The following is a 103396-nucleotide window of genomic DNA, read 5'->3' on the forward strand; positions in this document are numbered from 1 at the left end:
CACGCTTCCCCTGAAATGACACGCTCCTACCAACGCCGTCGGGATCGGTTCCGGGTGAATTTGACTAAAGCGGCTGGGCCTGTAAGTCCGGTATGCGGACTTTGCGGACCTTCGACGAACGTCCGCAAAGGAATTCAGCTTGGTGCTATGCCGCCGCCTCTATCTGGATTTGGCCGTCATGTAGAAAACACTTTTTGTCGAAAAGCGATAGATCGACAGGGTTTGGCAAACGGATGTCGGCTAGGGTTGGCATGTTGCTCGACGATAGCTCAAAAGCGCGGTCGATCTGGGAGATTAGAACCACAACCGCTCCGCATTCGATGGCAAATTTCTTCAGCGCCCGGACTTGTTCTTCGAGCGGAGGGTTGCTGCGCTTCTGATCCAATAGCTGCAGGTAGTCGACAACGACAAGTGCGTGACCCGGCGAATTGCTGAGGCGTTCAACGATATGCGCTGCGCAGATATCGTCCGAAGTATCAACGACGACTGATCGGTCATGTTCGTTTGGATCGAAACCAAGTTTCGCGAACCGTATCCAAACATCCGCTTCATTGTAGTCCAATGAAAACACATAGCCTGTGCAATTATTCCTCTCTGCCAATGCAGCCAGTTCCAATCCAAGAAGGGTTTTCCCATGACCAGGGCGCGCACCGATCAGCACCATATCGCCTGAATTGAGTCGGCTCATGATTTCAGTGGCTGGTGTAGTTGAAGAGTAGCTGGACGCCAAATGGCTCCAGTCCTTGAAACCCTCATTGGTGGCAATACGGTTGAGTGCCTCGTGGAGCTTTATGCCATTTTCGCGTACGAGTCGCTTGGCTTGGCACTTAAGGGTGTAGATTGGCGAGGATAGTCTCATCGTGAACCTCCTTTTGCGAGCGGTCTCCGCAATCCCTCCTTATGCGCGTGCTCGAACAGGATAGGTCCGAAATCGTGTCGCTCCGCATGTCAAATGCTGCCCCAGCGGAGGGGGGAGGCCCGAGCGAGGCCATACTTGAACGCTACCCAAATCGCTGGAGAAACTCAATTCGATTTCGGTCATTCGCTGCATACTGACGAATGAGACGGTTGGGCTCGGAGCGGGCATCTGCTGCTGACGGTTCAAAGTCCGATTGATGTCAGAATTGCGTGACGCGGCTCCCTGTTTTGGCTCAGATCTTTGGACGGATTGAGGCAATAGTCTTTGACGTTCTACAGATCATAGGTATCACCAGTCCGGATGTGAGTTACATCCCGTGCGATGCCCCCTCCCCTTCTCTGCTCTGGAGCTTCGGGAAACCGATACTTGGCAGGATCCTTGTTATGGCTTTCACAACAGATCACGGAGTCGTCCCGAAACTACTCATCGCTTACCGGAAAACCGTACCTTCCGACAAAACCCCCAACCGCCCAGTCTCCTTATGTCCGATAAAGCAAACGTCTACGACATCCAGCCCGACGGCACGCTTGTCGTCGATGTGCGATCTGACCTTCTCGACCCGCTGAACACCCGCGAGGTGATCCCGCTCGTGCCGCTCGGCACCACGCTCCAACCTTCAAAGCACCTGAACCCGGTCATCCACATCGCGGAACAGGACCTTATCCTAGCCACCCAATTCGTGGCCGCCGTGCCGTTGTCCGAACTCAAAACATCGGTCGCCAGCCTGGCCGAGCACAACATTGACGTCATAGCAGCCCTCGACATGCTGTACCAGAGGCTCTAGGTCAGCACACCCGACGTATAGGACTTAGTATGTAAAAATCTACCGCTTCGAAAACGCGGTCCGACGGCGAAGTCCCTGTGTCACACCCCGGTAATCCTGTCCTCGATCTGTCTCAGCAGCGCCTTCAACTCCGGCGTGCCATCCGCCGCATAGTGAAAATTCTTGAACAGCCCCGTCACCTCAGTGAACCACGCCCGGATCGCGCCCTTGTCCTCCAGCGCCATCGGCGCATCGACGACCCGCTGCATCAGCCCGAACACGCGCTGCTGACGCTCCAGCGGCGCGCAACTGTCCACATCGTCAAACGCATCCTGCTGCAGATAGATCATGTCGACAAACAGCGCCTTCTGGAAGGTCACGTAATCCTCAAGCGTCACGCCTTCCTCGCCCGTGACCTTCATCATCTGGCTGATCTGCTCACCCCGCTCCAACAGGTCCTGCATCGCCTTCACCTTGCCGGTCCAACCGGGCTCGATATGCAGGTCGTACCACTCCGACATCTGCTCCAGATACCGCGACCACGACAAAAGCGGGTCCACCGCCGGATAGAACCGCTTGTACGCCCGCTCTGACGACAGCCCCAGAAAGCACTTCACCGTGGACAAGGTCGCCTGCGTCACCGGCTCGTCAAAATTCCCGCCCGCGGGCGACACCGTGCCAATCATGGTCAGGCTGCCCGTGGCCCCATCGACGGCAGTCATGACCCCGGCCCGCTCATACAGCCCCTTGATCGAACTTTCGAGGTACGCGGGATAGCCTTCTTCCCCCGGAATCTCCTCCAACCGTCCGCTCGTCTCGCGCATCGCCTGCGCCCAGCGGGACGTACTGTCGGCAATCAACAGCACATCAAGGCCCATCTGGCGGTAATACTCACCCAAGGTGATCCCGGTAAAAATCGACGCCTCCCGCGCCGCCACTGGCATGGAGGACGTGTTGCAGATGATAATCGTCCGATCCATCAGGCTCCCGCCCGAGGTCGGGTCGGTCATCTCGGGATACTCGGTAATGGTCTCCACCACTTCCCCCGCCCGCTCACCGCAAGCGACGACGATCACCACATCCACCTGCGCATTGCGCGCAATCAGGTTCTGAAGCACGGTCTTGCCCGCGCCAAAGGGGCCAGGAATACACGCCGTCCCGCCCCGCCCGATGGGAAAGAACGTGTCGATCAAGCGCTGCGAAGTCAGCACCGGCGTGTCGGGATATTTCCGCTGCACAGCCCCGGATTTCAGCAAATCCCCCGCCATCGGCCGCCGCACCGGCCAGCGCTGCGACAGGGGGATCACATGCTCCTCTCCCCCGTCCGAGGTCAGGCGCGCCACAGGATCATTGACGGTCACCGCCCCCTTCTGCACCCAGTTCACGGTATAGCTGCCCGTCCAGTTGAAGGGCAGCATGATCTTGTGGGTAAAGCGGCCCTCGGGCACCGTGCCAATGGTCTGCCCGGCGGTCACGGTGTCACCCAGCTTCACTGACGGGGTAAAGGACCACTTCGCCGCTCGGTCCAACGGGTCCACATCGGCCCCACGGGGGAGGAAAATGCCATAGGCGTTGGCCACCTGCTTCAGCGGCGCTTGCAACCCGTCATAGACCTGGCCCAACAATCCTGGCCCAAGCGCCACAGACAAAAGCTGCCCGCTTTGAACCACCGGATCACCCGCTGCAACGCCTTGAGTGCTTTCATACACCTGCGCATCGGCGGTATTGCCCCGGACCCGCAGAATCTCAGCCTTCAGCCGTTCTTGCCGTCCTCCCGCAGCCAGACGACTGGGCAGAATGAACACCATCTCGTTCTTGACCAACGCCCCCGGCGACCGATCGGGCTGGTCCAGGGCTTCGATCTGCACCAACCCTTCCTGCACAGCGACAATGCGGGCGGTTGCGACCTCTGCCTCAGCGGCAGGCGTCCTTTCAGCGACGGCACTCATGCGCTGACTCCTTCCGCTTGCAGATGCGGGAAATGCCGCAAGGCGTCCTCGGACAACTCGGTAAAGCGCTGTGCTGCGGCCACGCTGTCGGCCTTGGCCCAGCGGTCAAAGATGTTCCACTTCAGCACGTAAATCACCACCGCCTCGAAATCGAAGTGGTGACGCCCGGCATGACGCTGCAACTGACGAAAAGTGACATCCAGCAGATGGCGTTGCAGCGCCAGCGGATCACCCTTCTCCAAAAGCTGCCATGCCTGCCGCAACCACGGCATGGACCGATCAAGGCCAAAGGTCGTATCCCCCCAATTGGCCGCAATATGCGAGGTCCAGACGCCATAACCCCAGTCTCCTTGCGGGGCCCCTGCCCCACTGTGCCGCATCCGCAAGGCAGCGACAGCAGTCCGCAACTCCATCCGCTCGTTCACAATCCGGCGCAAGGTGCGTTGGGGCAGATCAGTCATCACCGCCTTGGCCCGGCCCACAAGGGTGCGCAGGTCCGAGCCGCGATCATAAGCGGACCAGCTCAGCAATCCCTCGATCCGCGCAAGCGTCCGGGCATCGCCCTCGCTCAGCGCCGACAAGCGCCGCTCAAGCCGCAGGCGCGACAACGGCGGGCGCTTGGCTACGAACAACCGCTCGGAACTGGGCAGGCTCGCCACCAGCGAGACATAGGCATCAGGATCAGACATGGCTATTTGATCACCCCCTCAAGCACGGCGCGAAAGCGCGGTTGCAAATGCTGCATGAGCAGCGCGGCAATGGCCTGGTCCGACAGATCCAGCGCCACACCATCCTCACCCGCCTGTGCGCGGATACCGGCGTGCAGATCGCTCGCGGCGAACAGCGTCACACCCTCTTTCAACTGATCCTGCGCAAGCCCCAGAACATACTTTGTCAGCGCGCCCGACTGGATGTCATCGGCATTGGCGGTGATCGCCTCAGGGCCAACCACCTCGGCGGGCAGGATCACACTGGCCCCCTGCCCCACCGACGCCGCCTGCCCGGCCCGGCCGACCAGCTCCAGCACCATCTGGCGCAGCATCTCGAGGTCGGACATCTGCGCACTCACCATGCGCTGCACATCCTGCTCGAACTGGGCCATGAGCGTCGATTTCATGGTCAGCACGGCGTCCCGCATGGCCGTGTTCAGCGCTTCCTCGCCCGCGCGCGCATAACGATCCGCCGCGCGCTTGGCCTCGATCCGGGTCTTCTCGGCAGCATCCTCAGCCTCGGCCACGATCCGCGCGGCCTCCGCCTGCGCATCGGTCACCAAACGCTCCGCCTCCGCGGTCCCGGCAGCCACACCGTCATGGCGCAACCGTGCAATCAGTGCATCGACCCCTTTGGCCGTCTCCTGCTCCGTCGCCATCACGCAATCCCCGCGCTGATGACCAGGGCAAAGACAAAGGCAAAGACGCCAAACCCCTCAATGATCGCCGCAGGCGCCAGGGCCAGACCAAAGATCTGAGGCTTCTCCTTTGACGCATTGATCGCCGCGGCACAGGCCCGCCCCTGCCAGATCCCGCAATAAAGCAGCGCAACACCCGCCAGCAGCCCCACACCAAAGAGGCCCCCGGCATTCTCCAGCGTCACCTCACGGTTCAGCGTGAACATGATCACGATGCCATAGATCACAAAAGTCGACGGAAAGGCCGAGATACCGACAAACCGGCCATAGCCGCCCTCGGTCTCCAGCATCGCGCCAATGCTCGCCTGCCCGGCAATCGAACAGCCGATGGAACTGGCCACAGCCCCCAAGGCCATAGGGGCAAAAATACCCAGCCAGCCCAATGCAATCACCAATTCCGTCATTCCTGAACCTCCTTGCGGGCAAAAGCCCGGAAGGGGACGCCTTCCTCGGGCAGCCCCCATTTGTAAAACTCGATGAAATTAAGGCGCAGGCCGTGAACCACCCCGCTCATCATCGCCAGCGCAAAGTTCAGCACATGGCCGATGATGAAAATCAGCAGCCCGCCCAGCAGGCCCAGACCTGACCCCGACGCCATCACATCCACCGCCAGCCCGTTGAACGTGATGGCAAGTGACGCAGACGCCAGCCCAAGCGCAAACAGGCGCATATAGGAAAGCACATCGCCAAACAGGCCCATGGCCCCCGCGACCCCCTTCAGCCCGTCAAACCCGCGCCACAACCAATCGCTGGGCTTGGTCACGGGCCGGTCACTGGCAAACCACATGACCAGAACCAGCCCCAGAACCATCAACGCCCCGCCCACGTTGAGCGGCCTCCCCTCCAGCCCACCAATCCAAAGCGTCACGCCGCCTAAAAGCAACGCAATCCACCCCAGATTGCCAAACCGGCTGCGCGTCGATTTCGCGGCAAAGGCCATCACATTGGCAAAACAGATGTGCAGAACCCCGATCAGGATCGACAGCGTCATCATCGTGTCAAAGTCATTGAGATCGAGGAACGCAAAGCCCGCCAGCACCCCACGCTCCGGTGGGCCAAACCCGAAATAGCTGCCCACGATCACGCCAAAGGCTACTGTGGCCCCCGCCAGATACAGCCCCATCCGCCCCCACCCCCGCAGCGCCGCCGTGGCCCCCAGCCGCTGCCAGAACAACAGCACACCAACGGCCACCATCGCGCCGTACGCCGCATCCGCCACAATCATGGCAAAGAACAGGGCAAAGGACAGCATCAGCATCCGCGTCGGATCCCAAGCGCGGTAGTTTGGCACCTGATAGAAATTCGCCAGATCCACGCCCGCCCCCGCCTCATCCGGTTGCTCAAGCAACGTCGGCGGAACCTCATCCCACGCAGGCGCCTCGATCAACACGGCCAGCCCCAGATCGGCACAGGTCCGCTCCACCTCCGGCACCCGGGCCTCCGGCACCCAGCCCTGCACGGCAAAGAGATCCGGATCGCGCAGGGTCTGACTGTCAGCAAAGGCACGCTCGGCCAGCGTCTCCGCCTCCGACAGATTGGCCCGCAGCAACGTCAGAAATCGCGTCATCGCCATCCGCTCGCCCTGCAGCGTCTCAATCTCGATCTCGGCGGTCTCCAGATCGGCCTCAAGCACCCGCCCCGGCTTCGACCCCAGATGCACACGCGGCACGGGAAGCAGATCAACGGGCGGCTCCTCCGGGCTCAGAACCACCACAAACAGATGCCGCGTGTCCTGCCCGACAATCTGCCAGGGCAATTCCACCGATTGCAGTGCGGCGCGATGCTTCACCGGCAATTGCCAGAACCACAGCCGCTGCCCGGCCAGGCTCTCCAGCGGCGGAAACTCGAAATCCCCCCAGGGCTGCATATGCGCCAACCGATTGGCCAACGCATCCCGCCGGTCACGCGCCGCGCGCAGCCGATCCTTCAACGCCAGCGCATCAGCGACAAAGGCCTGAACATCGAACTCCGGATCACTGCGCACCTGCCGCCGCGGTCCCGGCACCACGGCCAGAAAGCGCAACGCCTTATAGGCATCCTCCGCCTCCCGGCTCACCCGCTTCTCCACGCGGCTCTCAACCGGGCACATCGGCAGCAAGTGCATCGCGCCCAACTCCTGCAACCGCGTCAGCGCCACATCCTGCGCCTCAACCGGCCCCACAAGGCTCAGCTTCTTCAGGGGCGCAATGCTCATGCCGCCCCCCGCTTGCGCTTGGCCAGCTTCGACCGCGTCACTGCACTGGTCTGCTGATCGCCCAGATAAATCCGGATCTTCTTGATGTTGGCCCGCGCGTTGGGGATCAGCACCTTGTCAAACAGGTTCAGCCGCTGGGTCACGGTCTGCACCGCCTTATCCAGCACCTCCACCCGCTGCCGGGCCACCTGCACCCGTAGCCGCGCCGTCAGCATGTCGTGCAGCAGGTGCGTCACGTGATCGACCCAATGGGGCAGCACCATCTTGGAATAGGGCCGCACCGTCACCTCGATCCGGTCGAGCACGGGCAGGCGTGTGCCCACGACATTCTCTTCGGCCAGATGATAGTCGGTCAGCTCCACCAACCCGCCCAAATCAATGTCGCGATTGCTCAGCATCGGCACATCGCGACCCACCTGCGCGGCCAGCCGGTCCACTTCCTCCTGCAAAGCCGCAACTTCGGTCACAGCCTTTGCCCGCTCCGCCATCAACTGCTGGCGCTTCAGGTCGAGCGACGGCAAAAACCGCTCGAACGACCGCAGCTGCGCCGCCTCGCGGGCGAGCGAGGATTTATTGAGCTGCAACCGCGCCATGCGACCCCTTGGGGAAATACTTGTCGATCAACGGCTGCTTCATCAGCAACTGCGCAGGCTCAAAGCACTCGGCCAGCGTCTGCCAGCACAGATCCAGCGCCTCCTCCAGCGGGATCGACACGTTGATGTCCATGAACCGCGCCCGGAACAGATCACCAAATTTCAGCACCTGCCGGTCATAGTCCGACAGCTCAAACGCCATCGCCTGCTTCTGCGCCGCGTCGCGCGCCTCGGAGTAAAACCGGATCATCGTGTTCATGATCTGGCCGTGATCCTCGCGCGTGGTCTTGCCCACCACGTTCTGCTTCAGCCGCGACAGGCTGCCGAACGGATCAATCACACCCGAATGCAGGTAAAACTGCCCCTCGGTGATATAGCCGGTGTTGTCCGGCACAGGGTGCGTGACGTCATTGCCCGGCATGGTGGTCACCGCCAGAATGGTGACCGACCCGCCCTTCGCGTAGTCACACGCCTTCTCATACCGCCGCGCCAACTCGCTATAGAGATCGCCCATATAGCCGCGCTGCGATGGCACCCGCTCCTGGCTGATGCCCACCTCCTTCATCGCATCGGCATAGGCGGTCATGTCGGTCAGCAGGACCAGCACACGCTTGCCTTCTTCGACCGCGAACTTCTCCGCCACGGCCAGCGCCAGATCCGGCACCAGCAACCGCTCCACCAGCGGGTCAGACGCCTGATTGACGAACATGACGGTCCGCGAAAACACCCCAGCATCCTCGAAGGACTGCCGGAACGTGTGAAAGTCGTCAAAGATCAGGCCCATGCCGCCAAACACGACCACATCCGCATCCGCCTGAATGCCAATGCGCGCCAGAAACGGGTTGTAGGGCTCGCCCGACACCGAAAAGATCGGGATCTTCTGGCTCTCGACCAGAGAATTGAACACATCAATCATCGGCACATCGGTGCGGATCATCCGCTTTGGCACCACCCGCTCCGCCGGGTTCACCGATGGCCCGCCAATGTCATAGCGCGGCTCACCGCCCAGATCGGGCCCGCCATCCACGGGCGCCCCTGCCCCGTCAAACACCCGACCCAGAATGTTCCCAGAATACGGCACCTGCATCGGATGCCCCAGAAAGGTCGCCGTCGCCCCCGTCGAAATCCCCTTGGTCCCCGAAAACACCTGCAAGCTCACGACATCGCGCTCAATCCGAATGACCTGCGCGAGCGAAGATGCCCCATCGACGCTCTTGACCACAGCCAGATCGCCATAGCGCACCACACTGTCAGCGCCCGCCTGCTCCGGCACATGGACCTTCAGCGTGTCGCCCACAATCTCCAGCACCTGCGAGTAGCGGATCAGCTCACGTACCATGGCGCATCTCCGGGGCCAGCGCCGCACCCGGCTCGGACGCAGGCTCATGAAAGGTGATGCCGGTGACGTCCGGGGAAATTACCGTGCCGCGCGCGCCGGCGACCATGGCACTCAGATCACACAAGGCCCCAATGGCAGCAGGCTTGCCCGTGGCGCGCACGAACTGACAGGCCGCCGCCACCTTCGGCCCAATGGACCCGGCGGCAAAGGCATGGCGCTCCAGCGCATCGGGTGCCGCCGTCTTGACCGCACGCTGATCGGCCGTGCCCCAGTCCAGACAGACGGCATCGGCACCGGTCGCGGCCAGAAACAGGTCCGCCCCAACCTCCCGCGCGATCAGGGCGGCTGCGAAATCCTTGTCGATCAACGCATCGACACAGACCAGATCGCCCGCATCGTTATAAGCAGTCGGCACCCCGCCCCCGCCCGCGCACAGAACGATCGTTCCCTGCTCGACCAGCCACTCCAGCGGGCGCTTCTGGAAAATCCGGCGCGGCACCGGCGTTGCCACCACACGCCGCCAGCCACCGCCATCGGCACGCATCTGCCAGCCCGTGCGCACCGCGATCCGCTCCGCCTCCGCCCTGTCATAGACGGGGCCGACACAGTGCATCGGGGTGTCAAAGGCCGGGTCATCCGGATCAACCTCGATCATGGGCACAAGGGTCGCAATCGGCGTGTCAAAGGGCAGCCAATTGCCCAGCTCCTGCTCCAACATGTAGCCGATGAGGCTATCGGTCTGCGTGCCCATCACCTCTGCCGATGGCCCGGCCTGCCCCTGCAACGCCAGAACGCCGGGCTGCGGCCCATCGCCATGGGTGACAACCACCTGATGCTCGAGCGCAAGCTTGGCCAGGGCCTTGGCCGCACTCACCAAATTGGCCCTGTGGGCGTCGCGGGACACATCCGGCCCCTGCGGCAACAGGGCCGCAGACCCCAAGGCCGTCACAATCCGCATCAGAAAACCCCCCCTGCCCTGCCCGCACCAGGCAGGCTGCAGGCGCACGCACCCAGCGGCACAGTCAGGACAAACAGCATGGTATGATCACCACTCGGAAGCTTCATATTCACCCGGTCAACGGCCTGGCAGGAGCGCTTGGCACGGCAGATCCTGACGCGCACTCTAGGCATGGCGCGCAAGGGCGGCTTGACCTGCATCAACTCGGTGCGCGTTCTCTGAGAAGTTGCCGCTGCGTCACCTATCGGCGCACACCGCCACAACCCCGCGCCATGACAGATGCCCGACCACCCCACACCTGCATCGGCGGAAATTTTCCGGCGCTCAGTCCCCAACTTGCTGGGATGCAGGTACCCGCTATAGTTGAACCAGAAAACATGCTTAAGCCATTGCTGGGGGGCAGAATTTGGTCATGCACAAGGTCCGCGCGGCAGAACGACGCCGCAAATCGAAACGTTCTGAAACATCTGCAAGAACGGACATTCTGCGCATGGGCGGACTGCAATGACCACGGCACAGCACAGCGCGTATATGCGCACCGCCCAAACACATAACCGCACCATATCACGGGTCGCACGGCTGGCTTTGGTCGGCCTCTGCGCCCTTGCCCTGTCGGCATGCGAACGGAAATGGGAAACAAGCTACAATCAAAACCCCACGCCCGAACAATCGGCGGCCTGGCGGTTGAATGCAGTGTCGGTCGATGTGCCGCGAACACTGACCGTATCCGAGGCTGACAACTTCTCCGCCGCCGATGGGGACATCGTCTGGCGGGGCGAGCCGCCCGGTGACCGCTACATTCAGGTGCAACGCATCATGCAGGAAGCGGTCGAAACCGGTGCAGCCACGCTGTCCAGCCACGGGCGGCCCGTCAATGTGAACGTGACGGTGAACCAGTTTCACGCGCTCACGGAAATGGCACGCGCGCGGCTGACCGTATCCGGCGTGCACAATATCAATTTCGATATTGCGGTCGTCGATGCGCGCACAGGTGCCGTGCTGGCGTCAGAGGCGGGGGTCTCTGCCGACCTCGTCGCCTTCAGCGGACAGGACGCGGTACGCGCCGAAGCCGCCGGGCAAAGCCAGCGCGTCCGCATCGTCTCGCATGTGTCCAACGTGGTTGCAGGTTGGCTTGGGACGGGACCGGATGTGCGCCAGACCTTTTCGCGGATCGGCACCTAAAGCAGCGCAGCGGGCCCGTCATCAGCACGCCCGCCCGCAAGAACGAAAAGACATTGGGGGAACCGCCGGCACTTTCTTCGGCGCAGTATGAATAGAACAACGATGATCAAAAAGACGCTTATTTTCATAATGCTATTCAGCATCCTCGCCTCATGCGGCCTGCCGCGGCCCGGACCCAACGCGCGTGAAATCCTCGCCTCTGCCCAGGTATTGAACGCCGAAGTTCTCGCCGTTCCCGTCAATGCCGACGTCGCACGTTTTGCGGGCCCCGAGGATCTCAGCGCGCGCACCGGCTTTCCAAACAGCTTTCTAGCCCGCGACCGCATCGATGCCGAACTGATCTATTCCGGTGATCTGCTGAACGTCACGATCTGGGAAAACATCGATGACGGCCTCTTTGGCGCGATCGAGGGGCCGTCGGTCCTGACCGAAGTGCCGGTCGACGACCAGGGGGCCGTGTTCATCCCCTATGCCGGTCGGGTACAGGCTGCGGGACGCACGATAGAACAATTGCGGCTTGATCTGGTCGAAGAAATATCGGCCCAGACCGTGGACCCACAGATCATGGTGGCCAGAATACCCGGCAATGGCGCCACCGTCACCGTACTGGGCAGCATTGCCGCCCAGGGTGTCTATCCCATTGATCGTTCTGCCCGCACGCTGCGGGCGATGCTGGCCAAGGCGGGTGGGTTCACAGACGAATCCGAATTGACCGAAGTGCTGGTGCAGCGCGGCCATGTCTCCGGCAGCATCTGGCTGGACGATCTGCTGGCGCAACCACAGTTTGACATCGCACTGATGCCCGGTGATCAGATCACCGTCCGGCAGGACCGCCGCGCCTTTACCGCCATTGGCGCGGTGTCGGGTCAGTCGCTGGTCGAATTCCCCAAGCCGACCATCAACCTGATAGAAGCGCTTGGCCTGGTCGGCGGGCTGGACCCAAGGTCGGGCTACCCCGACAGCGTGTTCATCCTGCGGGCAGAAACACCCACACGGTTGCAACAATTGGGCGGGGCCGCCTATTCCGGTCAACGCCAGGCCATCTATGCCTTTGATCTCACAGAACCTTCCGGTCTGTTTTTCGGCGAACAGTTCAATATCCGGGACGGCGATATCCTCTACGCCGCCGAGGCACCCTATACACAGTTCCAGAAAGCCCTATCCGCCATCACCGGTGTCGCAAGCCCGGTTTCCGGGTTGAACGATACGTTTTCAAACTAAGCGATCGTCGCAGGTTTACAGGGTGCGGTTACTCCAAGTGACCGCGCCCCTCACGCTTGGCTTGTGCCAAAAAACACCGACACAACAACATCTTGAAAATATCGGTACATCGGGAACACAAAACTCGGTATAACGGGAACACGTTAGATTCGGTACATCGGGAACGGACGTGTCAGACAAACAAGTGGACCTCTTCCTCGACCAACTCGCCGACGCGCCCGTTAAGGACGAGCGTGCGCTGATGGAGTTTCCGTTTTTCTCCCTGCAAAAACGCCCCCGTATGACGCCCTTCATCTTCGATGATGGCGTGGTGAAGATCGAGATCCAGCCGGGTCACAAGGGCATCGCCACCATCTGGGACAAGGACATCCTAATCTACCTAACCTCGCTCGTGAACGAACGCATCGAAAACGGCCGCTTCGACGCGGATGCGACCAGTTCCGTTCAGGATCGCACGATCACCTTCTCCGCCTATGATTTCCTAAAGGTCACGGGCCGCAGTTCCGGCAAACGCGCCTACGAGCTGTTCCTCGACGCCCTCGACCGCCTCCGCTCCACCAACATCCTCACAAACATCACCGCAGGCGACGAACGCGAACGCCGCGGCTTCGGCTGGATCGAGGATTGGCGCGTCATCGAACGCACCAACCGCCGCGGGCAAAAGGTTATGGGCGCCGTCGAAGTCACCATGAACCGCTGGATGTTCAACGCCATCGTCAAGGACCGGCGCGTCCTGACCATCAACCGCGATTACTTCCGTCTGTCCAAGGGGTTAGAGCGCCGCCTCTACGAGCTTGCCCGCAAACATGTAGGCCGCCAGCCCGAATGGTACATCGGCATCAAGCGGCTCGCCGAGAAATGCGGCTCCATCGACACTGAACGCAAATTCAAATTCCGCATCAACGAGATTTGCGAGGCAGGCACGATCCCCGACTACCACGTCCAGATCGTCGATCCCGCCTCCGTCTCCACCCCGTTCAAGCCCAAGGGAAAACAAGCCCTCGTCCGCTTCCAGCCGAAATTCGAGGACCAAAGCGTTCCCGATGTACCGAACGCCGCGGCGCTGGACGTCGCCCACTCGGTGCTCACAGACATCAAGCACGCAAACCCCGAATACGACATCCAGTACATCCTGAATGCGTGGCAAGAATGGGCCGCGAAAAAGGACGAACCGGTCAAAAACCCCAACGCCGCCTTCCGCGCCTTCGCCAAAAAGTACATCGAAGCCAACCCAATCTGGTGACTCGGTACTTCGGGAACACTCTATCGGTACATCAGGAACAGGCGCTTCGGTACATCAAGAACACAAGTTCGGTACAACGGGAACGCATCCTCGGTACATCAGGAACGGCGACAAAACCCAACACCCTGATATCCCAACATCTTTCCCCTGCCCTAACGCAATAACAAACCTAACCATATTTCTAACAGAAATAACTAGAAACCAAGCAATACCGCCTCTCCCCAACCCTATTTTCCTTAGAAAACAGCACCTCTTTGCCACCAAAAGCGTTCCCGAAGTACCGATAACGCCTCCAAACCCCATCCTCACAACAACATGGCAAATATCCGCCGATCCCGTCGGCTGTCTCACGCTTGTGATGCTGCACCCGCATTCATACCTGCGACGAGGATAAGCAGCCGGAGGGGCGCAGATGAAGGACTTCGAAACCAAAGAAACCGCACCGCCCGAACATCACCCTCTGCGCAAAACCCTCTCGACCCTCACAGGCGGCGTTTCTCCCATGGCGGCCACCAACATGTGGACCGATTGGGCCCTCCACCTCGCCACCGCCCCCAACAAGCAGCTCGACCTCGCCCGCCAGGCCCAGCAGAACTGGACCAACTGGCTCGCCTTCCTGGCCAAGGGCTGCCCCTCAGACCCCGACGAGCAACCCGCACAGCCCAAACCCACCGACCGCCGCTTTAAAAACCCAGCCTGGAACACACCGCCCTACTCCGCCTGGGCCCAAGCCTTCCTGCTCACCGAACAATGGGTCGACAACGCCACCTCCAACATCCCCGGCCTCACCCGCGAACACGACGCGGCCATGACCTTTCTCGCCCGCCAGATGCTCGACGCAGCCGCCCCGGGCAACTTTCTCGCAACCAACCCCGAAGCGCTCAAACGCACCGCCGAAACCGGCGGCCAGAACCTGATCGAAGGGGCGTTTCACGCCTTCGCAGATACACAAACCGCCCTCAAACGCACCCGGACCAAGCCCACCAAGCTGGTTGGCCAGGATGTGGCCGTCACCCCGGGCAAGGTCGTCTTCCGCAACCACCTGATGGAACTGATCCAGTACGCGCCGGCGACAGACACGGTACATCGGGAACCGATCCTGATCGTGCCCGCGTGGATCATGAAATACTACATCCTTGACCTCAGCCCCGACAATTCGATGATCCGTTACCTGACCGAACAGGGCTTCACCGTCTTCGCAATCTCTTGGCGCAACCCCGGCCCCGAGGACGCGGACGTAGGGATGCGCGACTACCTGCAACAAGGCCCGATGACGGCCCTCGACCACATCTGCGCGACCACCGGCACGGACAAGGTCCACGCCACCGGCTACTGCCTCGGCGGCACGCTCCTGTCGATCGCCGCCGCCCAGATGGCCCGCGATGGGGACAAACGGCTCGCCAGCCTCACCCTCCTCGCGGCGCAAACCGATTTTACGGAAGCCGGCGAACTGATGCTTTTCATCAATGAAAGCCAGATTTCCGTGCTCGAAGACGTGATGGCCGAACAAGGCTGCCTTGAGGCCGGCCAGATGATGAGCGCCTTCCAGATGCTGCGTTCAAACGACCTGATCTGGTCGCGGATGATCCGCCGCTACCTCATGGGCCAGCCAGATGCCGAAATGAACGACCTCATGTCGTGGAACGCCGACAGCACCCGCATGCCCGCGCGGATGCACTCCGAATACCTGCGCCAGATGTTCCTGAACAACGATCTCGCCACCGGGCGCTACCACGTGGGTGGGCGCGCCGTGTCCCTGCGCGACATCCGCGCGCCGATCTTTGCCGTGGGCACCGAAACCGACCACATTGCGCCTTGGAAATCCGTGTTCAAGATCCACGATCTGGCCCGCTCGGATGTCACCTTCACCCTTACCAATGGTGGCCACAACGCCGGTGTCGTCTCCAAACCCGGCCACAACCGGCGACACCATCGCATCCACACCATCCGCAACGATGAAAACACGCTCACGCCCGAAGATTGGTTCGACACGGCCCCGCTGTACCAAGGCAGCTGGTGGCCCGCATGGTCCGCATGGCTCGCCGACCGCGCAGGCGACAAAACCACACCCCCCAAAATGCCCGGCGCGCTGGAGGACGCACCGGGCACCTATGTCAAAATGGAGTAGGCCATGTTGCCAAAATCCCGGCTTCTCGCCGGTAAAAAGGGGCTCGTCGTCGGCGTCGCCAACGACCAGTCCATCGCCGCAGGCTGTGCGCGTGCGTTTCAACTCTCCGGCGCCGATCTGGCCCTGACCTACCAGACTGAAAAATCGCGTAAATTCGTGGAACCGGTGGCGCAGGCCGTGGGGGCAGACATCTTCCTGCCCCTCGACGTCACCGACGACGCGCAGACAGACGCGATCTTCGAGGAAATCCAAGCGCGCTGGGGACGGCTCGACTTCCTGCTGCACTCCATCGCCTTTTGTCCGCGCGAAGACTTGCATGGCCGCGTCGTGGACTGCTCCAAGGACGGCTTCGGCATTGCGATGGACATTTCCGTCCACTCGCTGATCCGTCTCGCAAAACGCGCCGAACCTCTGATGGCGGATGGCGGCACCATCCTCACCGTGTCCTATCACGGCGCGGAAAAGGTCGTGGACAATTACAACATCATGGGCCCAGTCAAGGCAGCACTTGAGGCGACAACACGCTATCTCGCTGTAGAGTTAGGGTCGAAAAACATCCGCGTGAACGCTATGTCGCCCGGCCCGCTGCAAACCCGCGCAGCCTCCGGCATTGACCATTTCGACGCCCTGATCGACGACGCCCGCACACGCGCCCCACTCAGCCAGCTGACAACGATAGACGAGGTTGGCGCCATGGCTGCCTGCCTGGTCTCCGACCTCGCCCGCTCCGTCACCGGAAACACTGCTTACATCGACGGAGGACACCATGTCGTCTGACCTCAACCCCAGCATGGGTTTTATCGAAAATCGCCCCTTTGACGACATCGCAGTCGGTGACAGCGCCGAACTGGTCCGCACCCTCACCGCACAGGATATCGACGCCTTCGCCGTGGTGTCAGGCGACGTGAACCCGGCCCACGTGGATGCGGAATTCGCGCAGGAGGATGTCTTTCACAAGGTCATCGCCCACGGCATGTGGGGCGGCGCCCTGATCTCAACCGTGCTGGGCACACAACTGCCCGGGCCGGGCACGATTTACCTGGATCAGAGCCTGAAATTTTTAAAGCCCGTGGGCATTGGTGACACCGTTACGGTGCGCGTAACGGTCACGGAAAAGCACACCGAGAAAAAGCGGCTCACCCTCGATTGCATCTGCACCAATGGCGACGGAAAACCGGTGATCACAGGGCAGGCGACCGTCATGGCCCCCACTCAGAAGATCCGCCGCCCCCGCGTGGTGATGCCCGACCTCGTCATGCACCGCCGCGGTGCTGCGCATGACAGGTTGTTGGAGGCCGCAACCAAGCACCCTGCCCTGCCCACAGCCGTTGTGCATCCTTGCGATACTGCGTCTCTAACAAGCGCTTTAGACACCTACGATCGGGGTTTGCTCCACCCAATCCTCGTCGGCCCCGCCCACCGTATCCACGACGTGGCCAAGGCTGAAAATCTCGATATCAGCGGCCTCGACATCATCGATACCCGACACAGCCACGCCTCCGCCGAACAGGCCGTGAAACTCGTCCGCGAGGGCCGCGCAAAGGCGCTGATGAAAGGTGCCCTACACACCGACGAAATCATGTCTGCCGTGGTCTCGAAATCCAACGGTCTGCGCAGCGAACGGCGGATGAGCCACGTCTACGTCATGGACGTGCCCACCTACCCCAAACCGCTCCTGATCACCGACGCCGCGATCAACATCGCGCCCGATCTGCAGACCAAGGCCGACATCGTCCAAAACGCCATCGACCTCGCCCACGCGCTCGGCATCGACACCCCCAAGGTCGCCCTCCTCTCCGCGGTCGAAACCATCACCCCCCGCATGCAGTCCACGGTCGAGGCGGGCGCCCCCTGCAAGATGGCTGACCGGGGCCAAATCACCGGCGGCGTGCTCGACGGTCCCCTCGCCTTCGACAACGCCATTTCCATGCGCGCCGTGGCAAGCAAGGGCATCACCTCACCCGTCGCGGGTCAGGCCGATATCCTCGTCGCTCCCGACCTCGAAGCCGGCAACATGATCGCCAAGCAACTCATGTATCTCGCAGGCGCCGAAGGCGCCGGGATCGTACTGGGCGCACAGGTCCCCATCATCCTCACCAGCCGCGCCGACGACCGCCGCACGCGCGTCGCCTCCGCCGCGATCGCCGCGCTCTTCAGCGGAGCCTTGGCCCGATGAGCCGCGCAATCCTGACGCTGAACACCGGCTCGTCGTCGCTGAAATTCGGCCTTTATCGCAACGGCCCGGAACCCGAGATGCTGCTCACCGGCCAGGTCGATGGGCTGGGCCCAGAGGCCCGTCTGCTGATCGAGAAAACCACCGAAACCATCAACGCCCCGACCCATACAGCCGCGCTGGCACAGGTCATCCACGCCCTTCGCCCACACATGTCAGGCCTGACCATCTCCGGGGTCGGCCACCGCATCGTCCACGGCGGGCCAAAGTTCGCGGAGCCCATGGTCTTGACCTCCGACATGCTCACTGCCCTCGCGGAGTTCTCACCCCTCGCACCGCTGCACCAGCCTCACAACTTGGCGGGGGTCGAGGCGGCGCGGGCGGCCTTTCCTGACGCGGTGCAGGTGGGGTGCTTTGATACGGCGTTTCACCGGGGGCATCCGTGGGTCAACGACACCTTCGCGCTGCCGCGGAATTTCTATGACGAGGGCGTGCGGCGGTATGGGTTTCATGGGCTGAGTTACGACTACATCACCGGCGTGATCGCGGTTGAAGATCCTGAGCTGCACAAGAAGAAAATGATCATTGCGCACCTCGGAAACGGGGCATCGATGTGTGCTGTCAGAGCTGGGAAAAGCGTGGGTTCCAGCATGGGGTTCTCGGCGCTGGACGGGCTGCCTATGGGCACACGCTGCGGGCAGATTGATCCCGGGGCCGTGCTGTATCTGATTGAGCAGCGGGGGATGGAACCGGGGGATGTTTTGGCGATGCTTTACAAGGAGAGCGGGCTTTTGGGGCTGTCCGGGCTGACCAGTGACATGCGGACTTTGCTGGGGTCGGACGCGCCCGGGGCGGGGGAGGCGATTGATTATTACGTGTTCCGCGCGAGGCGGGAGATTGGGGCTTTGACCGCCGTGCTGGGCGGGATTGATGCGCTCGTTTTTTGTGGGGGGATCGGGGAGAATGCCGCTGTTATCCGGGCGCGGATTTCGGAAGGGCTGGAGTATCTGGGGATTTCGGTTGATGCGGAGGCGAACCTTCGGAATGATCGGGAGATCGGCGCGGGGCCGACGCGCGTGATGGTTATTCCGACGGATGAGGAGCGGATCATTGCGCGGGCGGTGAATGTGGCGCTGTCGGAGCGGGTTGTGCGGGCCGGTTGAGGCTTTTGACAGCCGTGCAAATCGGATTACGCTTTTATAAACAGTAAGTTACGCTGTATTCACTGTTTCTTTACGCTCTCGCAAGGCGGCGCTCGACCGCTTATGTGCCACAGAAAACTGTTGTGGATAAGTACACGCTGCGGTAATCACAGTTCAAGAGCACAAATCGCGCAAAAAGCGGTATTACATGAGGCGGCAGCATGGGAAACCCCCTGTTAGAGACTGATATGGCCCCTTTGCCTTTCGATGAGATCATCCTGCGGCAAGGGGAATTGATCTCGGACAGGCTGAACATTCTGCGGCAGGAACAGTACCCGCCGAATGCGGAGAAGGGGCTGCGGTCGTTCTCTCTGGCGGAGGTGGCGTATTTCCTCGGCGTCACGCAATCCACGATCAAGAAGCTGCATCTGGAGGGGAAGGGGCCGGAGCCTGAAACCTCGCCCTCTGGTCGCCGGTCCTACACCGCCGAGCAAATGCTGGAGCTGCGCAGATACCTTGATGCGCATGGGCGACCCGGCAAGCGGCGGTATGTGCCGCATCGGAGCGCGGGCGAAGAGCTGCATGTCATCTCGGTCGTGAACTTCAAGGGCGGCAGCGGCAAGACGACGACGGCGGCGCATCTGGCGCAGCACCTGGCGCTCAAGGGACATCGGGTGCTGGCGGTGGACCTGGACCCGCAGGCGTCGCTGACGGCGTTGCATGGGATTCAGCCTGAGTTAGACTCTGTTTCATCGCTCTATGAGACGCTGCGCTATGACGACGAACGCCAGCCGATCAGTGCGGTGATCCGGCCCACGAACTTTCCGAACCTCGATATTGTGCCTGCGAGCCTTGATTTGCAGGAATACGAGTATGACACGCCTGTGGCGCTGACCAGCAGCGACCCGACCGAGGGGCGGACGTTCTTCACCCGCATCTCGAAGGCGCTGGAGGAGGTGGAGGATCAGTATGACATCGTGGTCATCGATTGCCCGCCGCAGCTTGGTTATTTGACCCTAACGGCTCTTACAGCGTCGAGTTCGGTGCTGATCACGGTACATCCGCAGATGCTGGACGTGATGTCGATGAGCCAGTTTTTGTTGATGCTGGGCGGTATCCTGCAAACCATTCGTGAGGCGGGAGCCGAGATGCGGTTGCAGTGGTTCCGCTATCTGGTGACGCGGTTTGAACCGACGGACGGGCCGCAAAAGCAAATGGTCGGGTTCCTGCAGGCGATGTTCCCCGAGCAGATGCTGGAGGCGCAAATGGTGAAGTCCACGGCCATTTCCGATGCGGGGATCACGAAACAGACGCTGTACGAGGTTGAGCGGGGGCAGTTTGTGCGCGCGACCTATGACCGGGCGATGGGGTCGCTGAACGCGGTCAATGACGAGATTGCGGGGCTGGTGCATCAGGCCTGGGGCCGTGACCTGCCGTGAGACTAGGAGGATGACATGGCGCGAAAAGACCTGTTGAAATCCGTGATCGGGCAGCCGACCGACACGCCGAGCGGTGCAGGGCGGTCGAGCTACGCCATGCGCGGTGCGTCGAAGTCGATGAAGGTGTCGATTGACAGCCTTGCCGAGAATTCCAAGCGCCTGATGGAAGGCGAAACGATTGTCGAGATTGATCCCGATCTGGTCGATGTGTCCTTTGTCAGTGACAGGTTGAGCGGGGATGACGAGGCGTTTGACGATCTGAAGGCGTCGATCAAGGCGAGCGGGCAGGACACACCGGTGCTGTTGCGTCCGCACCCGGATGCGGCAGGGCGGTACATGGTGGTCTTTGGCCACCGCCGGGTGCGCGTGGCGCGCGATCTGGGCCGGTCTGTGCGCGCTGTCGTCAAGGATCTGGACGATGTGGGCCATGTGCTGGCGCAGGGGCAGGAGAACACGGCCCGCGCCGATCTGTCGTTTATCGAGAAGGCGCAGTTTGCCAAGAACCTTGCCGACCTGGGGCAGGAGCGGGAGGTGATCCAGCAGGCGTTGACTGTCGATGCGAGCCGGTTGTCGCGGATGCTTTCGGTGGCGCAGACCGTGCCCGACGTGATCGTGCGGGCCATTGGGCCGGCCAAGCAGATTGGCCGGGACCGGTGGGAAGAGTTCAAGAAGCTGATGGCGGATGACGCCAATCAGGGCATTGCGCTGCGTATTGCGCGCACCGATGGCTTTGACACGCTGGACAGCGACACGCGGTTCGAGTTGATGCAGACCAAGGTGGCCGAAGCCGGGACGCTGCCCAAGCGCAAGCGGGCGCGCACGGTGGCCCCGAAGCGCACCTGGACGGCTGGAGAGGGGCGTATCAAGGGCGTTGTGGGCCGCAGTGGCCGTGCCTACAGCATTTCGCTGACCTCGACCGATGGGGCGGCCTTTGGCGATTATCTGGCGGACAATCTGGACCGCTTGTATGCCGAGTTTCGGGGCCGGTCCGGGGAGGGGCACTGAGCCGCCCCCGGACCGGCTCTGAGCGTCAGAACTGGAACGAGGCCGAGAGTTTGATGGATCGGCCTGATTGCGGCAGTTCGTTGGGGAAGATCGTGTATTGTTCGTCAAACACGTTGTCGATGCCCGCGCGGAAGACCGCGTTTGAGAGTGGCCCCTGCTGCGGCGACCATGAGCCGAAGAGGTCCACGACTGTGTAGCTTTCGCCCGGGCGGGTGTTGCCGGATGCGTCAGCGGGCACGTCGTTCTGGTCCCCGGCGAAGGTGGCACGGGCACCCAGGGTCCATTCCGGGGCTGGGCGGAAGCCCACTGTTGCTGTCAGCCGGGGTTGTGGGATGGAGCCGAGTTCTTCGCCATTCTTGGCTTTTCCTTCGGGTAGGGTCAGGGCGAGGCCGCCGAACCAGTTGCCTGCGTCGTAGTCGAGTTCAGCTTCGAACCCGTAAAGCTCGGCGTCGATGTTGCGCTGGAATGACACGCCAACGATGGTGGGAGCGAGTGGAATTGACACTGCGTCTGCACCGACGACCTGCGAGTCAATGAAGTTCTTTACATCGGCATAGTAAGCGTTGGCCGAAAAGCGCAAGGCATCGCCGGGCCGGAACATATTTGCGCGCTCAAACCGGGCACCGAGTTCGATCTGGGTGGATTCTTCGGGTTCGAGATCGGGCGTTGGAATGAAGTTGTTGGTGAACTCGGTCGGAGGTGTGCCGGGTGGTCCAATCACGCGCTCGAACAGCGGGAAGTGCACCCCGTCATTGTAAAGCTCCGTCAGCGTGGGTGCGCGGAAGGCGCGGGCGACGTTGCCGAAGACTTGCCAGTCGTCATTGGGCCGGAAGCTGAACCCGATACGGGGGGAGAAGAAATCGTCGTCTACGTCGGCGAGGTTGGGGTCGTCCACGTCCCGGTCGTAGCTGTCGAACCGCAGGCCCGCGATCAGGTCCAGCCGGTCGGTGACGCCGAAGGTGGCCTCGGCAAAGGCGCCGATTGTGGTGGCGGTGGCGTCGGGGAATTGCGTGCGATCTGCGCCGCTGCGGGTGCCTGATTGTTCGTCGCGGAAGGCGTCGATCCCGTAGACCAGTTCGACGGGCACGCCGATGTCGAAGCGGGACCGGTTCGTGACCTCAAGCCCGATCGTGTCGTATTCGGTGAAGTCGGGGCGTCCGTCGCGCACGCGGTCGTCCTGGATGTCGAGTGTGTTGCCGTAGAGCAGGACTGACAGGTCGATCAGGTCGGAGTTTTCGGGGTTCCAGTCCCAGGACAGCCGGTAGGTGAAGATCTCGGCCGAGCGTTCGGAATCGTTGCCGGTGTTGGGGTCGAGATTGGCAGTGGTGTTGGCGTTGGGCGGGATCAGCCCTTCGTCCTCGTAGTAGGATAGGTTCAGCTCGAATCGCTGGTCGCTGGTGGGCTCGAACCCCAGTTTCAGGAGGCCGTTGACGATGTCCACCTCTGAGCGCAGGATGTCGTCCCCGTTGCCGTCCTGGAGCGATGTGCCGAAGTTCCGACCGCCGATGAAGGCGAGGGCGTCGATATTGCCGAAATCGCCGTAGAGCGTGGCGGAGGGGCTCCAGATCTGGCCATTGTCGGAGTAGCCGAGGCGGAGCCGGGCGCCGGTGGTTTGGCCGGGCAGGAGCAGGTCCTCGACATCCTTGGTCTCGACCGCGACGACGCCGCCGATGGCGCCGGAGCCGAAGAGTGTGGAGCCGCCGCCGCGCACCACTTCGACGCGCTGGACGATGTCGGGATCGAAGAAGAAGCGCCCGCTGTGTTCGCGGTTGAAGTTCAGCCGACCGCCATCAAAGCGCAGGACAACCTGTTCGTCCTGAAAGCCGCGGATGTTGATCTCTTGCGCGACGCCGCGCGGGCCGCCTTCGATCGATACGCCGGGGACGTCGCCGATCAGCTCTTCGACCGTGTCGGCCTGCCGTTTTTCCAGCTCTTCGCCCTCAACCACCGATGCGGCCACCGGCGTGTCCTGAATGTCCCGGTCGGCCCGCAATGCGGTGCCGAGCACGAGCGGCGGCAAGTCCACCGGAGCCTCCTGTGCGTGAACGGTTGTTGCGCCCGCGGCCAGCAAGGCCACGCCCCCCAGAATACATTTCTGCATGCGATCCCCATGATGTGTGCTGTTGGCAGCGCGGGGCCTGCCAAGTTGGGGGTGGGGCGCGCAATCGGGCTATTTGGTAGCTTTCCTGATAAAAGAAGTAAAGTATATTTGGCGTGATCTGCACCGCAAACATGCGGGTTGGCATGCTGAGATTTTGCGCTGTTTCGGTTGGCGTCAGCCATGCCATTGCAGCCGTAAACCGTCACAAATTTGCAGTTTAGGGACTGTTTTGGGACATTGTGAGCGGCGCTGTCACCGCTTGCCACTTCGGGACAGGGTGGCGAGGCCCTTCTCCTAGTCTTTCTATCAGGTATTGCGCTGGCGCCACAGACGTGGTTGTTAGGGCCCCAACGGGTTCCCAGCCGCATTGCCAGGTCATCCCACCCTTGAAGCAAGGAGAGTGGCATGGGGACGATGTGGGCCCGTCTTGCGGGTTTGGTCCTGATCGCATTGGGCGCATCTGGCGCGGCGGCGGAAGAGACCGACCTGACCGGCAAGATCGCGATTGAACTCAACACCGTATCGGAGACCGATGGCGCCTGCACGCTGACCTTTATGGTCACGAACGGGCATGAGATGGCGATTGATCAGCTTGTCTATGAAACCGTGCTGTTTGATGCAGCGGGGCAGGTGGACCGTCTGACCCTGTTCGATTTCGGAGCCTTGCCCGTGGGCCGCCCGCGCGTGCGCCAGTTCGCGGTGCCGAACGTGGCCTGTGACGGCCTGGGCCGGGTGCTGTTCAACGGATTGCACACCTGTGCTGCCGAGGGGCTGGACAAGGGCGCTTGTGCCGCCGGTCTGGTCCCGATGAGCCGGGTCGGTATCGAGGTGCTGGGCTGATGCTGGATGCGGTGATTGGACAATTGCAGGCGGTTCTGGATCTGGGCGGTCCGGTCGTTCTGGTGTTGATGGCGGTGTCGGTCGTGACGGTGGCGGTGATCCTGTACAAGCTGTGGCAGTTTTCAGTGGCCCACGTGGGGCGGCACGCGGCCGTGCGAGATGCTGTTGCTGCGTGGGACGCGGGCGACCGGAGTGGGGCGCGGGAGGCTTTGGCGCCGTCGCGGAGCTATCTGGCCGGTGTCGTTGAGGCCGGTTTTGACGGCTTGGGCCGGGACCGGTTGCAGGCCATGGCCGAGGCGCGGTTTTCGCGGTTGGAGCGCGGGTTCCGGTTTCTGGAGACGGTGGCGCAATTGGCCCCGTTGCTGGGTCTGTTTGGGACTGTGCTGGGTATGATCGAGGCGTTTCAGGCCTTGCAGGCGGCCGGGGCGCAGGTGGATCCGTCGATCCTGGCCGGTGGTATCTGGGTGGCCTTGCTGACCACTGCCGTGGGTCTGGCCGTGGCGATGCCGACCGCGCTGGTGTTGGCCTGGTTTGAAGGCCGGATGGAGGCCGAGCGGGTGGCGGCAGAGGGCTTTGTCCTGACCGCTGTTGCACCTGTGGGGCGAGGCGATGCGCCCGTATTAGACACTGATATGGTCCCTGCGCGTGGCTAGGGCGCGGGTCATACGACGGCGGGTGTCGATGACGTCGCTGATCGACGTGATCTTTCTGCTCTTGCTGTTTTTCATGCTGACCTCGACCTTTTCAACCTTTGCCGAGGTGGAGTTGACCGCCGGTGGGGCAGGGCAGGGGGCAGAGGCGGCTGCGGTGCCGCCGCTGTTTTTGCGCGTGGCCGAGGATGCCCTGGCGTTGAACGGGGCGCAGGTGCCGCTGGAGGCGCTGGCGGAGGCGATGAATGCGGAGGCCGAGCAGCCCGTGATCGTCAGCTTGCAGGACGGCGTGACTGCGCAGCGGTTGACTGATTTGCTGGTCGTGTTGCGGAATGTGCCCGGCTTGCAGATCACCGTGCTGGGGCAGGGCTGATGCGGGCGCGGCGTCAAACCAGAGAGCCGACGATTGCGCTGATCAACATCGTTTTTCTGATGCTGGTGTTTTTCATGGTCGCGGGCACGCTGGCGCCGCCGCTGGAGCGGGATTTGTCGCTTGTGCGCACCGATGATCTGGAGGGGCGTGCGCCGCCCGATGCCCTGGTGATCCGGGCTGATGGCGAGATGCTGTATCGAGGGACTGCGCAGGGGGATGTTGCCGCTTATGTGGCTGGGCTGGACCCGGAGGCGCGAGAAGAGGTGCGGATTGTGCCGGATCGCGATCTGCCTGCTGCCGATCTTGTGACCCTGGGCCGTGAGTTGCGCCGGGCGGGCGCGGGCCGTGTGATCATTGTGACCGAGAGGGCGCTGCAATGAGGCTGGGGTCGCGTCGGATCGCTGCTGTGGCGTTTCTATTGGCAGCAGGCCTGCATTTGGGCGGGGTGATGCGGTTGGATTTGACCGAAGACGTCATGATGGAAGGCGGGCAGGTGGGGGCGGCTGAGGCCTCCCTTGGCGACGGGTTCGCGGATCTGGCGCAAGGGACGCTGAGCGGGGTCGAGACGACCGAGGTGACTGAGCCTGTGCCCGTGGAGGATGTCGCGGAGCCGGTTGAGCAGCCTGAGCCGATGGAGCCTGCACCGGTGGAGGAGGTCACGGAGGTTGAGCCCCCGGAGGACGCGGTGCAGCCGACAGAGACCGTTGCGATGGTGGACACAGCCCCCGTGCCCGAGCCGACCCTGCGGGTGACGCCGACGGTGCCTGTTGCACAGGCCCCCGCGCCCGAGACACTGACCGCGGATGAGCCCGATCAGGTGGAGGCGACCCGGTCGTTGCGCCCGCAGGTGCGCAGTCGGGAGTTTGAGGAGCGCAATGCGCCGGATGAGCCGCCGCCGGAGACGACGCGGACGGCCACGCGAACACCGTCGCCACAGGGCAATCAGGCGCAGACCAATGCGCGGGCGGGCCAGGCGGATGGCAGCGCGTCAGCCGCCCCGGCCCAGCGTGCCAGCGGTCAAGGCGCTGCGCAGGCAGGCAATGCCGCCGCGTCGAATTATCCCGGGCAGGTGATGCGCCGTATCCAGCGCGTGCGCCGCCCGCGTGTGGGGGCGCAGGGGGCTGCGACCGTGTCGTTCCGCGTGGCGTCGAACGGGGCTTTGAGTGCCGTGTCGGTGGCGAGCAGTTCAGGGTCGAGTGATCTGGACCGGGCGGCCATGCAGGTGATCCAGCGCGCGGCACCCTTCCCCGTACCCCCACCGGGTGCGCAAAGGTCCTTCCGCATTCAGATTGAGGGGCGGTGAGCATGATGGCCCGGTCCAGCCCAGAGCAAGCGCGGCATATGGTGCAGTATCTGTGCGGTATGTTCGTGCTGTTGGCCTGTGCGGTGATGACCGCGCTGGTGCTGTCGCCGGAGGAGGAGGTGGCCGCACCACCGACAGCGTGTTCTGCGACGGCGCTTTATCCAGTGGAGCGGTTGGCCGTACGCGGGGATGTGGGCGCTATGGCCTATGTGGCCGCGCGTTTCGCGGAGGATGGGTGCGATGTGCAGGCGCGCGCCTATCTTGAGCTGGCGGCAGAGGCAGGCCATGCCGAGGCGCGGCAGGTTCTGGATGTGGCAGAGGCCGAGGAGCGGGCGGCGTCCGTGTCCTCTTGTGCCGCGCTGCTTGCGATGATGATGCCGGGCGTGGATGACGCGCATCTGGTGCCCGGCGCCTGTAGCAGACCCTAATCCGCGGCGATTTCCTGAATGACCGAGAACCCTTCGAAGGTCGGTGCGCCCTCGTGCAGCTTGGCGGTGCTGCCTGCGTCCTTGTGGGCGGCGCGGAAGGCGTCGGAGCGGGTCCATGCGCGGAAGGCGTCTTCGGACGCCCAGACGGTGTGGGAGGCGTAGAGCCGTTTGCCGCTGTCATCCTCTGGCCCTTTGAGCATCTGGAATTCGACGAAGCCGTCCATCGTCTTGAGGTGGCTGTCGCGGCCGAGCCAGAGCGCTTCGAACGCGTCGGCATTCTGGGCGGTCACGGTGAAGCGGTTCATGGCGATGTACATGGTGGTGTCCTTCTTGGTGCTTTCGTGTGTGAGATGGCGTTTGCGGGCACGGCTTTCCAGTGCGTCATTCTGCGGGGGCGGCGGCTGGTTGGGCCGCACGCTTGCGGCGCACGGCCAGCAGGCAGATGAGCCCCAGCGCGAGGCAGGTGACGTCGATCACCAGCACGCTGTCGCCGCGCCACATCAGCGCCTCACCCCAGGACAGGCCGCCGGTTTGCAGGCGGGTGACAGGCAGAAGCAGGAGGCCGATGCCCGTGGCCAGACCGAGCATGCGGTTGAGGCTGTCGAGCGGCTGTTTGAGGGTGAACGCACCGTAGGCCAGCACGGCAAGGCAACCCGCGATAAAGACGCGCGGGACCACGGCCTCTGGATCGCCGGTGAGCAGTGCCACGAGCGAGGCGTGTCCGGTGATCACGATGACCAGCGGCAGGCCCCAGGCGACCACGCTGAGCGCGCGGGCGCCGTGCTGCCAGGCGGGTTCATTTTCGCGCCGCCGGAGCCAGAGCTGCATGCCTGTGACGATGGTGTAGGTCATCGCGGCCCCGAGGCCGACCCAGATGATGCGGGACCACCAGCCGGCGAAATTGCCGAAATGCAGCGGTGCCATGAGCGATGCAAGGACGGAGCCTGCGGACGGCTCTGTTCCAACGATCTGGCGGCGGTCCAGGAATTCCCCGGTTGCGCCGTTGTAGTCGAGCGTTGTGGGGATCAGCGCCCCGTCTGCGATGCCGTGGAAGGTTGTGACCACAGCCCCGGCGGTGCCGTAATCGTGGATCTCTGTCGTGCCTATCGGGGCGCCTGCGCGCAGGGTGGCGTCGGCAAACAGTGTGGTGAGATCGGCCATGGCCGCGACGGTGGCGTTAGTGGTCGTGGGCTCCCCTAGCACGGTGGCAATCGCCAGATCCTGATCGCCGCCAAAGGCGACGAGCGCTACGACGGGCAGGCCGAGGGATATTGCGAAGCTGAGGAAGGCGCCGGTGAAGGACAAAAGCACCGCAAAGGGCAGCGACCAAACCCCTGCCAGCGTGTGCCGGTCGCGGAAGGACACGAGCCGCGCACCGGGTCGTTCGGTGGTAAAGAGGTCGCGGATGATATGCTTGTGGATCAGCACGCCGGTGATGGCGGCCACCAGCATCGTGACGCCCAAGATGCCCGTCATGTAGAGCCCCCAGCGACCCGGCACGTGCAGTTGCACATGCAGGTCCACGAGGAAGTGCGAGAAGGCGCGTTCGGGGCGGTGTGACACCACATCGCTGAAGAACCCGGCGCGGGCCGATTGCAGGACGCCCGTTTGCGGGTTCACGAGGAAGCCGCGCCCGAACTGTGCCGTCCCGCCGTCGGGATGGGGTTGGTCCGTCCCGAAGAACAGGCTGAGCGTGCCGTTGCTGCCCTGGGACAGGAAGACGTGGTCGTGCATCTCGGGCGGGACCTGGGCGGCGAAGCGGGTGACGATCTGGTCGGTGCGGGGGCCGAAAAGGGGCGCGCGGTCGGTGTGTCCGGCGCTCCAGTCCGTGAGTTCGTTGTCGAGGACGACAATCGTGCCGGTGAGCATCACCACGTAGAGCAGGATAGCGAGCAGGGTGGCAGACCAGCCATGCAGGGCGACGAGGCGCTTGGTGGCGTGGTTGGCGGCGCTCATGTGAGGAAGCTCAGCGTGATGAGGGTGAGCAGGAGCGCCCCCAGCCCGAGATAGGTGGTGGCGACGCGGGGCAGGGCGGTGCTGGCGACGGGCCAGACGATGAAGCTGGACCACAGGAGCGGGAAGAGCACGACCGGCAGCACGAGGTGGTTCACGCCGCCTGCACCTGCGGGCAGGACGGTCGGCAGGCCCGCCATGGCGAGGATCGACAGGATGAAGGCCACGGGGCCCGCAAGGATCCAGCGCCAGCGTGTCGGTTGCCGGTCGATCCGGGTGGTGATCCAGTGTTGTCCGCGACGGGGGAGGGTGCCCAATGCCTGCATGTCGTCTGCCCGAGTGCGAGGCTGGCGACGCGGGATGCGTGGCTGGCATTTCGACCCAAACATAGGGGATCGCCCCGGCAATGGCGAGATGTGCGGGGGCGGAAAACGGAGTACCTTGCAATTTTTGTCAGGAAATGGATGCTGTGTGCCAGCCATCCAGCGACGGGCCTTGACCCCCGCCAGACACCCCACTCGACAACACGTGTTTCCCGGAGCTGGATATGAGAGCCCTTTCCCCCCTTTTGGTGGGTGGCGTTTCGACGCTTTCCCTGAATGCTACCCTTGCTGCCGCACAGGAGGAGGGCGCGCCCGTTGATCTGGGCACCCTGATCCTGCGGGGCGAGTTGCAGGCGCGCACGGTGCAGGACAGCCCGACATCGGCCACGATCGAGACCGGCGAGGATCTGGAGCGGAAGGGCGATACGGATTTGCAGGACGTGATTGCGCGCACGCCGGGGGTGAGCACGAGCTTTGGCGAGCAGGGCTTTTCTATTCGGGGTATCGATCAGCGCGGTGCAGGCGGTGGCGGGGCCGGTCTGGTGGTATCGACGCAGATTGACGGGGTTGCCCTGCCCACCAATCAGGCGACGTTCTACGGGCCCTATTCGGCCTGGGACATCGAGCAGGTGGAGGTGCTGCGCGGGCCGCAATCGACCCAGCAGGGGCGCAATGCGCTGGCGGGGGCCATTGTGGTGCGGTCGAAAGACCCGACATTCGAGCGGGAGTTCAAGCTGCGCGGCGAGCTGGGGTCGCGTGGATACTACCGGGCTGCATTTGCGGCCAATACGCCGCTGTCGGACACCGTTGCCCTGCGCTTTTCGGCGGAGACGGTGAATGTCGATGGCACGATTTTCAATGCCACATTGGGTGAAAATGCGGATGCTCACAGGATCGACACCTATCGCCTGAAATTTCTGTGGGAGCCCACCGATACCTTCCGCGCCATCGCGTCCTTTAGCCGGACCGAGAACTTCGCGGGCGAGGATTCGATCAACCGGACCATTTCGCCAGAGGGTCGTGTCGTTCAGCTGGATATTCCGACGCGGGAAGGGTCGCGGCATGACATTTTTGGCCTGCGCACCGAATGGGACATCAATGCGGCGCTCACGCTGGAGACGGAAACCAGCTATTACACGCAGGACTATGTCCGCAGCGAGGATGGGGACGGGTTTCCGGTCTTCCTGAGCCGGTTTGACCGCGTGGGCGAGACGGAGGTGTTTGAGCAGGATGTGCGGCTGAGTTTTGACACCGGGGCCTATTCCGGCGTTGTGGGTCTGTTTTACACCAACATTCAGGATTCGATTCCGGCGGACCTGTTGATCGATACGGGCTTTGCTCTCACACAAAGGCCCGAGGGCGCCAACGGGATTTTCGCCAACCGCTTTAGCGATGTGGTCACGGACGTTGAGAACGCGGCCATCTTTGGCGAGGTGGATATTCGTGCGGATCGGTGGCTGGACGGTTTGTCGTTCACGGTCGGCGCGCGCTACGACTACGAGGAATTCGCGTTTGATGCGGACATCGTTTACGACGCGCCTGTACCTCTGCCCCCTCAGTTCCGGGATCAATCGGCAGAGAACAGCACCAGTTTCAATGCGTTTTTGCCGAAGTTCGGGATCAATTACGAATTCAGCGACACCCAGAGGGTGAGCTTTACCATACAGCGCGGTTATCGGTCGGGCGGCACCAGCATCAATGCCGCGAATAGCATTTCCAACTTTGATCCGGAGTTTACCACCAACTACGAACTGGCTTACCGGGGCAGTTTCAACGCCGACAGCGTGTTTGTGGCGGCCAATGTCTTCTTTACCGATTGGACGGACCAGCAGGTGAACCGGTTTGCTGGGACGCTGCCCACCGGGCAGACCGTCTTTGACGTCGTCAACGCGGGCAAGTCCGAGCTTCGGGGCGGGGAACTGTCGGTCGAGGCGGAGGTGACCGAGCGGTTTTCGGTCTTTGGGCAGGTGGCCTATTCCGACACGGAGTTTGTGGAGTTCGTGAATAACGGCGTCGATCTGGCGGGCAATGACTTTCCCGGTGCGGCGGAGCTGACTGCCGCCTTTGGGGCCCGCTATGACTGGGACAACGGGGTGTCTTGGGCTTTTGATGCGTCTTACACTCAGGGCAGCTTTTTGGACATTGAGAACACCCAGGCGCAGCGCAGTGATGATCGGTGGGTGGTCAATTCCTATCTGACCTACGAGATGGATGACCTGCAATTGGGGCTGTATGTGCGCAACCTGTTTGACGAGGAATATGCGACAAACAGGTCCGTGGACGAAACCGGCATCACGTTCGAGCGGCTGGGTGAGCCGCGGACGATTGGCGTTTACGTGCAGCGGAGTTTCTGAGCGGTGGTGGTCGTGACTCTTGCCATCAGCCTGGCGTGTGTGGCGTGGCTGGCGCGGTTTGATCCCAAGCGGCGGCGCAGCTTTGGCTTGCCGCCGCGCGCGGCTCCGGTGCCTGCGTGGGCGGTTTGGGTGTTGTTGATCTCTCCCGGCGTTGGTCTTGCCCTTGCGGGGGAGGCGGCGGGCTTTGTTCTGTGGCTGTCGGCGGTGTGCGTGTTCGGCTGGTGCGTGGTCTGGGTGCCGCCGCACACCTATCGCCGGGTGTTGGAGCGGGTCCGTGCGCGGTTGCCTTGTACCTAGGCCGTGAGGGCAACCAAGTGGTTGTCGAAAGCGAGCTTATGGGTTGTGCGGTTTTGGAGGGTGTCCCCGGTGAGCGTATGCACCCTGCCGAGTCCATCGGTGACAAGGCAGGTGCCGTCGGGGGCGGCGCAGAGGCCGCAGACGTCGGTTGCCTTGTGCGCGCCCGTTTGCTGGCCGGTCTGATCGAAGGAAAAGGCGATGTTGCCGCGTGGGGAGGAGGCTGCATAGTGGCCGTCGCCGAACGCGCTGACGCTGCCGATATAGCCGTCGAGGCCGAAGAGGGCGGTTTCGTCCATCTGCGCGGGCAGAAGCGTGCCATTTCCCTTGTATAGAGCCACAAGTGGGGGCGGATCGTAGGGATCGCCCTGCCATTGGAAGCCGCAGATCACGGTGCCGTCGGGAGCGGCTGCGATGTGGCGGAGGGAGTTTTGATGAATGTTCTCCGGCACGTGAGCCGTGTCGATATGTGTGCCGTCCGGGGCGAGGATCGTGAGGTTGGGTTGCATCGTGTCGAGGTTCAGCTTGTCGCGCCCGGTGTCGGGGTGCGTTCTGATCCCGCCGTTCGCGACTGCGAGCGTGCCGTTGGGCAGGCGGAGGATTTCGTGTGGGCCGATGCCGCCGGATGGGACGTCGCCTACGCGCGAGTAGCCTGCGCTGCGGTCCCACATGCCGATGCGGCCCGCGCCGGTGGCGATGTCGTTTTCCGGGGTGAAGAGCAGGATGCCATCGGAAGAAAAAGCGGCGTGGCCGTAGAAATGCCGCCCGTCTGGGCTGGTTAGGGTCTGTTTCACCTCGCCCGTGCCGCAGTCGATGACCTTGGCGAAGGTGCCGGGGCGGCGGGCGATGGCGACGGCTTCGGCCACATGTGGATGCGCCGCAGCGGCATGGCCACGGGCGGGCAGGGGGATTTGGAAGGTGATGTCGCCTCTCGCCGTGAGGCCGACGAGGACGTAGGCGCCGCTGGGGGTCATCGCGGCGCTGAGGGCGACGGGGCTGCCGACGTCGGCCCAGCTGAGTGTGGGCGTGAGCGAGGCGGAAGTGAGCCCGGCGAGGAAGGCGCGGCGGGAGGGCATCAGTCGCCGTCGAGCGCGTTGAACCCTGCGGGGATGCCGAGGGGCGTGCCGATTTCGTCGATGACGGCGACCTGAATGGCGCGGACGGATTGTTGCAGCACCTCGACCTTGAACCGTTCGGCGGGGTCGGCGACGCCCTGAAGGGCGGGGTCGTCCAGCGCGTCGGCGCGGGTGATGGCTTCTGCAAATGCGGCCTTGGTCGCTGTCAGGTCGGTGTCGGTCATGGTGGTGGCGAGCGCTTCGAGGGCCGCCAGTTGCAGTTGGATGTGTTGGAGGGAACGTTCGGAGCGTCGCGCTTCGGCCCGGCGGGGGCGGGGCCGGTCGAAGGTGCCCAAGGGGCGGCCAAGGCGCTGGTCGTGTAAGAATTCGAGGCCGGTGGATAGGGATGTGTAGAGGGCGCGCTTTGCTTCAATCGGGGTTTGGAAGCGGGTGTTTCCTTCTTCCCCGGCTGTCGTCATCAAGCTCGCGAAAGCGGGCCAATCGGCTTGGATAGAGCCTGATTTCTGCGCGAGGCCCGTGGCGATGGCTTGGGTCAGGCGGCAGGCGTAATCCGCGTCGGGCTGGTCGTCGTAGAGCATCCGTTCCAGCGCGGTGAAGCCCTGGGCTGCGGCGGAGACATCGGAGAATGCCTCTGCGTCGTCCACGATGGGGTCGGTGGCTGCGGTGAGCCTTGCCAGCGCTTTGCCGGTGCTGTCCTTGGGGTCGGGCCAGAAGGACATGGCGAGGGGGAGCGCTTGGTCCTCGATCGGGCCGAACTGGATGTGGCTGATGCTGATCCAGGCGTCGTAGGCGTCGTGGAAGGCGGGGCGGAGGGCGTCTGGCGTGCAGTCGGCTTGGGCTGCGGCGGCGAGTTTGGTGGTTTCTTCGACCAATGCTGCGTGACCCGGCAGGATGTGGGTGTCGAGTGTGCGCTGGACATCTGCGACGGCGGGCAGGGCGGAGAGGCAGAGGGCGGCGAGGGCGAGGCGCATAGTTACAGGCTTTCGAGGAAACGGATCAGGGCGGCGCGGTCGGCGGGAGGCATGTCGACGACCGCTTGCTTGTGCGGTTCGGCTTCGCCGCCGTGCCACAGCACCGCTTCGAGCAGGTTGCGGGCGCGGCCATCGTGGAGGAAGTAGGTATGGCCGGAAACCGTTTCCGTCAGCCCGATGCCCCAGAGGGGCGGGGTGCGCCACTCCTGACCGTTGGCGCGTCCCTCGGGCCGGTTGTCGGCGAGGCCGGGGCCCATGTCGTGCAGGAGGAGGTCGGTGTAGGGCCAGATGAGCTGGAAGCTTTGCTCGGGCTGGCCGTCGAGCCGGTGGGTGACGTGCTTGGGCGTGTGGCAGGCGATGCAGCCGGTGTTGTAGAACACCTGTTTGCCGCGCAGCACTTCCGGGTCGCCCGTGTCGCGGCGGGCCGGGACGGCGAGGTTGGCGGAGTAGAAGGTGACGAGCTCGAGGCCTGCGATGCCAATCTCGGCATTGTCATGGACGGCGGTGTTGCCGTTGGGCGCGGCCAGGCAGGCGGTTTGGGTGTCGGTGCAGTCGCCGTGGCCTGCGGGGTGCAGGGGGGTCGAGATGCCAATGTCACCCGCGAAGGCGGCGGCGGACTGTTCCCAGACGGAGGGCTTGCCTGCTTTGAGGCCGAAGCGGCCGAGCATGGGGACGCCGTATTGATCTGACATGACGATTTGGGCGCGGCCCGAGATGCCGTCGCCATCTGCGTCGTCGGGGTCGGCTTTAGCCAGAATGTCCGCCGCCGGGATCGCGTCGAGCAGGCCAAGGCCGATCATTTGCGGGGCGACGCGGGCGCTGATCATGGCGTTGTCGTGCAGGGCGCCGTAGCCGAGATTGGTGAGGGTGGTTGTCGGTTTGCGCAGGCTGGCGGTTTCGCCGCCGGAAAGCTCGATCACTTCTTCGGTGTAGGTGATTTTGATGTCGGCCTCGGCCTGGATGCCGGCGATGGAGAAATCCTGGATCTGTCCGCCGTAGTTCGGCTCGGGCTGGGTGGCGATAAAGTCCGCGATCTGTTCTGGGGCTGCGCCGCCGGGGATGGAGATGCGGACGAGCATGGACACGGCGCTGTCGTCTGGTCCCTCGGGCGGGTGGCCGCGCCCGTCTTTGAGGTGGCAGCGCTGGCAGGAGCGCGCGTTGAAGAGGGGGCCGAGGCCGTCGGAGGCAAGGGTGGAGGCGGGGGAGGATACCCACAGCTTTTTGAAGAGGCCGTTGCCGACTTTGAAATCCAGTTCCTTTTCGAAGCTGATATTGCCGGACGGTTGTGAGAAGGCGTCGCGCGTGGCGCGGGCGCGGACGGTGGCGGCACCGCCGGGATTGCCTTCGAATTGTTCGGGTTTGGTAAAATCGGTCGTGGGCGCGATCACACGCTGGATCCGCTCCGCCTCAGCCGCGGTGCGCGGGATCACGGACAGGTGCAGGTCCGTGAGTTCGACGTCCAGTGGTGCGGCAAATGCCAGCGTGGCGGGCAAGATAAGGGCGACGGAGGTTGTGATTTTCTTCATAGCTTATAAATATAGTCAGGAATACGCTTTGGCGAGATGATTCCCGCCATCGAAGGACTTGGAGACTGCGACATGGTGCCCTTGCGACTGGATCTGGCGACTGAGCCACACGGCGCCCCGCCTGTGCGGCCCGTGTCCGATGGCGCCTTTGCCTTTCTGAACCAGTTGCGTTTCATGTCGATGACCTGCCGGTCGAAGCGACGGGCGGATCTGTTCGAGGCCTGTGCGCTGTTGCATGTGACCCGGTCGGCCAGTCGGGAGGCGCATGCCGAGGCGTTGATGCGCTGTTTGGCGCAAGCGCTTGATAAACAGCCGCGTTTGCATGCGCCGGGTACGGTCGAGATGACCTTTGACGAGACCTGGTTGCTGCAACTGGGGCAGGCGATTGCGCGGGCGGATGAGGGCAGTGTTGCGTTTCTTTTGAAGTCGCGTGTGCTGCCGGAACACCGCCGTTTGATCCGCTATCTGGTGGGGCGGATTTCAGAGTATTTTTCTCTGATTTAGAATTATTCTAAAAACCTCTTGCTTCTTCCGTTTGGGTGCCTAACTACTGTTGGGCAAGCCAGCCAGTGATGTGCAAGCCAGCGTAAAATTTCGATGAGGGAGTTAGGAATGACCCAAACAGCTGTTGCGCTGTCCACCGACGCACGTGCCGCCATTGTTGAGGCGCTGAACCAGTCCGTTGCCGAGACTGCCGTCACGACCATGCTGGCGCAGAACTTCCACTGGAACGTCAAAGGTATGGCATTCGGCCCCCTGCACGATCTGTTCCAGAAGATTTACGAAGATCATTTCGCCGCGCAGGACGATCTGGCCGAGCGTATCCGTGCGCTTGACGCCCATGCCGAGGGCACACTGGCCGGGATGCTGGAGCGGTCCAAGATCAAAGAGCATGACGGGCATGCGACCGACAAAGAGATGATCAAGATGATGCAGGAGGCGCAGGAAACGCTTGCCGCCACTCTTGCAGGCTGTGGCGAGTTGGCCGCCGAGCATGGCGATACGCTGACCGAGGACCTGTGCATCGCGCGCGGTCAGGATCACGAAAAGTTCGCTTGGTTCCTGCGGGCGCATCTGGCGTAAGCCGGGTCCGCAGAGAGGCATAGGAAGCCACCCAGACACCCGAGCCACCGAAACGGCAGCCAGGTATCCAGGCAGCGACCCACGCAGAGGTCAAGCCACGTTGCGGACAGCGGCGGTTGGCTTGACCTTTTTTCTTTTTTGCCCGGTCAGTTCAGCGCGGTGGCCGATGAAAACGGGTCGGTGAGCGTCATGCGGTCCACGCAGACAGTCTTGTCTTCGAATGCGTTGTCGATGCGGCAGGCACCGATCACCATCTGGTAGCTTTCCACATCTGTATCGGTGGCCGAGCAGGGGGCGTTGGGTGTCTCGAACGTTGCGGACGCCGAGGCGCCGGGGGCGACGTTCATAAACGACGCGCCCTTGGATCGTCCCACCTGTTCTTCGCCGATGTGGTTGAGGAAGAAGGCGTTGATCTCTGTCAGGGTCGTGTCGCTGTTGTTCGTCAGTGCGACTGTGATCGTGCAATAGTAGTCCCGCTTGCCGATCTCGGTCAGTTCGAGGCTGTAGTCAGCGAATGCTGGCGCTGCGACTATGCTGCAGAGGGCGATGAGGGGGAGGCGCATGCGTGTCTCTCAGGCGACATCGCGGACTTCGGCGATGGGTTTCACTTTCTTCTTCAGGCATTTGCGCAGGTATTCCGGCGCCCAATGCCGGTATTTGCCAAGCCGTGACTGTTGGCCGATCAGCATCTGGACGAACCCTTCGCGGTGCTTGTCCTTTTTCAGCGCCTTGAACATCGACTTCTGCGCCTTGGTCATGGAGCAGCCGATACAGTGGCCTTCGCGCTTGAATTTGCAGACGTCGATACAGGGGCTTGGGGTCTTGGCCATGTGAAACCTCGCTGGTTTTGATATAGCTGGGTCTTTTGGTCAGGAATTACAATGCGCGCACCGGAAACGCGGACATCCGGTGCGCGCTGTGGCTGCCCCGAGGGGGGCAACATGTGCGCGGCACGTTTGCTTTGGGAACACGCCGCTGCCGCGCACGGGGAGCCATTATTGGAAAACGGCGTCAGGGTTGTCGAGGCTGTCGGAGCCTTCGATCTCGATCTCCCCGGTGCCCAAAGCGGCCACCGCCCGTTCGATGGAACGGGTTTGATCGACAAAGGCGTTTACGCCGCCCATAATCAGGGCTTCGCCAGCGTCATTGCCGCGCTCCAACATGGAATCGTAGGCAAATCCAGCCTCAGCCGCGATCTTCATTTCCAGCATTTCAAGCACGCTGTCAGCGAGTTTGCCCTGCAGTTCTGCATCCACACCTGCATCTGCTTCAGCCACCAGTCCGGCCAGTGACGCGCCCGACACGATGGACCCATCCACACGTGTGTAGCTGCCAAGATAGACGTTACGGATGCCGACCGCATTGTAGAAGTGGTCGTTATGGGTGTTGTCCGCGAAGCAGGAATGCTCTTCTTCGGGATCGTTCAGCATGACACCAAGGCGCATGCGCTCGCCCGCTGTCTCGCCATAGGACAGCGAACCCATGCCGGTGAGGATCGCGTTGATCCCTGCGTTTTCGTCTGCGGTAAGTTGGGCGCGGGCGTCCCCGCCGTCCTGCCATTGTGCCACCATCCATTCCAGATCGGACACCAGCAGCTCCGTTGCCGCTGTTAGATATTGGGCACGGCGGTCACAGTTCCCGCCGGTGCAGGCGTCATCCTGGGCGTAGTCCGTCCAGGGGCGTGCGCCTGCCCCCGCGCCGTGGCCGTTCAGATCCTGGCCCCAGAGCAGAAATTCGATGGCGTGATAGCCGGTTGCGACGTTCGATTCCACGCCGTCCGCCTCGTGCAGCGCCCCTTCGAGCAGGTCCGGGTTGATGGTGGAGGCGTCGATGGTTTCGCCGGACAGCGTGAAGGTGGGGTTCGCGATCACGTTCAGCACGGCGTATTCGTTTTCATCCGTGGCGCCGCCGTAGGAGGGGTCGACGTAGTCGATCAGACCCTCGTCCAGCGGCCAGGCGTTTACCTTGCCTTCCCAGTCATCGACGATGGCGTTGCCGAAGCGGTAGACCTCGGACTGCTGGTAGGGGACGCGGGAGATGATCCACGCGGCCTTGGCCGCTTCGAGCGCTTCGGCAGAGGGCGTTTCGGTCAGCGTGTTGACCGCATCGAGCAGCGCCTGCGCCGTGGTCAGGCTGTCGGTATATTTGGCCAGCGCGATATCCGCGTAATTGTCCAGAACGGCTGCCTTGTCCGCGAGCGCGGGGGTGGCTGCCAGTAGCACTGTCCCTAGTGCCGTTGTCAGTGTCAGTTTCATAGGTAACGTCCCCTTTGGATTTTTGTTCTGACTTTGGTTAGTGCAGACGCACCACGTTGGGCGCGGCTGCGGGTGAAATCGGATCGGACTTTTGGCCGTGGATGTGGCGCAGGGTGCTGCCAACCTCGCCCGCCATCAGGGCGATGTGTTCGGCATGGGCCGGGCCGGTGAGCAGCGTCGCAATGAGGGCCGCGTCGTTCAGGTGACCGTCGGATGCGGTGCGCACCAGGTGGACAAAGATACATTCGTCGGAGCCCACGCAATTGCATCCCACCGCGTGGCGGATGAGGGGACGGGGTGCTGTGCACAGGATCTTGCGCGTCATGCGCTGGAACGTGGCCCAGGCGCGCTCGGCTTCGGCGGCGGGCAGGGCGTTGAGGTAATCATCGCGTGCGTGGTGCTGGCCGTTCGGCCCCTCGCACCAGAGGCGGAGGTTGAGGACGAGGTTCGCCTCCCATGCCTCCATCCGGTTCAGCACGTTGACAGTGGCCCCGCCGCGGGCGTGGTTGGGCGCTGTCATTTCGTCAGGATCAGTTTGCCCGCGCGCGTGATGCGCAGGTAGTAAACTTGACCATCAAGGACAATTGAGGCTTGGACTCCGTCCTTGATTAGATCGCGTGCGTCATAGGTGTCCATGTGTTGCGCGTCCGGGGCTGCGGTTGTGTTCGGCACTTGTGTCATCGCGTTCATGCTGCACGCTCCAGATGGTCGAGCATACGTTCCAGGCAGTGGTCGTTTGAGTAGTGCCCGTCGAGTGCGCCTTGCAGCAGTTCTTGGCAGCAGGGTTTGTCACAGTACGTCCGGGCGCGCGGGCGTTGATCTTTGTTTTGTCTCACCATGTCTCACCTCCAGTTGGTGTCACCGGCGTCTGGGCTGCCCGTTCAGGGGTGGCTGAGACTCATCGCTGTTATGTTGATCGTTTTTGTCGGGATCGTCAATCCTGACTAATACAGTAAGAAAAGAAAAAGGCGCGGTATTTTCCGCGCCTTTCACATTTTGGGCAGAGGTCTGCTTATTCCCAGCCGACCTCGTTAAAGATCTTCTGCGCCGCAGGCACGTTCTTGGCCACTTTGGTCAGGTCCACGGCGTCCGGGCGGAAGAGACCCAGGGCTGCCACGGAGGGGCTGAGGCCCACGCCTGGCACAGCCGGGTATTCGTCGTTACCGGCCGAGAAGTATTCCTGCGCCTGATCGCTGGCCAGGTATTCCAGGAACAGGATCGCGTTGTCCTTGTTTGGTGCGTTGGCTGCAACGCCGCCGCCCGACAGGTTCATGTGCGCGCCTTCGGCGTTCTGGGCGGGGAAGATCCAGCCGATGTTCTCGCGTGCGTCTGCCGGCAGGCCGTCAACCTCTTTGCGGATGGCGCGGGCGAAGTAGTAGGTGTTCGAGATCGAGATGTCGCATTCACCTGACACGAGGCCGCGCAGCTGGTCGGTGTCGCCGCCCTGCGGGGCACGGGCGAAGTTGTTCACGATGCCCTGGGCCCATTCCTTGGCTGTGTCTTCGCCGTGGTTTTCGATGATCGCTGCCAGCAGTGTCTGGGAATAGACGTTGGAGGACGAGCGGTGGCACACCATGCCTTCAAAGGCGGGGTCCGCTAGCTCGACATAGCTGGTGGGCGGGTTTTCTACGTCGGTCTTGTCGTAGAAGATGATCCGGGCGCGTTGGCTGAAGCCGAACCATTGGTTGTCGCCGTCTTGCAGGGCGGCGGGAATGCGGGCTTCGAGCACGTCGCTTTCGATGGATTGCAGAACGCCTGCGTCCTTGGCACGCTCAAGGCGCGAGGTGTCGACTGTCAGCAGGATGTCTGCGGGGGAGTTTGCGCCCTCGGCCTTCATCCGTTCGATCAGCTCGTCGGCCTTGCCTTCGATCCGGTTGATGGTGATGCCGGTTGCTTCCGTGAAGTCGGAGTAGAGACGCTCGTCGGTGTCGTAGTGACGCGACGAGTAGAGGTTCAGTTCGCCCTCGGCCACGGCAGTGGTCGCTGTGATCGCTGCGACGGCGAGGGTGACAAAACACGTTCTGGTGGTCATGGAAAGGCTCCCTGTTTCCATTGATCTAAATCCTACAGAAATAGTCAATTACAGGCTTCTGCAGGTAAGGCAACCCTTTCTGAGCGAAATTGTCGGGAATCCCTTGTCGAATCCCGACTTTTTCTGTCATGTTTCTGCGACCAAGCCACAGCAGCCGCTGAACGCCCGGTAAAATGCCCTCGGTTGCATGCCCGTTTCAGGGAGTTTTGGTTTGTATCTTCACCCGGTGACGTACAGATGGTTTCGCATGTGTTTGCGTCGCATATGCGCGGGTGTCCGGCCCGAAGCGCTGCGCGTGATGACGCATCCGATGGACGCCTATGCCCATCGTCCGCCGCGACCGCCCGCGCATCGGCGCGACGCCTGATCAGGCGTCTTCGACTTCGAACAAGGCGGGGATCGCGGGGCAGGGGACAAGCGTGTTGCCGATCACATCCGCCAGCGTCGTCTTGTGCAGGAAGACATAGACATGCGCGCTGAGCCCCTCCCACAGACGGTTTGACAGCGATTGGGCTTGGGTGCCTGACGATCCGCCCTTGGCCCCTGCGCCAGTGCGCATGGCATCGACGGATTCGTCCACGGCGCTCAGCACCTCGTCAATGCGGATGTCTTGCGGGGCGCGCGCCAGTTTGTAGCCGCCGCTCGGTCCGCGGCTCGACATCACCAGCCCGTGCCGCCGCAGCTTGGCAAAGAGCTGTTCGAGATAGGGAAGCGAGATGCTTTGCCGCTGGCTGATCTCGGCCATCGAGACGGGGCGCGCATCCTGGTGAAAGGCGAGGTCCACTAGGGCGACCAGTGCGTAGCGTCCCTTGGTGCTGAGTTTCATGTTGCGTGTCCTGTGTTTCTGGCAGCCCTATTCGGCGGCATGCGGTGCCGCGCAATGGGGCAGGATGTATGGGATGGTGTCGGTTGGCGCGGTGTTGACCCGCAGCGTGCAGCCATAGGCCCGCGACAGCACATCGTCCGTCATCACGTCTGCGGGGTGTCCGGATGCCAATAGCTGACCCTCGGCCATCACCAGCACGTGGTCGGCGAAAAGGGCCGTGAGGTTGAGGTCGTGCATCACCGCGATGACCCCGCCACCTGCGCGGGCGAAGTTGCGCGCGATGGTCATCACCTGAAGCTGGTGCGCGATGTCGAGGCTGGACACCGGTTCGTCCAGCATCAGCCAGCGCGGGCCTTCTGCCGTGCCCGGTGACCAGACCTGTGCCAGCACACGGGCCAGTTGCACGCGTTGTTGTTCGCCGCCCGAAAGCTCCTGGTAGTAGCGGTTGGCGTAGCCTGCGAGGCCGACGCGGGCGAGGGCGGCTTCGGCGCGGTGGTGGTGTTCGGCGTCGGGGCCGGACGTCAGCCCGATACGTACGACTTCGATGGCGTGGAAGGGGAAGGCCAGGGTCGAAGCCTGGGGCAGCACACCGCGCAGGCCTGCCAGTTCCCATGGCTGCGCTGTGGCGACGTCGGTGCCGTTGAGGGTGATCTGGCCGGTGTAGGGCAGGTCGCCGCAGATCGCCTTGATCAGGGTCGATTTTCCGGAGCCGTTGGGGCCGACGATGGCCGTGACCGCGCCGGGCACGGCGTTTGCGGTGAGGCCTTCGATCACCGTTTTGGGCCCGTAACGGACCGTGATGTTGCGCACGGCGAGCGTCACAGGTCCACCATGCCGCGTTGCCGGAGCAGGATCCAGAGGAAGACCGGTGCCCCCAGCACTGCCGTGACGATGCCGATGGGCAGTTCGGCAGGGGCGATGATGACCCGTGCGATGACATCCGCCAGCACCAGCAGCAGCGCGCCGAGGAGGGCGGCGTTGATCAGGAGTGGGCGGTGGTCGGGGCCGGTGCCGAGCCGCAGGAGGTGGGGGACCACGATGCCGATGAAGCCGATGGCACCCGACACGGCAACCGCGGCGCCGGTGGCGGCGGCGACGGTGAGGATCGCCAGCCCTTTGACCCGTTGGACGTTGAGGCCGATATGGGCTGCTGTTGCTTCGCCGAGGGCTAGCCCGTTGAGGCCGCGCCCGAGGGTGCAGGCGGCGATGAGGGCGAGGGCGATGATGGGGCCTGCTGCGACCACCTTGGCCCAGCTTGCGCCGCCCAATGACCCGAGGCCCCAGAAGGTGAGGTCGCGCAGTTGGCGGTCGTCGGACATGTAAACGAGGATGCCTGACAGCGCGCCCGCGAGGGCGCCGAGGGCGATGCCCGCGAGCAACATGGTAGCAACGGAGGTGCGCCCACGGCGTGTGGACACGCGGTAGAGTAGGATAGTGCTGGCCCAGCCGCCGAAGAAGGCGGCGATGGGGACCAATTGGTCGCCTGCGATGCGCGACAGCCAGAGCGGGGCGAGGCCTGCGAGAACGATGGCGGTGATGGCACCGAGGCCTGCGCCCGCGCTGACGCCAACGAGGCCGGGGTCGGCCAGCGGGTTGCGGAAGAGGCCTTGCATGACGGCACCGCCGACCGCGAGGGCGCTGCCCACGAGCAGGCCGAGGATCAGGCGGGGCATGCGGATGTCCCAGAGAACGATGGCCTCCATCCGTGTGAGGGCTTCGCCGGTGGCGAGTTTCCAGAGCGCGGGGCCGAGGGAGACTTCGGTGGCGCCGACCGTGAGGCTGAAGAGGCTAACAAGGATGAGGGCGAGGGCAAGCCAGCCGTGCAGGATGCGCGCCCGTGCGACGCGGCTTTGCGGCAGGTGATCGGCCAGTGCCATGGGGTCAGACGGGGTAGAGCGCGCGGTTGAGGGCTGTAACCGCCCCCGCCGTGCGCGGGCCGAAGCCGAGAAGGAACAGGCCGTCCATTCGGACCACGGATCGGTTTTGTGCGGCTGGCGTGGCTTGTAGGGCGGGGAGGGCGAACAGTTCGTCGTCCGTCGATGCGTGGTCGCCGGTCTGGTCCATCATCAGGATGACGTCGGGGGCGGCGGCGCTGGCAGCCTCGTCGGACAGGGGCTTGTACCCTTCGAAGGCGGAGATGGCGTTGGTGCCGCCTGCCATGCCGATGATGCCGTCGGCCCCCGTGCCTGTTCCGGAGGCCATGATGCGGCCCCCTTGGGTCGACAGGATGAACATGACCCGTTTGGGCGTGCCGTTGGTTTCACTTGCCCGCGCGAGGGCGGTGTTTAGCGCGGTGGTTGTTTGGTCTGCCAGTGTTTGGGCCGCGTCGGGGACGTTGAGGGCCGCGCCGACAGCGGTGATCTTGGCGATGATGGCTTGGGCATCATAGCCCTCGGGCACCTCGACATAATCGATGGAGGCGGCGCGGAGGATGTCGATCACCTCGGGCGGGCCAGCGCCCTCGGCAGATATGATGAGGGAGGGGGCGAAGGACAACACGCCTTCGGCGGAGAGGCGGCGCATGTAGCCGACATCGGGCAGGGCCTGTGCCTCGGGCGGGTAGGTTGAGGTCGCGTCGCGGGCGAGCAGGCGGTGTTGTTGGTCGAGCGCATAGACGATCTCGGTCACGTCGCCGCCGATGGCGATGGTGTCTTGCGTTGCGGCCAGCGCGCGGGTGGGCTGCGTTGCGGCGAGGGCCAGCGACAGGGCGATGAAGTCGCGGCGGTCCATCACGCGGCGACCCCGTCAAGCTCTGCCACGATGGCGCGGAAGGCGGGGCGGCTGTCGCGCCCTTCCTTGGGCACGCCAAAGACCTGGAAGATGAGCGCGCCGTCTTTGTCGAACGCCTCGACCGACGTGGCGGTGCCGCGTTGGGTGGGCTTGTCGACGGCCCAGACCTCGGCCAGGTGATCGCGGCGCAGGTGGAGGTTGAAGCGGGGGTCCATGACGTTCTGCCATGGTCCCATGGGTTTGAGCGTGTGCAGCGCGCCGGTGTGGATCTGGATACAGCCGCGGTTGCCGACGAACAGCATCACCTCGGTTTCGGTGCGTTGCAGGTCGGTCAGCAGGGTGTCGATGGCGGAGGGGTCGAGCGAGCGGGCGAAGGGCGCACCGGCGGCGCGGTAGGCGCCGAGGCGGTTCATCTTGAGCTTGGACACCAGCCGCAGGAACTGGTGCGTGTCGGTCATGCGCTGCCATTCCTTGCGCAGGATGTCGATTTTGTCCTCGGCGATCTTGGGCGCTTCGGGGGGCTTGCGGTCTGCGAATGTGGCGTCTGGCGATTGGTCGTCGGTGGCCAGCTTCTTTGTCAGGTCGGTAAAGGCCGCGTGGTTTGAGCCATCGCGCAGGATGATCTTGTGGACGGCATCGCCTGCCGCATCGAAGACCTGAACGCTGCGGCGCGTGCCTGCGTCGCTTTCGCGTTCGACGAGGAAGGCGTGTTGCCAGTGGCTGGGGAAGATGCGCAGGTCGATGTCTTCGGTCAGGATCATCGCGGCGTGGTGGCCGGGGTGGTAGTTGTCGTAGATCCCGATCTTTTCGTGCACGCAGGAGGCGTTGCGAGTGAGCGCCATGACCTCGCCTAGCTGTTGGGCGGCGTCCATGACCACGTCGGGATGCGCGTCGATGCGGGTGACGCCGTGGCCGCAATAGGCGGCGACGAGTGCGCCCTCGCTGATGCCGTTTTGCTCGGCAAAGTCGCGGTCGCGGAGGTCGGGTTTGTCTGCGCGGCGGGCGCGGATGGTTTCGGCGGAAATATGAGGTGCAGACACGCGGCCAAATCCTGATGCTAAACAAGGGCAAGGGATGGCTGGGCCGGGTGGCTTGGCTATGTTCTGTGATTTCCGATAAAAATAGTAGACTTTATGGGCAAGGACAAGCGGCGATGCACGTGGCACCGCCGCAGGTCATCAGAACGTGATGTTGACCTTGACGGCCTGCGACCGGTCGCCTGCCAGTTCGAAGGCTTCGACCGCTGCATCGACGCCGATGGCGTGGGTGATGAGCGGGGTCACGTCGAGCCGACCTGTGCGCATCATTTCCACGGCAGTGAAGAACTCGGCGTGGAAGCGGAAAGAGCCCTTGAGTTGCAGTTCTTTGGCCGTCATCGCCTGCATAGGCAAGGTCATGTCGCCGCCCAAGCCCAATTGCATGATCGTAGCGCCGGGGCGCAGGGCAGGGACGGCGGAGGCGAGGGCGGAGGCGACGCCGGAGCATTCGAAGAGAACATCGAAGTGGCCCTTGTCTGCTTCGAATTGGCTGAGGCCGTCGGGGGTTTGTGCGACGTTGATCGTGTTATCGGCGCCCACGTCGCGCGCTTTGCCCAGCGTGAAGTCCGAGATGTCGGTGGCGGCGATGTCTACTGCGCCCGCAGCGCGGGCGACCAGGACAGCGAGCAGGCCGATAGGGCCGCAGCCGGTGACCAGCACGCGCTTGCCCATCAGGTCGCCCGCTTGCTTGGCGGCGTGCAGGACGACGGATAGGGGTTCGGCCATGGCGGCCTCGCCTGCGCTCAGATCACCTGCCGGGGCGCATTGGGCGGCGTCAGCGACGATGTATTCGCGGAAGGCCCCCTGGATGTGGGGGAAAGGCATGGCGGAGCCGTAGAACCGCATGTTGAGGCAGTGGTTCTGTTTGCCTTCGAGGCAGAATTTGCACTGACCGCAGGGGCGGGACGGCGACACGGCGACAAGCGCGCCGGTGTCGAGGCCCGTGACACCATCGCCCACGGCTTCGATATGACCCGCGACTTCGTGACCGAGGATCATGGGCTCCTTCAGTTGGATCGGGCCGAATCCGCCGTGGTTGTAGTAGTGCAGGTCCGAGCCGCATATGCCGCCCGCGGCCATCTTGACCAGCACCTGACCTGGGCCGGGCGTGGGCATGTCGCGGGTTTCGACCCTCAGGTCCTTGGCCGCGTGGGCAACGATGACTTTCATGGGGTGGCCTTTCACAGAACGGGGGTCAGCAGGGCATCACCTGCGAAATGGGCGGTCAGGTTGTCGCGCAGAAGCTGGCCCATGGCCTTGCGTGTTTCGATTGTACCCGAGGCGTGGTGCGGCTGCACCAGCACATTGTCGAGGTCGAGAAAGCGCGGGTCGAGCGCGGGTTCCTTTTCGAAGACGTCGAGGGCTGCCGATCCCAGGGCGCCGGATTGCAGGGCGTCGATCAGCGCGTCCTCATCGATGTTGGAGGCGCGGGAGATGTTGATGATCATGCCGTCGGGGCCGACCGCTTCGATGATGTCTTTGTTGACGATATGCCGTGTTTCTGCGGACGCCGCGAGAGTGACGAAGAGGAAGTCAGCGTGTTGTGCCAACGCGAGGGGGCTGTCGAGGAAAGTCCAGTCGGGGGCGTAATCCTTGGCCGCGATGTCGGAATAGGCGATGTCCATGCCGAAGCCTGCGAGCCGTTTGCCGACTTCGAAGCCGATGCGCCCGAGGCCGAGGATGCCGGCCTTGCGTCCAAAGACACGGCGCTTGAGCGGGTAGAGCCCCTTGGCCGCCCATGAGCCGTCGCGCACCCAGCTTTCCGCTCCGATCATGCCGCGGGACTGGCAGAGCATCATAGCGACGCCGAGGTCGGCCACGTCTTCGGTCAGCACGTCGGGCGTGTTTGTGACGCGGATGTTGCGGGGTTTGCAGGCGTTGAGATCTACGGCGTCGTAGCCCACGCCGTAGACCGAGATCAGTTCGAGCGATGGGCAGGCGGCGATCATGTCCGCGTCTGCGCCAAGTTCGCCGCGCGTGGCGATGGCGCGTACGTTGGGGCCGTGTTCGGCGAGGAAAGCGGGGGCGTCAGATGCTTCGAACAAGCGTTTGACGTCGAAGGCGGCATCAAGCGGATCCTGGTCCCATTCGGGGTAGGGGCCGACTTGGAGAACGATGGGTTTGGTCATTGCGATTCCTCGTTGACACGCGATGTTATCGGTATCATGTTATCGATAACAATTCGGCGGGCGTCAATCCCGTCCTCAAAATTCGGAGTGTCGCATGTCTGACCTTTTCTCGCTTTCGGGCCGCCGCGCCCTGATCACCGGATCGTCGCAAGGGATCGGCTTTGCGCTGGCCAAGGGGTTGGCGGAAGTAGGTGCGGAGATCGTTCTGAACGGGCGCGATGAGGGCAAGTTGGCGACGGCGGCAGAGGCGTTGGGTGGCAACGTGCACACGTTGGCCTTTGACGCAACGGACCATGATGCGGTGCGGGCTGCGGTGGATGGGTTCGAGGCCGACAAGGGTGCCATCGATATCCTGATCAACAATGCAGGTATGCAGCACCGGACGGAGTTGGAGAACTTCCCGGCTGATGCGTTCGAGCGGTTGTTGCAGACGAATATCGCGAGCGTGTTCCATGTGGGGCAGGCCGTGGCGCGGCATATGATCGGGCGCGGTGCGGGCAAGATCATCAATATCGCCTCGGTCCAGACAGCGCTGGCCCGTCCGGGGATTGCGCCCTACACGGCAACCAAGGGGGCGGTTGCCAACTTGACCAAAGGCATGGCGACGGACTGGGCGAAGCATGGCTTGCAGTGCAATGCGATTGCACCGGGCTACTTTGATACGCCGCTGAACGCGGCACTTGTGGCCGATTCTGAGTTTTCCGCTTGGCTGGAGAAACGCACCCCGGCGGGCCGCTGGGGCAAGGTCGAGGAGCTGGTGGGCGCTGCCGTCTTCCTTTCGTCGCCCGCGTCGAGCTTTGTCAACGGTCACACGCTGTTCGTGGACGGCGGCATCACGGCGTCGCTCTGATGCGGTGTTATGTGCTGATGGGCGTGTCGGGCTGCGGGAAGTCGTCCGTGGGGACGGCCTTGCAGGTGATGTGCGACATGGAGTTCGTGGATGGCGATGACCTGCATCCGCAGGAAAACATCGACAAGATGGCGCAGGGTGTGCCGCTGGATGATGAGGACCGCGCGCCGTGGTTGGCCGATGTGGGGCGGATGCTGGCGCGGCATGAGGGGGCCATCGCCATTGGCTGCTCGGCCCTGAAGAAGAAGTACCGCGACTGGATACGCGAGCATGTCGATGAGCCGGTGCATTTTATTCACCTGGACGCGCCGCGTGATGTGCTGGCGCAGCGGGTTGCGCACAGGCCTGGGCATTTCATGCCTGCGTCCCTGCTTGACAGCCAGTTCGAGACGCTGGAGCGGTTGGGCGATGACGAATGGGGTGGAGAGATCGACATTGCGCGTCCCTTTGAGCAGGTGATCGCGCAGTCGGAAGATTACGTACGGGGGACGATGATATGAGCGAGAAGATTGCCCTGATCGGGGCAGGGGCCATGGGGGGCGCCATTGGCGAGCGGCTGTTGGCGACCGGGAACTCTTTGAACGTCTTTGATCTGGACAAGGCGCGGGTGGACGCGCTGGTCGAGAAGGGGGCGGTTGCGGCGGCCTCGGCCGCCGAGGCATCGAAGGACGTGGATTTTGTGATCACCAGCCTGAACGCCTCGCGCATTGTGGGGTTGGCCGCCTTTGGCAAGGACGGGATTGTGGATGGGGCGAAGCCGGGCACGCTGATCATCGACATGTCGTCGATTGAGCCGGATGCCACGCGGAAGTTTGCGAAGATGGCCGCCGAGCGCGAGTTGGCCTGGGTCGACAGTCCGTTGTCCGGCGGGGCGCCCAAGGCGCTGATCGGGGAGCTGACCCTGATGGCGGGCGGGGAGGCCAAGGACGTGGAGCGCGCCCATGTCGCGCTGAAGCATGTGGCGTCGAACTACACGCATATGGGGCCGTCGGGGGCAGGGCAGACCACCAAGCTGATCAATCAGGTGCTGTGCGGTCTGGGCTTCATGGCTGTGGCAGAGGCAACCCAGCTTGCGCTCGATGCGGGCGTGGATGCGGAGAAAATCCCGTTGGCGCTGAAGGGGGGGCGTGCGGATTCGGCTCTGTTGCAGGAGTATCTGCCCCGTTTCGCGACCAAGGACTATCGCCGCACGGGCCGCATCGACAACATGGTCAAGGATTTGAACATGGTGAACGATCTGGCGCGGCAGACCGGTACGTCGATGCCCATGACCGCGCTGTGTGCCGAAATTCACCGGATGCTGACCGCCGCTGGACTGGGTGGGGAAGATCAAGCCGCCTTGATGGAGTTTTTCCAGGGCGCGAAAGAGGAGATAGAGACATGATCACACGCTTTGCCCTGTTCGAAGGGTCGGTGAAGCCGGGCCAGACGGACGCCTTTCGCGCTGCCGTGCTAGAACGGTTGGTGCCGTTGTGGAAGCAGTTTCCCGGCAATACCGACGTGCGCGTGATGTTTAGCGATGACCGGGACGAGGGCGCGCCGGAGTTTCCGTTGATCCTCGCCATCACATACCCGGATGCGGCGGCGATGGAGAGCGCGCTGGACAGCCCCTTCCGCGCGCAATCACGTGATGTGACAGGCGAGATCGTGGCCGAGCATTTTGACGGTCGCATTCATCACCACGTCACGCAGTTGAACGAGTTCAAGGCGTAAGCCATGGGCGCGCGTGTCACCATGCGGGACGTGGCGCAGGCGGTGGGCATGTCGCCCATGACCGTAAGCCGCGCCCTGCGGGATGACCGCACCGTCAACGACAAGACGCGCGCGCGGGTACGGCAGGTGGCGGATGATCTGGGCTATGTCTATGACAGCACGGCGCAGGCCTTTCGTACGCAAAAGAGCGGCTTTGTCGCCGTCACTCTTCCGTCGGTGAACAACGCGAACTTTGCCGAAACCTTTCGCGCTTTGACCAATGGGTTGGGCGAGGCGGGGCTGCAACTGCTCTTGGGCAGCACGAATTACCGGGTCGAGCGGGAAGAGGAGCTGGTGCGCCAGCTTTTGACCCGCAACCCCGAAGCGCTGGTCCTAACCGGTGGGCATCACACAGAAGAAACCCGCAAGCTGGTGCAGGCCCGTGATTTGCCAGTGATCGAGATGTGGGATCTGCCCGAGGACCCGCTTGGCCATGTAGTTGGCTTTTCCAACAGCGATGCGATGGCGCATATCGTTGAGCATCTGGTTGCGACCGGGCGGCGAAAGCTGGCCTTTGTTGGCGCGTCAGAAGGTGCCGACATGCGGGGCGCGGTGCGCCGGGCTGGCGTTGTTGCGGCCGCACAGGCACATGACTTGCCCGAGGTTGCGATGATTGATGCCGGACCTGCTCCGGTGTCCATGCGCCACGGCGCTGCGGTGATCGAGGCGATGGGGAAGGACATTGCGCAATATGATGCGCTGGTGTGTGTGTCAGACCCGGTGGCCTTTGGCTGTCTGAATTCTGTTCAGCGCATTGGTCTGCGCGTGCCTGAGGATCTGGCGATCACCGGCTTTGGTCACTTTGAGGTCGCCAAGGTGTCAAATCCGCGGATCACGACGGTGAATGTGCAGGCCGAGGACATCGGGCGACAGGTTGTTGAGTTGTTGCAGGGTATCTTTGACGACGAGATAGACACACCTGCGCGGATCGATGTGGGTTCGGCGCTGGTGGTGGGCGAGACGAGCTAGCTAGGCAGGTATCACTTCAAGCAGTTCGATCCGATTTCCAAACGGATCATCGACGTAGATACGTTTGATGTCTGGCAAGTCTATGTCCGTGCGATACGCGATACCGGCACCTGTGAGATGCCGGATTGTTTGATCCAATGAGTTCACTCTGAACCCCGGATGCGCCTTTTTTGCTGGTGAAAAAGGTTCTTCGACACCCAGATGCAGCCGAACGTTGTTGCTTTCGAACCAAATGCCGCCGCGATCGCGAAGGGCGTCGGGCTTGTCCACTTCTAAAAACGCCAAAGCATCGACATAGAAGGCGCGCGCGTCATTTTCCCGGCCTTTCGGCATGGCGAGTTGGATGTGATGCAGGTCTTCGATCACAAGAAGTCTCCAGGCGGCAGAAGCGTATACAATTGTATACATTCATTTGTATCGTAATGCCACCGCCTCCGACCTGCTGGCTAAGGAGCTTGGAATCCGGGTTATGGGCTGACGGGGATTGATCTGATGGCAGTGTTGGTGGTGGTCGAGCGGCATGGGCCCCGGTTGAACGACAGTGCGGCCAAAACCGAACTTGGTCTAAATCACGTACCGCAAAACAAGAAACACGACCAAAGCCAAGAGTGGCAAATATACGAAACGTGAGGGGCCGACTGTCCACCACGGACCACTTCGCCAACCTTCTCCGGATTTGGGCCACCACTGCATAAAACACTCCTATGTTCAGCACTGGCATTGCTTCCGACCGTGGGCGGTTCAACCTTTTTCTAGGGCTTTGTGCGAAGTGGCGGTGCGGCGCCTATTTCGGGGATTTTTATTCCGGAGAATTGGCCCTAATGCGCTTAGACCCCACTGTTCCGCACTGTAGACCCCGGGATCAATCGAAACCCGATGTCGGTGCAGGTCGGCACGGGCTCTTCCGTGAGCCGACCCATCATCATCTCGGCCGCCTTTTGACCCAGCTTGAGGTGGGACACGTGGCAAGAGGTCAGCCGCCGGTTCATGACGGATGCAATCGGTAGGTCGCCCCAACCCGCAATACCTATGTCGTCGGGCACTGTTAGCCCCTTGGAGGCGCAGTATTGCAGCCCGCCGAAGGCCATCGCGTCATTTTGGTAGAAGATGCACTCGACGTTCCGGGTTGCGGCCAGCAATTGCTCGGTCCCGTAAAAGCCTGGGTAGTAAGTTGCTGTGTCGTGCAGGCAGAGCTGTTTGACGACCGCGCCTCCGGCCCCTTCAACCGCCTTGCAAAAGCCATTCAGCCGCTCGGTCGCGGCGTTAGCCGTGTCGTGGGACGTGCCCACGTAACCGATCTTCTGATAGCCCAGAGACGACAGGTAACGGCCCATGTCAAAGCCGCTGTCGAAGTGGTTTATGCCCACGCTCATGTCGAGCGGGGCGGCGTTCAGATCCCAGATTTCAACCACCGGAATGCCTGCGTTTCGGAGCATGTCGGTGGCCCGGGGGGAGTGGTAGCGCCCGGTCAAAATCAGGCCCGCGGGTTGCCAGGACAGCACCGTCCTGATCCAGTTCTCTTCCTCTTGTTGGGTGTGCTGGGTGAGGCCCAGAACGGACTGGTATCCGAAGGTGCCGAGCTTCCGGTCGATGCCTTCCAGCACCTGCGCGAACACCTCGTTCCCGAGGTCCGGGATCGACACGCCGATGAAGGTCGAGGTCTGATCGCCCGCAAAAACTGTTGCCAAACGATTCGGGAGATAGCCGAGGGCATCGACTTGCTCCATCACCTTGACGCGCGTTTTTTCCGAATAGCCTCCTTCACCTCGTAACACACGGCTGGCAGTCATCTTTGATACACCCGCAGCGCGAGCGACTTCGGAGAGGCTTACCTTGTTGTTTTTATTTACTTTATCCATGTTCACAGCCATTTTACGTTACGGGTAACTTAAGCCTTGACAGGGCGCGTGCTATGACATGATGCTAGCGAAATGTTACGGGTAACTCAACGGGGAGGTTGGGGCCGCGTAATTTCGGAGGAGCGCCCATGCCAGACCTGCAGACAGGTTTGTTTTTCGACAGCATCGACAAGCATTTTGGCGGCACCTATGCGCTGAAGGATGTGTCGCTGAGCGTCGGCCGCGGCGAGATCGTGGCGCTGCTGGGTGAGAACGGCGCGGGCAAGTCGACCCTGATCAAAGTGCTGGGCGGTATCCATACAGCTGACGCCGGGCAGGTGCTGATTGATGGCGTGCCCTACCAGCACAAACCGGCCGGGTTTGGTGAGCGCCAGAAGGTGGCGTTCATTCACCAGGACCTTGGCCTGATCGAGTGGATGACGGTGGCTGAGAATATCGGCCTTGCCTTGGGCTTTTCCCGCAAGAACGGGATGATCCGTTGGAAGGATGTTGAGCATTTCGCCGTCGAGGCATTGCGCAAGGTTGATGCTGAATTTGATCCTACGACACGGGTCGAAGATCTGACCCGGACCGAGAAGTCACTGGTCGCCATTGCGCGCGCTTTGGCGGTGGATAGCGAATTTCTGGTGCTGGACGAACCCACGGCTTCTTTGCCTGCGGATGAGGTGGAGCGGCTGTTTGCCGCCATCCGGCCTTTGCGGGAAAAGGGGGTGGGGATGATCTATGTCTCGCATCGCCTAGACGAGATTTTCCAGATTGCCGACCGCGTGGCCGTGCTGCGCGACGGCGCGATGGTCGGTGTACGCAGCATTGATCATACGACGCCAGAAGAGCTAGTGCAGAAGATCGTCGGTCGCAAGACGCGCGAAACAGTCAAGGCGACAAGCGAGATTGGCGCACCGGTTCTGTCCCTGCGCAATTTCGAAGTGCCTGGCATGCAGAAGCTGGATTTCGATCTGCAGAAGAATGAAGTGCTGGGTCTGGTTGGTCTGCGCGGGGCAGGGCACGAGGCGATCTCGCGCGCGCTCTTTGGCTTGGTCCCCTTCGAAGGTCAGGTGACGCTGGACGGCGAGACGCCGGACCTCGCATCGCCGCAGAAGGCGCTGCATTCCGGAGTGGGCTTGGTTGCGAAGGATCGGACCGAAGAGTCCGTTGCCATGAGCCTGTCGATCCGGGAAAACACGTTTTTGAACCCAGATGGGATTGGTCGCACGCTGTTGAACATGCTCTCCCCACGGGTCGAAGCCGAACAGGCGCGCGAGATTGGGGCCGAGCTGGGCCTGTCGCCCAATGACCCGACCCTTGCCATCGAGGCGCTGTCGGGCGGCAACCAGCAGAAAGTTGTGATTGGCCGCTGGCTCGCCACCAAGCGCAAGCTGCTGATCTGCGAAGACCCGACCGCCGGTGTGGATGTGGGCGCGAAGTCCGAGATCTATGCCCTGCTGAACCGCGCCTTGGGCGAAGGTGTCGCGATCCTGATCATGTCCACGGATTTTGAAGAGATCGCCACGATCTGCCACCGCGCCATCGTCTTTAGCCAGGGTGCTATCGTTGACGAACTCAGCGGCACGCGGCTGACAACAGAAAACCTGATCCAGTCCGCGTCGGCTGGCAACATCAAGACAGAAGGGGGCGGTTCGCATGCAGTCGCTTGAATCCAGCGCACTCGAGCCAACCAAGGCGGAACTCAAAGGGCTGCCGATGGGCAAGCGGTTGATGCGGTTCCTGCCGGTCTATGGCCTCGTGATCCTGACCGTTTTCCTGATCGGGCTGTTTTCGGTCCTGTTGCCGAACACTTTCCCGACGATGCTGAACCTGCGGTCCATCATTTCGGACAAGGCGATCATTGCGCTTCTGTCGCTCGGAGCCATGATCCCGATGGCGGCGGGGCGGATCGACCTGACCGTCGGCTATGGTATCGTGCTGTGGCACATCCTTGCTATCAGCTTGCAGACCATGCTGGGCCTGCCGTGGCCGATGGCGGTCGCCATCGTTCTGCTGCTGGGTGCTTTGACCGGATTCCTGAATGGTCTGTTGGTTGAAGTGGCGAAGATCGACAGCTTTATTGCGACGCTGGGCACCGGGACTGTGCTCTATGCGCTTGCCCTGTGGCACACGGGCGGACGCCAGATGGTGGGGCTGTTGCCGGACGGGTTCTATGCGCTGAACACGACCTTTGTGTTCGGCCTGCCTATCACGGCTTACTACCTGATCGTCATCACGGTCGTGATGTGGATCCTGCTCGAATACACGCCTGTCGGACGATACCTCTATGCCATTGGTGCGAACCAGCGGGCCGCGCAACTTAACGGTATTCCAACGCGGAAATATGTCATCGGCGCCTTTGTTGCGTCTGGCGCTATGACGGCATTGGCCGGGGTACTGCTGGCTGCAAAGCTGCGGATCGGGCAGGCTTCGGTGGGCCTTGAATTCTTGCTGCCGGCGCTTGTGGGTGCGTTCCTTGGCTCCACGACGATCAAACCCGGTCGGGTGAATGTGTGGGGCACCGTGGTCGGTGTCGTCATCCTGGCCGTGGGCATTTCGGGCATTCAACAATTCGGCGGCTCCTTCTGGGTCGAGCCACTGTTCAACGGAGTAACCCTGCTGGTTGCCATCGGCATCGCAGGCTACGCGCAACGCAAAAAAGGTGCAGACAAGCGTTGACGCACAAAGTGCAGTCCAAAAAGCGGGAACCGGTTTTTGGATCAAACTGCGCGACATGATCGAATTGCAAAGGGAGGAAACTATGCAAAAACGTACATTCATCGCGGGGCTTCTGGCCACGACCATGATGACAGCCGTGCCCGCTCTGGCGGAGTGGGACGGGCCAACTACCGGACCGACTGCGGCTGATGGCAAATCAATCGTGGTGGTTGCTGGCGATCTGAAAAACGGTGGCATCCTTGGTGTTACCACGGGTGTCGAGGAAGCGGCGGCCAAGATTGGCTGGGACGTGCGGGTGCTTGACGGCGCAGGATCCATCCAGGGCCGTACGGCGGCGATTGGTCAGGCGCTTGCGCTGAAGGCCGACGGCATCATTATCAACGGCTTTGACGCCGTGGAGCAGCAAGCCGCACTTGAGGGTGTTGTGGATGCAGGTGTGCCCATGGTCGCCTGGCACTCTGGCCCCGTGATCGGATGTGATGCGCCTGGTGGCATCTTTGTAAACGTATCGACTGATGCGATGACCGTGTCCGAAGTGGCTGCGGAATGGGCTATCGATGATGCGAAGGCGGAGGGTGAAGAGATTGGTGTCGTGATCTTCACCGACAGCACCTATCAGATCGCCATCGACAAGGCCGACCGGTTGAAAGAGACGGTTGAGGCCGCAGGCGGCAAGGTGCTGGAATATGTGGATACGCCGATTGCAGACACATCCACCCGCATGGGGCCGCTGACAACGTCGCTGTTGCAGAAATATGGTGAAAGCTGGACGCACGCTTTGGCGATCAACGACCTGTACTTTGACTTCATGGGCCCATCGCTGGCCGCAGCCGGGTTGTCGCCTGATGCCGGTCCGTTGGCAGGCTCCGCCGGTGATGGGTCGGAGGCCGCGTTCCAGCGCATCCGCTCCAACGGCTATCAGGCGATCACCGTGGCTGAACCGCTGAACCTGCAGGGCTGGCAGCTCGTGGACGAGCTGAACCGCGCCATCCAGGGTGAGGCCTGCTCGGGCTACATCACGTCGCCCGCACTTGTCACACCCGAAGGGCTTGCCAAGCTGGGCGACAGCAACGCCTTTGACCCCGACATTCCCTATCGCGAGGCATATGCCGAGATCTGGGGAAAATAGAGGTCCCTCCCCGCAGGGTCCCGCAGTGAGTAACGGGACCCTGCACCCAAATTCCGAACCCCTCGGGCGCGTGCGCAGCCCGTGGCATCCGTGCAACCGGAGGAGAGAGATATGGCTGATGTGCCACTCGTGCAGATGCGCGGGATAACCAAACGTTTCGGCGGTGTGACCGCACTGCAAGACGTCAACCTAAGCGCCTATGCCGGAGAAGTTCTGGCCATCGTCGGAGACAACGGTGCGGGCAAGTCGACCCTGATCAAGGTGCTTACAGGCGTCTACCAACCGACTGAGGGCGAGATTTACATCGACGGCGAGAAGGTCGAGTTTTCCAACCACGCCGACGCGGCCAAGGCTGGGATCGACGCCGTTTATCAGACGCTGGCGCTGGCCGATCACCTTGATCCGGCGGCCAACATGTTTCTTGGCAACGAGCTGACCAAGAAAGTGTTTGGCATCACGGTTCTGGACAACAAGAAGATGCGCGAAGAGACCGAGCGCGTTTTGATGGAACGCCTGGGTGTTCGCTTGAAATCGCTGGATGCGCAGACTGACAGCCTGTCTGGTGGTCAGCGTCAGGCTGTGGCCATCGCGCGCGCGGTCTATCATGAAGGGCTGCGCGTGCTGGTCATGGACGAACCGACTGCAGCACTTGGCCCGCAAGAGACGGCACGCACCCTCAAACTGATCATGGCCCTGAAAAAGCAAGGGCTGGCCGTGATCCTGATCAGCCACTCACTGGATGACGTGTTTGAAGTTGCCGACCGTGTCCACGTGCAACGCCGTGGTCAATGTGTGGGCGTGGCCCTGACCGCTGAGAGCTCAACGCAAGAAGTGTTGGGCATGATCGTTGGTGCCAAGGAGGACGCCGCATGAACGCCGCAGTTGCGACAAGTGAAAAAGCACCGCTGACAGAACGGCTTGAGCCGTATATGGCGGTGATTGCGCCGATGGCGATGATCGTTGCCATCTTCCTGTTCATGGCCGTGGCCTCGCCCGACCGGTTCTATCGCATCAGCAACCTTGAGCTGATCCTGCAGGATGCGGCGCTGTATATGCCGATGGCGATGGCGATGACCTTTGTCATCACGCAGCGCGGTATCGACCTGTCGGTTGGGTCCGTTGCTGTGCTGTCGGCGATCATCATGGCGTTTCTGGTCAAGCAGTTCGGATTCTCGATCTATGTCGGCATCCCGATTGCTCTGACGATTGGTGCGCTTCTGGGCCTGATCAACGGTCTGGTGATCACACGCTTCAACGTGCCCGATCTGATCGGCACGCTGGCGATGGACCTTGTTTACAAGGGTCTGGCGCTGCTCTTGGCCAAGGGATTGGTGCTGGCGCGCTTCCCCGACGTCCTGACAGAAATGGGTCGTGGTCAGACGCCGTTTTTCATCCCAACACCTGCGGTGATCGGCATCCTGACCATGGTGGCAGGCTACTACATCCTGCAGCGGACCCACTTTGGTCGTTACACGGTCGCCATTGGTTCGAGCCCGGAATCGGCGGAACTGACCGGCATCGGTGTGAAACGGCACAAGGTCTATGCCTATGTGTTGTGTGGCGCTTGTGCGGCCCTTGCCGGCCTGATGCTGACCGGCAAACAGAACGCCATTCAGGCGACGATGGCGCCGTTCTTCAACCTGCACGTTATTGCTGCGGTGGTTGTGGGTGGCACGTCGCTCTTTGGCGGCCGTGCTTCGATCATCGGGTCATTCTCGGGCGTGTTGCTGCTGGCCATGATGCTGAATGCGCTTGTGACGCTGCGGATCGAATTCTTCTGGCAGCCGGTCGCGTCGGGCTTTGTGATCATCAGTTCGGTCGCACTCTATGCTTGGATCCAGAAGAAGGACCGCGACGGGGCAGGGGGCTGGTTTGCAGACCTCAAGACCGCCGAAGGCCAGAAATTGGTGCGGTTTTCCGCACTGCTGATTGGTGTCCTGATTGCCCTGTTGGCAATCGGCGGCATCTTTGCCGGGGACGTCGCGCCAAGCGGATAATCCGGCCAATGCGGGGTGGCCAGGCCGAGGGTGCAGCCCCGACCTGGCCGACGATCCCGCTCTCATTGCAAAGGGAGGAACCGAAATGAGATTTTTAGCAACCACAGCCCTCGTGGCAACTGCGATGACAGGAATGGCGATGGCTGATGGCCATGCGACCCTGCCGCTGAAGGAACTGCCCGACATTGCGGACCGCGATTACTGGGTGCCCGATGAGGTGAACGCCGAAGGCAAGCTGGAAGCCATGCAAGCCGTCGTTGGCGCTGAGGCGGTCAAGTTCAGCGGCACGCAGGATGCGCCGATCCAGATCGCTTTGATCTACCCGTCGTCGGACACGTCGGACTTCTGGGCGCGCAACTATCTGGCGATGACCAAGCGTCTGGACGAGTTGGGCGTGCAGTACGAAACGACCGAGTTCGCCTCGCGTCAGATCGAGCATTCGCTGCAAACGACCTATGCCAACCAGGTCGTACTGGACAAAGACATCTATGACTACGTGATCTTTGGCCCATCAGAACTGGCGATCCAGGCCGACAACATCTCGAAACTGGCGGCTGAAACGGATGACCTGACCACCTATGTCTGGGCGTTCCACACACCGCTGAAAGAGCTGGAGCATCAGCCCGCGGCTTGGTTCGACTTTTCGTCCGCTGCCGGTGCGCTGACCATGTGCGACTACATGATCGGTCGTCTGGGCGAAGGTGTGACCATGGCGATGAACCGGGGCATTCCCGGCATCACCGACAACCAGCGTTCTGGTGACTTCAAAGCCTGCGTCGAAGAGAAGGCAGGCTGGACCACCGTTTACGAACACTATGGTGAATATCAGCGCGAGGGCGGCTTTGCCGGTACATCGCTGATCCTGCAGTCCTACCCTGAGGCGACGATTATCCATAACGCCAACACCGCGATGGCGATGGGGTCGGTCGAGGCACAGGTTTCGGTCGGTAAGGAGAAAGAGATCTTCTCGACCGGCTGGGGCGGTACAGGTTTGGAGCTTGACGCGATCCGTCGTGGTGAGCTGGATGCCACACCGATGCGTATGGGCGATGACGTGGGCGCGGCGACAGCCGAAGCGATCAAAGCGGACCTTGAGGGGCGTGCTGACGAACTGCCGTTTGTCTTCCTGGGCCGGATCACGGTGGCCCATGACCAGATGAGCAACGAGGAAATCGACGCGCTGGAACAGGAAGCGTTCCGCTTCTCCGGTGTGGGCGCACTCGAGCGTTAAACGGCGCTTACTGAAAACAATGCGCCCCCGGTCGAGGTGATCGGGGGCGTTTCCTTATGAACAGGCTCAGAACTCGGCTCGTACGTCGCGGATCGCCTTGTCGATTTTCCCGAGGAAGCCCCAACCGGTAAAGATGCTGAGCAAGGTGAACAGGATCGTTTGGATATCCGGGTTCGCTTTAAGTTGCGCTACGAAGGCTGGATCAATGACCCCGCGGCCCTGCGGGAAGACCGCGGGAACAATGGATGTCAGAAGCAGCCCGACGATCCCGATGACCGACTTCCTGCCGTTCAGCAGCCTGCCGACGGTCTCTCCAAGTGCTGCGTTGACGGGCGTGAGTGGTGGTCTGTTAGGGGTCGGTGTTTCAGGTTCGAGGTCATTAAGTTTCTTTTTCAACGCCGCTTTCAGCAGGCTTTCGGTCACACTGTCATCTTCGGCCTGTGCGACCTTTTTTTGGATAATACGGTTCAACACCAGCTTGGCGGCAGCGCTTTTGCCACCCGTGGATACCGCAGCGATGACCGAGAGCAGATCATCGACGTCCAGGTCCAGGCCCAGGGGTTTGTTGGTAACTTTCATGACGGTCGTCGGGCGTTTGCCCGCCTCTTTTGGCAATGTGGTCAGGAATTCACGCAGTTTCGCGATCCGGTTCATCCAACCGTTCCCGAAGGTATCGAAGTTGTGGCGGGTTTTGAGATAGGCTTCGTACAGATCGACATAGGTTTCGGACATGGCTTCGGCATCAGTCTCGCGCGCAGCGGCAATAGTGTTGCGCCCGACAATCCCATCTACCTTCAAAGGCCCGCCATTGACCTTCATGCCCATTGTATTGAACGCTTCTTGCAGCGTCTTGATCGCCTTGTCTGTGCCTGAGAGAATGGCAGTGTTGTAGACGACCATGGCGGTGCGGTCCGGCATTTCACCACAGCGGCATCGCGCATAGTAATTGGTGCGCAGGATCAGGTTCGCTTCTTCCCGGCTGAGGGCGCGCACTTCGTCCTCGGTCACGGGCTTGCCGCGCCAATCCTCAAGCGTTGCGCGGGTGATGCCGAAATTGGTGGCGCCGCCCGTATCATCCGGATGGTTGGCAAAGCCGCCCTCTGCCCACTTGATGAAACTGTGCAGTTTTTGGAACCGTGCGTCCGCTTCTGCGGTGCCGGAGGGCATAGATACGGGAGAGGCTGCGGAGCCCGGATCGTCATCCGCGACGAGGGTGGGATCAAGCGCGGGTTTCTCCGGCGCCAGCGCAGGCTTGGCCGGAGCGCCGCCACTGTCCCAGCTGTCGATCAGATCGGCGAGATGCTCGGCCCAGACAGTATCGCCACCATCGGGGTAAATACCATCGCGCAATTCCGAAGATGTGACGCCTACCAATTGGACATGCGGCTTTTCGATCAGTTGCTTCTTCTTGTTGTAGAGCGGGGTCATGTTGTGTTCGGCGGCCACCTCATGCATGCGCGTCCACCATTTCGCCTTGGCCCCGCTGTCGTCCCAGCTCCATTTTCCATTTTCGAAAAGAACGAAATCCACCGCCAATCCATACTGGTGGATTGATCCCCATGGGCCAACCCAAGTGACCTTGTTGCCTGGCTTTGTGCGTCCCTTGGCGTACAAGCTCGCTTGCCTGTGTGGGGTGCGGAACGCTTCGAACACTCGAAACGGGATCTTTTCAGCATTCAGTTTCTTTTGAATGGCAGCGACGCTGTCGCGGATAGCGGGATGCAGGCGGGAAATATCGCCGTCCCGTTTCGTAAGCCCTGACATATTAAACCCCTTCAAAAAGTCAGTGTTGAATATCCTTTGCCGCTTATGGGCGGGTATTTTTAATGCGTTTCATCGTTCCGCCGGAAAAGACGGCAGCGTATCTTAAAAGCGAAATTCTACCGCAGATTATTATAAAGCGCGAAATTCGCAAAGTATTTCGGTTTGGAGCCTATTCGTGGTGTGCTGTTTCAGTTGTGTGTAGCGACCGAGAATGCCCTAAGATTGCATCTTGACGCGCGTTGTGACCGGGCACACCTTGCGTCTTATGCCCCGAACACCGTCCAAATCCTCTGGCCCCGTAACGATGCGCGATGTGGCCCGCGCCGCTGGTGTGTCGCGCATGACAGTCAGCCGCGCGTTGAAAAAGGACAGCCCGATTTCCAAGGATACACGGGACCGTATCCTTAAGGTCGTGCGCGAGATGAATTACGTGCCGGACCAGATGGCGGGCAGTCTAACGACCAAGCGGTCGGGCTTTGTCGCTGTGTTGGTACCGTCGCTGAACAACCTCCACTTTGCCGAAACTGTGCAGGCCTTGACCGAAGAGCTGGAAGGCATCGGCCAGCAGATCCTTCTGGGCCACACGGACTATTCCCCGGATCGCGAGGAACAGTTGGTCGAGGACATGCTTAAGCGGCGACCGGAGGCCATCGTCTTGTCTTATGACGGGCATTCCGATCGGACCGTTGCGCTGTTGAGTGATGCGCATATCCCAGTGATCGAGTTGTGGGAGCGGCCCGACAATCCCATCGGTCATACTATCGGCTTTTCCAACCGGCAGGCAGCGGCAGATATGACGCGAGCACTGATCGAGAGGGGCTATCGTAACATCGCCTTTGTAGGGGAGGCCGATGATGACTGGACCCGGGGTGCAGCCCGGCGCAAGGGGTACCTCGATGCGATGGAAGAGGCGGGCCTGCCCACTGACCGCGCGCTAAAAATCGGCAAACCGCCCCTGTCGATTGAGGAAGGGGCCGAAGCGGCCACCCGGTTGCTTGAGGAATTTCCCGACACCGATTGCGTGTTCTGTGTGTCCGACGCCCCTGCCTTTGGCGTGCTGTCGGTGATGCTGAAACTCGGCAAATCCGTGCCGGGAGACATCGGCATCGCGGGCTTTGGCGATTTCGAAGTGTCGCGCTTTGCGACCCCCACAATCACGACTGTTTCTGTGGACCCCAAAACCATTGGGCGTGAGACGGGAAAACTGATCGGGCAACTGCTGTCAGATGATGCGCCAATGAGTCGTTCACTGGTTCCTGTGCCGGTCAATCTGACTTTCCGCGACAGCACGAAATAGCGAAACGTCGCGATTTCAGTCGCTTAGGCTCTTCATTTTTTCTTGTGTTACCGGTCACAATTGTTAGTGTGACCGGTAACAAAGAACGGAAGTACATCTATGCCCACCATCCGGCTCGACAATCTGGTCAAACGCTACGGCAATGTTGAGGTGCTGCACGGCATCGAGCTTGAGATGGCGGAGAACGAATTTACCGTGCTCGTCGGCCCGTCGGGCTGCGGCAAATCCACGACCCTGCGGATGATTGCGGGGCTGGAGGACGTGTCGGATGGCGAGATCTATGTCGACGACAAACCCGTCAGTCATCTGGAACCCAAGGAACGCGATCTGGCGATGGTGTTTCAGGACTACGCGCTTTATCCGCATATGAACGTGGCGCAGAACATCAGCTTTGCCTTGCGCCTCGCCCGCCGCCCGAAGTCCGACATCAACGCCAAGGTCAAGGAAGTGGCCGAGATGGTCGGCCTGACCGACTTTCTGGGCCGTAAGCCCGGTGCGCTTTCCGGCGGTCAACGCCAGCGGGTTGCCATGGCTCGCGCACTGGCGAAGGATTCTGGCATCTTTCTGTTTGACGAGCCGCTTTCGAACCTCGACGCCAAACTGCGTGGGCAGATGCGGGCGGAACTGGCGCTCATGAGCCAGCGCGTCCAGAAAAACATGATCTACGTCACCCACGACCAGATCGAGGCGATGACGCTCGCAGACCGGATCGTCGTCATGCACGGCGGCTACATCCAGCAGCAGGGCACACCCGAAGAGCTGTTCAAACGCCCGGTGAACAAGTTTGTGGCGGGCTTTATGGGCATGCCGCCGATGAACTTCCTCGACGGCGCACTGGAAGAGCGGGCAGGGGAGATGTGGGTCACCGGCGACGGCTTTGATCTGAAGCTGTCGGGCGAGATCGCGGCCAAGGCCAAGGGGCATTCCAGCCGCGAGGTAACGCTGGGCATCCGGCCCTCTGACCTGAACTTTGCCGAAGACGCCGACCCGGCAACAGCCCTGACGCTCGACGTGCAGGTGTCGGAATACATCGGCGCGCAATCCGTCCTGCTCTGCAAATGCGGCCCAGCCCAGGTGATGGTCGAAGTGAATTCGGAAACACCGGTTGCCCTTGGCCAGACCCTTACCTTCGCAGTCAACCAGCGCGGCGTACACCTGTTCGATCGCACATCCGAAAACGCACTTTGAAAATCAATAAGTTCTAAGGGAGGAACACATGTTCAAAGGACTGAAAACAACGGCGGTGGGTCTGACGACCGCAGCCATCATGGCAGGGGCGGCCTTTGCCAACCCTTACGAGGAATACGCGGGCACGACCCTGATCGTGAACTTCCCCGCGCACCCACATTACAACGCCGCGATGAAGGTTTTGCCCGAGTTTACCAAGGAAACGGGCATTGAGGTTGAGGTGGACCAGTTGCCCTACCTGAAGATGCGCGAGCGGCAGACGCTGGAACTGGCACAGGATGAGGGCGAGTATGACCTCATTTCCTACGTCGTGTTTTCCAAAGCGGACTATGTCTTTGCCGACCAGTTGGAAAACCTGGCCAAGTACTTCATGAACCCCAAACTGGCCGACCCGAACTATGACGCGGGCGACCTGATCGACGGCTATGTCGAAAACATCGGTGTCGCGGGCGGCTTCAAGGGCTATCTGCCGGGTCCAACCGGATCGCTGTTTGGCATTCCTTTCGGCTCGGAAACCTCCGTCCTCGCCTACCGCAAGGACATCTTTGAAAAGCACGGCATCCCGACGCCCGAAACCTATGACCAACTGCTCGATGCGGCGTGCAAGATCCCCGAACTTGAGCCGGGTATGGGCGGCATGGCATCGCGCGCGGCATCGGGCCACCAAGCCAGCCACGCCTTCCTTTTGCACCTTGCCCCGCTCGGCGGCCGCGTCTTTGACGACGCCTGGAACCCGATCATCAACAACGCCGCTGGTGTCGAAGCGGCCAATGCACTGAAATCCATTGTCGATTGCGGTCCCGAAGGCGCGATGAGCTTTGGTCCGTCCGAAGCGGCCAACGCATTCGCCACGGGTCAGGCGGCGATGTTCATGGACTCCATCGCCTTTATGCCCGGTTTCGAAGATCCCGAGCGCAGCCAGGTCGCGGGCAAGGTTGGTTATGCCATGCACCCCAAAGGCGTGCGTCGCGGATCGCAAACCGGTGGCTTCGGCATCGGTATCCCCAAGAACGCCGAGAACAAGGAAGCGGCCTTCCTTCTGATGCAGTGGCTGACGTCCAAAAAAGGAGACCTTATGGTCGCCATGGAAGGCGGCAACCCCTCGCGCTTCTCCACCTACCAGGATGCCGGTCTGAATGAAAAATACCCGTTCGCCGCGACCTTTGGTGAAGCCCTGAAATATGCCGATCCCGATTGGCGCCCGATCATCCCGGTCTGGGGCAAGATCAACGCGGACATCGGCACAACCATGTCCAAGGTGCTGACTGAAGATCTGGACATTCAGGAAGCGCTGGATGGCGTGGCTGAACGGACGCGCGCCGTGATGGATGACGCCGGCTACTACACCTGGCAGTAAGCCTTTCCTCCTGCCGGGGCGTGTGGTGACACGCCCGCGCCCCGGCCCTTTGCCCCCTTCAAGACCCTGGAAAGTTTGACCCATGCGTACTGCGATGGCCAACCGACTGACGCCTTACATGTTCATGGCACCCGCCGCGATCATCATGGCAATCGCGCTGATGTACCCACTGGGTTACATGGTCTGGGGCAGCTTCCGCGACTGGAACCCAAGCCAGACCATTGGCGAAGCCGAGTTCGTGGGCCTCAAGAACTACATCTTCCTCTGGAACGACCCGAACTTTCACGAAAGCCTTGGCGTCACGCTGCGCTTCGCTTTCTTCGTGGTGACCATCGAGATGGTGATCGGCGTGGGCCTCGCCCTTCTGCTCGACCGCGAAATCCGCGGCATCTCGCTTCTGCGCACCATGTTTATCCTGCCGATGATGATTGCCCCTGTCGTGGTGGGTCTGATGTGGCGGTACATGTACCACCCGACCGTCGGCACGTTTAACCGCTTCCTCGACAGCATCGGCCTGCCGCGCGTGGACTGGCTCGGGGACCACGCGCTCACCTCCGTCATCATTGCAGACATCTGGCAATGGACGCCCTTCATCTTCATCCTGTCACTGGCCGCCCTACAATCGCTCCCCCGCTCGGCACTGGAAGCGGCGCGCATCGATGGCGCTACAGCCTGGCAACAAATCATCCACATCAAGCTGCCCCTGATGATGCCGGTCCTGATCGTCACGGCACTTCTGCGCCTGATCGACGCCTTCAAGGTGCTGGAAGTGATCCTAGTGATGACCGAAGGCGGCCCGGGCCTGTCGACCGAAATCCTGGCGCTGCGCATCAGCCGTACCGCCACCGAATTCCGCGAACTGGGCGTCGCCGCCGCCATGTCCAACTACCTATTGATCCTGCTTCTGCTGCTGACTGTGGGCATGTTCGCCTTCAACCGCTGGCAAGAAGCACGCGCCGCTCGGCTGAATGCGCTGGTCGAGGAGGAAAGCTGATGTCCACCCCCAACTCCCGCGCCAATCCGGCTTTCTATGCGGTCATCGCCCTTTTGGTATTTATGTCCGTGGGCCCCGTGCTCTTGATGTTCATCAACTCGTTCAAGCTGGACGTGGACATCATTTCAGGTACCTCCGGCCTGATCTTCATGCCCACGATCCAGAACTATGAGCAAGCCCTGTGTGATGTCCTCTGGTACGAGCCCGAGCACCTCGATTTTTGCTCACTCAAGTTCGGCGGCGCCTTCATCAACTCGCTAATCATCGCGCTGATCTCGACCGCGCTAACGTTAGTGATCGGGTGCATGGCGGCCTACGCGCTGGTGCGCTTCCGGTTCATGGGGCGGGACACCGTATCGCTCAGCACGCTCATGGTGCGCATGGTGCCACCCGCCGTGCTGCTCGTCCCTGTTTTCGGTTTGTGGAATAACGAGTTCTGTCTAGATCGCGATGGCCTGATTGGCGGCGCGATCCGTGACACGTTTGGAGGGCGGGGTGATGTCTGCCTTGCGGGCACACACTCCGGTATCATCCTGATCTACGTGGCGATGAACCTGCCCTTTGTGATCTGGATCTTGCAAAGCTTCATTGTGCAGGTCCCCCGGTCGCTGGAAGAAGCGGCGCGGGTTGATGGGGCAGGGCCGTTCCAAGTCTTCTTCAAAGTCGTCTTGCCGCTCATCAAGCCGGGCCTGGCCGCCGCCGCCATCTTCACCTTCCGCATCGCATGGAACGAATACCTGCTCGCCTCCGCCCTATCGGACCGCGACACACGCACCGTGCCGATCCTGATCGTGAACAACATGTCCGAATTCAACGTGGAGTGGGGTGTGATCATGGCCACGGGTATGCTGCTCGCCATCCCACCGATCATCTTCACCCTGCTCGCCAGCCGCCAGATCATCACCGGCATGACCGCAGGGGCGGTCAAAGGCTGATGGACTGGCTCCTCGCCCCCATCGATCCAAGTCGCGCGCACGAGGTGGGCTTTGCCATCTCGTGGCACGCAAGGTCGATGGTGCTTGCATGGGGCATTCTGGCGCCAATGGCTGTGATCATCGCGCGATTTTTCAAAGTGATGCCGGGGCAGGACTTCCCGCGCGAGGTCGACAATCTGATCTGGTGGCGCAGTCACTGGATGGGGCAGTCGCTGGTTGTCGGCTTGTCACTGCTGGGCCTTGTGCTGGTGCTTCCCAGTGATTTCGCAACGATGAGCGTGCATAACTGGCTGGGCTACGCGGTCCTCGCGGGGGCAGGTGCGCAGGTGCTGCTTGGCCTCTTCCGCGGGTCCAAGGGCGGACCGACCGATACCCAAATGCGTGGGCACCACTATGACATGACCCCGTGGCGGCGCATGTTCGAGGTGCTGCACAAGGGCATCGGCTATTCCGTTATCCTGCTCGCCATCGTCACGATTATGTTGGGCCTGTGGAAAGCCAATGGTCCGGTCTGGATGTGGTTGGTTTTGACAGTATGGTGGGCGGCGCTGGCGGTGGCCTTTGTTACCATGCAAAAGCGTGGCATGGCCATCGACACCTATCAGGCGATCTGGGGCACGGACCCCAGCCATCCCGGCAACCAGGGCCCGCCTCCGGGTTGGGCTGTGTGCCGGTATGACGAGACTAAAGAAGGAAACGACGATGTTCGGCATGATCGAGGGGACCGGGTTCGAAGTCATTGAACCCGAATTTGCAGAGTGCTTTGTGGGCCACGCGCGGGTCGAGAGGCTCTGGACCGGGGCGAGGTGGTCCGAGGGGCCAGTGTGGTTTGCAGCAGGGCGCTATCTTCTTTGGTCCGACATCCCGAACAACCGCATCCTCCGCTATGACGATACCGACAGATCGGTCTCGACCTACCGCCAGCCCTCGAACAACTCCAATGGCCATACGGTCGACCGGCAGGGGCGGCTGGTGTCCTGCGAACACCTCGCGCGCCGTGTCACGCGCACCGAACATGACGGCTCCATCACCGTCATCGCGGACAGCTACCAAGGCAAACGCCTGAATTCCCCGAACGACGTTGTGGTGAAGTCCGATGGCTCGGTTTGGTTCACCGACCCAAGCTACGGCATCCTCATGGACTATGAAGGCGACCGCGCCGAAAGCGAAATCGGCGCCTGCCACGTCTACCGCGTGGACCCCTCTGGCGAGATCACCATCGTCGCCGACGATTACTACAAACCGAACGGCCTCGCCTTCTCCCCCGATGAAACGATGCTCTACATCGCCGACACCGGGATCACACATGATACAGACGGCCCCAAACACATCCGACGCCACATGGTCGGCGCTGACGGCACGCTGTCTGGCGGCGAAGTCTTTGCCACCTGTACCGAAGGGCTGTTCGACGGCTTCCGCCTCGACACGCACGGCCGCATCTGGAGCTCTGCCGCCGATGGCGTTCACTGTCTGAACAGCGAGGGCGTATTGATCGGCAAGGTGCACATCCCCGAGCTTGTCGGGAATGTCTGCTTCGGGGGCGAGAAGCTGAACCGGCTCTTTATCGCTGGGACAACCTCGCTCTATTCGGTTTTTCTCAACGTGAACGGCGTCTCCCCGGTCTAAGGGGCGTAGGGCGCGCGTTCACCGCGCACCACTCCTATTCACTCACTGCATGTGTTGATCCAGCCACGGCCCATGATGCGCCCCGTCCTTGTCGGTGCGCTCAAAGCTGTGTGCGCCGAAGTAATCGCGTTGCGCCTGAAGCATATTGGCCGTGGTCCGCGCGCTGGTGAGTGTGTCGAAGTAGTTCAGCGCCGATGCCAATGCGGGCACCGGTTGCCCCGCCCCCATGGCTACCACGGCCACTTTGCGCAGACCGGCCATGTTCTGTCGGAGAATGTCGGCGAAGTATGGAGCGAGGGCCAAGTTCCGCTCGGGCGCGTCCGTCAACGCCGACGCCATGTCGTTCAACATCGCGGACCGGATGATGCACCCCTCGCGCCAGACCTCGGCAATCTCGGCCATCGGCAGGTCCCAACCGTAGTCGGCGCTGGCCTTCGTCAGCAGCTCAAAGCCCTGAGCGTAACACAGTACCTTGCCCGCGATCAGAGCCTGTTCAAGGTCATCGAAGCTGAGCGTGCCGTCGGCCATCGCGCCACCGGTCGGACCAAAGGCCTCCGCTCCGGCCAGTCGCAAATCCCGTTGCGCCGACAAGTTCCGCGCCACAACCGCCGCCTCGATGACGGGCACAGGTGCGCCTAGCATCTGGCTTTCGATCACCGTCCAGCGGCCCGTCCCTTTTTGACCAGCACGGTCAAGTATCATGTCGAGCATGGGGTTGCTCGTCTCCGGATCGATTGCGGCGGACACTTTGCCGGAAATCTCGATCAGATAGCTTTGCAACAGCCCTTCGTTCCAGCGGTCAAACACGGCCCCGCACGCGGCGGCATCCATGCCCATCCCATCGCGCATCACGCCATAGGCTTCTGCGATCAGTTGCATATCGGCATATTCAATCCCGTTGTGCACGGTTTTGACGAAGTGTCCGGCTCCGCCTGCGCCCATATATGTAGCGCATGGCTGGTCTTCGTACTTGGCGGAAATTGCTTTCAGGATGTGGGCAACCCTGTCCCATGCCTCGGATGTCCCACCGCCCATGATGGATGGGCCAAAGCGGGCACCTTCGGCACCACCCGACACGCCAATGCCCAGAAACGGAACACCTGCAGCTTCCGCCTCTTTTGCCCGCCGCTCACTGTCGTGGAAATTTGCATTGCCTGCGTCGATGATCATGTCATCGGCGTCTAAAAGCGGGCGCAATTGTTCGATCTGTGCATCGACTGCATCGCCGGCTGGAACCATCAGGATGATATTGCGCGGGGACGCCAGGCCATTCACGAAGTCTTCCAGCGCGGCGTGGCCGGTGATTTGCTCGGCCAGATCTCCCGCCTTGTCCATGAACTCCGGGATACGCGACGCCGTGCGGTTGTGCACCGCGACCGTGAACCCGTTGTCTGCGATGTTGAGCGCCAGCATCGCCCCCATCGTGCCCAACCCGATCACACCGATTTCTGCTGCAGACATATACTTTCCTCTTCCCGGAGCTGCTGTTATGTTACCGATAACAAAGCCCGCGAAAGGATGGAAGTCATGCATTTCGAAAAGTCACTTGTCCTGACACACGGGGCCGTTATGGCCATGCTTCAGGCGGGGGTTGCCAAGGCCGAAGGGATGGGCCAGCCGCAATGTATTGTGATCGTGGATGCCAGTGGCGTCACTTTGGGCCAGATCCGGATGACAGGGGCGAAGTATCTGAGCCTGAAGAGCGCTCAGACCAAGGCGCGCACCGCCGCATCCATCCGGGCCCCAAGCGATGCCATTCCCGAAGCTGTTGGGCCTACCATCGCGGCTGCCACTGATAATGCCGTGACACGGCTTGGCGGAGGTTTGCCGATTTTCTTCGATGGGGTGTGCGTGGGCGGTATCGGTGTCGGCTCTGGCACAGCGGATCAGGACAAGGACGTTGCCAAGGCCGCATTGGCTGCAATCGGTGCCGCTGTGGAATAGGGCTTAAGGCCCGGATTTCGAACGGAACAGCCCGATGCCTACCTGATTGCTACTTCTCTTTCTCGTCCATGGCGGCTGACTTCGGGCTCCACGGATTGATCCCGAGACGCAGGGAGGCCCGTCCAATCATATGCGCCCCTATAGGTGCGGTGAGCAGCAGAAAAAATACGATCAGCACGCAGCGCAAGACAATGGCTGGGTCCGCAAAGTGCAAGGCGGCACCCGCCATGACAAGACCGGAGCCGAGCGTGCCGACTTTGGTGGCGGCGTGCATCCGTGTGAAAACATCTGGCAGCCGCAAGACGCCGATGCCGGCAGCGACTGTCATGGCGGCCCCGAGGAAAACGAGAGCGGCGGCGGCAAGTTCGATCATTGGCTGTCCTCTTGTTCTTCCTCTGCTTCGCGTCGCACCACCACACGTTCGGCAAAGCGCGCCAACGCCGCTGTCGCGAGGAAACCGACCAGTGCCAACACGAGGGCAACGTCAAGAAAGGCCGCGTCCTCCGACCGGATCGCGGCCAGTCCGCAGAAGGCCACGATAGAGACCGTCATCTGGTCTAGCGCAACAACGCGGTCGGGCAGGGTGGGTCCGACAGCCAGCCGGATCAGGGCGAGGCCAACCCCGATGAAGACGAGCGCGAAGCCAAGCGTGAGCACGGTGTCCATCAGTGTCATTCCCGGTCCTCCACTGCGTCAATCACCCAGCGTTCCATGCCTTGTTTCAGCGAGCGGCACACCGCGTCCGGGTCATCGGCGAACATGACATGCAGCTTGAGCGTTTTGCGGTCCTCGCTCACGTCGATGCTGAGCGTGCCGGGGGTGAGCGAGATGAGATTTGTCACCAGTAGGATCCCAGCGTCGGTCTTGACGTCGAGCGGCATGTTCACGATGGCCGGGTTCGAGCGATGTGTGGGCGTGAAAATGTCCCACAGCACCTCGATGCTGGACACAATCAATTCGTAGTTGAACATGATGAGAAGCCTGATCCAGTACCAGACCCGCTTGAAATATGTGGATTTGACCCCGGCCAGGGGCTGGATCAGCATCAGCACGAAGTATCCCACAACGAGCCCCGACAGCACGGACAGCCATGTGAAGGTGTTGAACAGGATCATCCACGCCACGGCGAAGAAGATATTGGCGACAAGTGTGTTCATGCCTCACCCCCGAGTACCGTAGTGATATAGGCTGTCGGATCGAGAAGTTGAGCCGCTGCGTCCTTGGCGAAGGTGACGAAGGGGTCGGGTGAGAAGCCGATAACCAGCGTCATTGCCGCGAGTGCTGCGATTGGGATCAGGAGGTGTCGCCGGGCTTGCGGTGTGAGCTGGCTGAGCGCGGGGTCGGCGCCTTCCGGGTGCGGTTTCCAGAATGCCTCGGCCCAGATTTTTGTCATTGAGAAGATGGTCAGTAGGCCGACCAGCAGGGCTACGGCGGCAATGATCCAGCCCTGTATCTCAATCGCGGCGGCGACCAGCACGTATTTGGCCCAGAAGCCCGAGAGTGGGGGGAAGCCTGCAAGCGAGAATGCAGGGATGAAGAACAGGACCGCCAGCAGAGGGGCGGATTTGTAGAGACCCCCGATGCGGTTCAGATCTGTGGAGCCTGCCGTGCGCTCGGCCACGCCTGCGATCAGGAACAGGTTTGCCTTCACGACAATATGGTGGACGAGGTAGAAGACCGCGCCCGCCAAGGCGAGCGGGGTGAAAAGTGCGAGCCCCATGATCATGTAGCCGATCTGGCTGACGATGTGGAAGGACAGGATCTTGCGTATGTCATTCTGTGCCGCCGCGCCCAAGACGCCGGTGATCATGGTCAGGGCGGCGACCCAGAGCAAGATCTGGTGAGTGAAGCCGACATCTCCGTCAAAGACCAGCGTGAACATGCGGATCAGGGCATAGACACCAACTTTCGTCAGCAGACCAGCGAAGACGGCAGAAACCGAGAAGGCGGGCGTGTGATAAGCGGCGGGTAGCCAGAAGAACAGGGGGAAGACCGCCGCTTTGACCCCGAAGGCGACCATGAACATCATAGCCACGACGGTCACGAGGCCCTGGTTTTCCACGCTGTCGATAGCACGGGCCATGTCGGCCATGTTGAGCGTGCCGGTCATGCCGTAAAGCAAGCCGATGCCCGACAGGAACAGGATGGTCGAGATCAGGTTGAGCGTGACGTATTTGATGCCACCATCGATCTGATCCTTGTTCCCGCCCAGGATCAGCAGGCCGAAGGACGAGATCAGCATGACCTCGAACCAGACATAGAGGTTGAAGAGGTCGCCAGTCAGGAAAGCGCCCACGACGCCGCCGATCAGGATGTTGAAGAGCGCATGGTACCCAAGCTGTTCCTTGCGCACGTCGATGTCTGTCAGGGCATAGACCGACACGGCGAGCGCGGTTATGGCGGTAATGATCACCATGACGGCCGAGAGATAGTCGGCTACCAGCGTGATGCCGAAGGGCGCGGCCCAGCCGCCCATCTGTGTGGCGATTACGCCCTGATCAAGCACGCGCGCCATGAGCAGGATGGAAGCCGCCAACAACACCGCATTGCCTGCAACGCTGAACCAGCGCCCGGTAGTCCCGTAGCGGGCAAGGAAGGCCAGTACCGCCGTGAGGAAAGGCAGTACAAGAGGGGTCGCAAGGGTCCAGGTCATGTCTTGTCTTCTGTGCGCGGCTCAGCGATCCGCATGTCGTCGGAATAAAGCGTGCCCAGCGTTGAATAGGCGCGGAACATTAGCACGAGGGCAAAGGCGAAGAGGCCGAAGCCGATTACGATGGCGGTCAGCACCAGCGCTTGGGGCAGGGCATTCGCCACATCACCCACGGGGCCATCCGCACCCACCGGGATCAGGGGTGGTGCCCCGACGGTGAGCCGCCCTGACGCAAAGATAATCAGGTTTGCGGCGTTCGAGATCAGCACAAGTCCGAAAATGAATCGCAGTACGTTGCGTGCCAACATGAGGTAGACTGAGGTGGCGACGAGCACGCCAATGGTTATCGCAATAAGCGCTTCCATTCAGATCTCCTCTTCCATGGCGAACACGATGGAGAGGATTGAGCCGAACACCACGAGGTAGACCCCGATGTCGAAGAAAAGAACTGTCGAGATGGGGATCCCCTTGTCGTCGGGTGTTTCGTTGATGAAGAGCCATTGGCCTGTAAAGAGAGCATCGCCAAAAAAAGCCGCGAAGATGCCGGCGAGCAGGGCAATGCCGAGGCCCCCCATGGCGATATTCTGCGGCATGATCTTGAGCGCATTGCGGGCGTCGGCAGTGCCGCAGGCCAGTGCGAACAGCACAAATCCTGTAGAGCCGATGAGGCCGCCGATAAACCCGCCACCTGGTTCGTTGTGGCCGCGGATCAGCATGTATAGCGAGAACAGCACCAGAAGCCCGCACAGGTACCGGGTGCCCACGCGCAAGATGATCGAGTTCATGGGTCTTTCCTTGGGTGGGTGGTGCGCAAGAGCGCGTAGGCTGAGAGGGCAGCGATCACGACCACCGCGATTTCGCCAAAGGTGTCGAGCGCGCGGAAGTCCACGAGGATCACATTGACGATGTTGCGGCCAAACGCTTCTGGCCAGCTTGTGACCTCGAAGTATTCGGTCAGGCGCAGGTCCAGCGGGGTTTCGAGTACCGCAAGCAGCACCAGCGTGACCGATAGGCCGATGGCCCCGGCAAGGATCGCATCAAGGGGGCGATGGTCGCGTCCGTTTTCGTCCAGCACGGGCAGGCGCAACAACGCCACAGCCACCAGCACCACGATCAGCGTCTCAACCAGCAGCTGGGTGATCGCAACGTCCGGGGCGCTGAACACGATAAAGATCATCGCGACCCCGATGCCGACCACACCCAGCGCTGCCATGGCTGCGATGCGCGAACTTGTCAGAGCCGTGAGTATTGCCCCTGCGCTGATCAGCACAACCAGGGCGATGTTTTGGAAGGTGACGTCAGTCAGGTCGGGCCAGGTGGGCATGGCCTGCCGTGCGATCATCGTGCCGCCAAGAGCAACCAGCACGGTGGCGAAGGTCGCAAAGATGTAGCGCCGGAGGATACCGGGCTGGATGATCTGTGTCTGCCATGCGGCGAAGCTTTTGAGGGCCAGCAGGAACTTGTCCCAGCCGTTGTCAAACTGCGGTGCCGCGTCCACCAGTCGCCCGAGCGCGGGCCGCAAGCGCTTGTGCCCGAGGTACAGGACGGCGCCGAGCGCGACAGTGACGATTGACATAAACAGCGGCATGTTCACGCCCGCCCACAGTTTCAGTTCCTTGGCATCTTCGATGGAGCCCAGCAGGGATTTGACCGTTGGATCAACCAGTGCGACCTGCAGAAGGTCCGGGTAGACGCCAAAAAGTGCGCCGAGCACGGCGAGGATCACCGGGCCTGCGAGCATGGGCCAAGGGGCTTCATGCGGTTTGCGGGGCAGTGCAACACCTGTTCGCTGCCAGAACGGACGCAGGGCCACAATGCCTGCCACTGCAAACATCAGCGCGTTGGCGGTTAGCAGGGCAGCGGCGAAGAGGAACGGTTCGGACCCAATGGCAAGAATGCCAGCGTATTTCAGTTCCTTGCCGATGAACCCGAGAAAGGGTGGAAAGCCCGCCATCGACAGCGCCGCCAGCCCCGCGGCGAATGCGGTGACAGGCATTGCCCGTCCCAGGCCACCGAGCACGTCGGCCTCGCGCGTACCGGTCGAGTGGTCGATACAGCCCACGACAAGAAACAACGCAGCCTTGTAGAGCGAGTGGACCACCAAAAATGTGGCGAAGGCAGTCATGGCGTAGCCGGAGGTTTGACCGAGGAACAGCGTCAGCGTGCCAAGTGCCATGAGCGTGGTGTAGGCGAGGGCTTGTTTCAGATCCGTCTGGCGCAAGGCGAGGATGCTGGCGAAAACAGCTGTAAACGCGCCTGCAATCGTGAGCGTCCAGAACCATACATCCGTGCCTGACATGCCCGGGTGCATCCGCGCCATCAGGTACACCCCCGCCTTGACCATCGTGGCCGAGTGCAGGAAGGCCGAGACCGGTGTGGGGGCGGCCATGGCGTTGGGTAGCCAAAAGTGGAAGGGGAACTGCGCCGATTTGGTGAAGGTGCCCGCCAGGATCAGGATGAGGATCGGCAGGTACATCTCGTGGGCTTTGAGCACATCGGCCTGGGCCAGGATTTCCGATAGCTCGAAGCTTCCCATCGAGAAGCCCAGTAATATGAAGCCTGCGAGCAGCGCCAAGGCGCCCGCGCCAGTGACAAAGAGCGCCTGGAGGGCTGAACGCCGCCCCTTGGTTGTGTCATGCCCGAAGCCGATCAGCAGGTAGGAGGTGATGGTGGTTAGCTCCCAAAAGACGAAGAGCCCGATAAGATTGTCGGCCAGCACCAGCCCCAGCATCGCCAGCATGAAGCTGGTCAGGAACAGAGCGAAGCGGGCAAATTGCGGGTGCCCGGCGAGGTACGTGTTGGAATAGAGCAGCACGAGCGCGCCGATGCCGGAGATCAGGAGCGCGAAGGTCAGGCTGAGGCCGTCCACAAGGAACGACATCGCTATGCCAAGGGATGGCACCCAGTCCCAGACAAGGCGCAGGCTTTGCCCGTCGGCGACGGCGGGGGCGAGGCTGAGGAACCAGCCGAACAGGAGGAGGGCGATCCCGACGGGGATAAGACCGACAAGGCCGTTTCCCGTGGGGTGCATCGCGGTGGCCGTATCGTTCAATGTGTTTCCAGTTCTTCAATCGTCACGGGAGAAATAAAGCCCTCGGGCTTGACTGCAAGGACAGAGCAGGCAACGCGGCTGAGGATGGTATCGGCGGTATTGCCGATGAACATGCCCGAAAGCCCCGTGCGCCCGAGTGTGCCCATAACCAGCGTATCAATATGTTGTTCGTGAGTGTGCTGGGCGATGACATCGGCTGCGACACCCTTGACGTGCATGATCTGCATGCGGTCCGCGAATTCGGTGTACTGGTCCGTCAGCGCGGTCAGCCGTGCGTGGCTTTCCTGTTTGGTTGTTAGCAAAAGCGCTTCGACATCTTCGGGCGGGGTGTGCACGCGGCTGGAGCGCAACAGGTGTTCTTCGTAGAGATACCAGGCGTTTAGCACGTCCAACTTGGCATCGTCCTGAACAGACAATGATGTCGCAAGCTGCATCACTTTGTGATTGAGCGCGTCGCGTGTGGCGTCAGTTGGGTCGGGATCGACTGCTGCCACGATGCGCTTGGCCTTTGGCTCGGCCTTGCTGTTGAGGATCCAGACAGGGCACGGGCATTTGCGCAGAAGGTGCAGGTCAGGCCCGCCCAGCACGTTCCAGGTCGGGGTTTGGTCGGCGGCTTTGAGCACCAGATCGTTGTCATAGGTCAGAACATGACGAATGACTTCGATAAATCCGACGCCCTGCGCAAGCATTGTGGTTACTTCGGCGCCTTCCTGCCGAAGACCTACAGCGACCTGCTCAAGTTGCTCTTTGCGCGCGGCGATCAGTTCTGCCCCAACCTCTCGACCGCGCTGTCCGGACAGGGTGGCGAGCATGCGCGCCATGTCGGATTGGTCGGTTTCTGACACATCCATAAGGGTCAAATGTGCGCCATTGGCCTTTGCCAGCCAGCGCGCGCGGGCCACGAGCGCGTCGGACACACCCTCCGGGTTCGAAACGACCAGAATGTTTTTAAAGCGCTTCATGCCCGGGCCTTTCACATCAATAAATGTTGAGATGGGGACAAAGTTCGATTGATCAAATTGAAAACCGGGCAGTTTTTGATAGATATCATCTATCAATTCGGGAGAGGGACGAATGCCGACACTTCAGCAACTGCGCTATCTGGTTGCAGTGGCAGATACCGGGCACTTTCGACGTGCCGCGGAAAACTGCCACGTCACTCAACCTACCCTCAGCGCACAGCTGAAGGAGTTGGAGAACAAGCTGGGTGCGATCCTGATCGAGCGCAGTCGAGGTGGTGTTGTCGTGACGCCCTTGGGCGAGCAGATCATTCAGCACGCCCGCACGGCGCTACGTGAGGTTGAAGAAATCCGCACCTTGTCCACGCTTCAAAGTGGGAGTTTGAACAGCACGATCAAGGTGGGTGTCGTACAATCGCTGGGCTCGTACCTGTTGCCGATCCTTGTGCCGGATTTGCACAAGAGCCATCCGCAGTTGAAGCTTTACGTGCGTGAAGGCTTGCCCAAGCATTTGCTCGAGGCGTTGGGGTCCGGAGCGTTGGACCTGTTGCTTTTCCCCTTGCCGACGCGGGAGGCCGAGTTTGAAACCCGCTCGCTTTTTCGCGAGCCGTTGTCGGTGGTTATGCCGTTTGACCACCCATTTGCCCGCGAAGAAACGATTGCGCCGAGTATGTTGAAAGGTGAAACGATCATGGCGTTGGAACGCGGCCATAGACTTTATGACAAGGTCGAACGCATTTGCGAGCAGCACGGCGCAGTGTTGTCGAGCGAATATGAGGGGACGTCCCTGGACACCTTGCGCCAGATGGTGGCGATGGGCATGGGGCTGTCGTTGCTGCCAGCCCTTTATGTCCGGTCCGAGGTGACAAGCCAGGAACTGGTGCTGGCTCGTCCGTTTCGTGGTACGCCACCATCGCGGACCATTGGCATGGTCTGGCGCCGCAGCTCGGCGCGCGAGGCGGAGTATCAGGATTTGGGCGATGAGATTGTTGAAATACTCGCCCGAAGCGCACAGGAAGTTATTGTGCTGGGGTAGCGCCCCTGCTGTGTGGAGCAGGGGCGCATAGCCGATCAAATCTGCATCGCTTCGCGCCAGGCTGTCATCGCCTTGGTAGGTTCTGCAACGGTCAACGTCTGCTCGATTGGCTTTGCCTGCTCGCGCATATGTTCGATGCGCAGACTGTGCTTGCCGGGCTTGAGCGCTGGCAAAACCAGCGGGCTGGTTCCAACGGCTACGGGTTCGCCATCAATGATGGCGCGGAACGTGTCAGGTTCCTCGTTGCGTTTGCCCCAACCATCGATCCGGACGGACAAGGTGGTTGCCGTCTCGGCTGCCAAAACCGTGTCGGGCGCAGGCTCCATGACCTCTATCTTGTTTGGGCGTGGCGCCAGCGTGACGGGTTTTGACGCAATCCAGCTTGATCGCACGCCATCGGTCGCCAAAACGGTAAAGACGGCGTCTGACCCCTCTGGTCCGGCAGGCAGGGCAGTCAGGTCCACCTCGACCTTAGTATCCTCAACGTCCAGCGCAATCACATGTGATCGGTCGCCGTCGATTACAGCGATCACCTGAAAGCTCAAATCGTTGTCGCCGTCGCTGTCCCAACTGACCGTTGCGGTCTCGGCGTTTGCTTCAACCCGAATGTCGCCGATCTTGGGTGCCTGTTTGGCCACCTTTGCCCGCCAGAGCGTGCGGTCACCACGGACAAAGGCCATTTCCCGCGCCCCTTTGGTCACAGGCAGGTATGCCTCGACCCGGGCTATTTGTTCGCCCTCGTGACGGTGCTTGGATTGGCACAGGTGGCGGAACTGTACGCGCGGGGCTGTTTCGGCGATTATGTCATCATCCTTGTCCAGCAGGACCAGTCGAAAGGGGCTGTCAGGATCCACCTTTGGTTTGGTTGCGATGAACTGGGTTTCCCAGCCAGTCCGTTTTTCGATGTCCAGCCCTTCGGTCAGAAGAACGTCGAAGCGGAGATAGGTTGTATCAGTCATTGTGTATCCTCCCCTTAGGAGATTGTGGTTTGGAAACGGCTCCAGTTGTAACCGCTGATCCAGCGGGTTCCGTAGGCCATGATGTCGTTGCGGGTGCCGGGCAGCGCTTGGTTGAAGAACGGGTCAAAGGCGACGTCGATCAGCATACCGCCGTTGGGAAAGCCGGGTTCGAGCGTGCCTGCTGCGCCGCCCAAAGGCACATGGCTGTAGCCAAGGTTGTGCCCAATCTCATGCGCTGTCTTGACCCTAAGAATGCTTCTTTGACCCATGCCAACCGGGTCAAACCGAGCCGAAAGGCATGTTGTGCCCGGCACATAGCCCATTCCGCGATTGAAGGGGTGGGTGATGCCAACCCAGATGATGTCATGTTCTGCCGGGCAGACCGTTCGCCGGAAAAGGCCCCACAGATACTCTGTCGTGGTGCATGCGTGCAGGGCGTGAACGTCTGCCAACAGACCCCCGACGCCAGCATCAGTCCCAAGGTCCCGTGTCGTATTGTGCGTGGGTCGTGCCGCGGCACCGAGGTTGTCGGCCGGTGTCGGCAGCAGGTCAAAGCCGCGTCGCAATGTGCACATCGCTTCGGCCGCGGACGGGCGCGCGTTTGTGCCGTTGGTCGCGTTGTCATCACGGATCCGGACGTGTCGGACGGGCAAGGCCGCTTCGGTGCGCCAGGACCACGTGGTATCGAGCCTGTGTCGCGCCCGCGTTTCGTTGATTTCCGGCCCAGTGATGTCGATGCGCAGAGTGCGGGTGCCCGAACTGAGTGCGCGCGGGATGCGGAAGTTCAGCGTATGATCTGTCACTTCGCGGTCGATTTGGCTGGCCGGTCGCGCCTCGATGAACGGGTTGCCTGCTGCCCAGCCCGAGCAGCTGTTTGGTACCTCTCCATTGATCGGCATCAACTGGTGGATGCCGTCGACGGTCAGCATCCCTGTGACATCCGGTACCCGATTGCCAAAGAAACCGCGCCGGTCTGCGTCGATGTAGACACGCACAATGGTGTCCTTGCCGGAAATCGTAGCGAGATCGTTGTCCGGCGTACCGTCCGTCCGCCCATAGGTCTGAATGCCCTGGGTTATTTCCACGCCGTCAATGGCAAGGGTGGGCGCAATATTGATTTCGCGCACCTGCGTGTCCACCGCCCGACCACATGGCCCGTCAACGGTAAAGATCATCTCGACCCGTGTTGGGTCCGTTACCGTCGGCACCGGCCACTGCATGTGGCTTACAGGATTGACGCGCTGGTTGAACTCGGTCTTGCCGTCCACCTTGATTTCCAGCGTCGCGGGCGCTGATATTGGGTGCCCGCGCCATGAAATACGCGCTGTTTCTCCGGGTTCGAACCACGAACGGCTGGGCAGGGACAGTGATGCAGCCGTGGATCCCCCTTCAAAGGCGACACGGTTTCCTTTGCGGTAAATGGTGAAGGACCGTCCACAGACCCGTTCGGTGGATTCGATGATGGCGAGGGCGATATACGGGCTGAAGCCGCCGCTTGGCACTTCCACCTCGATTTCGGTGTCGGTCCACGTGATGGCACGCACACATTGGCCTGCCACTGCTGGCGCTGCAACACCTGGCCTCTCGTCGCCGAAACAGACCATTCCGCCGCGGCCGAAATTGGTGCCCTTGATCACGATCCGGGTGCCTGCGCATGCCTTCTCCGGCGTGATTGAGGCGATGAAATAGGGCGTTGTTTTGCCAAAGATTCCGCCTGTGCTGCTGAGATCAAAGAAGCATTCGAGAGGCGGAAAGCAATCCAGTTCCGGTTGCCGGAAGGGAGGATCACACTCAGGTGTCGGGATCGGTTTGCGCGGGTTCCAGCCCCCGGGTACAGGGCCGTCATCGGGACCGCATTCCATGGACAGAAGCGCTTCGCGGAACGGTGCCTCTACCCCTTCATGCAGCAGCAGGTTTGCCATGCTCAGCAGGTTCTGCGCCTGATCATGTCGGCAGAAGCCGATTTCGAGCCCACGGGTCATGTGCAACAGATGATCATGGCTGCGGGCGGACGCGACCATTCCTCCCATCAGGGTAAGCCAGCGCGTATGCGGGACAGCGCAGGTGACGTTTAGGTCGTCCGGGATGGGCCTTGGCCCTGCCGGGCCGTCAAGCCGCATGGTTTGGGCGAGAAAGCGGGTCCGCCCTTCGGGCGTGGACCCCGGTTGCGAGAATTCGTCGCCTTTGAGCGCGCGCGTCGCTACATCGACGAGGATCGGCTCATAGGGCACGTCCACCTCCGCAAAACGCTCCAGCCTTTCCGCTAAGGTGAACTGGGACGCCAGATTGCCGAGGATTGCGCCAGAAGCAATGTCGAGCATGTCGTCGAAATCAAAGATGGGCGGCCCGGGGCAGCGTGCGGCGTTCAAAAGGATATTAAATTCCTTGTCGCCACGCGGTGCAAGCTGACCTACGGCTGCGCGTATCGTCTCCCATGCCTGGGGATCGTAAACAGGACCCGAGAGGAGGGGAAACGCATCTTTCGCGGGTTTGAGTTTTTCAAGCACTTTACCTGGTATTCGGAAATCAAAGACGGGTCCTTCGACAAGGTCATGCTCTTGGAGTTTCTCGATCTTACCTTCCGCGCCGACGACTTCGACCTGCAGGTCAGGTTCGACGTCGCGGTTCAGGTTAATTCGAAATAGTCCCCGATTGTCGGTGATACTTTCGCCAGCAACGCTTCCGTCCCGCGTGCGCGCAACCACTGTTGCCCGGGTGAGCGGGGTGTCTTTTTCGGACGCAATACGTCCGTCGATCATGGATGTCCTCGACATCGTCAAATACTCCTAAATCAAAGATTTTGTCGTAAATGACGAAACTGTGCGTGTGATCTTGATCTCCCGCAATGGGGGTATTCCCCCATTGCGGGAGCGCATTCGGCTTATGTTGAATTTTGAAGGGTTCGCATTCCGCGCAAGGTCAAAAGGCCAGCGATAGCGATGCCGAGAAGATCCGTTCGCCAGTCACCCGAGATCATGCAGACCGCACCCACCAGCAAGATGATGCGGATCAGCGCGCCCGCGGTGCCGATGAACCAACCCTGCACCGCGCCTGCGAGCATGTAGACGCCGATAAGCGCCGTGAGCAGGTTTTGGACGCTGACGTACCACGGTGCCTCCATCAGCAGACCCGGACTGTAGAAGAACATGAACGGCACGATGAAAGCGGCCAGTCCGACCTTGAAGCTGGTGACAGAGGTGCGCATCGGCTCAGAGCCTGCGATGGCGGCGCCCGCGTAAGCCGCGAGTGCCACAGGAGGCGTGATCGCCGACACGACGGCGAAGTAGAACACGAAGAAATGCGAGATAAGCGGGGCGATCCCGATCTCGATCAGGCCCGGTGCAACGACTGAGGCCGCGACCGCATAGGCTGCCGTCGTCGGCATCCCCATGCCGAGGATAACCGAGATCATCATCGCGAAGATCAGTGCCAGAAGCGTACTTTGCTGGGCCAGATCGAAAAGTAGGCTGGAGAACCGCGCGCCCACGCCGGTGAGCGAGATGACCCCAACGATCAGGCCAGCGCAGGCGCAGACAATGATGATCTGCAACGACATGCGCCCGCCATTGCCCAAAGCCTCGTAGACCTGTTTTGGCCCCATGCGGTAGGGGGTGAGCCAGCTGACGACCGCCGCCGAGGCGATGGCGAGTGTGCCCGCGCGGATCACCGAATAGCCGCTGAACAGCGCGCCGATCAGGATGACTATCGGCAGGAAAAGGTAGGCTTGTTTGGCGAGATCACCGAGTTTCGGCAGCTCATCTGCTCGCATCCCGCGCATGCCTGTGCGGCTCGCCTCGAAATCGACCATGAAGTAGATTGAGGCGAAGTAGAGTATGGCGGGGATTAGGGCCGCGACAACCAGTTCGGTGTAGGGGATGCCTGTGATTTCTGCCATGATGAAGGCGCCCGCGCCCATGATCGGCGGCATGATTTGCCCGCCAGTCGATGCCGCCGCCTCAATCGCGGCGGCGGATTGCGGGCGGTAGCCGACCTTTTTCATCAGGGGAATGGTCAGAGAACCGGTCGAGACCACGTTGCCTGCTGAGGTGCCGTTGATCATGCCCATGAGGCCGGAGGCCAGCACAGACACCTTGGCTGGACCGCCCTTGGCCCGCCCTGCGGCGGCGAAGGAGAAGTTGACGAAGTAGTCGCCCACCTTTGAGCTTTGCAGGAAGGCGGCGAAGATGATGAAGAGAATGATGTAGGTGGACGACACCGCGGTGGTTGGGCCCAGCACGCCGTTGTCGGTGAAGACATAGGTGAAGAAGCGTTTGGCGTCGTAGCCGCGATGTTCGAGAAAGCCGGGCATCCATGGGCCTGCGAAGGCGTAGGCGATGAAGACCAGTGCGATGACCACCAGCGCAAGGCCCGCAAGGCGGCGGGTGAGCTCCGCGATCATGACGATGATCACGAAAGCCGCCCAGCCGTTGTTGGGGTCAGCAAAGGGTGTGCCCGCGCGCAGCCGCAGCGACAGGGTGTCGAGGCTGAAGAGGATGAAGCCGCAGCTGGCGAGTGTCGCGACGATCAGGGCGATGTCGGCGAGTGGCAATTGCCCCTTGCGCGCGGGGTAGAGCCAGCCGGTGAGGATGGCGAGCAGCGTGCCCGCGGCGAGGGCCGGGCCGAAGGCTGCAAGCGTCCAGGGGGGTGGTGCAGGGGTACCGGGTTCGAGGAGCATCATGGCCGCGATCAGGGAGCCAAGGCCGATGGTGGTGCCGATCAGTGCAATGCCGCCCATGAGGTGCGAGAAGGGGCCGTTTGATCCGTCGGCGGCGGGGCGCATCGACAGGGCGGCACTCGTGCCAAAGCCCAGGATCAGCGCGCCTGCGATGTGCATGATGCGGAAGGTCCAAGTCTCCAAAGGCGCGATGTTCAGCACGTAGAGATGCCAGCCCGCGTAGACGGCGCAGAGCAGGAAGCCCACGCGCGTCAGCAGGTCGGTACCGACCGGCGTTTCGGGTTGTTCCAACGGTGTGGGCTGCGTTGCTGTTTCCGTCATGCCTACCATCCCCTGATTGCATGAAAAGAGCCCCCCGCCTGTTGCGTGCGGGAGGCTTGGATAGCTTAGACGATGCGCGAGCGCTTAGTCAGCAAGTTCCGCCGGAATGTCGAAACCGTTCTCGCGGAACCACTTGGCTGCGCCTGGGTGCCAGGGCAGGAACGTGTTCTTGTCGAAGTTTTCTGGCAGTGTCTCAACAGCCGCCTTGTGGATCTCGAGCATCTTGGGGTTGTTGCTCATCACCGTATCAACAACTTCGTAAACGAAGCTGTCGGGCAGGCTCGCGTTGGCAATGGCAAAGTTCCACATCGAAACGCTAAGCTGATCCTCTTCGAGCGAGGGGTATGTGCCCGCCGGGATCGTGAATTCCGACACCGGTTGGGAGCCGATCACTGCCGCCTGTTCCTCGGGCGTAAAGCCGAAATAGGTGACGTTGGTTTGCGCATCGAGCTGGCTGAAGGCCGGGTAGGGCAGGCCCCCCGCCCAAGTATAAACGTCGATCAGACCATCCTGAAGCTGCCCGGCGAGGTCCGCGGCGCCACCGTTGCGAAATTCGACATTCTTGCCCATGCCTTCGAGAATGCGGGGCCAGTACGTACCGGGTGTACCGCCTGCGGGGCCAACGCCCACGACAGCACCATCGGGGATGTCAGCGAAGCTGGTGATGCCCGAGCTTGTCAGCGCAATGGCGTGAAAGCCCGTCTTATACATCGGAAAGATCGCGCGGATCTGATCGTGTTGCAAGCCCGGGGCCAGCGCGCTGTTGCCATTGAGCGCGTCAAAGGCTGGGCCCATGGTGACCATGCCCATGTCCAGATCACCTGTCTGCACGAGGGCTGCGTTCTGGACCGGCCCACCAGTGACTTCGGTGCCGCCGGGGATGCCAAGCGCTTCTGCCACCATGTTCGCCCACCCGGCGCCGTACACGAAATAGGTGCCGCCCTGGCTGGCTGTACCGACCGAGAAGCTGTCGGGCCAGTCGCTGCGGTCCTCGGCGCTGAGGGATGTGGCGGCGAGCCCGAGGGAGCCTGCCAACACTGCGACCTGCACGGCCTTGAATGTCTGGTTGAAGTTCATCATGTCCTCCTCCTGTCAGATGATGCGCGCTGTTTTCAGCGGTTTTTGTAACTGAACGATCTGTACGTAGGGTAACGTATGGTCAGGAAAAGCCGGGGCGGTCGTGATAGGCTGATCCCCGCCCAGAACAGCAATCATCCCAGTAACTTCGTAGGCTACACTTTTTCTTGAATACGCCGTGAGGTGCATCATCGGAGGGTAACGTGCCTGTTGATCCCGATCCGATCGAGAAAGGTGTCGTCATGACTGACCACAAGTAGTGCGCCGTCATATGCGCGCAGCGCCGCTTCAAGCGTTTCGATGGCTTCGATGTCGAGATGGTTACTGGGTTCGTCAAGCAACAGAAGCTGGCGCGGTTGGCTATGTCCAAGTGTGCAGGCCAAACCTGCGCGCAGACGTTGCCCGCCACTCAGCGCACCGACCTTTTGCAAAGCGTCGTTGCCCCGAAAGAGAAAGCGCGCAAGGACAGCGCGCCGGTCATTTTCAGTTGCGTTTGGATCAAGACGGGCAAGCGCGTCGCGCACTGTCTCGTCCGGGTCAAGCATGCTCATATCCTGATCCAAAAGTGCTGCGGGTACATGCAGATGAACAGAGCCGTCCGCGACCGGTAGATCGCCGTGGATACAGGCCAGCAGCGTGGATTTGCCTGAACCATTGGGTCCGCTCACGGCGATGCGCTCGGGTCCGCGGATCGCGAGCGCAATGTTGTCTAGGACAGGGGCTTCTGATCCGTAGCTGAATGTCAGTCCATCAATCCGCAAAACGTCGCGCCCGCTGGCAAGACCCGACGGTGGAATGTCCATGATCAGTGGCTCAAGCACCTCGACGGCCTCCCGCGCACTCTCTAGTGCGTCTTGCGCATCCTCCATCTGGCGATTGCGCAGCCGTGCTGCGCCGCTGGCCGACCCTTCGCTGCGTTCTTTGGCGGCGTCCAGCAGCAGCTTGGATTGACTGCCCGCTGCTCGCAATTGTCGCCCTTGTCGGTCCGTGCGGGCCTTGCGTTCGGCGGCAAGGCGGATACGGGCTTTGGTCTCGGCCACAGTACGGGTTGCGCGGGCCAAATTGTCGTCCGCCTTGGCCAGTTCGGCAGATTTCATGTCGCTGTAGGCGGCGTAGTTTCCACCATAGGTCCGCGCACCAAGCGTCGTCAGTTCGACAATGGCATCCATATCGCCCAGCAGGGTGCGATCATGGCTGGCGATGATCGCGCAGCCCTGCCACGAGCGCAAAGCGTCCATTACCTGCACGCGCCCGGCCCGGTCCAAATGGTTTGTCGGCTCATCCAGCAGCAGTACATCCGGTTGTTTGAACATGAGCGCGGCAAGCCCTGCGCGCGTGCGCTGGCCGCCTGAGAGGGCGTGCAGGGGGGTGTCGGTCGGCAGATCAAGGCCGATTGTGCTGAGCGCCGTTTGGAGATGCGCCTCAAGCATCCAGTCTGCATTGGCGAGGTCATCTGCAGTTGCCTCTCCCCGTTCGGCGCGCGCGAGCAAGGCAAGCTCTGCGTGCACCGCGAACAGGTCTGCCAGCGTTTCGTCGGGCTGTTGTTCGGGATTCTGGCGCACGAAACCGACGGTTTGCGGGCGAATGACGGTGCCGGACGCAGGCTCAAGCTCACCTGCGATCAGACGCAGAAGCGTGGTCTTGCCCGTCCCGTTGCGCCCGACCAGTCCGGTGCTGCCCGGTCCAAATGTCAGATCGAGATTGGCGAAAAGGGGTGTGGTGTCAGGGGTGTTCCAGCAAAGGCCGGACAGGATTACGGAAGACATGGAAAACGCTCACAGCAAGATGACCCGGTTGGGGTGACTAGGTTGTGAGCGCTGAATCCATATTTCTGATCCCTGACATCAGTTGCAAAGCAAAGGTAAGCATCAAGCAGAGCCGAAACAAGGTACTTTGACCAAAGCCTTGTTTGAAAACACCTATGATGATGGTGGATGCTTAACCGAGCGAAGCGTTCCTAGTCGGCCTTAATTGCTTCCGTCTCAATGTTGATCGTCACCTCGTCGCCGACCAATCCGTTGTCCACTGCATAGGTCATACCAAAGTCACTGCGCTGGATCGTGGTCGTCATCGACAGGCCAAGTACTTCGCGCTGGTGACCAAATGGGTAGTCAGCAACCCTGTTCAGTGTCACGTCCAATGTGACGGGCTGTGTTTGACCGAGGATCGTCAAGTCGCCTGTTACGGTTCCGGTTGTATCGCTCGTCGGTTCGCCACCAGTTGCCACAAAGGTGATTTCGGGATGATCCGAGACGTGAAGAAAATCCGCGTTTCGCACGTGACCGTCCCGCGCTTCGTTAAAGGTGTTCACGGATTCGGCTTGTATGGTGACGTTCACGTCCTGCAACTCTTGGGTTTCGGTATCGTAGGAAAACGTGCCCGCCACATCCGTGAAAATACCAAGTGTTTTGGCGAAACCGATGTGGTCCACCTTGAAGTACACAGCCGTATGAGTCGGATCGAGTTCGTACTGCGACATGTCGGCCAAGGAAGGCGAGGCGAGTGATGTTGCGATGACCGCGGTAGCAAACAGTGTTCGTTTCATGGCGGGTTTCCTCTATCTAGACGTGAGCGGTTCAGCTCAAGCTGTTCATGTCGCGTGGTATTTACAAGGTTCAGTACGAACATAGGGCACTTCTTACGCATGACAGGTTGGCTTTGATGACGGTCCGGCACCTTCGGTGTGTGACCTGGAATGTGCATCGCGGGAAAGGCACAGACGGGCGTGTGGATCCGGATCGCGTGGCTGATGCCATCTGTTCCGTTCTCGGGCCGCGGCACCCGCATGTATTGGCGCTTCAAGAAGCTGATCAAGAGTGCAGGCCACATGCCCGCCTTTTGAACGTTCAGGAAATCTCCCGACGGACTGGACTGCAGTATATGCATGATCCAGCGCTCAGGTGGGGCGAAGAAAGTGACGGGTTCCTTGGCACGATCCTTTTCATGGCGCCGAGCCTACAGCGCACGCATGCCGACGTCATCGACTTGCCGGGCCATTGCCATCGTGGCGCGGTGTCAATCGAAGCGATCTTCGAAGGTCGGCCCATACGTGTGATCTCAACCCATCTTTCGCTGTCTCAGCCGCTTCGGATTGTTCAAATGCGTGTTATTGGGCAGTACCTGCGTCGACGCACTGCGATGCAGACTATTCTCTTGGGTGACCTGAACGAGTGGCGACCTTGGGGTGGGGCGATGTTCCATAAAACCTTGGTCGGCATAAAACTGCGTGGCCCGGCCAGGGCAACGTTCCCGAGCACTTGGCCTGCGCTGGCGTTGGATCGCATTTTGACCGATGGTCCGGGCGAAGTATACGGCGCGACGGCTGTTCGCTCACCTGAAACCAAGGTAGCGTCAGACCATCTGCCTTTGGAGGCAATTGTAAAAGTTCCGTGACAGCGCTGAATAAAAGGTGAGCCTGACGTGTTTACCGCGTGTCGGACTGTGTTTGCGGGGCTAGGTATGGACCGAACCAAAGTGGAGAAGCGATGTTACGAAGCATGCCTTATATGAACGCACAGCTGCTGGCCCGTCCCCCGGTGCTTTTCCGCTTTCTGTCAATTGCCATTGTTTATGCAGGTTTTCTTGGCCTTGCGTCAGCTTATGTGTTTGGAACCGCAGCAGCGTCTTTGCTGGTTTTCGCCGTCATTGTGACCGTTGTCGGATACGGCATCACGCAGAGCTACATGTTTCACCGATTTGGGCTTTGCAATGCAGTCACTCTGGGTCGCGCCGCTGCCGTCGCCTTTCTTGTCGGCGCGGTTGTGTCGGGCAGCGCATCGGCTTGGATTGTCTTCGGCGTGGCCGCCATTGCATTTGCATTGGACGGTGCGGACGGGTGGTTGGCCCGGCGATCCGGCCTCGCCTCCGATTTCGGCGCCCGCTTTGACATGGAGACGGACGCGGGCCTTGCGGCGGTTTTGTCACTTTGGGTCTGGACCAACGGCATCACAGGCCCAGAGATCTTGGTGCTGGGGTTCATGCGCTATGCGTTTGTTCTTGCATCCTTCCAATGGTCTTTTCTGCGCGCACCTTTGCCCGAGTCGTTTAGGCGCAAGGCTATCTGCGTCGTGCAAATCGGAGCGCTTATCCTGCTCGCGTTTCCAATGATGCCAACCGGACTGTCGAGCGCGTTCGCATATATAGCCGCGCTTCTACTCACGTGGTCTTTCGTCGTTGATATCGTTTGGCTGGCAAGGCGGGCCGGATGAAGCGAGCAGTGTTTCTGTGTTTGGCGGCAGTACTCTTGTTTGCTGTTCTCGTTCTCCCCAATCATCCGGGCACGATGAAGTGGAGCGCGTTGAACCGGTGGCCGCTTGAACTGCCGGTCCTCCTTTTGACGATGGTTGCCGTGGGAAGAAACCGCGCGATCAGCGCCGGTTTGGCGCTTCTGCTCGTGGTCGCCGTTCTGATCAAGGTGGCAGATTTTGGAATGTTCACTGCCTTTAACCGGCCATTCAACCCGGTCTTTGATGTCTTCTTGATCGGTGCGGGTTTTTCATTGATGCAAGATAGTATCGGTTCGGTACTGTCCATTTTGGCCGCCATTGGTGCGGTGCTGGCATGCGTTCTCTTGTTCTTTGCTCTTCAACAGAGTCTCCAAGCGTGGGGTGGGATAAGGCCGAAGCACGTTGGGCGTATGGGTGCAGCGGTGATCGCATTTGGCGCAGCGGGGTGGGCTGCTGCTGATGTTGGCCATCACTTGCAATATTGGCAGTTCACAGAGAGCCCACCGGGCACCGCGTGGACAACCCGCCACACGCTAAAACGCGGTATCAAGGTGCGCGAAACGGCTGCCGAGCTTGTGCGCTTCACAAAAGAGGCAAAGAGTGATCCGATTGCCGATACGGCCGGTTTGCTCAATGCATTGGACGGACGGGATGTCATCGTTATCTGGATCGAAAGCTACGGACGCGCCAGCTTTGACAACCCTCTGTATGCACCGACACATTTGGCGACGCTAAGCGCAGCCGAACAGGCCATTGAACGCGCCGGGATGTCGATGAAAAGCGGCTGGATGACCTCCCCGACCGCAGGCGGCCAAAGCTGGTTAGCACATAGCGCTTTCGCAAGCGGATTATGGACATCGGATAATGCCCGCTATTCGGCTATGCTCGCGAGCGGACACAAGTGGCTGTATCACTTCGCACAGGATGCAGGCTACCGAACGGCTGCGGTGATGCCTGCCATTACAATTGGATGGCCCGAAAGTCTGTCCATGGGCTTTGATCTTGTCCTTGCGGCAGATGATATGAAGTACGAAGGACAGCCGTTTCGCTGGGTGACAATGCCTGATCAATACACACTTGCCGCATATGCAGAACTGTTGCCTCCGGACCCTCGGCCTGACTTCATACAAATTGCGCTGATCTCTTCGCATGCGCCGTGGACGCCGATCCCGGATGTGGTGCCTTGGGAGGATATCGGCACCGGACAGGTCTTTGACGAAATGGCCAAGCGTGGTCCAGCCCCGAAGGACCTATGGCGGGATAGGGGTGCTGTGCGCGATGCGTATCGCAGGTCGGTCGATTACGTTCTGGAAGTCACCTTTGATCACGTGGCGCGATTGGCTGCTGATGCGCCGCTGGTCATCGTTGCGGGTGATCATCAAGCCGCCCAATTTGTTGCAGGAAGCGACAATAAGGACGTTGCTGTTCACATGATCGGTCCGGCAGACGTTCTGCAAAGGATTGAGCATTGGGGTTGGACCGATGGGTTGATCCCTGCGGCGGACGGACCTGTGCGACGGATGGACAGTTTTCGAGATGACTTTCTTTTTGCGTTCACCAACACGCCGTATGCCGGGGACGTCACCAAATGATGTCATTCTGGGTCAGGCTCGCTTTCTCCGTCGGTTGCGTGTTGGTAGTTTTGTGGTGGGCCGATGCAGGGCAGGTGTTGCTTCGGTTGAGGTCTCTTGACGCGGGCTGGATGGCTGTTGCACTGATCGCTTTGACAATGGCGACATTTTCAATGTCCCACCGTTGGCAATGTGCTGCCCGCGCATTTGGGCTAAGCCTGAGTTTCACGACGGCTCTGCGCGAATACTATCTGGGTCAGTTCATTAACACGGTTCTGCCCGGTGGCGTCGTTGGCGATATGACTCGAGCGGTGCGCGCGCGCCAAAGCGTCGATTTCAGCAGCGCTGCTCAGTCTGTCGTTGCCGAGCGTTTGCTGGGTCAACTGGCGATGCTTTCGTTGATGTTTGCAGGCTTCGCCATCGCGCGCGTTTGGCCGGATGACCTGATTTGGAACGGGGTGGACTTGGCCGTTCTTGTTGGCCTTGTATTGCTCGCTGCCGTGACGTCGCTTTCAATGATGCGTAATACGGCGACCGGTCGCTTTCTGCTGCGTACGATAGCATTGATGCGGTCACCGGCGGTCTTGCTGCATGGGTTTGTTACAACAACAAGCCTGATCCTAGCATTCTATGCCTGCGCCCGTGCCGCTGGCGTCACCATCCCGCCCGAGGGCTGGGCCACCGTAATCCCGTTGATCTTGTGCGCCATGCTCATACCACTGTCGGTCGGTGGCTGGGGGTGGCGCGAAGGTGCCGCGGGTTTGCTGTTTCCGGTGTTCGGTGCGTCGGCCGATGCAGGGATTGCTACAAGCATAAGCTACGGCATTGCCCTCTTGCTGTCCGTTCTGCCTGCAGTTGGCATACTGTTCGTCACAAACTTCTCGAAACCTGCATCACTCACAAAAGGAACGTGAACCCCTCATGACCCAACCTACCCATCTGACCCGCCGCTTTTTCCTGCAAACCAGCGCCGCCGGTGCGGCTTTGGGCGCTGTTGGAGGTCCTGCGCTTGCCGCTGGTGCGACAGCCGTGAACTTTCAGCTGTCTTGGCTGCATTCCGTTCAGTTTGGCGGCAGCTATCTGGCGGCCCGAAACGGCTATTGGAGCGACTTGGGTTTGGATGTTTCGCTAAGCCAGGGCGGGCCAAATGCACCTGTTGAACCGCCGGTGGTTTCCGGAGCGGCATTGGTCGGCATTTCGGCTGCCGACTATACGGCATCTGCCGTCTCGCAAGGGGCACCCTTCAAGATCATTGCGGTTGCGATGCAGAAAAACCCGTTTGCCATCGCATCCCTGTCCAAGAACCCGGTGAATACACCCAAGGACCTCTTGGGTAAGCGCATCGGTATGGCAGTTGCCAATACGCCAGTGCTTCAAGCGCTTTGCACCCTGAATGATATTGACATCAACGAAATAGAGATTGTCCCGACGCAATATGATCCGGCCCCGTTGGTCAGCGGGCAGGTGGATTGTTTGCTGTCTTGGGAAACTGATCTGCCAGTCGCAATGACGGTGCAGGGCGTGGAAAACACAACCATGTTGATGGCCGACTATGGATATGCACTGCATTCGCAGACCTACATCGCAACCGAGGACGCATTGGCCAATCGTCGCGCTGATCTGGTCGCTTTGCTGAAGGGAGAGGTGATGGGTTGGAATGACTATGTCGCTGACACAGATGCAGCAGCCGCACTTGCCGTTGACATGTTCCCAGACGCAGGGCTGAACCTGGAGGCGCAAAAGCTTCAAGCCGCGCGTCAGGTTCCTTTGATGTTTACGGACCTGACAGATGCGCACGGCTTCGGTTGGTTCACAGATGAAACCATTGCAGCGAATGTTGAGACACTGGCGCTTCTGGGTCAGGATGTCAGCCCGGATCTATGGGACCGCTCGTTGCTTGAAGAGGTGCATGGTTAAGGCGAATGGACGGCTGCCATTCTATGGTCGGTCCTGAAATTCACTTTGAAAACGTCAAGAAACGCTTCGACAGTGTGACAGCGGTTGAGGCGTTCTCTGCCACCTTCAAGGCCGGTCAAACGACCGCGCTTGTCGGTCCGTCAGGCTGCGGGAAATCCACTGTCCTTAGATTGATCGCAGGTCTGACGGGACCGGACGAAGGGACGGTGCGGTTGGGGTCCGAAGTGCCCGCGCAGGTCGCGCGGCGCGGCGCGCTGGCCGTTGCGTTTCAGGATCCATCCCTGCTGCCATGGCGCACTGTGCGCTCAAACATCGCCCTTGGCGCTGAGCTCGCGCGAAAGCCGTCCGATCATGTTGATACGCTGATTGAACTTGTCGGACTGGGTGGATTTGCAGACCACCGTCCGGCAGAACTTTCGGGTGGTATGCGTCAGCGAGCCGCGATCGCGCGCAGCCTTGTATCTCAGCCTGAGATACTGTTGTTGGACGAACCCTTCGGGGCAGTAGACGCGATAACACGGCGGCGCCTCAATACCGACCTGCCGCCCCTGTGGCGTGATCGGGGGACAACCGTCGCTCTTGTGACCCACTCGGTAGAAGAGGCGGTCTTGCTATCAGACCGCGTACTGGTGCTGTCAGATCGCCCGGCCTCTGTTCTGGCTGACATTGCCACTGCGCCGGGCGTTCCGCGTGACAGCGCATACCGGGCCAGTGACACCTTCCGGGAACTCTCTGACAGGATATTTGAAGCGCTGGAAACCGGAGCGGTCGGTTGATCTGGTTTGTGCGCGTCTTGGGGATTTGTCTATTTTTGGTCGCGTGGGAGTTCGCTGCGCGCGGTGTCCCAGGGAGCGTTCTAATTGCTGGGCCAAGTGAGATCGCCGAACATATCCAAAGTGAATTTGCCCTGTACACACGTGCCGCTTTCGCAACGTCTGTGAATGCCGGGCTTGGCTTTGTCTTTGGCAACCTTGCTGCGATTGTGTTGGCAGTCATCATGATCGTGGTGCCGAAAAGTGCGCGTTTATTGTCTGCTTTTGCGCTTTTGTTGTTTTGCATTCCCCTGATTGCCAGTGGTCCGATCTTGCGTGTTCTGTTTGGGCCGGGGGAAGGGCCTCAGATCACGCTCGCGGCTCTTGCGGTTTACTACACAACTCTACTGGCGCTGCTCGTGGGGCTGCGTGCCGTGTCGCAAAACTGGACTGACTTTATGGCCGTCTACGGACGTCACCCGTTATCAACACTGCGATATGTCAGAGCCCGTGCCAGCCTGCCGTACCTGTTCGTTGGCCTGCAAATCAGTGCACCTGCCTCATTCCTCGGTGCGATGATCGGAGAGTTCACCGGAGCCGAGCGTGGCCTTGGTGTACTCACCTTGCGCGCCATGCGGGGGCTGGAGACCGAAGCAACCTGGGCGCTCGCGATCATCTCGGCAAGCATAGCGATGATGGCATATGCTCTTTTGGGTCTGCTGGGACGCCGTCTGGTCGGATACACGCCTGTGATATTGCTGTCTGCACCACAGGGGCAACCTACACAAAACCTGTGGATGCGTGTTGCCGAAATGGCATTCATCGTCGGGGCGGTCCTGGCGATCTGGCAGATTTCAATGGATGTGTCGGGTCTCAATCGCTTTTTCGCCAAAAGGCCGGGCGACGTTTTTGTCTTTCTCGCTGAATCTGAAAACCTCGCGACTGTTTTGTCGGCATTGTCCGAAACGCTGGGCAGTGCGCTACCGGGTTACTTGGCGGGGTTGGGCTTGGGCGCGGCGCTGGCGGCTGCGCTTATTCTGGCACCATCACTAGGACAAGTCGCGTTGCCCGTTGCCGTTGCCCTTCGTGCTGTGCCGATCATAACGACAGCCCCTCTTTTGGTTTTGGCCTTTGGTCGCGGGATTGTCGGAACGACCGTTGTTGTGGCCGTGATGATCTTTTTCCCAACGTTGGTGGCGTGTGGACAGGGCCTGCGCCAGACGCCCGGACAGATCGTTGAACTCTTCCGGTCCTATGGAGCAAGCAAATGGCAGACATTGATAAAGGCGCAGTTGCCCGCAATGTTGCCTGCTTTTTTCGCGTCAGCACGCATGGCCGTACCCGCGGCCCTGTTGGCCGTGACAACCGTTGAGTGGCTGGCGACCGGGCAGGGGCTGGGCATGCTGATGGCGATGACGGCCAGCACGTCAAACTACAATATGCTTTGGTCTTGTGTCGCGGTTATCGCGCTCGCGGCCAGTGCGATTTATGCCTGCGTTGCAATGATCGAACGACGGATTTTGCGGGTATATGCGAGTGAGCAACTGTCATGACCAAAGCCGTTTTTGCCATACCCGGAGACAAGGATCGCAGGACGGGCGGTTTCATTTATGAAGCCCGCGTTCTTCAGGCGTTGAACGATATCGGATGTCCGACGGCACATTTGCAGTTGCCGGACAGTTTTCCCGATCCAACGGCAACCGACATGCGTCAAACTCTGGATATGCTGCGGGCCGTCCCTGCAGATCAACCGATCATACTGGATGGGCTGGTGTTTGGCGCAATCGATCCGGATGGTTTGGCGGCTGTACAGGCCCCGGTTATTGCAATGATCCACCACCCTCTCGGTCTCGAAACCGGTTTATCGCACGACCGAGCCGCATTTTTGCTGCAGAACGAGACAGCAGCCATCAGGCGCGCCGACCACATTATCGCTCCAAGTCCCGAGACCTCGCGCGTGTTGACCGAACGCTTTGGAGCAAAACCAGGTTCGATAACATGCGCGCCGCCCGGCTTTGACCGACCGCCAGTTGCCCGCCAGATAGCAGAAACTCCTCTAGTCTTGTCGGTGGGGCTGATCGCTCCGCGGAAAGGGCACGACATTCTTCTGTCCGCGCTGGCGTTGATCCAGGAATTGCCTTGGCGCGCAGAGATTGTGGGCGGGGTCCATGATCCAGCCTATGCAGAAGCTCTGCGCCGTCAGAGTACGGAACTTGGACTTGATCGGCGCGTGACGTTTGCTGGTGAGATTGACGATGATACTTTGATAAGTCGCATGAACTCGGCCTCAATTTTCGCGCTGGCAACGCGGTATGAGGGGTATGGGATGGTGCTGAGCGAAGCGATGTTATTCGGTTTGCCCATCGTAACCTGCGATGCCGGCGCAGTTGCAACCACTGTTGGGGATGGCGCGATTGTTGTCCCAAAGGAAGACCCGGCTGCATTTGCTGATGCGCTGGCTCAGCTTCTATCAAACCCATCAGCCGCCGAAGCACTTGGTCAATCGGCGCTGGAACAGTCCAAGATTTTGCCCAGGTGGGAGGATACGGCGAAAGTGTTTGCGCATGTCATAGTGGGTCTAAAACCTGCCAAATAGGACATGCAATCGCTTGTCTGGCCCTTGCAAGATCAAGGGTCTGCTAAGGCTGCAGCCGACCGCCTTTTTACAAGGATGGGTGCGCAATGCACGCTTTGCCGGTCGACAAGCTCGGGATGCGTGATTGCAGCAGAAAGGGCGTTGCCCGCCTCTTGCCCGATCCGCCGGGCGGGCAGTCTAACGGTCGTCAGAGGTGGCTCAATATCGGCCGAGCCTTTGAAATCACCGATGCCCACAATCGAAATATCTTTGGGCACTGACAGTCCGGTCGCATGTGCGCCATAGAGCGCCCCGCAGGCCAGAACATCATTTCCGCAAATCAGCGCAGTTGGCCGCTTTTGTTCGGAAAACAAAGTCTCCGCATCCTTTTTCGACTCCGATATGCTGTAGATTGTCGTCAGTGACCATTTGTCCGGCACTGTGACACCCGCCTTAGCCAATGTGCGCATGACGATCTCTCGCCGGGCCTGGGCCCTGTCGTTGCCTTGTGTTGGCGGGAACATGCAGGCGATCTGGCGGTGGCCGAGCGACAGGACGTGTTCCGCGATCATGCGGCCCGCGAGTTCGTTGTCGGCCCCGATGGAGGGGTAGCGGGAATGTGCGGCGTAGTTCCAGATCAGGACCGAGGGGATCTGTTGCTGGTCGAGAAGTTGGAAGACCGCCTCGTCATGGTCGAGGCCGGTGAGCACCACGCCGTCGACCCGGTGTTCGAGGAACTTGCGCAGGATCGCGTATTCGCGCTGCAGGTCATAGCCGTGGGAGGCGAGAAGGATGGTGAAGCCTGCGTCGGCCACGGTGTCGGAGAAAGTCTGCACCACCTCGGCAAAGATGGCGTGGTCGAGCGTGGGGATCAGGACGCCGATGGTGCCGGACCGGATGCCGTGGATCGTTTGCGCCGCGCGGTTGCGGATGTAGCCGGTTTTGCGCACGGCGGTGTCGATGCGCTTGCGCGTGGCGGGTTTCAGCAGGTCGGGGTGGTTGAAATAGCGCGAGACGGTCGAGGCGGAGACGCGGGCGGCTTTGGCCACGGTGACAATATCGACTTTTTTCTTTGATTTGTCAGTCATTTGGGGGCTTCACCGCGCGCTTTTATGAAAACATTTGCAAAACTATTTTCATCGCTTAGCGTAGTCGGTCAAGCCTGAGCTGGGAGGAATTGGGCGCTTTGGATTTCCTGTTTTACATGGGCGATGTGTTCACGCCCATCAATTTCGGGTTGCTGCTGCTGGGCACCATTGGCGGCTTGATCCTGGGGGCGACGCCGGGGTTGTCGCCGACGATGGCGGTGGCGCTGCTCATCCCGTTTACGTTCCAGCTGGAGCCGCAGCAGGGGCTGATCCTGCTCGGGGCGGCCTATACCTCGACCGTGGCGGGCGGTGCGGTGAGTGCGATCCTGCTGAAGATTCCGGGCGCGCCGGCGAATATTGCGACGACGCTGGATGGGCACACGATGGCGACGAAGGGGGAGGGGGCGAAGGCGTTGCAGCTTTCGTTTCTGGCGTCGGCTGTGGGCGGGATTTTTGGGGTCTTCTTGCTGATCTTTTTGACCCCAGTGCTAGCGCAGTGGGCGCTGGCCTTTGGGCCGTCGCATCTGTTCTGGCTGGCGATCCTGGGAGTGACCGTTATTGGGACGCTCGATTCCAGTTCGGTGGTGAAGGGGCTGCTGGCCGGGTGCATCGGGCTGTGGTTGGCGACCATTGGCTTTGACGACATCATGGGCGCGCAGCGGTTTATCTTTCACCCGTCGATCAGCGGGGGGATCAATGTCATTCCCGCCTTGATCGGTCTGTTTGCCATTCCGCAGGTGATCACGATGTTCACCAAGGGGCGGTCGAGCGATGATGCTGAGATCATCAGCGTGAAGCGGCATCCGATCCGGCTGGCCTTCGTCGAGGTGTTGCGGCGGAAGACGGCGCTGTTCATCGGAACGATCACGGGGTCGATCATCGGGCTGATCCCGGGTGTGGGCGGGCAGATCGCGGGGCTGGTGGCCTATGACCAGTCGAAGAAGTTCAGCCGGGAGAGTGAGAAGTTTGGCACCGGGCACAGCGAGGGGGTCATTGCAGCCGAGAGTGCGAACAACGCGATGGTGGGGCCGTCGCTGGTGCCGCTGCTCACGCTGTCGATCCCCGGATCGCCCACGGCGGCGGTGTTGCTGGGTGGGCTGCTGATCCATGGCATCTTTCCCGGGCCGGACCTGTTCATGAACTACCCGCAGGTGGCGTGGACGTTCATTGACTCGATGCTGATCGGGCAGATCCTGATGTGTATCTTTGGCCTGTATATCGCTGGGCTGGCAGCGCGGGTCGCGCGGGTGCCCCATGCGGTGATGGCGGCGGTGGTGCTGGGGCTGGCCGTCTTTGGCAGTTACTCGGTGCAGAACTCGATGGGCGACGTCTATGTCATGGCGAGCCTTGGGGTGGGGATGTATTTCCTTGAGCGCTTTGGCTTTTCCGCGGCACCGCTGGTGCTGGGCCTGATCCTTGGGCCGATTGCCGAGGCGAATTTCATTCAGGGTTCGATGATCGCCAACGCGACGGTCGGTATGGGCAGCTATTTCTTCACCGGTTGGTTGAACTGGCTGCTGATCCTGATCGTGCTGGCATCGGTCAGTTACTCGATCTGGATGGAGATCGCGCAGCGCCGCTACACCACCAAGGACGACGCCGTCGCCAAAGAGGAGGCGATGTCATGAGGAGCCTGCCGCGCAGCCAGCATATCATCGCCTCTGGCCTCATCGCTGCGGTGGGCGTGACCATCGCCTATATCAGCTATACGCAGGAACCTGCGGGGGCGTATGTTTTCCCGCGCCTGATCTCATCCGTCTTTGCGGTGTTGGCGATCTGGACATTCGTCAAGGCCGTGCTGGGCCGCACCAAGGTGGGCAACGGGATCAGCGGAGAGGCGATGCTGCGCATGGCACCGGGGCTGGTGGTCACGCTGGTCTATGTGTTCTGGGCGGCCAAGGCGCTGGGGTTTTACACCGCGACCACCATTGCGTTCTTCATTCTGGTGTCGCTCTACGATCCGGCACCGCACTCGCAGCTGAAAACATGGGCCAAGCGCGTCGCCATCACGGCGGGCTTCATGCTGGTCATGTATGGGCTGTTTGCCCAGCTGCTCAACGTCTTCACACCACGTGAAATCTTATTCTGAACCGCAGAAGCGGCAGAGTTAACCCTAGGGAGGATACTATGAGAAAATGGATTGCAGGGGCGGCACTTGCCCTCGCCGCAATGACGGGACCGGCGCTGGCCGATGGCCATGCCAGTTATCCCGCGCGGCCCATCATGATGATGGTCAGCTATGGCGCCGGGGGGGCCACCGATTTTCAGGCGCGCATCGTGACCATGACGGCCGGGAACGAGGATGCGCTGGGGATGCCCATCGCCATTCTGAACCGCCCCGGTGCGGGGGGGCGCGTCGGCTGGAACTGGTTTGCGACCGAGGCGGAGGCCGATGGCTACACGCTGGCTGCGTACAATGTGCCGCATTTCATCGCGCAGTCGATCGAGGGGGGCGTGTCATACTCCACCGATGATTTTGAGCCCATTGCGAACTGGGGCGCGGACCCTGCCGTGTTTGTGGTGGGGGCCGACAGCGACTTTGACTCGATGGCGGATGTCGTGGCCTATGCCAAGGAGAATCCGGGCGGGCTGACATTCTCGGGCGCGGGGCTGTTTGTGGGACATCACATTGCGGCGCTTCAGCTTGAGAAGGCGGCGGGTGTGAAGCTGGCCTATATCCCCAACAATGCGGGCGGGGCCGGGGCCATGCGTGCCGTGATTGCCGGTGAGGTTCTAGGTGGCGTCAACAACCTGTCCGATGCCTTCCGTGCGCAAGCGGCGGGCAACGTGAAGATCCTCGGGGTCTTTGACCTGGAGCGCAATGCGTTCCTGCCTGATGTGCCCACGATGAAGGAGCAGGGGTTTGACATCGACAATGCGTCGGTCAACTTCCGCGGTGTGATGGTGCCGAAGGGCACCCCGCAAGAGGTCATTGACAGGCTGGCCGAGGTGGTGCCGACCATGTTCGAGAACAAGCGTGTGCAATCGCGGATGGAGGCCGGTGGGTCGCCCATGGCGATCATGACCCGCGACGAGGTGATCGGGATGTGGGCCGCGCGGCAGGAGACGCTGGAAGAGTTGCTTGCAGGTCTTTAAATCAACATGTGCAGCGCCCGGTTGGTGGGCGTTGCATCCCATTTTGTTTCAGGAAGATGTGATGTCTGACGATCCCGTAGCCGAGGTGGATGCCATTGTTGCGCGCGCGCGTGAAGCGCAGGCCGCGTTTGAGCGGGAGGGGTCGCAAGCGTTGTATGACCGGGCGGCGCAGGCGGCGGCCTGGGCCATCATGGAGCCCGGCCGCAACCGGCATCTGGCCGAGTTGGCGGTGGAGACGACGGGGCTGGGCAATGTGCCCGACAAGATCACCAAGAATCATCGCAAGACGCTGGGGCTGATGCGGGACATCAAGGGGGTGCGGACCCATGGGGTGATCAGTGATGATCCGGCCACTGGTATTACCGAGGTGGCGCGGCCTATGGGCGTGATTGGCGCTGTCGTGCCGTCGACCAATCCCGGCGCGACGCCTGCCAACAACATAATCAATGCTTTGAAGTGCGGGAACGCCATCGTGCTGTCCCCGTCGCCCAAAGGGGTGCCGACCTGTGAGGCGCTGTTGGGCTATGTCCATGCGGAGTTCGACAAGCTGGGGATCGACCGTCATCTGGTGCAGACGATCCCCGGGCGGGGGTCGAAGGAGGGTACCCAGCGGCTGTTGGAAGCTGCCGATCTGATTGTGGTGACGGGCAGTCAGAACAATGTGCGGCGCGCCTATACCTCGGGCACCCCTGCGCTGGCTGTGGGGGCGGGGAACGTGGCCGTCATCGTGGACGAGACCGCGGATCTGGCGGCGGCGGCGGAGAAGATTGCGGCGTCGAAGACGTTTGACAATGCGACCTCCTGTTCGTCGGAGAATGCGGTTGTGGTGGTCGATGCCATTTACGATGCGTTTGCGGCTGAGATGGCGCGTGTGGGGGGCGCGTTGGTTGCGGATGAGGCGCGGGTGGTGGAACGCCTTTGGGTGAAGGGGCATTTGAACCCGCGCGTGATTGCGCAGGATGCGGGGGCGATGGTTGAGGCGTTGGGCCTCGCTGGTGAGGTGCCCGAGGGGACGACGTTTGTGGCGGTGGAGACCAGTGGGATCGGGCCGGAGCATCCCCTGTCCGGGGAGAAGCTGAGCCGGGTGCTGAGCGTGTACCGCGCGCGGGATTTTGACGATGCGGTGCGGATCACGACCGAAATTCAGTTGCATCAGGGGGCAGGGCATTCGGTGGGTCTTCATACCGCTGATGAGGGCCGTGCGATGGCGCTGGCGCGGGCGGTGCCGACGAGCCGGGTGATCGTGAATCAGGCGCATACTTTTGCGACGGGTGGGTCGTTTACAAACGGGATGCCCTTTTCGCTGTCCATGGGGTGTGGCGCGTGGGGTGGGAATTCCATCGACACCAACCTGCATTGGCGGCATTTCCTGCAGACCACGAAGATCGTGCGGGAGATTGCGGCGGATGAGCCGGCGGTAGACGAGATCTTTGCCGATTACTGGGGCGTTGCGGGGAAATGACCCTGGACCGGGAACGTCCGCCGAGGGGCATGGTGCGGGACTGGCTGGATGCGCGTGCGGAGGCGGGCGGTGTGGCCGTTGTGTTTCCTGAGACGGGGGAGGTTTTGGAGTGGGTCGCGCTGCGGGATGAGGCGCGGGCGGCGGCCTGTGGCCTTGCTGGTCTGGGCGTGGCGGCAGGCGAGAGTGTGGCCATTGTCCATCCCAACGGGCGCGACGGGGTCGTGGCGCTTTATGCGGCTCTGTACGGTGGGTTTCGCGCCACGATGATCAATCTGGCCGCTGGGGCGGATGCGATTGGCTATGCGTTGGAGCATAGCGGGGCGCGGTTTGCTTTTGTCCATGAGGGACAGAGGGAGGCGATTGAGTGCGTTGCGCCGGAGCGGTTGACGGTGGTGGAGCCGGGGATGTTGGGGCAGGGGGCGGACCTGCCCGATGTGGCACCGGAGGACCATGCGCTGCTGATGTATACCTCGGGCACGACGGG

General features: G+C 61.3%; 102 protein-coding genes. 53 read left to right on the forward strand and 49 right to left on the reverse strand.

The features are described 5' to 3' along the window. Window positions 1-145 precede the first annotated feature (145 nt). Window positions 146-859 carry a DNA helicase gene (locus RA29_RS21060; RefSeq protein ID WP_039689820.1) on the reverse strand — a complete coding sequence of 238 codons (714 nt, stop codon included), beginning with the start codon at window positions 857-859 and terminating at the stop codon, window positions 146-148. 541 nt (window positions 860-1400) lie between these two features. Between RA29_RS21060 and RA29_RS21065 the strand changes: the two genes are divergently transcribed. Continuing rightward, on the forward strand, window positions 1401-1703 hold the full coding sequence (locus RA29_RS21065; RefSeq protein WP_039689822.1) for a CcdB family protein: 303 nt from the start codon (window positions 1401-1403) through the stop codon (window positions 1701-1703). An 80-nt stretch (window positions 1704-1783) separates the two neighbouring features. On the opposite strand, the gene RA29_RS21070 is transcribed toward RA29_RS21065, so the two are convergent. Genes RA29_RS21070 through RA29_RS21105 form a run of 8 tightly spaced genes read right to left on the reverse strand, consistent with a single transcriptional unit; the run spans window position 1784 to window position 10123 of the window. Beyond that, a complete protein-coding gene (locus RA29_RS21070) occupies window positions 1784-3631 on the reverse strand; it encodes a V-type ATP synthase subunit A (protein ID WP_052249862.1) in 1848 nt (615 codons plus the stop codon). Beyond that, window positions 3628-4320, reverse strand: coding sequence for a DUF2764 family protein (locus RA29_RS21075; protein ID WP_052249863.1), 693 nt, complete (start codon window positions 4318-4320; stop codon window positions 3628-3630). Before RA29_RS21075 ends, RA29_RS21070 begins: the two co-directional genes overlap by 4 nt. Before the next feature lie 2 nt (window positions 4321-4322). Next, a complete protein-coding gene (locus RA29_RS21080; RefSeq protein WP_039689824.1) occupies window positions 4323-5000 on the reverse strand; it encodes a hypothetical protein in 678 nt (225 codons plus the stop codon). Beyond that, entirely contained in the window at window positions 5000-5443 is a 444-nt protein-coding gene (locus tag RA29_RS21085) for an ATP synthase subunit C (protein ID WP_039689826.1), read from the reverse strand. The genes RA29_RS21080 and RA29_RS21085 overlap by 1 nt, the downstream gene beginning before the upstream one ends. Further along, window positions 5440-7233, reverse strand: a complete 1794-nt coding sequence (locus RA29_RS21090; protein WP_039689829.1) for a hypothetical protein — start codon at window positions 7231-7233, stop codon at window positions 5440-5442. The genes RA29_RS21085 and RA29_RS21090 overlap by 4 nt, the downstream gene beginning before the upstream one ends. Next, window positions 7230-7826 carry a V-type ATP synthase subunit D gene (locus RA29_RS21095; RefSeq protein WP_039689831.1) on the reverse strand — a complete coding sequence of 199 codons (597 nt, stop codon included), beginning with the start codon at window positions 7824-7826 and terminating at the stop codon, window positions 7230-7232. The genes RA29_RS21090 and RA29_RS21095 overlap by 4 nt, the downstream gene beginning before the upstream one ends. After that, window positions 7804-9165, reverse strand: coding sequence for a V-type ATP synthase subunit B (locus RA29_RS21100; protein ID WP_039689833.1), 1362 nt, complete (start codon window positions 9163-9165; stop codon window positions 7804-7806). The genes RA29_RS21095 and RA29_RS21100 overlap by 23 nt, the downstream gene beginning before the upstream one ends. Next, complete coding sequence (locus tag RA29_RS21105; RefSeq protein WP_052249864.1) at window positions 9155-10123, reverse strand: carbamate kinase; 969 nt, start codon at window positions 10121-10123, stop codon at window positions 9155-9157. Before RA29_RS21105 ends, RA29_RS21100 begins: the two co-directional genes overlap by 11 nt. A 504-nt stretch (window positions 10124-10627) precedes the next feature. Between RA29_RS21105 and RA29_RS21110 the strand changes: the two genes are divergently transcribed. The 9 genes from RA29_RS21110 to repB all read left to right on the forward strand — a co-directional run bounded on the left by RA29_RS21110 (window position 10628) and on the right by repB (window position 21656). Beyond that, complete coding sequence (locus RA29_RS21110) at window positions 10628-11305, forward strand: DUF6778 family protein (protein ID WP_052249865.1); 678 nt, start codon at window positions 10628-10630, stop codon at window positions 11303-11305. 129 nt (window positions 11306-11434) lie between these two features. Beyond that, the gene (locus RA29_RS21115) at window positions 11435-12526 is read left to right on the forward strand and encodes a polysaccharide biosynthesis/export family protein (RefSeq protein ID WP_039689955.1); all 1092 of its coding nucleotides are present in this window, start codon (window positions 11435-11437) and stop codon (window positions 12524-12526) included. A gap of 169 nt (window positions 12527-12695) precedes the next feature. Next, window positions 12696-13769, forward strand: coding sequence for a replication initiator protein A (locus RA29_RS21120; RefSeq protein WP_039689835.1), 1074 nt, complete (start codon window positions 12696-12698; stop codon window positions 13767-13769). A gap of 412 nt (window positions 13770-14181) precedes the next feature. Then, window positions 14182-15897 (forward strand): alpha/beta fold hydrolase, encoded by a 1716-nt coding sequence (locus tag RA29_RS21125; RefSeq protein WP_082029669.1) that lies wholly within the window; start codon window positions 14182-14184, stop codon window positions 15895-15897. 3 nt (window positions 15898-15900) lie between these two features. Further along, window positions 15901-16674 (forward strand): enoyl-ACP reductase FabI, encoded by a 774-nt coding sequence (gene fabI, locus RA29_RS21130; protein ID WP_039689837.1) that lies wholly within the window; start codon window positions 15901-15903, stop codon window positions 16672-16674. Then, a complete protein-coding gene (locus tag RA29_RS21135) occupies window positions 16664-18073 on the forward strand; it encodes a bifunctional enoyl-CoA hydratase/phosphate acetyltransferase (RefSeq protein ID WP_039689840.1) in 1410 nt (469 codons plus the stop codon). Before fabI ends, RA29_RS21135 begins: the two co-directional genes overlap by 11 nt. Continuing rightward, on the forward strand, window positions 18070-19233 hold the full coding sequence (locus tag RA29_RS21140; RefSeq protein WP_039689841.1) for an acetate/propionate family kinase: 1164 nt from the start codon (window positions 18070-18072) through the stop codon (window positions 19231-19233). The genes RA29_RS21135 and RA29_RS21140 overlap by 4 nt, the downstream gene beginning before the upstream one ends. A 227-nt stretch (window positions 19234-19460) precedes the next feature. Continuing rightward, on the forward strand, window positions 19461-20651 hold the full coding sequence (gene repA / locus RA29_RS21145; protein ID WP_039689842.1) for a plasmid partitioning protein RepA: 1191 nt from the start codon (window positions 19461-19463) through the stop codon (window positions 20649-20651). Between the two features lie 15 nt (window positions 20652-20666). Continuing rightward, complete coding sequence (repB, locus tag RA29_RS21150; protein ID WP_039689843.1) at window positions 20667-21656, forward strand: plasmid partitioning protein RepB; 990 nt, start codon at window positions 20667-20669, stop codon at window positions 21654-21656. A gap of 25 nt (window positions 21657-21681) precedes the next feature. On the opposite strand, the gene RA29_RS21155 is transcribed toward repB, so the two are convergent. Then, a complete protein-coding gene (locus RA29_RS21155) occupies window positions 21682-23757 on the reverse strand; it encodes a TonB-dependent hemoglobin/transferrin/lactoferrin family receptor (RefSeq protein ID WP_039689846.1) in 2076 nt (691 codons plus the stop codon). Between the two features lie 405 nt (window positions 23758-24162). On the opposite strand from RA29_RS21155, the gene RA29_RS21160 reads away from it, so the two are divergent. From RA29_RS21160 to RA29_RS21185, 6 genes are read left to right on the forward strand one after another with little or no spacing between them, the layout of a single operon-like run. Further along, entirely contained in the window at window positions 24163-24597 is a 435-nt protein-coding gene (locus RA29_RS21160; protein WP_241462686.1) for a hypothetical protein, read from the forward strand. Next, on the forward strand, window positions 24597-25250 hold the full coding sequence (locus tag RA29_RS21165; RefSeq protein WP_039689847.1) for a MotA/TolQ/ExbB proton channel family protein: 654 nt from the start codon (window positions 24597-24599) through the stop codon (window positions 25248-25250). Before RA29_RS21160 ends, RA29_RS21165 begins: the two co-directional genes overlap by 1 nt. Window positions 25251-25278: 28 nt before the next feature. Then, window positions 25279-25620, forward strand: coding sequence for a biopolymer transporter ExbD (locus tag RA29_RS21170; RefSeq protein ID WP_039689849.1), 342 nt, complete (start codon window positions 25279-25281; stop codon window positions 25618-25620). Further along, the gene (locus RA29_RS21175; protein ID WP_039689850.1) at window positions 25620-26000 is read left to right on the forward strand and encodes a biopolymer transporter ExbD; all 381 of its coding nucleotides are present in this window, start codon (window positions 25620-25622) and stop codon (window positions 25998-26000) included. The genes RA29_RS21170 and RA29_RS21175 overlap by 1 nt, the downstream gene beginning before the upstream one ends. Then, on the forward strand, window positions 25997-26923 hold the full coding sequence (locus RA29_RS21180) for a TonB family protein (RefSeq protein ID WP_039689852.1): 927 nt from the start codon (window positions 25997-25999) through the stop codon (window positions 26921-26923). Before RA29_RS21175 ends, RA29_RS21180 begins: the two co-directional genes overlap by 4 nt. A gap of 2 nt (window positions 26924-26925) precedes the next feature. Further along, window positions 26926-27351 carry a hypothetical protein gene (locus tag RA29_RS21185; RefSeq protein ID WP_039689854.1) on the forward strand — a complete coding sequence of 142 codons (426 nt, stop codon included), beginning with the start codon at window positions 26926-26928 and terminating at the stop codon, window positions 27349-27351. On the opposite strand, the gene RA29_RS21190 is transcribed toward RA29_RS21185, so the two are convergent. The 3 genes from RA29_RS21190 to RA29_RS23060 all read right to left on the reverse strand — a co-directional run bounded on the left by RA29_RS21190 (window position 27348) and on the right by RA29_RS23060 (window position 29630). Continuing rightward, on the reverse strand, window positions 27348-27668 hold the full coding sequence (locus tag RA29_RS21190) for an antibiotic biosynthesis monooxygenase (protein ID WP_039689959.1): 321 nt from the start codon (window positions 27666-27668) through the stop codon (window positions 27348-27350). The genes RA29_RS21185 and RA29_RS21190 overlap by 4 nt on opposite strands. A 64-nt stretch (window positions 27669-27732) precedes the next feature. Further along, complete coding sequence (locus RA29_RS21195; RefSeq protein WP_039689857.1) at window positions 27733-29307, reverse strand: PepSY-associated TM helix domain-containing protein; 1575 nt, start codon at window positions 29305-29307, stop codon at window positions 27733-27735. Next, entirely contained in the window at window positions 29304-29630 is a 327-nt protein-coding gene (locus RA29_RS23060) for a hypothetical protein (protein WP_039689859.1), read from the reverse strand. Before RA29_RS23060 ends, RA29_RS21195 begins: the two co-directional genes overlap by 4 nt. Before the next feature lie 221 nt (window positions 29631-29851). On the opposite strand from RA29_RS23060, the gene RA29_RS21205 reads away from it, so the two are divergent. Both RA29_RS21205 and RA29_RS21210 read left to right on the forward strand, forming a co-directional pair. Further along, window positions 29852-31981, forward strand: coding sequence for a TonB-dependent receptor (locus RA29_RS21205; protein WP_082029672.1), 2130 nt, complete (start codon window positions 29852-29854; stop codon window positions 31979-31981). 12 nt (window positions 31982-31993) lie between these two features. Next, window positions 31994-32278, forward strand: a complete 285-nt coding sequence (locus tag RA29_RS21210) for a hypothetical protein (RefSeq protein WP_152613112.1) — start codon at window positions 31994-31996, stop codon at window positions 32276-32278. Here RA29_RS21210 and RA29_RS21215 read toward each other — a convergent pair. The 3 genes from RA29_RS21215 to RA29_RS21225 are packed head-to-tail and all read right to left on the reverse strand — an operon-like array spanning window position 32275 to window position 35848. Further along, window positions 32275-33351, reverse strand: a complete 1077-nt coding sequence (locus RA29_RS21215; RefSeq protein WP_039689864.1) for a DUF1513 domain-containing protein — start codon at window positions 33349-33351, stop codon at window positions 32275-32277. The two genes, RA29_RS21210 and RA29_RS21215, sit on opposite strands and share 4 nt — an antisense overlap. Next, on the reverse strand, window positions 33351-34322 hold the full coding sequence (locus RA29_RS21220; RefSeq protein ID WP_039689865.1) for an imelysin family protein: 972 nt from the start codon (window positions 34320-34322) through the stop codon (window positions 33351-33353). Before RA29_RS21220 ends, RA29_RS21215 begins: the two co-directional genes overlap by 1 nt. Window positions 34323-34324: 2 nt before the next feature. After that, window positions 34325-35848 carry a di-heme oxidoredictase family protein gene (locus RA29_RS21225; RefSeq protein ID WP_052249868.1) on the reverse strand — a complete coding sequence of 508 codons (1524 nt, stop codon included), beginning with the start codon at window positions 35846-35848 and terminating at the stop codon, window positions 34325-34327. Between the two features lie 72 nt (window positions 35849-35920). On the opposite strand from RA29_RS21225, the gene RA29_RS21230 reads away from it, so the two are divergent. Both RA29_RS21230 and RA29_RS21235 read left to right on the forward strand, forming a co-directional pair. Beyond that, the gene (locus tag RA29_RS21230) at window positions 35921-36352 is read left to right on the forward strand and encodes a hypothetical protein (RefSeq protein WP_039689963.1); all 432 of its coding nucleotides are present in this window, start codon (window positions 35921-35923) and stop codon (window positions 36350-36352) included. A gap of 108 nt (window positions 36353-36460) precedes the next feature. Next, window positions 36461-36931, forward strand: coding sequence for a DNA starvation/stationary phase protection protein (locus RA29_RS21235; RefSeq protein WP_039689866.1), 471 nt, complete (start codon window positions 36461-36463; stop codon window positions 36929-36931). 146 nt (window positions 36932-37077) lie between these two features. Here RA29_RS21235 and RA29_RS21240 read toward each other — a convergent pair whose 3' ends face one another. From RA29_RS21240 to RA29_RS21300, 13 genes are all read right to left on the reverse strand, one after another. Further along, a complete protein-coding gene (locus RA29_RS21240) occupies window positions 37078-37494 on the reverse strand; it encodes a hypothetical protein (protein ID WP_039689867.1) in 417 nt (138 codons plus the stop codon). A 9-nt stretch (window positions 37495-37503) separates the two neighbouring features. Beyond that, the gene (locus RA29_RS21245; protein ID WP_039689868.1) at window positions 37504-37761 is read right to left on the reverse strand and encodes a DUF1289 domain-containing protein; all 258 of its coding nucleotides are present in this window, start codon (window positions 37759-37761) and stop codon (window positions 37504-37506) included. A gap of 165 nt (window positions 37762-37926) precedes the next feature. Further along, window positions 37927-39186, reverse strand: a complete 1260-nt coding sequence (locus tag RA29_RS21250; RefSeq protein WP_039689870.1) for an imelysin family protein — start codon at window positions 39184-39186, stop codon at window positions 37927-37929. Between the two features lie 37 nt (window positions 39187-39223). Beyond that, window positions 39224-39706, reverse strand: a complete 483-nt coding sequence (locus RA29_RS21255; RefSeq protein WP_039689872.1) for a hypothetical protein — start codon at window positions 39704-39706, stop codon at window positions 39224-39226. Beyond that, a complete protein-coding gene (locus tag RA29_RS21260; protein ID WP_241462693.1) occupies window positions 39703-39867 on the reverse strand; it encodes a hemin uptake protein HemP in 165 nt (54 codons plus the stop codon). The genes RA29_RS21255 and RA29_RS21260 overlap by 4 nt, the downstream gene beginning before the upstream one ends. A 331-nt stretch (window positions 39868-40198) precedes the next feature. Further along, window positions 40199-41218, reverse strand: a complete 1020-nt coding sequence (locus tag RA29_RS21265; RefSeq protein ID WP_039689964.1) for a Fe(3+) ABC transporter substrate-binding protein — start codon at window positions 41216-41218, stop codon at window positions 40199-40201. A 367-nt stretch (window positions 41219-41585) separates the two neighbouring features. Next, a complete protein-coding gene (locus RA29_RS21270; protein WP_039689876.1) occupies window positions 41586-42044 on the reverse strand; it encodes an Rrf2 family transcriptional regulator in 459 nt (152 codons plus the stop codon). 27 nt (window positions 42045-42071) lie between these two features. Further along, the gene (locus RA29_RS21275; RefSeq protein WP_039689878.1) at window positions 42072-42866 is read right to left on the reverse strand and encodes a heme ABC transporter ATP-binding protein; all 795 of its coding nucleotides are present in this window, start codon (window positions 42864-42866) and stop codon (window positions 42072-42074) included. Further along, window positions 42863-43921: an iron ABC transporter permease gene (locus tag RA29_RS21280; RefSeq protein WP_039689879.1), complete on the reverse strand. Its 1059-nt coding sequence runs from the start codon at window positions 43919-43921 to the stop codon at window positions 42863-42865. The genes RA29_RS21275 and RA29_RS21280 overlap by 4 nt, the downstream gene beginning before the upstream one ends. Window positions 43922-43925: 4 nt before the next feature. Continuing rightward, complete coding sequence (locus RA29_RS21285; protein WP_039689880.1) at window positions 43926-44774, reverse strand: ABC transporter substrate-binding protein; 849 nt, start codon at window positions 44772-44774, stop codon at window positions 43926-43928. Continuing rightward, on the reverse strand, window positions 44774-45814 hold the full coding sequence (locus tag RA29_RS21290; protein WP_039689881.1) for a hemin-degrading factor: 1041 nt from the start codon (window positions 45812-45814) through the stop codon (window positions 44774-44776). The genes RA29_RS21285 and RA29_RS21290 overlap by 1 nt, the downstream gene beginning before the upstream one ends. A gap of 138 nt (window positions 45815-45952) precedes the next feature. Then, entirely contained in the window at window positions 45953-46981 is a 1029-nt protein-coding gene (locus tag RA29_RS21295; RefSeq protein ID WP_039689966.1) for an L-idonate 5-dehydrogenase, read from the reverse strand. An 11-nt stretch (window positions 46982-46992) separates the two neighbouring features. Continuing rightward, window positions 46993-47940 carry a 2-hydroxyacid dehydrogenase gene (locus RA29_RS21300; protein WP_039689882.1) on the reverse strand — a complete coding sequence of 316 codons (948 nt, stop codon included), beginning with the start codon at window positions 47938-47940 and terminating at the stop codon, window positions 46993-46995. Window positions 47941-48034: 94 nt separating this feature from the next. Between RA29_RS21300 and RA29_RS21305 the strand changes: the two genes are divergently transcribed. Genes RA29_RS21305 through RA29_RS21325 form a run of 5 tightly spaced genes read left to right on the forward strand, consistent with a single transcriptional unit; the run spans window position 48035 to window position 51511 of the window. Further along, window positions 48035-48790: an SDR family oxidoreductase gene (locus tag RA29_RS21305; protein ID WP_039689884.1), complete on the forward strand. Its 756-nt coding sequence runs from the start codon at window positions 48035-48037 to the stop codon at window positions 48788-48790. Then, entirely contained in the window at window positions 48790-49290 is a 501-nt protein-coding gene (locus RA29_RS21310) for a gluconokinase (protein ID WP_039689885.1), read from the forward strand. Before RA29_RS21305 ends, RA29_RS21310 begins: the two co-directional genes overlap by 1 nt. Continuing rightward, window positions 49287-50174, forward strand: a complete 888-nt coding sequence (locus RA29_RS21315) for an NAD(P)-dependent oxidoreductase (RefSeq protein WP_039689887.1) — start codon at window positions 49287-49289, stop codon at window positions 50172-50174. The genes RA29_RS21310 and RA29_RS21315 overlap by 4 nt, the downstream gene beginning before the upstream one ends. Next, entirely contained in the window at window positions 50171-50503 is a 333-nt protein-coding gene (locus tag RA29_RS21320; protein WP_039689889.1) for an antibiotic biosynthesis monooxygenase, read from the forward strand. Before RA29_RS21315 ends, RA29_RS21320 begins: the two co-directional genes overlap by 4 nt. A gap of 3 nt (window positions 50504-50506) precedes the next feature. After that, complete coding sequence (locus tag RA29_RS21325) at window positions 50507-51511, forward strand: LacI family DNA-binding transcriptional regulator (RefSeq protein ID WP_052249869.1); 1005 nt, start codon at window positions 50507-50509, stop codon at window positions 51509-51511. On the opposite strand, the gene RA29_RS21330 is transcribed toward RA29_RS21325, so the two are convergent. Both RA29_RS21330 and RA29_RS21335 read right to left on the reverse strand, forming a co-directional pair. Next, window positions 51512-51877: a VOC family protein gene (locus tag RA29_RS21330; protein ID WP_039689972.1), complete on the reverse strand. Its 366-nt coding sequence runs from the start codon at window positions 51875-51877 to the stop codon at window positions 51512-51514. It lies immediately after the preceding gene. 461 nt (window positions 51878-52338) lie between these two features. Beyond that, complete coding sequence (locus RA29_RS21335; protein WP_039689891.1) at window positions 52339-53382, reverse strand: LacI family DNA-binding transcriptional regulator; 1044 nt, start codon at window positions 53380-53382, stop codon at window positions 52339-52341. Window positions 53383-53498: 116 nt separating this feature from the next. Here RA29_RS21335 and RA29_RS21340 point away from each other — a divergent pair, with 116 nt between their 5' ends. From RA29_RS21340 to RA29_RS21365, 6 genes are all read left to right on the forward strand, one after another. After that, on the forward strand, window positions 53499-55025 hold the full coding sequence (locus RA29_RS21340; protein WP_039689892.1) for a sugar ABC transporter ATP-binding protein: 1527 nt from the start codon (window positions 53499-53501) through the stop codon (window positions 55023-55025). Continuing rightward, window positions 55012-56034: an ABC transporter permease gene (locus RA29_RS21345; RefSeq protein ID WP_039689893.1), complete on the forward strand. Its 1023-nt coding sequence runs from the start codon at window positions 55012-55014 to the stop codon at window positions 56032-56034. Before RA29_RS21340 ends, RA29_RS21345 begins: the two co-directional genes overlap by 14 nt. Window positions 56035-56116: 82 nt before the next feature. Beyond that, window positions 56117-57163: a substrate-binding domain-containing protein gene (locus RA29_RS21350; RefSeq protein ID WP_039689973.1), complete on the forward strand. Its 1047-nt coding sequence runs from the start codon at window positions 56117-56119 to the stop codon at window positions 57161-57163. Window positions 57164-57274: 111 nt separating this feature from the next. Continuing rightward, on the forward strand, window positions 57275-58036 hold the full coding sequence (locus RA29_RS21355; RefSeq protein WP_039689894.1) for an ATP-binding cassette domain-containing protein: 762 nt from the start codon (window positions 57275-57277) through the stop codon (window positions 58034-58036). Beyond that, entirely contained in the window at window positions 58033-59160 is a 1128-nt protein-coding gene (locus RA29_RS21360; protein ID WP_039689896.1) for an ABC transporter permease, read from the forward strand. The genes RA29_RS21355 and RA29_RS21360 overlap by 4 nt, the downstream gene beginning before the upstream one ends. Window positions 59161-59245: 85 nt before the next feature. Next, the gene (locus RA29_RS21365) at window positions 59246-60391 is read left to right on the forward strand and encodes a substrate-binding domain-containing protein (protein WP_193743614.1); all 1146 of its coding nucleotides are present in this window, start codon (window positions 59246-59248) and stop codon (window positions 60389-60391) included. A 66-nt stretch (window positions 60392-60457) separates the two neighbouring features. Here the strand turns inward: RA29_RS21365 and RA29_RS22215 are convergent, their stop codons facing one another. Then, window positions 60458-62155 (reverse strand): glycosyl hydrolase 108 family protein, encoded by a 1698-nt coding sequence (locus RA29_RS22215; protein WP_052249871.1) that lies wholly within the window; start codon window positions 62153-62155, stop codon window positions 60458-60460. 229 nt (window positions 62156-62384) lie between these two features. Here RA29_RS22215 and RA29_RS21375 point away from each other — a divergent pair, with 229 nt between their 5' ends. From RA29_RS21375 to RA29_RS21405, 7 genes are all read left to right on the forward strand, one after another. Next, window positions 62385-63452, forward strand: coding sequence for a LacI family DNA-binding transcriptional regulator (locus RA29_RS21375; RefSeq protein WP_241462688.1), 1068 nt, complete (start codon window positions 62385-62387; stop codon window positions 63450-63452). A 99-nt stretch (window positions 63453-63551) separates the two neighbouring features. Next, a complete protein-coding gene (gene ugpC / locus RA29_RS21380; RefSeq protein WP_039689897.1) occupies window positions 63552-64640 on the forward strand; it encodes a sn-glycerol-3-phosphate ABC transporter ATP-binding protein UgpC in 1089 nt (362 codons plus the stop codon). 28 nt (window positions 64641-64668) lie between these two features. Further along, window positions 64669-65997, forward strand: a complete 1329-nt coding sequence (locus RA29_RS21385) for an extracellular solute-binding protein (protein WP_039689899.1) — start codon at window positions 64669-64671, stop codon at window positions 65995-65997. An 82-nt stretch (window positions 65998-66079) separates the two neighbouring features. Next, window positions 66080-66991, forward strand: a complete 912-nt coding sequence (locus RA29_RS21390; protein WP_039689903.1) for a sugar ABC transporter permease — start codon at window positions 66080-66082, stop codon at window positions 66989-66991. Beyond that, window positions 66991-67926, forward strand: coding sequence for a carbohydrate ABC transporter permease (locus RA29_RS21395; protein ID WP_039689904.1), 936 nt, complete (start codon window positions 66991-66993; stop codon window positions 67924-67926). The genes RA29_RS21390 and RA29_RS21395 overlap by 1 nt, the downstream gene beginning before the upstream one ends. After that, entirely contained in the window at window positions 67926-68669 is a 744-nt protein-coding gene (locus RA29_RS21400) for a cytochrome b561 domain-containing protein (protein WP_039689907.1), read from the forward strand. Before RA29_RS21395 ends, RA29_RS21400 begins: the two co-directional genes overlap by 1 nt. Continuing rightward, on the forward strand, window positions 68629-69552 hold the full coding sequence (locus tag RA29_RS21405; protein WP_039689908.1) for an SMP-30/gluconolactonase/LRE family protein: 924 nt from the start codon (window positions 68629-68631) through the stop codon (window positions 69550-69552). Before RA29_RS21400 ends, RA29_RS21405 begins: the two co-directional genes overlap by 41 nt. Window positions 69553-69594: 42 nt before the next feature. On the opposite strand, the gene gndA is transcribed toward RA29_RS21405, so the two are convergent. Then, window positions 69595-71013 carry an NADP-dependent phosphogluconate dehydrogenase gene (gene gndA / locus RA29_RS21410; RefSeq protein ID WP_039689911.1) on the reverse strand — a complete coding sequence of 473 codons (1419 nt, stop codon included), beginning with the start codon at window positions 71011-71013 and terminating at the stop codon, window positions 69595-69597. 66 nt (window positions 71014-71079) lie between these two features. On the opposite strand from gndA, the gene RA29_RS21415 reads away from it, so the two are divergent. Continuing rightward, window positions 71080-71496, forward strand: a complete 417-nt coding sequence (locus RA29_RS21415; protein ID WP_039689981.1) for a heme-binding protein — start codon at window positions 71080-71082, stop codon at window positions 71494-71496. Window positions 71497-71545: 49 nt separating this feature from the next. Here the strand turns inward: RA29_RS21415 and mnhG are convergent, their stop codons facing one another. Genes mnhG through RA29_RS22220 form a run of 8 tightly spaced genes read right to left on the reverse strand, consistent with a single transcriptional unit; the run spans window position 71546 to window position 78160 of the window. Next, window positions 71546-71869, reverse strand: coding sequence for a monovalent cation/H(+) antiporter subunit G (mnhG, locus tag RA29_RS21420; protein WP_039689914.1), 324 nt, complete (start codon window positions 71867-71869; stop codon window positions 71546-71548). Beyond that, the gene (locus RA29_RS21425; RefSeq protein ID WP_052249873.1) at window positions 71866-72171 is read right to left on the reverse strand and encodes a cation:proton antiporter; all 306 of its coding nucleotides are present in this window, start codon (window positions 72169-72171) and stop codon (window positions 71866-71868) included. Before RA29_RS21425 ends, mnhG begins: the two co-directional genes overlap by 4 nt. Next, on the reverse strand, window positions 72168-72653 hold the full coding sequence (locus tag RA29_RS21430) for a Na+/H+ antiporter subunit E (RefSeq protein ID WP_039689921.1): 486 nt from the start codon (window positions 72651-72653) through the stop codon (window positions 72168-72170). The genes RA29_RS21425 and RA29_RS21430 overlap by 4 nt, the downstream gene beginning before the upstream one ends. After that, window positions 72650-74149 (reverse strand): Na+/H+ antiporter subunit D, encoded by a 1500-nt coding sequence (locus tag RA29_RS21435; protein WP_039689923.1) that lies wholly within the window; start codon window positions 74147-74149, stop codon window positions 72650-72652. The genes RA29_RS21430 and RA29_RS21435 overlap by 4 nt, the downstream gene beginning before the upstream one ends. Continuing rightward, window positions 74146-74511, reverse strand: coding sequence for a Na+/H+ antiporter subunit C (locus RA29_RS21440; protein WP_039689924.1), 366 nt, complete (start codon window positions 74509-74511; stop codon window positions 74146-74148). Before RA29_RS21440 ends, RA29_RS21435 begins: the two co-directional genes overlap by 4 nt. Then, window positions 74512-74931: a Na+/H+ antiporter subunit B gene (locus RA29_RS21445; protein ID WP_039689925.1), complete on the reverse strand. Its 420-nt coding sequence runs from the start codon at window positions 74929-74931 to the stop codon at window positions 74512-74514. After that, window positions 74928-77198 (reverse strand): putative monovalent cation/H+ antiporter subunit A, encoded by a 2271-nt coding sequence (locus tag RA29_RS21450; RefSeq protein ID WP_241462689.1) that lies wholly within the window; start codon window positions 77196-77198, stop codon window positions 74928-74930. The genes RA29_RS21445 and RA29_RS21450 overlap by 4 nt, the downstream gene beginning before the upstream one ends. Next, window positions 77195-78160 carry a universal stress protein gene (locus RA29_RS22220; RefSeq protein ID WP_152613113.1) on the reverse strand — a complete coding sequence of 322 codons (966 nt, stop codon included), beginning with the start codon at window positions 78158-78160 and terminating at the stop codon, window positions 77195-77197. The genes RA29_RS21450 and RA29_RS22220 overlap by 4 nt, the downstream gene beginning before the upstream one ends. 112 nt (window positions 78161-78272) lie before the next feature. Here RA29_RS22220 and RA29_RS21460 point away from each other — a divergent pair, with 112 nt between their 5' ends. After that, window positions 78273-79193, forward strand: a complete 921-nt coding sequence (locus RA29_RS21460; protein WP_039689927.1) for a LysR substrate-binding domain-containing protein — start codon at window positions 78273-78275, stop codon at window positions 79191-79193. Window positions 79194-79228: 35 nt separating this feature from the next. On the opposite strand, the gene RA29_RS21465 is transcribed toward RA29_RS21460, so the two are convergent. The 6 genes from RA29_RS21465 to RA29_RS21490 form a co-directional block, all read right to left on the reverse strand. Then, on the reverse strand, window positions 79229-80152 hold the full coding sequence (locus RA29_RS21465; protein WP_039689929.1) for a hypothetical protein: 924 nt from the start codon (window positions 80150-80152) through the stop codon (window positions 79229-79231). A gap of 14 nt (window positions 80153-80166) precedes the next feature. After that, a complete protein-coding gene (locus RA29_RS21470) occupies window positions 80167-82926 on the reverse strand; it encodes a hypothetical protein (protein WP_193743615.1) in 2760 nt (919 codons plus the stop codon). A gap of 107 nt (window positions 82927-83033) precedes the next feature. Further along, entirely contained in the window at window positions 83034-85148 is a 2115-nt protein-coding gene (locus tag RA29_RS21475) for a TRAP transporter fused permease subunit (RefSeq protein WP_039689932.1), read from the reverse strand. An 84-nt stretch (window positions 85149-85232) separates the two neighbouring features. Next, a complete protein-coding gene (locus RA29_RS21480; RefSeq protein ID WP_342666435.1) occupies window positions 85233-86228 on the reverse strand; it encodes a TAXI family TRAP transporter solute-binding subunit in 996 nt (331 codons plus the stop codon). A gap of 185 nt (window positions 86229-86413) precedes the next feature. Then, a complete protein-coding gene (locus tag RA29_RS21485; protein WP_039689933.1) occupies window positions 86414-87991 on the reverse strand; it encodes an ABC-F family ATP-binding cassette domain-containing protein in 1578 nt (525 codons plus the stop codon). A gap of 191 nt (window positions 87992-88182) precedes the next feature. Then, the gene (locus RA29_RS21490) at window positions 88183-88770 is read right to left on the reverse strand and encodes a YceI family protein (protein ID WP_052249875.1); all 588 of its coding nucleotides are present in this window, start codon (window positions 88768-88770) and stop codon (window positions 88183-88185) included. Between the two features lie 116 nt (window positions 88771-88886). Between RA29_RS21490 and RA29_RS21495 the strand changes: the two genes are divergently transcribed. Both RA29_RS21495 and RA29_RS21500 read left to right on the forward strand, forming a co-directional pair. Then, window positions 88887-89618, forward strand: coding sequence for an endonuclease/exonuclease/phosphatase family protein (locus RA29_RS21495; RefSeq protein WP_039689993.1), 732 nt, complete (start codon window positions 88887-88889; stop codon window positions 89616-89618). A 113-nt stretch (window positions 89619-89731) separates the two neighbouring features. Then, the gene (locus tag RA29_RS21500) at window positions 89732-90433 is read left to right on the forward strand and encodes a CDP-alcohol phosphatidyltransferase family protein (protein ID WP_052249876.1); all 702 of its coding nucleotides are present in this window, start codon (window positions 89732-89734) and stop codon (window positions 90431-90433) included. Window positions 90434-90494: 61 nt separating this feature from the next. On the opposite strand, the gene RA29_RS23725 is transcribed toward RA29_RS21500, so the two are convergent. Beyond that, window positions 90495-90758: a hypothetical protein gene (locus RA29_RS23725; protein WP_241462691.1), complete on the reverse strand. Its 264-nt coding sequence runs from the start codon at window positions 90756-90758 to the stop codon at window positions 90495-90497. A 103-nt stretch (window positions 90759-90861) separates the two neighbouring features. Here RA29_RS23725 and RA29_RS21505 point away from each other — a divergent pair, with 103 nt between their 5' ends. The 6 genes from RA29_RS21505 to RA29_RS21530 are packed head-to-tail and all read left to right on the forward strand — an operon-like array spanning window position 90862 to window position 97287. After that, complete coding sequence (locus RA29_RS21505; protein WP_241462692.1) at window positions 90862-92043, forward strand: sulfatase-like hydrolase/transferase; 1182 nt, start codon at window positions 90862-90864, stop codon at window positions 92041-92043. Continuing rightward, window positions 92043-92936, forward strand: coding sequence for a lysylphosphatidylglycerol synthase transmembrane domain-containing protein (locus RA29_RS21510; RefSeq protein WP_241462694.1), 894 nt, complete (start codon window positions 92043-92045; stop codon window positions 92934-92936). Before RA29_RS21505 ends, RA29_RS21510 begins: the two co-directional genes overlap by 1 nt. Window positions 92937-92943: 7 nt before the next feature. Next, window positions 92944-93939: an ABC transporter substrate-binding protein gene (locus RA29_RS21515; RefSeq protein ID WP_152613114.1), complete on the forward strand. Its 996-nt coding sequence runs from the start codon at window positions 92944-92946 to the stop codon at window positions 93937-93939. Between the two features lie 23 nt (window positions 93940-93962). Continuing rightward, window positions 93963-94715 (forward strand): ABC transporter ATP-binding protein, encoded by a 753-nt coding sequence (locus RA29_RS21520; protein ID WP_052249878.1) that lies wholly within the window; start codon window positions 93963-93965, stop codon window positions 94713-94715. Further along, on the forward strand, window positions 94712-96244 hold the full coding sequence (locus RA29_RS21525) for an ABC transporter permease subunit (protein WP_039689940.1): 1533 nt from the start codon (window positions 94712-94714) through the stop codon (window positions 96242-96244). The genes RA29_RS21520 and RA29_RS21525 overlap by 4 nt, the downstream gene beginning before the upstream one ends. Then, complete coding sequence (locus tag RA29_RS21530; RefSeq protein WP_039689941.1) at window positions 96241-97287, forward strand: glycosyltransferase family 4 protein; 1047 nt, start codon at window positions 96241-96243, stop codon at window positions 97285-97287. Before RA29_RS21525 ends, RA29_RS21530 begins: the two co-directional genes overlap by 4 nt. Before the next feature lie 32 nt (window positions 97288-97319). On the opposite strand, the gene RA29_RS21535 is transcribed toward RA29_RS21530, so the two are convergent. Then, window positions 97320-98354 carry a substrate-binding domain-containing protein gene (locus RA29_RS21535; RefSeq protein WP_039689942.1) on the reverse strand — a complete coding sequence of 345 codons (1035 nt, stop codon included), beginning with the start codon at window positions 98352-98354 and terminating at the stop codon, window positions 97320-97322. Between the two features lie 98 nt (window positions 98355-98452). Here RA29_RS21535 and RA29_RS21540 point away from each other — a divergent pair, with 98 nt between their 5' ends. The 5 genes from RA29_RS21540 to RA29_RS21560 all read left to right on the forward strand — a co-directional run. Next, entirely contained in the window at window positions 98453-99982 is a 1530-nt protein-coding gene (locus tag RA29_RS21540) for a tripartite tricarboxylate transporter permease (RefSeq protein ID WP_039690004.1), read from the forward strand. Then, a complete protein-coding gene (locus RA29_RS21545) occupies window positions 99979-100443 on the forward strand; it encodes a tripartite tricarboxylate transporter TctB family protein (protein WP_039689943.1) in 465 nt (154 codons plus the stop codon). Before RA29_RS21540 ends, RA29_RS21545 begins: the two co-directional genes overlap by 4 nt. A gap of 38 nt (window positions 100444-100481) precedes the next feature. Next, entirely contained in the window at window positions 100482-101450 is a 969-nt protein-coding gene (locus tag RA29_RS21550) for a tripartite tricarboxylate transporter substrate binding protein (protein WP_039689945.1), read from the forward strand. Between the two features lie 61 nt (window positions 101451-101511). Beyond that, window positions 101512-102912 (forward strand): aldehyde dehydrogenase family protein, encoded by a 1401-nt coding sequence (locus tag RA29_RS21555; protein WP_193743616.1) that lies wholly within the window; start codon window positions 101512-101514, stop codon window positions 102910-102912. Beyond that, on the forward strand, window positions 102909-103396 hold a 488-nt coding region (locus RA29_RS21560), incomplete at its 3' end, for a class I adenylate-forming enzyme family protein (RefSeq protein WP_039689947.1). The genes RA29_RS21555 and RA29_RS21560, both read left to right, overlap by 4 nt.

Origin of the sequence: Tateyamaria sp. ANG-S1 (genome assembly GCF_000814025.1) — a bacterium.
Lineage (GTDB): Bacteria > Pseudomonadota > Alphaproteobacteria > Rhodobacterales > Rhodobacteraceae > Tateyamaria.

Bases quoted from the DNA above. Each gene is read 5' to 3' on its own strand.
- RA29_RS21060 (WP_039689820.1), bottom strand. From the start codon at position 859: ATGAGACTATCCTCGCCAATCTACACCCTTAAGTGCCAAGCCAAGCGA.
- RA29_RS21065 (WP_039689822.1), top strand. From the start codon at position 1,401: ATGTCCGATAAAGCAAACGTCTACGACATCCAGCCCGACGGCACGCTT.
- RA29_RS21070 (WP_052249862.1), bottom strand. From the start codon at position 3,631: ATGAGTGCCGTCGCTGAAAGGACGCCTGCCGCTGAGGCAGAGGTCGCA.
- RA29_RS21075 (WP_052249863.1), bottom strand. From the start codon at position 4,320: ATGTCTGATCCTGATGCCTATGTCTCGCTGGTGGCGAGCCTGCCCAGT.
- RA29_RS21080 (WP_039689824.1), bottom strand. From the start codon at position 5,000: ATGGCGACGGAGCAGGAGACGGCCAAAGGGGTCGATGCACTGATTGCA.
- RA29_RS21085 (WP_039689826.1), bottom strand. From the start codon at position 5,443: ATGACGGAATTGGTGATTGCATTGGGCTGGCTGGGTATTTTTGCCCCT.
- RA29_RS21090 (WP_039689829.1), bottom strand. From the start codon at position 7,233: ATGAGCATTGCGCCCCTGAAGAAGCTGAGCCTTGTGGGGCCGGTTGAG.
- RA29_RS21095 (WP_039689831.1), bottom strand. From the start codon at position 7,826: ATGGCGCGGTTGCAGCTCAATAAATCCTCGCTCGCCCGCGAGGCGGCG.
- RA29_RS21100 (WP_039689833.1), bottom strand. From the start codon at position 9,165: ATGGTACGTGAGCTGATCCGCTACTCGCAGGTGCTGGAGATTGTGGGC.
- RA29_RS21105 (WP_052249864.1), bottom strand. From the start codon at position 10,123: ATGCGGATTGTGACGGCCTTGGGGTCTGCGGCCCTGTTGCCGCAGGGG.
- RA29_RS21110 (WP_052249865.1), top strand. From the start codon at position 10,628: ATGACCACGGCACAGCACAGCGCGTATATGCGCACCGCCCAAACACAT.
- RA29_RS21115 (WP_039689955.1), top strand. From the start codon at position 11,435: ATGCTATTCAGCATCCTCGCCTCATGCGGCCTGCCGCGGCCCGGACCC.
- RA29_RS21125 (WP_082029669.1), top strand. From the start codon at position 14,182: ATGAAGGACTTCGAAACCAAAGAAACCGCACCGCCCGAACATCACCCT.
- fabI (WP_039689837.1), top strand. From the start codon at position 15,901: ATGTTGCCAAAATCCCGGCTTCTCGCCGGTAAAAAGGGGCTCGTCGTC.
- RA29_RS21135 (WP_039689840.1), top strand. From the start codon at position 16,664: ATGTCGTCTGACCTCAACCCCAGCATGGGTTTTATCGAAAATCGCCCC.
- RA29_RS21140 (WP_039689841.1), top strand. From the start codon at position 18,070: ATGAGCCGCGCAATCCTGACGCTGAACACCGGCTCGTCGTCGCTGAAA.
- repA (WP_039689842.1), top strand. From the start codon at position 19,461: ATGGCCCCTTTGCCTTTCGATGAGATCATCCTGCGGCAAGGGGAATTG.
- repB (WP_039689843.1), top strand. From the start codon at position 20,667: ATGGCGCGAAAAGACCTGTTGAAATCCGTGATCGGGCAGCCGACCGAC.
- RA29_RS21155 (WP_039689846.1), bottom strand. From the start codon at position 23,757: ATGCAGAAATGTATTCTGGGGGGCGTGGCCTTGCTGGCCGCGGGCGCA.
- RA29_RS21160 (WP_241462686.1), top strand. From the start codon at position 24,163: ATGGGGACGATGTGGGCCCGTCTTGCGGGTTTGGTCCTGATCGCATTG.
- RA29_RS21165 (WP_039689847.1), top strand. From the start codon at position 24,597: ATGCTGGATGCGGTGATTGGACAATTGCAGGCGGTTCTGGATCTGGGC.
- RA29_RS21170 (WP_039689849.1), top strand. From the start codon at position 25,279: ATGACGTCGCTGATCGACGTGATCTTTCTGCTCTTGCTGTTTTTCATG.
- RA29_RS21175 (WP_039689850.1), top strand. From the start codon at position 25,620: ATGCGGGCGCGGCGTCAAACCAGAGAGCCGACGATTGCGCTGATCAAC.
- RA29_RS21180 (WP_039689852.1), top strand. From the start codon at position 25,997: ATGAGGCTGGGGTCGCGTCGGATCGCTGCTGTGGCGTTTCTATTGGCA.
- RA29_RS21185 (WP_039689854.1), top strand. From the start codon at position 26,926: ATGATGGCCCGGTCCAGCCCAGAGCAAGCGCGGCATATGGTGCAGTAT.
- RA29_RS21190 (WP_039689959.1), bottom strand. From the start codon at position 27,668: ATGTACATCGCCATGAACCGCTTCACCGTGACCGCCCAGAATGCCGAC.
- RA29_RS21195 (WP_039689857.1), bottom strand. From the start codon at position 29,307: ATGAGCGCCGCCAACCACGCCACCAAGCGCCTCGTCGCCCTGCATGGC.
- RA29_RS23060 (WP_039689859.1), bottom strand. From the start codon at position 29,630: ATGCAGGCATTGGGCACCCTCCCCCGTCGCGGACAACACTGGATCACC.
- RA29_RS21205 (WP_082029672.1), top strand. From the start codon at position 29,852: ATGAGAGCCCTTTCCCCCCTTTTGGTGGGTGGCGTTTCGACGCTTTCC.
- RA29_RS21215 (WP_039689864.1), bottom strand. From the start codon at position 33,351: ATGCCCTCCCGCCGCGCCTTCCTCGCCGGGCTCACTTCCGCCTCGCTC.
- RA29_RS21220 (WP_039689865.1), bottom strand. From the start codon at position 34,322: ATGCGCCTCGCCCTCGCCGCCCTCTGCCTCTCCGCCCTGCCCGCCGTC.
- RA29_RS21225 (WP_052249868.1), bottom strand. From the start codon at position 35,848: ATGAAGAAAATCACAACCTCCGTCGCCCTTATCTTGCCCGCCACGCTG.
- RA29_RS21230 (WP_039689963.1), top strand. From the start codon at position 35,921: ATGGTGCCCTTGCGACTGGATCTGGCGACTGAGCCACACGGCGCCCCG.
- RA29_RS21235 (WP_039689866.1), top strand. From the start codon at position 36,461: ATGACCCAAACAGCTGTTGCGCTGTCCACCGACGCACGTGCCGCCATT.
- RA29_RS21240 (WP_039689867.1), bottom strand. From the start codon at position 37,494: ATGCGCCTCCCCCTCATCGCCCTCTGCAGCATAGTCGCAGCGCCAGCA.
- RA29_RS21245 (WP_039689868.1), bottom strand. From the start codon at position 37,761: ATGGCCAAGACCCCAAGCCCCTGTATCGACGTCTGCAAATTCAAGCGC.
- RA29_RS21250 (WP_039689870.1), bottom strand. From the start codon at position 39,186: ATGAAACTGACACTGACAACGGCACTAGGGACAGTGCTACTGGCAGCC.
- RA29_RS21255 (WP_039689872.1), bottom strand. From the start codon at position 39,706: ATGACAGCGCCCAACCACGCCCGCGGCGGGGCCACTGTCAACGTGCTG.
- RA29_RS21260 (WP_241462693.1), bottom strand. From the start codon at position 39,867: ATGACACAAGTGCCGAACACAACCGCAGCCCCGGACGCGCAACACATG.
- RA29_RS21265 (WP_039689964.1), bottom strand. From the start codon at position 41,218: ATGACCACCAGAACGTGTTTTGTCACCCTCGCCGTCGCAGCGATCACA.
- RA29_RS21270 (WP_039689876.1), bottom strand. From the start codon at position 42,044: ATGAAACTCAGCACCAAGGGACGCTACGCACTGGTCGCCCTAGTGGAC.
- RA29_RS21280 (WP_039689879.1), bottom strand. From the start codon at position 43,921: ATGGCACTGGCCGATCACCTGCCGCAAAGCCGCGTCGCACGGGCGCGC.
- RA29_RS21285 (WP_039689880.1), bottom strand. From the start codon at position 44,774: ATGGACCGCCGCGACTTCATCGCCCTGTCGCTGGCCCTCGCCGCAACG.
- RA29_RS21295 (WP_039689966.1), bottom strand. From the start codon at position 46,981: ATGAAAGTCATCGTTGCCCACGCGGCCAAGGACCTGAGGGTCGAAACC.
- RA29_RS21300 (WP_039689882.1), bottom strand. From the start codon at position 47,940: ATGACCAAACCCATCGTTCTCCAAGTCGGCCCCTACCCCGAATGGGAC.
- RA29_RS21305 (WP_039689884.1), top strand. From the start codon at position 48,035: ATGTCTGACCTTTTCTCGCTTTCGGGCCGCCGCGCCCTGATCACCGGA.
- RA29_RS21310 (WP_039689885.1), top strand. From the start codon at position 48,790: ATGCGGTGTTATGTGCTGATGGGCGTGTCGGGCTGCGGGAAGTCGTCC.
- RA29_RS21315 (WP_039689887.1), top strand. From the start codon at position 49,287: ATGAGCGAGAAGATTGCCCTGATCGGGGCAGGGGCCATGGGGGGCGCC.
- RA29_RS21320 (WP_039689889.1), top strand. From the start codon at position 50,171: ATGATCACACGCTTTGCCCTGTTCGAAGGGTCGGTGAAGCCGGGCCAG.
- RA29_RS21325 (WP_052249869.1), top strand. From the start codon at position 50,507: ATGGGCGCGCGTGTCACCATGCGGGACGTGGCGCAGGCGGTGGGCATG.
- RA29_RS21335 (WP_039689891.1), bottom strand. From the start codon at position 53,382: ATGGCTGTGAACATGGATAAAGTAAATAAAAACAACAAGGTAAGCCTC.
- RA29_RS21340 (WP_039689892.1), top strand. From the start codon at position 53,499: ATGCCAGACCTGCAGACAGGTTTGTTTTTCGACAGCATCGACAAGCAT.
- RA29_RS21345 (WP_039689893.1), top strand. From the start codon at position 55,012: ATGCAGTCGCTTGAATCCAGCGCACTCGAGCCAACCAAGGCGGAACTC.
- RA29_RS21350 (WP_039689973.1), top strand. From the start codon at position 56,117: ATGCAAAAACGTACATTCATCGCGGGGCTTCTGGCCACGACCATGATG.
- RA29_RS21355 (WP_039689894.1), top strand. From the start codon at position 57,275: ATGGCTGATGTGCCACTCGTGCAGATGCGCGGGATAACCAAACGTTTC.
- RA29_RS21360 (WP_039689896.1), top strand. From the start codon at position 58,033: ATGAACGCCGCAGTTGCGACAAGTGAAAAAGCACCGCTGACAGAACGG.
- RA29_RS21365 (WP_193743614.1), top strand. From the start codon at position 59,246: ATGAGATTTTTAGCAACCACAGCCCTCGTGGCAACTGCGATGACAGGA.
- RA29_RS22215 (WP_052249871.1), bottom strand. From the start codon at position 62,155: ATGTCAGGGCTTACGAAACGGGACGGCGATATTTCCCGCCTGCATCCC.
- ugpC (WP_039689897.1), top strand. From the start codon at position 63,552: ATGCCCACCATCCGGCTCGACAATCTGGTCAAACGCTACGGCAATGTT.
- RA29_RS21385 (WP_039689899.1), top strand. From the start codon at position 64,669: ATGTTCAAAGGACTGAAAACAACGGCGGTGGGTCTGACGACCGCAGCC.
- RA29_RS21390 (WP_039689903.1), top strand. From the start codon at position 66,080: ATGCGTACTGCGATGGCCAACCGACTGACGCCTTACATGTTCATGGCA.
- RA29_RS21395 (WP_039689904.1), top strand. From the start codon at position 66,991: ATGTCCACCCCCAACTCCCGCGCCAATCCGGCTTTCTATGCGGTCATC.
- RA29_RS21400 (WP_039689907.1), top strand. From the start codon at position 67,926: ATGGACTGGCTCCTCGCCCCCATCGATCCAAGTCGCGCGCACGAGGTG.
- RA29_RS21405 (WP_039689908.1), top strand. From the start codon at position 68,629: ATGTTCGGCATGATCGAGGGGACCGGGTTCGAAGTCATTGAACCCGAA.
- gndA (WP_039689911.1), bottom strand. From the start codon at position 71,013: ATGTCTGCAGCAGAAATCGGTGTGATCGGGTTGGGCACGATGGGGGCG.
- RA29_RS21415 (WP_039689981.1), top strand. From the start codon at position 71,080: ATGCATTTCGAAAAGTCACTTGTCCTGACACACGGGGCCGTTATGGCC.
- mnhG (WP_039689914.1), bottom strand. From the start codon at position 71,869: ATGATCGAACTTGCCGCCGCCGCTCTCGTTTTCCTCGGGGCCGCCATG.
- RA29_RS21425 (WP_052249873.1), bottom strand. From the start codon at position 72,171: ATGACACTGATGGACACCGTGCTCACGCTTGGCTTCGCGCTCGTCTTC.
- RA29_RS21430 (WP_039689921.1), bottom strand. From the start codon at position 72,653: ATGAACACACTTGTCGCCAATATCTTCTTCGCCGTGGCGTGGATGATC.
- RA29_RS21435 (WP_039689923.1), bottom strand. From the start codon at position 74,149: ATGACCTGGACCCTTGCGACCCCTCTTGTACTGCCTTTCCTCACGGCG.
- RA29_RS21440 (WP_039689924.1), bottom strand. From the start codon at position 74,511: ATGGAAGCGCTTATTGCGATAACCATTGGCGTGCTCGTCGCCACCTCA.
- RA29_RS21445 (WP_039689925.1), bottom strand. From the start codon at position 74,931: ATGAACTCGATCATCTTGCGCGTGGGCACCCGGTACCTGTGCGGGCTT.
- RA29_RS22220 (WP_152613113.1), bottom strand. From the start codon at position 78,160: ATGAAGCGCTTTAAAAACATTCTGGTCGTTTCGAACCCGGAGGGTGTG.
- RA29_RS21460 (WP_039689927.1), top strand. From the start codon at position 78,273: ATGCCGACACTTCAGCAACTGCGCTATCTGGTTGCAGTGGCAGATACC.
- RA29_RS21465 (WP_039689929.1), bottom strand. From the start codon at position 80,152: ATGACTGATACAACCTATCTCCGCTTCGACGTTCTTCTGACCGAAGGG.
- RA29_RS21470 (WP_193743615.1), bottom strand. From the start codon at position 82,926: ATGTCGAGGACATCCATGATCGACGGACGTATTGCGTCCGAAAAAGAC.
- RA29_RS21475 (WP_039689932.1), bottom strand. From the start codon at position 85,148: ATGACGGAAACAGCAACGCAGCCCACACCGTTGGAACAACCCGAAACG.
- RA29_RS21480 (WP_342666435.1), bottom strand. From the start codon at position 86,228: ATGATGAACTTCAACCAGACATTCAAGGCCGTGCAGGTCGCAGTGTTG.
- RA29_RS21485 (WP_039689933.1), bottom strand. From the start codon at position 87,991: ATGTCTTCCGTAATCCTGTCCGGCCTTTGCTGGAACACCCCTGACACC.
- RA29_RS21490 (WP_052249875.1), bottom strand. From the start codon at position 88,770: ATGAAACGAACACTGTTTGCTACCGCGGTCATCGCAACATCACTCGCC.
- RA29_RS21495 (WP_039689993.1), top strand. From the start codon at position 88,887: ATGACGGTCCGGCACCTTCGGTGTGTGACCTGGAATGTGCATCGCGGG.
- RA29_RS21500 (WP_052249876.1), top strand. From the start codon at position 89,732: ATGAACGCACAGCTGCTGGCCCGTCCCCCGGTGCTTTTCCGCTTTCTG.
- RA29_RS23725 (WP_241462691.1), bottom strand. From the start codon at position 90,758: ATGGACAGTACCGAACCGATACTATCTTGCATCAATGAAAAACCCGCA.
- RA29_RS21505 (WP_241462692.1), top strand. From the start codon at position 90,862: ATGGGTGCAGCGGTGATCGCATTTGGCGCAGCGGGGTGGGCTGCTGCT.
- RA29_RS21510 (WP_241462694.1), top strand. From the start codon at position 92,043: ATGTCATTCTGGGTCAGGCTCGCTTTCTCCGTCGGTTGCGTGTTGGTA.
- RA29_RS21515 (WP_152613114.1), top strand. From the start codon at position 92,944: ATGACCCAACCTACCCATCTGACCCGCCGCTTTTTCCTGCAAACCAGC.
- RA29_RS21520 (WP_052249878.1), top strand. From the start codon at position 93,963: ATGGTCGGTCCTGAAATTCACTTTGAAAACGTCAAGAAACGCTTCGAC.
- RA29_RS21530 (WP_039689941.1), top strand. From the start codon at position 96,241: ATGACCAAAGCCGTTTTTGCCATACCCGGAGACAAGGATCGCAGGACG.
- RA29_RS21535 (WP_039689942.1), bottom strand. From the start codon at position 98,354: ATGACTGACAAATCAAAGAAAAAAGTCGATATTGTCACCGTGGCCAAA.
- RA29_RS21545 (WP_039689943.1), top strand. From the start codon at position 99,979: ATGAGGAGCCTGCCGCGCAGCCAGCATATCATCGCCTCTGGCCTCATC.
- RA29_RS21550 (WP_039689945.1), top strand. From the start codon at position 100,482: ATGAGAAAATGGATTGCAGGGGCGGCACTTGCCCTCGCCGCAATGACG.
- RA29_RS21555 (WP_193743616.1), top strand. From the start codon at position 101,512: ATGTCTGACGATCCCGTAGCCGAGGTGGATGCCATTGTTGCGCGCGCG.